This window comes from Bathymodiolus japonicus methanotrophic gill symbiont, from assembly GCF_019721995.1.
Taxonomy (GTDB): Bacteria; Pseudomonadota; Gammaproteobacteria; order Methylococcales; family Methylomonadaceae; genus Methyloprofundus.
This window is the reverse complement of sequence record NZ_BLYC01000002.1, coordinates 1-111,734: the sequence shown is the minus strand read 5'-3', so window position 1 is coordinate 111,734 and position 111,734 is coordinate 1. Positions and strand designations below refer to the sequence as shown.

140 protein-coding genes and 11 pseudogenes (1 of these 151 running past the window's edge) are annotated in these 111,734 nt (G+C 43.2%); 88 read left to right on the top strand and 63 right to left on the bottom strand.

Annotation, left to right across the window (positions count from 1 at the left end):
• Window positions 1–542 carry the start of a chromosome segregation protein SMC gene (gene smc, locus K6984_RS03605; RefSeq protein ID WP_221894261.1) on the bottom strand. Its footprint begins 2,968 nt before the window's first position, so 542 of the gene's 3,510 nt are visible here — the first part of the coding sequence; its start codon is at window positions 540–542; its stop codon lies off the left edge, out of view.
• 96 nt (window positions 543–638) lie between these two features.
• Here smc and queF point away from each other — a divergent pair, with 96 nt between their 5' ends.
• The 12 genes from queF to trxB all read left to right on the top strand — a co-directional run bounded on the left by queF (window position 639) and on the right by trxB (window position 11,915).
• Window positions 639–1,028, top strand: coding sequence for a preQ(1) synthase (gene queF, locus K6984_RS03600; protein WP_221894260.1), 390 nt, complete (start codon window positions 639–641; stop codon window positions 1,026–1,028).
• A 174-nt stretch (window positions 1,029–1,202) separates the two neighbouring features.
• Window positions 1,203–2,063, top strand: a complete 861-nt coding sequence (gene asd, locus K6984_RS03595; RefSeq protein WP_221894259.1) for an archaetidylserine decarboxylase — start codon at window positions 1,203–1,205, stop codon at window positions 2,061–2,063.
• Between the two features lie 285 nt (window positions 2,064–2,348).
• Entirely contained in the window at window positions 2,349–2,483 is a 135-nt protein-coding gene (locus K6984_RS32430; RefSeq protein ID WP_263458644.1) for a hypothetical protein, read from the top strand.
• 52 nt (window positions 2,484–2,535) lie between these two features.
• On the top strand, window positions 2,536–2,748 hold the full coding sequence (locus tag K6984_RS03590; RefSeq protein ID WP_221894258.1) for a hypothetical protein: 213 nt from the start codon (window positions 2,536–2,538) through the stop codon (window positions 2,746–2,748).
• Complete coding sequence (locus K6984_RS03585; RefSeq protein WP_221894257.1) at window positions 2,749–3,588, top strand: transposase; 840 nt, start codon at window positions 2,749–2,751, stop codon at window positions 3,586–3,588. It abuts the gene before it with no gap.
• A complete protein-coding gene (locus tag K6984_RS03580) occupies window positions 3,588–3,914 on the top strand; it encodes a hypothetical protein (protein ID WP_221894256.1) in 327 nt (108 codons plus the stop codon). The genes K6984_RS03585 and K6984_RS03580 overlap by 1 nt, the downstream gene beginning before the upstream one ends.
• Entirely contained in the window at window positions 3,863–3,991 is a 129-nt protein-coding gene (locus tag K6984_RS32425) for a hypothetical protein (protein ID WP_263458596.1), read from the top strand. The genes K6984_RS03580 and K6984_RS32425 overlap by 52 nt, the downstream gene beginning before the upstream one ends.
• A 27-nt stretch (window positions 3,992–4,018) precedes the next feature.
• Window positions 4,019–4,156 (top strand): hypothetical protein, encoded by a 138-nt coding sequence (locus K6984_RS03575; protein WP_221894255.1) that lies wholly within the window; start codon window positions 4,019–4,021, stop codon window positions 4,154–4,156.
• Window positions 4,157–5,152: 996 nt separating this feature from the next.
• Window positions 5,153–6,547 carry an efflux transporter outer membrane subunit gene (locus K6984_RS03570; RefSeq protein WP_230987879.1) on the top strand — a complete coding sequence of 465 codons (1,395 nt, stop codon included), beginning with the start codon at window positions 5,153–5,155 and terminating at the stop codon, window positions 6,545–6,547.
• The gene (locus tag K6984_RS03565) at window positions 6,540–7,727 is read left to right on the top strand and encodes an efflux RND transporter periplasmic adaptor subunit (protein WP_221894254.1); all 1,188 of its coding nucleotides are present in this window, start codon (window positions 6,540–6,542) and stop codon (window positions 7,725–7,727) included. The genes K6984_RS03570 and K6984_RS03565 overlap by 8 nt, the downstream gene beginning before the upstream one ends.
• 5 nt (window positions 7,728–7,732) lie before the next feature.
• A complete protein-coding gene (locus K6984_RS03560; RefSeq protein WP_221894253.1) occupies window positions 7,733–10,840 on the top strand; it encodes an efflux RND transporter permease subunit in 3,108 nt (1,035 codons plus the stop codon).
• A gap of 115 nt (window positions 10,841–10,955) precedes the next feature.
• The gene (gene trxB, locus K6984_RS03555) at window positions 10,956–11,915 is read left to right on the top strand and encodes a thioredoxin-disulfide reductase (RefSeq protein ID WP_221894252.1); all 960 of its coding nucleotides are present in this window, start codon (window positions 10,956–10,958) and stop codon (window positions 11,913–11,915) included.
• A gap of 238 nt (window positions 11,916–12,153) precedes the next feature.
• Here trxB and K6984_RS35625 read toward each other — a convergent pair whose 3' ends face one another.
• The 4 genes from K6984_RS35625 to K6984_RS32420 all read right to left on the bottom strand — a co-directional run bounded on the left by K6984_RS35625 (window position 12,154) and on the right by K6984_RS32420 (window position 13,098).
• Window positions 12,154–12,438, bottom strand: a complete 285-nt coding sequence (locus K6984_RS35625; RefSeq protein WP_338024433.1) for a GreA/GreB family elongation factor — start codon at window positions 12,436–12,438, stop codon at window positions 12,154–12,156.
• A 72-nt stretch (window positions 12,439–12,510) separates the two neighbouring features.
• Window positions 12,511–12,666, bottom strand: coding sequence for a hypothetical protein (locus tag K6984_RS35620; RefSeq protein WP_338024432.1), 156 nt, complete (start codon window positions 12,664–12,666; stop codon window positions 12,511–12,513).
• Window positions 12,667–12,798: 132 nt separating this feature from the next.
• On the bottom strand, window positions 12,799–12,942 hold the full coding sequence (locus K6984_RS03545) for a hypothetical protein (protein WP_221894251.1): 144 nt from the start codon (window positions 12,940–12,942) through the stop codon (window positions 12,799–12,801).
• A 27-nt stretch (window positions 12,943–12,969) separates the two neighbouring features.
• The gene (locus K6984_RS32420; protein WP_263458596.1) at window positions 12,970–13,098 is read right to left on the bottom strand and encodes a hypothetical protein; all 129 of its coding nucleotides are present in this window, start codon (window positions 13,096–13,098) and stop codon (window positions 12,970–12,972) included.
• Window positions 13,099–13,332: 234 nt separating this feature from the next.
• Between K6984_RS32420 and cysD the strand changes: the two genes are divergently transcribed.
• From cysD to K6984_RS03520, 5 genes are all read left to right on the top strand, one after another.
• Window positions 13,333–14,241 (top strand): sulfate adenylyltransferase subunit CysD, encoded by a 909-nt coding sequence (gene cysD, locus K6984_RS03540; RefSeq protein WP_221894250.1) that lies wholly within the window; start codon window positions 13,333–13,335, stop codon window positions 14,239–14,241.
• Between the two features lie 326 nt (window positions 14,242–14,567).
• Window positions 14,568–16,196 (top strand): sulfate adenylyltransferase subunit CysN, encoded by a 1,629-nt coding sequence (gene cysN / locus K6984_RS03535; protein WP_221894249.1) that lies wholly within the window; start codon window positions 14,568–14,570, stop codon window positions 16,194–16,196.
• 46 nt (window positions 16,197–16,242) lie between these two features.
• Window positions 16,243–17,127, top strand: a complete 885-nt coding sequence (galU, locus tag K6984_RS03530) for a UTP--glucose-1-phosphate uridylyltransferase GalU (RefSeq protein ID WP_221894248.1) — start codon at window positions 16,243–16,245, stop codon at window positions 17,125–17,127.
• A 6-nt stretch (window positions 17,128–17,133) separates the two neighbouring features.
• A complete protein-coding gene (gene uvrA / locus K6984_RS03525; protein WP_221894247.1) occupies window positions 17,134–19,965 on the top strand; it encodes an excinuclease ABC subunit UvrA in 2,832 nt (943 codons plus the stop codon).
• 401 nt (window positions 19,966–20,366) lie between these two features.
• Window positions 20,367–20,507: a hypothetical protein gene (locus K6984_RS03520; protein ID WP_221894246.1), complete on the top strand. Its 141-nt coding sequence runs from the start codon at window positions 20,367–20,369 to the stop codon at window positions 20,505–20,507.
• Between the two features lie 60 nt (window positions 20,508–20,567).
• Here K6984_RS03520 and K6984_RS03515 read toward each other — a convergent pair whose 3' ends face one another.
• The 5 genes and pseudogenes from K6984_RS03515 to K6984_RS03495 form a co-directional block, all read right to left on the bottom strand.
• Window positions 20,568–21,866, bottom strand: a complete 1,299-nt coding sequence (locus K6984_RS03515) for a transposase (protein WP_221894003.1) — start codon at window positions 21,864–21,866, stop codon at window positions 20,568–20,570.
• A gap of 332 nt (window positions 21,867–22,198) precedes the next feature.
• Window positions 22,199–22,801 carry an IMPACT family protein gene (locus K6984_RS03510; RefSeq protein ID WP_221894245.1) on the bottom strand — a complete coding sequence of 201 codons (603 nt, stop codon included), beginning with the start codon at window positions 22,799–22,801 and terminating at the stop codon, window positions 22,199–22,201.
• Between the two features lie 11 nt (window positions 22,802–22,812).
• Window positions 22,813–23,175 (bottom strand): annotated as a pseudogene (locus tag K6984_RS03505) (class I SAM-dependent methyltransferase); the annotation flags it as partial.
• A gap of 70 nt (window positions 23,176–23,245) precedes the next feature.
• Window positions 23,246–23,488, bottom strand: a complete 243-nt coding sequence (locus K6984_RS35615; RefSeq protein WP_338024440.1) for a methyltransferase — start codon at window positions 23,486–23,488, stop codon at window positions 23,246–23,248.
• 40 nt (window positions 23,489–23,528) lie between these two features.
• Window positions 23,529–24,248 (bottom strand): transposase, encoded by a 720-nt coding sequence (locus K6984_RS03495; protein ID WP_221894244.1) that lies wholly within the window; start codon window positions 24,246–24,248, stop codon window positions 23,529–23,531.
• Window positions 24,249–24,336: 88 nt separating this feature from the next.
• Here K6984_RS03495 and K6984_RS03490 point away from each other — a divergent pair, with 88 nt between their 5' ends.
• The 3 genes from K6984_RS03490 to K6984_RS03485 all read left to right on the top strand — a co-directional run bounded on the left by K6984_RS03490 (window position 24,337) and on the right by K6984_RS03485 (window position 27,049).
• Window positions 24,337–25,551 (top strand): transposase, encoded by a 1,215-nt coding sequence (locus K6984_RS03490; protein ID WP_230987878.1) that lies wholly within the window; start codon window positions 24,337–24,339, stop codon window positions 25,549–25,551.
• Window positions 25,552–25,610: 59 nt separating this feature from the next.
• Window positions 25,611–25,739, top strand: a complete 129-nt coding sequence (locus K6984_RS32415; protein WP_263458643.1) for a hypothetical protein — start codon at window positions 25,611–25,613, stop codon at window positions 25,737–25,739.
• A 911-nt stretch (window positions 25,740–26,650) separates the two neighbouring features.
• Window positions 26,651–27,049 (top strand): helix-turn-helix domain-containing protein, encoded by a 399-nt coding sequence (locus K6984_RS03485; protein WP_221894243.1) that lies wholly within the window; start codon window positions 26,651–26,653, stop codon window positions 27,047–27,049.
• Here K6984_RS03485 and K6984_RS03480 read toward each other — a convergent pair.
• Entirely contained in the window at window positions 26,991–28,289 is a 1,299-nt protein-coding gene (locus K6984_RS03480; RefSeq protein ID WP_221894242.1) for a transposase, read from the bottom strand. The genes K6984_RS03485 and K6984_RS03480 overlap by 59 nt on opposite strands.
• 494 nt (window positions 28,290–28,783) lie before the next feature.
• Here K6984_RS03480 and K6984_RS32410 point away from each other — a divergent pair, with 494 nt between their 5' ends.
• From K6984_RS32410 to K6984_RS03445, 10 genes are all read left to right on the top strand, one after another.
• The gene (locus K6984_RS32410; protein WP_263458642.1) at window positions 28,784–28,912 is read left to right on the top strand and encodes a hypothetical protein; all 129 of its coding nucleotides are present in this window, start codon (window positions 28,784–28,786) and stop codon (window positions 28,910–28,912) included.
• Window positions 28,913–28,939: 27 nt separating this feature from the next.
• Window positions 28,940–29,308: a hypothetical protein gene (locus K6984_RS03475; protein ID WP_221894241.1), complete on the top strand. Its 369-nt coding sequence runs from the start codon at window positions 28,940–28,942 to the stop codon at window positions 29,306–29,308.
• Between the two features lie 20 nt (window positions 29,309–29,328).
• The gene (locus K6984_RS03470; protein WP_221894240.1) at window positions 29,329–29,562 is read left to right on the top strand and encodes a hypothetical protein; all 234 of its coding nucleotides are present in this window, start codon (window positions 29,329–29,331) and stop codon (window positions 29,560–29,562) included.
• On the top strand, window positions 29,472–30,056 hold the full coding sequence (locus tag K6984_RS03465) for a transposase (protein WP_221894239.1): 585 nt from the start codon (window positions 29,472–29,474) through the stop codon (window positions 30,054–30,056). Before K6984_RS03470 ends, K6984_RS03465 begins: the two co-directional genes overlap by 91 nt.
• A gap of 325 nt (window positions 30,057–30,381) precedes the next feature.
• Window positions 30,382–30,510, top strand: coding sequence for a hypothetical protein (locus K6984_RS32405; RefSeq protein WP_263458596.1), 129 nt, complete (start codon window positions 30,382–30,384; stop codon window positions 30,508–30,510).
• 27 nt (window positions 30,511–30,537) lie between these two features.
• Window positions 30,538–30,669 carry a hypothetical protein gene (locus K6984_RS32400; RefSeq protein ID WP_263458641.1) on the top strand — a complete coding sequence of 44 codons (132 nt, stop codon included), beginning with the start codon at window positions 30,538–30,540 and terminating at the stop codon, window positions 30,667–30,669.
• Between the two features lie 254 nt (window positions 30,670–30,923).
• A complete protein-coding gene (locus K6984_RS03460) occupies window positions 30,924–32,222 on the top strand; it encodes a transposase (RefSeq protein ID WP_221894238.1) in 1,299 nt (432 codons plus the stop codon).
• Window positions 32,223–32,258: 36 nt separating this feature from the next.
• Entirely contained in the window at window positions 32,259–32,696 is a 438-nt protein-coding gene (locus tag K6984_RS03455) for an Ig-like domain-containing protein (RefSeq protein ID WP_230987901.1), read from the top strand.
• Window positions 32,697–32,707: 11 nt separating this feature from the next.
• Complete coding sequence (locus K6984_RS03450; RefSeq protein ID WP_221894236.1) at window positions 32,708–33,811, top strand: tandem-95 repeat protein; 1,104 nt, start codon at window positions 32,708–32,710, stop codon at window positions 33,809–33,811.
• On the top strand, window positions 33,762–34,364 hold the full coding sequence (locus K6984_RS03445) for a cadherin-like domain-containing protein (protein WP_221894235.1): 603 nt from the start codon (window positions 33,762–33,764) through the stop codon (window positions 34,362–34,364). Before K6984_RS03450 ends, K6984_RS03445 begins: the two co-directional genes overlap by 50 nt.
• 79 nt (window positions 34,365–34,443) lie before the next feature.
• On the opposite strand, the gene K6984_RS03440 is transcribed toward K6984_RS03445, so the two are convergent.
• Both K6984_RS03440 and K6984_RS03435 read right to left on the bottom strand, forming a co-directional pair.
• A complete protein-coding gene (locus K6984_RS03440; protein WP_221894234.1) occupies window positions 34,444–34,827 on the bottom strand; it encodes a transposase in 384 nt (127 codons plus the stop codon).
• Window positions 34,761–34,931 (bottom strand): hypothetical protein, encoded by a 171-nt coding sequence (locus tag K6984_RS03435; RefSeq protein WP_221894233.1) that lies wholly within the window; start codon window positions 34,929–34,931, stop codon window positions 34,761–34,763. The genes K6984_RS03440 and K6984_RS03435 overlap by 67 nt, the downstream gene beginning before the upstream one ends.
• Before the next feature lie 12 nt (window positions 34,932–34,943).
• Here K6984_RS03435 and K6984_RS03430 point away from each other — a divergent pair, with 12 nt between their 5' ends.
• A complete protein-coding gene (locus K6984_RS03430) occupies window positions 34,944–35,174 on the top strand; it encodes a hypothetical protein (protein ID WP_221894232.1) in 231 nt (76 codons plus the stop codon).
• 286 nt (window positions 35,175–35,460) lie between these two features.
• Here the strand turns inward: K6984_RS03430 and K6984_RS03425 are convergent, their stop codons facing one another.
• The gene (locus K6984_RS03425) at window positions 35,461–36,054 is read right to left on the bottom strand and encodes a hypothetical protein (RefSeq protein ID WP_221894231.1); all 594 of its coding nucleotides are present in this window, start codon (window positions 36,052–36,054) and stop codon (window positions 35,461–35,463) included.
• A 328-nt stretch (window positions 36,055–36,382) separates the two neighbouring features.
• Here K6984_RS03425 and K6984_RS03420 point away from each other — a divergent pair, with 328 nt between their 5' ends.
• Window positions 36,383–37,180, top strand: a complete 798-nt coding sequence (locus K6984_RS03420; RefSeq protein WP_221894230.1) for an IPTL-CTERM sorting domain-containing protein — start codon at window positions 36,383–36,385, stop codon at window positions 37,178–37,180.
• A gap of 29 nt (window positions 37,181–37,209) precedes the next feature.
• Here the strand turns inward: K6984_RS03420 and K6984_RS03415 are convergent, their stop codons facing one another.
• From K6984_RS03415 to K6984_RS03405, 4 genes are all read right to left on the bottom strand, one after another.
• Window positions 37,210–38,802, bottom strand: a complete 1,593-nt coding sequence (locus K6984_RS03415) for a protein adenylyltransferase SelO (RefSeq protein WP_221894229.1) — start codon at window positions 38,800–38,802, stop codon at window positions 37,210–37,212.
• Between the two features lie 232 nt (window positions 38,803–39,034).
• Window positions 39,035–39,196: a hypothetical protein gene (locus K6984_RS03410; protein ID WP_221894228.1), complete on the bottom strand. Its 162-nt coding sequence runs from the start codon at window positions 39,194–39,196 to the stop codon at window positions 39,035–39,037.
• Window positions 39,197–39,212: 16 nt separating this feature from the next.
• Window positions 39,213–39,347, bottom strand: a complete 135-nt coding sequence (locus K6984_RS32395) for a hypothetical protein (RefSeq protein WP_263458640.1) — start codon at window positions 39,345–39,347, stop codon at window positions 39,213–39,215.
• A gap of 37 nt (window positions 39,348–39,384) precedes the next feature.
• A complete protein-coding gene (locus K6984_RS03405; protein ID WP_221894227.1) occupies window positions 39,385–39,528 on the bottom strand; it encodes a hypothetical protein in 144 nt (47 codons plus the stop codon).
• 12 nt (window positions 39,529–39,540) lie between these two features.
• On the opposite strand from K6984_RS03405, the gene K6984_RS03400 reads away from it, so the two are divergent.
• From K6984_RS03400 to K6984_RS32385, 4 genes are all read left to right on the top strand, one after another.
• Window positions 39,541–39,711, top strand: a complete 171-nt coding sequence (locus K6984_RS03400; RefSeq protein ID WP_221894226.1) for a hypothetical protein — start codon at window positions 39,541–39,543, stop codon at window positions 39,709–39,711.
• Window positions 39,712–39,835: 124 nt separating this feature from the next.
• Window positions 39,836–40,861: a hypothetical protein gene (locus K6984_RS03395; protein ID WP_221894225.1), complete on the top strand. Its 1,026-nt coding sequence runs from the start codon at window positions 39,836–39,838 to the stop codon at window positions 40,859–40,861.
• 312 nt (window positions 40,862–41,173) lie between these two features.
• The gene (locus K6984_RS32390) at window positions 41,174–41,302 is read left to right on the top strand and encodes a hypothetical protein (RefSeq protein ID WP_263458596.1); all 129 of its coding nucleotides are present in this window, start codon (window positions 41,174–41,176) and stop codon (window positions 41,300–41,302) included.
• 27 nt (window positions 41,303–41,329) lie between these two features.
• On the top strand, window positions 41,330–41,455 hold the full coding sequence (locus K6984_RS32385) for a hypothetical protein (RefSeq protein ID WP_263458605.1): 126 nt from the start codon (window positions 41,330–41,332) through the stop codon (window positions 41,453–41,455).
• Here the strand turns inward: K6984_RS32385 and K6984_RS03390 are convergent.
• A complete protein-coding gene (locus tag K6984_RS03390; RefSeq protein ID WP_221894224.1) occupies window positions 41,446–41,661 on the bottom strand; it encodes a hypothetical protein in 216 nt (71 codons plus the stop codon). The genes K6984_RS32385 and K6984_RS03390 overlap by 10 nt on opposite strands.
• On the opposite strand from K6984_RS03390, the gene K6984_RS03385 reads away from it, so the two are divergent.
• On the top strand, window positions 41,618–41,818 hold the full coding sequence (locus tag K6984_RS03385) for a hypothetical protein (protein ID WP_221894223.1): 201 nt from the start codon (window positions 41,618–41,620) through the stop codon (window positions 41,816–41,818). The two genes, K6984_RS03390 and K6984_RS03385, sit on opposite strands and share 44 nt — an antisense overlap.
• 124 nt (window positions 41,819–41,942) lie before the next feature.
• On the opposite strand, the gene K6984_RS32380 is transcribed toward K6984_RS03385, so the two are convergent.
• Window positions 41,943–42,065 carry a hypothetical protein gene (locus K6984_RS32380; protein WP_263458639.1) on the bottom strand — a complete coding sequence of 41 codons (123 nt, stop codon included), beginning with the start codon at window positions 42,063–42,065 and terminating at the stop codon, window positions 41,943–41,945.
• Between the two features lie 71 nt (window positions 42,066–42,136).
• Complete coding sequence (locus K6984_RS03380; protein WP_221894222.1) at window positions 42,137–42,409, bottom strand: hypothetical protein; 273 nt, start codon at window positions 42,407–42,409, stop codon at window positions 42,137–42,139.
• Between K6984_RS03380 and K6984_RS03375 the strand changes: the two genes are divergently transcribed.
• Window positions 42,366–42,590: a hypothetical protein gene (locus K6984_RS03375; RefSeq protein WP_221894221.1), complete on the top strand. Its 225-nt coding sequence runs from the start codon at window positions 42,366–42,368 to the stop codon at window positions 42,588–42,590. The two genes, K6984_RS03380 and K6984_RS03375, sit on opposite strands and share 44 nt — an antisense overlap.
• A gap of 292 nt (window positions 42,591–42,882) precedes the next feature.
• On the opposite strand, the gene K6984_RS03370 is transcribed toward K6984_RS03375, so the two are convergent.
• Together K6984_RS03370 and K6984_RS35965 are read right to left on the bottom strand one after the other, a co-directional pair.
• Window positions 42,883–43,119 (bottom strand): FAD-dependent oxidoreductase, encoded by a 237-nt coding sequence (locus K6984_RS03370; RefSeq protein WP_221894220.1) that lies wholly within the window; start codon window positions 43,117–43,119, stop codon window positions 42,883–42,885.
• Between the two features lie 235 nt (window positions 43,120–43,354).
• A pseudogene (locus K6984_RS35965) lies at window positions 43,355–43,525 on the bottom strand (NAD(P)/FAD-dependent oxidoreductase); the annotation flags it as partial.
• A 112-nt stretch (window positions 43,526–43,637) separates the two neighbouring features.
• Between K6984_RS35965 and K6984_RS03360 the strand changes: the two are divergent.
• Window positions 43,638–44,561, top strand: a complete 924-nt coding sequence (locus K6984_RS03360; RefSeq protein ID WP_221894218.1) for a transposase — start codon at window positions 43,638–43,640, stop codon at window positions 44,559–44,561.
• Here K6984_RS03360 and K6984_RS03355 read toward each other — a convergent pair.
• On the bottom strand, window positions 44,517–44,669 hold the full coding sequence (locus K6984_RS03355) for a hypothetical protein (protein WP_221894217.1): 153 nt from the start codon (window positions 44,667–44,669) through the stop codon (window positions 44,517–44,519). The two genes, K6984_RS03360 and K6984_RS03355, sit on opposite strands and share 45 nt — an antisense overlap.
• A 116-nt stretch (window positions 44,670–44,785) precedes the next feature.
• On the opposite strand from K6984_RS03355, the gene K6984_RS30515 reads away from it, so the two are divergent.
• Complete coding sequence (locus K6984_RS30515) at window positions 44,786–45,421, top strand: hypothetical protein (protein ID WP_230987877.1); 636 nt, start codon at window positions 44,786–44,788, stop codon at window positions 45,419–45,421.
• Here the strand turns inward: K6984_RS30515 and K6984_RS03345 are convergent.
• The 4 genes from K6984_RS03345 to K6984_RS03330 all read right to left on the bottom strand — a co-directional run bounded on the left by K6984_RS03345 (window position 45,376) and on the right by K6984_RS03330 (window position 48,703).
• On the bottom strand, window positions 45,376–45,690 hold the full coding sequence (locus K6984_RS03345) for a DUF748 domain-containing protein (RefSeq protein ID WP_476693185.1): 315 nt from the start codon (window positions 45,688–45,690) through the stop codon (window positions 45,376–45,378). The two genes, K6984_RS30515 and K6984_RS03345, sit on opposite strands and share 46 nt — an antisense overlap.
• 100 nt (window positions 45,691–45,790) lie before the next feature.
• The gene (locus K6984_RS03340) at window positions 45,791–47,089 is read right to left on the bottom strand and encodes an ammonium transporter (RefSeq protein WP_230987875.1); all 1,299 of its coding nucleotides are present in this window, start codon (window positions 47,087–47,089) and stop codon (window positions 45,791–45,793) included.
• A 9-nt stretch (window positions 47,090–47,098) separates the two neighbouring features.
• Complete coding sequence (locus K6984_RS03335; RefSeq protein WP_221894215.1) at window positions 47,099–47,437, bottom strand: P-II family nitrogen regulator; 339 nt, start codon at window positions 47,435–47,437, stop codon at window positions 47,099–47,101.
• 162 nt (window positions 47,438–47,599) lie between these two features.
• The gene (locus K6984_RS03330) at window positions 47,600–48,703 is read right to left on the bottom strand and encodes a transposase (RefSeq protein ID WP_221894214.1); all 1,104 of its coding nucleotides are present in this window, start codon (window positions 48,701–48,703) and stop codon (window positions 47,600–47,602) included.
• Window positions 48,704–48,925: 222 nt separating this feature from the next.
• Between K6984_RS03330 and K6984_RS03325 the strand changes: the two genes are divergently transcribed.
• Entirely contained in the window at window positions 48,926–49,267 is a 342-nt protein-coding gene (locus tag K6984_RS03325; protein WP_221894213.1) for a hypothetical protein, read from the top strand.
• Here K6984_RS03325 and K6984_RS03320 read toward each other — a convergent pair.
• Window positions 49,239–49,472, bottom strand: a complete 234-nt coding sequence (locus tag K6984_RS03320) for a hypothetical protein (protein WP_221894212.1) — start codon at window positions 49,470–49,472, stop codon at window positions 49,239–49,241. The two genes, K6984_RS03325 and K6984_RS03320, sit on opposite strands and share 29 nt — an antisense overlap.
• Between K6984_RS03320 and K6984_RS03315 the strand changes: the two genes are divergently transcribed.
• From K6984_RS03315 to K6984_RS35960, 8 genes and pseudogenes are all read left to right on the top strand, one after another.
• Window positions 49,429–49,620 carry a hypothetical protein gene (locus tag K6984_RS03315; RefSeq protein WP_221894211.1) on the top strand — a complete coding sequence of 64 codons (192 nt, stop codon included), beginning with the start codon at window positions 49,429–49,431 and terminating at the stop codon, window positions 49,618–49,620. The two genes, K6984_RS03320 and K6984_RS03315, sit on opposite strands and share 44 nt — an antisense overlap.
• Window positions 49,545–49,700, top strand: a pseudogene (locus K6984_RS36880) (IS701 family transposase); the annotation flags it as partial. The gene K6984_RS03315 and the pseudogene K6984_RS36880, both read left to right, overlap by 76 nt.
• A 99-nt stretch (window positions 49,701–49,799) precedes the next feature.
• Window positions 49,800–50,108 (top strand): hypothetical protein, encoded by a 309-nt coding sequence (locus K6984_RS03310; protein WP_221894210.1) that lies wholly within the window; start codon window positions 49,800–49,802, stop codon window positions 50,106–50,108.
• Window positions 50,095–50,283: a hypothetical protein gene (locus K6984_RS03305; RefSeq protein WP_221894209.1), complete on the top strand. Its 189-nt coding sequence runs from the start codon at window positions 50,095–50,097 to the stop codon at window positions 50,281–50,283. The genes K6984_RS03310 and K6984_RS03305 overlap by 14 nt, the downstream gene beginning before the upstream one ends.
• Before the next feature lie 52 nt (window positions 50,284–50,335).
• The gene (gene tnpA, locus K6984_RS03300; RefSeq protein WP_221893783.1) at window positions 50,336–50,677 is read left to right on the top strand and encodes an IS66 family insertion sequence element accessory protein TnpA; all 342 of its coding nucleotides are present in this window, start codon (window positions 50,336–50,338) and stop codon (window positions 50,675–50,677) included.
• Window positions 50,678–50,706: 29 nt separating this feature from the next.
• Complete coding sequence (tnpB, locus tag K6984_RS03295; RefSeq protein ID WP_221894189.1) at window positions 50,707–51,018, top strand: IS66 family insertion sequence element accessory protein TnpB; 312 nt, start codon at window positions 50,707–50,709, stop codon at window positions 51,016–51,018.
• An 88-nt stretch (window positions 51,019–51,106) separates the two neighbouring features.
• Window positions 51,107–51,565 carry an IS66 family transposase gene (locus K6984_RS03290; RefSeq protein ID WP_221894208.1) on the top strand — a complete coding sequence of 153 codons (459 nt, stop codon included), beginning with the start codon at window positions 51,107–51,109 and terminating at the stop codon, window positions 51,563–51,565.
• On the top strand, window positions 51,550–51,984 hold the full coding sequence (locus K6984_RS35960; RefSeq protein ID WP_221894463.1) for an IS66 family transposase: 435 nt from the start codon (window positions 51,550–51,552) through the stop codon (window positions 51,982–51,984). Before K6984_RS03290 ends, K6984_RS35960 begins: the two co-directional genes overlap by 16 nt.
• Here the strand turns inward: K6984_RS35960 and K6984_RS03280 are convergent.
• Window positions 51,882–52,352 (bottom strand): annotated as a pseudogene (locus K6984_RS03280) (arsenate reductase ArsC). The gene K6984_RS35960 and the pseudogene K6984_RS03280 sit on opposite strands and share 103 nt — an antisense overlap.
• Window positions 52,353–52,512: 160 nt before the next feature.
• Here K6984_RS03280 and K6984_RS32370 point away from each other — a divergent pair.
• Together K6984_RS32370 and K6984_RS03275 are read left to right on the top strand one after the other, a co-directional pair.
• A complete protein-coding gene (locus K6984_RS32370; protein ID WP_263458596.1) occupies window positions 52,513–52,641 on the top strand; it encodes a hypothetical protein in 129 nt (42 codons plus the stop codon).
• A 27-nt stretch (window positions 52,642–52,668) separates the two neighbouring features.
• A complete protein-coding gene (locus K6984_RS03275) occupies window positions 52,669–52,824 on the top strand; it encodes a hypothetical protein (RefSeq protein WP_221894207.1) in 156 nt (51 codons plus the stop codon).
• A 94-nt stretch (window positions 52,825–52,918) separates the two neighbouring features.
• On the opposite strand, the gene K6984_RS03270 is transcribed toward K6984_RS03275, so the two are convergent.
• From K6984_RS03270 to K6984_RS03235, 8 genes are all read right to left on the bottom strand, one after another.
• Window positions 52,919–54,238 carry an MFS transporter gene (locus K6984_RS03270; protein WP_221894206.1) on the bottom strand — a complete coding sequence of 440 codons (1,320 nt, stop codon included), beginning with the start codon at window positions 54,236–54,238 and terminating at the stop codon, window positions 52,919–52,921.
• A gap of 95 nt (window positions 54,239–54,333) precedes the next feature.
• Window positions 54,334–55,464 carry a copper-containing nitrite reductase gene (nirK, locus tag K6984_RS03265; protein ID WP_230987873.1) on the bottom strand — a complete coding sequence of 377 codons (1,131 nt, stop codon included), beginning with the start codon at window positions 55,462–55,464 and terminating at the stop codon, window positions 54,334–54,336.
• Window positions 55,465–55,961: 497 nt separating this feature from the next.
• On the bottom strand, window positions 55,962–56,483 hold the full coding sequence (locus K6984_RS03260) for a hemerythrin domain-containing protein (protein ID WP_221894205.1): 522 nt from the start codon (window positions 56,481–56,483) through the stop codon (window positions 55,962–55,964).
• A gap of 121 nt (window positions 56,484–56,604) precedes the next feature.
• Window positions 56,605–57,300 carry a respiratory nitrate reductase subunit gamma gene (narI, locus tag K6984_RS03255; protein WP_221894204.1) on the bottom strand — a complete coding sequence of 232 codons (696 nt, stop codon included), beginning with the start codon at window positions 57,298–57,300 and terminating at the stop codon, window positions 56,605–56,607.
• Window positions 57,301–57,308: 8 nt separating this feature from the next.
• Entirely contained in the window at window positions 57,309–57,836 is a 528-nt protein-coding gene (narJ, locus tag K6984_RS03250; RefSeq protein ID WP_221894203.1) for a nitrate reductase molybdenum cofactor assembly chaperone, read from the bottom strand.
• The gene (gene narH / locus K6984_RS03245; protein ID WP_221894202.1) at window positions 57,833–59,404 is read right to left on the bottom strand and encodes a nitrate reductase subunit beta; all 1,572 of its coding nucleotides are present in this window, start codon (window positions 59,402–59,404) and stop codon (window positions 57,833–57,835) included. The genes narJ and narH overlap by 4 nt, the downstream gene beginning before the upstream one ends.
• 2 nt (window positions 59,405–59,406) lie before the next feature.
• A complete protein-coding gene (locus tag K6984_RS03240) occupies window positions 59,407–63,177 on the bottom strand; it encodes a nitrate reductase subunit alpha (protein ID WP_221894201.1) in 3,771 nt (1,256 codons plus the stop codon).
• A 151-nt stretch (window positions 63,178–63,328) separates the two neighbouring features.
• On the bottom strand, window positions 63,329–64,942 hold the full coding sequence (locus tag K6984_RS03235) for an MFS transporter (RefSeq protein WP_221894200.1): 1,614 nt from the start codon (window positions 64,940–64,942) through the stop codon (window positions 63,329–63,331).
• A 346-nt stretch (window positions 64,943–65,288) separates the two neighbouring features.
• Here K6984_RS03235 and K6984_RS03230 point away from each other — a divergent pair, with 346 nt between their 5' ends.
• Entirely contained in the window at window positions 65,289–65,486 is a 198-nt protein-coding gene (locus K6984_RS03230) for a hypothetical protein (RefSeq protein ID WP_221894199.1), read from the top strand.
• Between the two features lie 280 nt (window positions 65,487–65,766).
• On the opposite strand, the gene K6984_RS30510 is transcribed toward K6984_RS03230, so the two are convergent.
• The 3 genes from K6984_RS30510 to K6984_RS03220 all read right to left on the bottom strand — a co-directional run bounded on the left by K6984_RS30510 (window position 65,767) and on the right by K6984_RS03220 (window position 67,978).
• Entirely contained in the window at window positions 65,767–66,483 is a 717-nt protein-coding gene (locus K6984_RS30510; protein ID WP_230987869.1) for a hypothetical protein, read from the bottom strand.
• Between the two features lie 25 nt (window positions 66,484–66,508).
• Entirely contained in the window at window positions 66,509–67,174 is a 666-nt protein-coding gene (locus tag K6984_RS30505; protein ID WP_230987868.1) for a hypothetical protein, read from the bottom strand.
• A gap of 258 nt (window positions 67,175–67,432) precedes the next feature.
• Complete coding sequence (locus tag K6984_RS03220) at window positions 67,433–67,978, bottom strand: transposase (protein WP_221894198.1); 546 nt, start codon at window positions 67,976–67,978, stop codon at window positions 67,433–67,435.
• Here K6984_RS03220 and K6984_RS03215 point away from each other — a divergent pair.
• Window positions 67,960–68,601, top strand: coding sequence for a hypothetical protein (locus tag K6984_RS03215; protein WP_221894197.1), 642 nt, complete (start codon window positions 67,960–67,962; stop codon window positions 68,599–68,601). The two genes, K6984_RS03220 and K6984_RS03215, sit on opposite strands and share 19 nt — an antisense overlap.
• Window positions 68,602–68,625: 24 nt before the next feature.
• Here K6984_RS03215 and K6984_RS03210 read toward each other — a convergent pair whose 3' ends face one another.
• Window positions 68,626–69,498 (bottom strand): transposase, encoded by an 873-nt coding sequence (locus K6984_RS03210; RefSeq protein WP_221894196.1) that lies wholly within the window; start codon window positions 69,496–69,498, stop codon window positions 68,626–68,628.
• 41 nt (window positions 69,499–69,539) lie between these two features.
• Window positions 69,540–69,881: a helix-turn-helix domain-containing protein gene (locus K6984_RS03205; protein ID WP_221894195.1), complete on the bottom strand. Its 342-nt coding sequence runs from the start codon at window positions 69,879–69,881 to the stop codon at window positions 69,540–69,542.
• 211 nt (window positions 69,882–70,092) lie between these two features.
• Here K6984_RS03205 and K6984_RS03200 point away from each other — a divergent pair, with 211 nt between their 5' ends.
• Entirely contained in the window at window positions 70,093–70,497 is a 405-nt protein-coding gene (locus K6984_RS03200) for a hypothetical protein (RefSeq protein WP_221894194.1), read from the top strand.
• On the opposite strand, the gene K6984_RS03195 is transcribed toward K6984_RS03200, so the two are convergent.
• Complete coding sequence (locus K6984_RS03195) at window positions 70,407–71,393, bottom strand: transposase (protein ID WP_230987866.1); 987 nt, start codon at window positions 71,391–71,393, stop codon at window positions 70,407–70,409. The two genes, K6984_RS03200 and K6984_RS03195, sit on opposite strands and share 91 nt — an antisense overlap.
• Window positions 71,384–71,812 (bottom strand): hypothetical protein, encoded by a 429-nt coding sequence (locus K6984_RS30500; protein WP_230987865.1) that lies wholly within the window; start codon window positions 71,810–71,812, stop codon window positions 71,384–71,386. Before K6984_RS30500 ends, K6984_RS03195 begins: the two co-directional genes overlap by 10 nt.
• A 541-nt stretch (window positions 71,813–72,353) precedes the next feature.
• Between K6984_RS30500 and K6984_RS03190 the strand changes: the two genes are divergently transcribed.
• A complete protein-coding gene (locus tag K6984_RS03190; protein ID WP_221894193.1) occupies window positions 72,354–72,650 on the top strand; it encodes a hypothetical protein in 297 nt (98 codons plus the stop codon).
• A 207-nt stretch (window positions 72,651–72,857) separates the two neighbouring features.
• Entirely contained in the window at window positions 72,858–74,030 is a 1,173-nt protein-coding gene (locus K6984_RS03185; protein WP_230987864.1) for an HPP family protein, read from the top strand.
• A 221-nt stretch (window positions 74,031–74,251) separates the two neighbouring features.
• Here K6984_RS03185 and K6984_RS35610 read toward each other — a convergent pair whose 3' ends face one another.
• On the bottom strand, window positions 74,252–74,386 hold the full coding sequence (locus K6984_RS35610; protein ID WP_338024431.1) for a hypothetical protein: 135 nt from the start codon (window positions 74,384–74,386) through the stop codon (window positions 74,252–74,254).
• Between K6984_RS35610 and K6984_RS03180 the strand changes: the two genes are divergently transcribed.
• The 10 genes from K6984_RS03180 to K6984_RS35955 all read left to right on the top strand — a co-directional run bounded on the left by K6984_RS03180 (window position 74,343) and on the right by K6984_RS35955 (window position 79,253).
• Window positions 74,343–74,639, top strand: a complete 297-nt coding sequence (locus tag K6984_RS03180; protein ID WP_221894192.1) for a hypothetical protein — start codon at window positions 74,343–74,345, stop codon at window positions 74,637–74,639. The two genes, K6984_RS35610 and K6984_RS03180, sit on opposite strands and share 44 nt — an antisense overlap.
• Window positions 74,626–74,814 carry a (2Fe-2S)-binding protein gene (locus tag K6984_RS03175; protein WP_221894191.1) on the top strand — a complete coding sequence of 63 codons (189 nt, stop codon included), beginning with the start codon at window positions 74,626–74,628 and terminating at the stop codon, window positions 74,812–74,814. Before K6984_RS03180 ends, K6984_RS03175 begins: the two co-directional genes overlap by 14 nt.
• A gap of 652 nt (window positions 74,815–75,466) precedes the next feature.
• A complete protein-coding gene (locus K6984_RS03170) occupies window positions 75,467–75,682 on the top strand; it encodes a hypothetical protein (RefSeq protein ID WP_221894177.1) in 216 nt (71 codons plus the stop codon).
• Window positions 75,683–75,734: 52 nt separating this feature from the next.
• Entirely contained in the window at window positions 75,735–76,061 is a 327-nt protein-coding gene (locus K6984_RS03165) for a hypothetical protein (protein WP_221894190.1), read from the top strand.
• Window positions 76,062–76,680: 619 nt separating this feature from the next.
• Window positions 76,681–76,992, top strand: a complete 312-nt coding sequence (gene tnpB, locus K6984_RS03160; protein ID WP_221894189.1) for an IS66 family insertion sequence element accessory protein TnpB — start codon at window positions 76,681–76,683, stop codon at window positions 76,990–76,992.
• A gap of 88 nt (window positions 76,993–77,080) precedes the next feature.
• The gene (locus tag K6984_RS03155) at window positions 77,081–77,947 is read left to right on the top strand and encodes an IS66 family transposase (protein WP_221894188.1); all 867 of its coding nucleotides are present in this window, start codon (window positions 77,081–77,083) and stop codon (window positions 77,945–77,947) included.
• Window positions 77,896–78,024 (top strand): hypothetical protein, encoded by a 129-nt coding sequence (locus tag K6984_RS32365; protein WP_263458596.1) that lies wholly within the window; start codon window positions 77,896–77,898, stop codon window positions 78,022–78,024. Before K6984_RS03155 ends, K6984_RS32365 begins: the two co-directional genes overlap by 52 nt.
• 27 nt (window positions 78,025–78,051) lie before the next feature.
• Complete coding sequence (locus K6984_RS03150) at window positions 78,052–78,192, top strand: hypothetical protein (protein WP_221894187.1); 141 nt, start codon at window positions 78,052–78,054, stop codon at window positions 78,190–78,192.
• Between the two features lie 199 nt (window positions 78,193–78,391).
• Window positions 78,392–79,093 carry an IS66 family transposase gene (gene tnpC, locus K6984_RS03145; protein ID WP_221894186.1) on the top strand — a complete coding sequence of 234 codons (702 nt, stop codon included), beginning with the start codon at window positions 78,392–78,394 and terminating at the stop codon, window positions 79,091–79,093.
• Window positions 79,074–79,253, top strand: coding sequence for a transposase domain-containing protein (locus K6984_RS35955; protein WP_221894185.1), 180 nt, complete (start codon window positions 79,074–79,076; stop codon window positions 79,251–79,253). The genes tnpC (K6984_RS03145) and K6984_RS35955 overlap by 20 nt, the downstream gene beginning before the upstream one ends.
• Window positions 79,254–79,288: 35 nt before the next feature.
• Here the strand turns inward: K6984_RS35955 and K6984_RS03135 are convergent, their stop codons facing one another.
• The gene (locus tag K6984_RS03135; RefSeq protein WP_221894184.1) at window positions 79,289–79,510 is read right to left on the bottom strand and encodes a hypothetical protein; all 222 of its coding nucleotides are present in this window, start codon (window positions 79,508–79,510) and stop codon (window positions 79,289–79,291) included.
• Window positions 79,511–79,541: 31 nt separating this feature from the next.
• Between K6984_RS03135 and K6984_RS03130 the strand changes: the two are divergent.
• Window positions 79,542–79,964: pseudogene (locus K6984_RS03130) on the top strand (DDE-type integrase/transposase/recombinase); the annotation flags it as partial.
• A 1-nt stretch (window position 79,965) separates the two neighbouring features.
• On the opposite strand, the pseudogene K6984_RS03125 reads toward K6984_RS03130, so the two are convergent.
• Window positions 79,966–80,923, bottom strand: a pseudogene (locus K6984_RS03125) (IS30 family transposase).
• A gap of 106 nt (window positions 80,924–81,029) precedes the next feature.
• Here K6984_RS03125 and K6984_RS03120 point away from each other — a divergent pair.
• Both K6984_RS03120 and K6984_RS03115 read left to right on the top strand, forming a co-directional pair.
• A pseudogene (locus tag K6984_RS03120) lies at window positions 81,030–81,242 on the top strand (integrase core domain-containing protein); the annotation flags it as partial.
• A 525-nt stretch (window positions 81,243–81,767) separates the two neighbouring features.
• On the top strand, window positions 81,768–82,952 hold the full coding sequence (locus tag K6984_RS03115) for a hypothetical protein (protein WP_221894182.1): 1,185 nt from the start codon (window positions 81,768–81,770) through the stop codon (window positions 82,950–82,952).
• On the opposite strand, the gene K6984_RS03110 is transcribed toward K6984_RS03115, so the two are convergent.
• Window positions 82,931–84,229, bottom strand: a complete 1,299-nt coding sequence (locus K6984_RS03110; RefSeq protein WP_221894181.1) for a transposase — start codon at window positions 84,227–84,229, stop codon at window positions 82,931–82,933. The two genes, K6984_RS03115 and K6984_RS03110, sit on opposite strands and share 22 nt — an antisense overlap.
• A 320-nt stretch (window positions 84,230–84,549) precedes the next feature.
• Here K6984_RS03110 and gloB point away from each other — a divergent pair, with 320 nt between their 5' ends.
• On the top strand, window positions 84,550–85,314 hold the full coding sequence (gloB, locus tag K6984_RS03105; protein WP_221894180.1) for a hydroxyacylglutathione hydrolase: 765 nt from the start codon (window positions 84,550–84,552) through the stop codon (window positions 85,312–85,314).
• Between the two features lie 22 nt (window positions 85,315–85,336).
• Here the strand turns inward: gloB and K6984_RS03100 are convergent, their stop codons facing one another.
• Complete coding sequence (locus tag K6984_RS03100; RefSeq protein ID WP_221894179.1) at window positions 85,337–85,930, bottom strand: MlaD/PqiB family protein; 594 nt, start codon at window positions 85,928–85,930, stop codon at window positions 85,337–85,339.
• A 217-nt stretch (window positions 85,931–86,147) separates the two neighbouring features.
• Here K6984_RS03100 and K6984_RS03095 point away from each other — a divergent pair, with 217 nt between their 5' ends.
• Complete coding sequence (locus tag K6984_RS03095) at window positions 86,148–87,104, top strand: transposase (RefSeq protein WP_221894178.1); 957 nt, start codon at window positions 86,148–86,150, stop codon at window positions 87,102–87,104.
• Here the strand turns inward: K6984_RS03095 and K6984_RS32360 are convergent.
• Complete coding sequence (locus K6984_RS32360; protein WP_263458638.1) at window positions 87,093–87,224, bottom strand: hypothetical protein; 132 nt, start codon at window positions 87,222–87,224, stop codon at window positions 87,093–87,095. The genes K6984_RS03095 and K6984_RS32360 overlap by 12 nt on opposite strands.
• Here K6984_RS32360 and K6984_RS03090 point away from each other — a divergent pair.
• The 10 genes and pseudogenes from K6984_RS03090 to K6984_RS03060 all read left to right on the top strand — a co-directional run bounded on the left by K6984_RS03090 (window position 87,181) and on the right by K6984_RS03060 (window position 91,871).
• The gene (locus tag K6984_RS03090; protein WP_221894177.1) at window positions 87,181–87,396 is read left to right on the top strand and encodes a hypothetical protein; all 216 of its coding nucleotides are present in this window, start codon (window positions 87,181–87,183) and stop codon (window positions 87,394–87,396) included. The genes K6984_RS32360 and K6984_RS03090 overlap by 44 nt on opposite strands.
• A 52-nt stretch (window positions 87,397–87,448) precedes the next feature.
• Complete coding sequence (locus K6984_RS30490) at window positions 87,449–87,868, top strand: hypothetical protein (protein ID WP_230987861.1); 420 nt, start codon at window positions 87,449–87,451, stop codon at window positions 87,866–87,868.
• Window positions 87,869–88,855 (top strand): transposase, encoded by a 987-nt coding sequence (locus tag K6984_RS03085; protein ID WP_230987859.1) that lies wholly within the window; start codon window positions 87,869–87,871, stop codon window positions 88,853–88,855.
• A gap of 107 nt (window positions 88,856–88,962) precedes the next feature.
• Window positions 88,963–89,271, top strand: coding sequence for a hypothetical protein (locus tag K6984_RS03080; RefSeq protein ID WP_221894176.1), 309 nt, complete (start codon window positions 88,963–88,965; stop codon window positions 89,269–89,271).
• 8 nt (window positions 89,272–89,279) lie between these two features.
• Window positions 89,280–89,684: pseudogene (locus tag K6984_RS03075) on the top strand (transposase); the annotation flags it as partial.
• Window positions 89,685–89,929: 245 nt separating this feature from the next.
• Complete coding sequence (locus K6984_RS03070) at window positions 89,930–90,502, top strand: tetratricopeptide repeat protein (RefSeq protein WP_338024439.1); 573 nt, start codon at window positions 89,930–89,932, stop codon at window positions 90,500–90,502.
• Window positions 90,503–90,748: 246 nt separating this feature from the next.
• Window positions 90,749–91,030, top strand: coding sequence for a hypothetical protein (locus tag K6984_RS35950; protein ID WP_420831641.1), 282 nt, complete (start codon window positions 90,749–90,751; stop codon window positions 91,028–91,030).
• Window positions 90,961–91,344 (top strand): annotated as a pseudogene (locus tag K6984_RS03065) (IS1634 family transposase); the annotation flags it as partial. The gene K6984_RS35950 and the pseudogene K6984_RS03065, both read left to right, overlap by 70 nt.
• An 11-nt stretch (window positions 91,345–91,355) precedes the next feature.
• Window positions 91,356–91,484: a hypothetical protein gene (locus K6984_RS32355; protein WP_263458596.1), complete on the top strand. Its 129-nt coding sequence runs from the start codon at window positions 91,356–91,358 to the stop codon at window positions 91,482–91,484.
• A gap of 108 nt (window positions 91,485–91,592) precedes the next feature.
• A complete protein-coding gene (locus tag K6984_RS03060) occupies window positions 91,593–91,871 on the top strand; it encodes a hypothetical protein (RefSeq protein WP_221894172.1) in 279 nt (92 codons plus the stop codon).
• On the opposite strand, the gene tnpC (K6984_RS03055) is transcribed toward K6984_RS03060, so the two are convergent.
• The 4 genes from tnpC (K6984_RS03055) to K6984_RS03040 all read right to left on the bottom strand — a co-directional run bounded on the left by tnpC (K6984_RS03055) (window position 91,866) and on the right by K6984_RS03040 (window position 95,332).
• Entirely contained in the window at window positions 91,866–93,275 is a 1,410-nt protein-coding gene (gene tnpC, locus K6984_RS03055) for an IS66 family transposase (RefSeq protein ID WP_221894171.1), read from the bottom strand. The two genes, K6984_RS03060 and tnpC (K6984_RS03055), sit on opposite strands and share 6 nt — an antisense overlap.
• Before the next feature lie 364 nt (window positions 93,276–93,639).
• Window positions 93,640–94,050, bottom strand: coding sequence for a hypothetical protein (locus tag K6984_RS03050; protein ID WP_221894170.1), 411 nt, complete (start codon window positions 94,048–94,050; stop codon window positions 93,640–93,642).
• Window positions 94,051–94,085: 35 nt separating this feature from the next.
• Entirely contained in the window at window positions 94,086–94,376 is a 291-nt protein-coding gene (locus K6984_RS03045; protein WP_221894169.1) for a hypothetical protein, read from the bottom strand.
• Window positions 94,377–94,447: 71 nt separating this feature from the next.
• On the bottom strand, window positions 94,448–95,332 hold the full coding sequence (locus K6984_RS03040; RefSeq protein WP_221894168.1) for a transposase: 885 nt from the start codon (window positions 95,330–95,332) through the stop codon (window positions 94,448–94,450).
• On the opposite strand from K6984_RS03040, the gene K6984_RS32350 reads away from it, so the two are divergent.
• Window positions 95,296–95,424: a hypothetical protein gene (locus tag K6984_RS32350; protein ID WP_263458596.1), complete on the top strand. Its 129-nt coding sequence runs from the start codon at window positions 95,296–95,298 to the stop codon at window positions 95,422–95,424. The genes K6984_RS03040 and K6984_RS32350 overlap by 37 nt on opposite strands.
• A gap of 256 nt (window positions 95,425–95,680) precedes the next feature.
• Here the strand turns inward: K6984_RS32350 and K6984_RS03035 are convergent.
• Window positions 95,681–96,157: pseudogene (locus K6984_RS03035) on the bottom strand (aminotransferase class III-fold pyridoxal phosphate-dependent enzyme); the annotation flags it as partial.
• Between the two features lie 34 nt (window positions 96,158–96,191).
• Window positions 96,192–97,845 (bottom strand): annotated as a pseudogene (locus K6984_RS35945) (aldehyde dehydrogenase family protein).
• A 155-nt stretch (window positions 97,846–98,000) separates the two neighbouring features.
• On the opposite strand from K6984_RS35945, the gene K6984_RS03015 reads away from it, so the two are divergent.
• The 3 genes from K6984_RS03015 to K6984_RS03005 all read left to right on the top strand — a co-directional run bounded on the left by K6984_RS03015 (window position 98,001) and on the right by K6984_RS03005 (window position 102,961).
• Window positions 98,001–99,488 carry a leucyl aminopeptidase gene (locus K6984_RS03015; protein ID WP_221894164.1) on the top strand — a complete coding sequence of 496 codons (1,488 nt, stop codon included), beginning with the start codon at window positions 98,001–98,003 and terminating at the stop codon, window positions 99,486–99,488.
• 29 nt (window positions 99,489–99,517) lie between these two features.
• On the top strand, window positions 99,518–99,994 hold the full coding sequence (locus K6984_RS03010; RefSeq protein ID WP_230987857.1) for a DNA polymerase III subunit chi: 477 nt from the start codon (window positions 99,518–99,520) through the stop codon (window positions 99,992–99,994).
• Between the two features lie 156 nt (window positions 99,995–100,150).
• Complete coding sequence (locus tag K6984_RS03005; protein ID WP_221894163.1) at window positions 100,151–102,961, top strand: valine--tRNA ligase; 2,811 nt, start codon at window positions 100,151–100,153, stop codon at window positions 102,959–102,961.
• Window positions 102,962–103,054: 93 nt separating this feature from the next.
• Here K6984_RS03005 and K6984_RS03000 read toward each other — a convergent pair whose 3' ends face one another.
• Together K6984_RS03000 and K6984_RS02995 are read right to left on the bottom strand one after the other, a co-directional pair.
• Window positions 103,055–103,687 (bottom strand): transposase, encoded by a 633-nt coding sequence (locus tag K6984_RS03000; protein WP_221894162.1) that lies wholly within the window; start codon window positions 103,685–103,687, stop codon window positions 103,055–103,057.
• Window positions 103,688–103,777: 90 nt separating this feature from the next.
• Window positions 103,778–104,353: a hypothetical protein gene (locus tag K6984_RS02995; RefSeq protein ID WP_221894161.1), complete on the bottom strand. Its 576-nt coding sequence runs from the start codon at window positions 104,351–104,353 to the stop codon at window positions 103,778–103,780.
• Between the two features lie 651 nt (window positions 104,354–105,004).
• Here K6984_RS02995 and K6984_RS32345 point away from each other — a divergent pair.
• Together K6984_RS32345 and K6984_RS02990 are read left to right on the top strand one after the other, a co-directional pair.
• Window positions 105,005–105,133 (top strand): hypothetical protein, encoded by a 129-nt coding sequence (locus K6984_RS32345; RefSeq protein WP_263458596.1) that lies wholly within the window; start codon window positions 105,005–105,007, stop codon window positions 105,131–105,133.
• 27 nt (window positions 105,134–105,160) lie between these two features.
• On the top strand, window positions 105,161–105,319 hold the full coding sequence (locus tag K6984_RS02990) for a hypothetical protein (RefSeq protein WP_221894160.1): 159 nt from the start codon (window positions 105,161–105,163) through the stop codon (window positions 105,317–105,319).
• 606 nt (window positions 105,320–105,925) lie between these two features.
• Here K6984_RS02990 and K6984_RS02985 read toward each other — a convergent pair.
• Together K6984_RS02985 and K6984_RS02980 are read right to left on the bottom strand one after the other, a co-directional pair.
• Entirely contained in the window at window positions 105,926–107,269 is a 1,344-nt protein-coding gene (locus K6984_RS02985; RefSeq protein ID WP_420831625.1) for an IS4 family transposase, read from the bottom strand.
• 131 nt (window positions 107,270–107,400) lie between these two features.
• Window positions 107,401–108,699 (bottom strand): IS4 family transposase, encoded by a 1,299-nt coding sequence (locus K6984_RS02980; protein ID WP_476693184.1) that lies wholly within the window; start codon window positions 108,697–108,699, stop codon window positions 107,401–107,403.
• Here K6984_RS02980 and K6984_RS02975 point away from each other — a divergent pair.
• Window positions 108,584–109,930: a hypothetical protein gene (locus tag K6984_RS02975; RefSeq protein WP_221894491.1), complete on the top strand. Its 1,347-nt coding sequence runs from the start codon at window positions 108,584–108,586 to the stop codon at window positions 109,928–109,930. The two genes, K6984_RS02980 and K6984_RS02975, sit on opposite strands and share 116 nt — an antisense overlap.
• On the opposite strand, the gene K6984_RS02970 is transcribed toward K6984_RS02975, so the two are convergent.
• Both K6984_RS02970 and K6984_RS02965 read right to left on the bottom strand, forming a co-directional pair.
• A complete protein-coding gene (locus K6984_RS02970; protein WP_221894158.1) occupies window positions 109,877–110,650 on the bottom strand; it encodes an IS1 family transposase in 774 nt (257 codons plus the stop codon). The genes K6984_RS02975 and K6984_RS02970 overlap by 54 nt on opposite strands.
• A gap of 802 nt (window positions 110,651–111,452) precedes the next feature.
• On the bottom strand, window positions 111,453–111,734 hold a 282-nt coding region (locus K6984_RS02965; protein ID WP_221894157.1), incomplete at its 5' end, for a hypothetical protein.

Genomic DNA, 111,734 nt, shown 5'->3' with positions numbered 1-111,734 from the left:
TCGGTTTCATTGCGTCGCTCTTTATACTTGGTAACCCCTGCTGCTTCTTCGATATGAATCCGTAATTCATCCGGCTTAGCTTCTACCACACGGGAAATGGTACCCTGCTCAATAATCGCATAACTACGTGCGCCCAGACCTGTACCTAAAAACAAATCGGTAATATCTTTGCGCCGGCATTTTGTGCCATTAAACATATAGATCGACTGTCCATCCCGACTAACCTGACGCTTAATGGCAATAGTATTATATTTAGCAAACTCACCACCTGCACGGCCTTCAGAATTATCAAAAATCAGCTCTACCGAAGCGGTACTCACAGGCTTACGACCGGAAGAGCCATTAAAAATCACATCCGCCATACTGCCACCGCGCAAGTGTTTTGCTGAACTTTCGCCCATAACCCAACGCACGGCATCGATGATATTTGATTTTCCGCAACCATTTGGCCCAACGATACTAATTAAATTCCCTGTAATCGGAATCGTGGTCGCATCGACAAATGATTTAAAACCTGAAAGTTTAATTTTTTCCAGCTTCATTACTGGTAAAATACCATGTTTTTAAAAATAATCAGCCATTATACTTTATGCAACGTAATGTATCAGGCTAAATCATACTTAACGGCACAATTCACTATGGCAACAAAACCCAGTAAAGATTTACAGGCATTCGAGAACCCTCAGCCCGGTCGGGACTTCACTATTCGCATAGATACGCCCGAGTTCACCTGCCTTTGCCCCTTAACAGGCCAGCCTGATTTTGCCGAAATCACCATTGAATATGTGCCTGATAAATTATGTATAGAATTAAAAGCCCTAAAGCTGTATCTCTGGACATTTCGTGATCGCGGCGCTTTTCATGAAGCGGTAACAAATGAAATTCTGGACGATATAGTAAAAATATTACAGCCTAATTTTATGCGCGTGCGCGCCGACTTTAATGTACGCGGGGGGGTCTATACTTCTATTATTGTCGAGCATCGTAATCCTGAGTGGCAAGCACCCGAACTAGTGCAACTACCTTAGTCACCTTGATACTTCAAAACCAAACGTAGTAGGGCGTGGCTTCAGCCCGCCTATAATTAAGCTCTGACAGTGGCGGGCTGAAGCCGCGCCCTATAGACAGGTTATTGCATACAATGCATGGCTTGCTCGAATGCATTATACCCAGCTATAAACTAAACATTTTATTCAATCATCATGACCTTTAAAGAAAGTCTGACCACCCTGCCCCAGTATATTTTGCCGCACCACCCCTTATCCAGATTAATGCGCAAACTGACCTTTAGCGAAAACAAAACCTGGAAAAACCTGTTTATCCAGCAGATTGTTCGCCATTATGGCGTCAATATGGATGAGGCCATTAATGCTGATATCCATAGTTATGCCAGCTTTAACCAGTTTTTCACCCGTGAGTTAAAAGCAGGGGCTCGTACTATTGCCAACAATACTGGCGATATTGCCTGTCCCGCCGATGGTACGGTCAGTCAGGCGGGGGACATTACTGACGGTAATATTATTCAGGCTAAAGGCAAGAGCTATACCGCAATTGATTTATTAGGAGGGGATGGGGCGCGCGCTGCACCCTTTAAAAATGGTAAATTTGCTACCATTTACTTATCCCCCAAAGACTATCACCGCCTGCATATGCCATTAGATGGCACTCTAAGGGAGATGATTCATGTGCCTGGCCGCTTATTCAGTGTCAATGCCGCAACTGCCCATTCAGTACCGCGCTTATTTGCCAGAAATGAGCGCGTTGTTGCTATATTTGATACCGAAATTGGTCCGATGGCATTAGTACTAGTCGGTGCCATTTTCGTTGCCAGCATTGAAACCGTGTGGCATGGCGAAGTAACTCCACCCTCGGCCACACAAGTTCAGACCTGGCAATATAGTGACAACGCACCGCAATTAAAACGTGGCGAAGAAATGGGGCGCTTTAATATGGGCTCAACCATTATTGTTCTATACGGCAAAGGTGTAATGAACTGGGCAGATACATTTGTGGCGGGAAAAACCGTGCGGCTGGGCGATAAAATTGGCCAAACCAGGGCTTAATTCAGCTCAAGTAGAGAACAATAACATTACAGGAGAATACAAAGATCTGGGCAAAACTTTGGGCAAAATAATCTTTAATTGCCAAAATTTGAACTAACTCGCAGTTTTCACCTTCAAGTTCTTATAGACTATAACTCGATGTTCAAATTTTTGATATCAGGCGCGCCATGCTACCTCACGAAATTCCGGGACTCCTGTCGCCGTAATTCGTTCACCTACGCAGCGAATAGGAGATGCTCCAGCCGCCCTGCGTCCGCCACAGACTGAGCACAAAGCAGCTCAGTCATGGCTACCACAAATGGCTCTACGGCTATTCGGGATAAAATTTTAGCCTCCCTCGCGCGCTATCGCGCACTTCGGATTGGCAAATTTCCCTGCGCCTTCTGGAGACTATCAGCCCGTCCGTGGCTGACAGCGTGAGAAGGTAAAATCAGGTATTCTGAGGTTGTTGTAATTTTATCGGCGTAATCCCATGTTAATGAATGCCCCAGCCACCTTTATCCAAAGCTATATTGACGATTTAAATGATGCGCTCAATCAGCTAAAACCCGGAGCCGCTTTGACACGGATTCAAGCCGCTTGGTTGGGCACTTGTTTAACGTGCATACTGCTAATGAACTCTGTTTGCTGGGCTAAGTTTGAGCGAGCAAGCCTTGGAGATTGCAAAGTAGCCGCATTATCCTAGGTGTTTCGTAAAGCAAGTATACCCTGGGACTGGTTGCTACGGGTGAGTGTGGTCTTAATTTTAAAACGTTATGGCATTACTGAAGGTGTGTTGGCCTTTGATGAATCAGACCGAGCACGATCTAAGTCTACAAAACGTATTTATAAGGTTTACAAGCAGAAACACAAAGGCTCCGGCGGGTATGTTAATGGACAAACGATAGTATTATTGCTGCTAGTTACCTCATCCATTACAGTGCCTGTCGGTTTTTTCTTTTATATGCCGGATCCAGCCTTAAAGCAGTGGGATAAAGAAGATAAACGGTTGAAAAAGAGCGGTATAGCAAAAAAAGATCGGCCTATTAAGCCTGAACGTGACAGTGCCTACCCGACCAAAACAGAGATTGCATTAGGCTTATTAAAAGAGTTTAAAGTTGCGCATAGCCTGATTAAAATTAAAGGCGTACTGGCTGATGCGCTTTATGGTGAAAAAGCCTTTATGGACGAAGCTGCTAAAGAATCTGGAGGCTCGCAGGTGATTAGCCAATTACGTAAAAACCAAAATATTGAATATAGAGGTAGAATAAGGTCAGTCGAGAGCTACTTTAATTCGATTAACAAAGGCATTGATCAGATAATACGTGTACGTGGCGGCAAAGAGATTAAAGTGACTGTCAGCAGTGCACGATTGAAGGTGAGTTCTCACAGTAAAAAACGCTTTGTCATTGCCTTAAAATATGACGGTGAAAACGACTATCGCTATTTAGTGGCGACAGACCTGACTTGGCGCACACAAGATATTATTCAAGCCTATACGTTGAGATGGCTGATTGAGGTTTTCTTTGAGGACTGGAAGCTTTAATGAAGGATGGGGGGCGTGAGGCCAAACAATTAGATGAAGAGGGATCAAGCCGTGGCCTGATTCTGAGTCTTTTGTTTGACCATTGCCTTCTCCTTCACCCAGAGCAAATAGCCCGCATTGAAAGCAAACTACCTGCGTATACCGTAGGAAGCTTACAGCGCAAGTCTCAAATGGATGTACTGCTTGAGTTCATCACGTCATTGCTAGAGTTTCCAGATCCTGGTGATAAGCTGAAAGAGTTAGGTGAATTAATAAAGTCGGGGAGTCGCTATTTTTGCGAAAGCTTGTTTTGGGCATCCCAGCCCAAGCAAGCAGCAAAAACTTAACGCGACCACTTATGCCTCCGGCGGCCCCGATTCGTCCTCGTCACCTCGTCCCGACCCAACAAGGGGTCGGAACATAGGCTCCAAATGACTTGACGCCGTGTCGGATGGCCTTTTATTTTGTCTCCACCTTCGCTAACGCTCAGACTCCGACAAAACAACGGCCCTACGGCTATCGCGGACTAAAAATCTTCACTTCGCTTAGGCTACGTTTCCCTGATTTTCAGCGGATGTGTTTCAACTGATGCCATCAGGAAAACATATGATTGGCAGAGATTTAGGGCGCTTAGAGCCAACACCATCATTAAAGTATTGTTCTGCTGGGTGAAGGTAAGAGTTTGATGGCAATGGGATGGAAAAACTTGAACATCGAGTATAAGCATCTTTAGGAGGTATGAAAATGAGTAGATTACATAGAAAATTGAAAACTGAGATTGCCTTATTGCTAGTAAATCTCAAAAGTGACCCAGCGCTAACTGATAAAGTAGCTCGGTTGCAAGCAGAGCTAGCGAGACTGGAGATGGGACGCGCAAATACAGCTTCCGATTACCCGAAGATACCCCAACTCTCCAAGTAAGCCAAACTCAAGAAAACCACCTTAATCGGTGGTTTTTTTATAAATACTGAGGTACCTGGAAAACAGAAGTAAAGTCATAAGTGCTACATTTGCTTGACTTCTGATTGGCCATACTTACAATGTGAATATGATAAAGTTCGAACGGGATTATGCTAAAGCCGCTATCAATAAAAAGCAACATGGCATTTTCCAAATGCAGTCGCGTAAAAACCCATATACATCCAAGCTTAAAAGAACCTATTACAATGCGCTTAAGTGAAGATGTTATAGAAATTATGGCAGAAGAATCCTGCGCTCCCTATTAGGCCTTATAAATTTATATTTACGTGGCTGTCTAACCCTATGCCGTAAAGTCGATATTTTATGGCATTAATATCACTAGCTAATTTTTAGCCTCCCTTGCGCCTTAGGGAAATGGAAACACGCATCATCCAAAATCTGCTGGTCTTTTTATCCGTATTCTGCGTTGTAATAACTTTACGTAGCTTGTTACTACACCTTGAATACGAATAAAAGTCCTGCCCAATATCGGACAATTATCTATTTCCAGCTCCCTTAGTCTTTTAGCAAGAAGATCAGTAAGCTATAAAAAAAGCGCCTCAGCCGTTACTATTCATCTTATCTTCAAATTACAATCCTTATAATCAGCAACGCGCTACAATACATGAATATCAAATACTTATTGAGCTGTATTGTATTAATTCTTATTCAAGCCTGCGCCGTACCGATTAAAGAGATACCTACTCCAGTCAATGTCCCTGAAGAGTTTTCTCAGTCAGGGTTATCTCCTCTGCAAGAAAACTGGTGGCTGGCGTTTAACGACCCGCAACTGAATCAACTTATCAAGCAAGCGTTAAATAATAACTTTAGCTTATTATCCACCTTTAACCGTCTGCAGCAGTCAGAAGCCATCGCCATAAAAGCCAGCGCAGATCTTATTCCCAGCATAGGTGCAGCGTTTGGTGGTGCGCAGACCTACTCCAATCTCAGCGATAGTAGCCATTTTGCTTTAGGTCTAAATGCCAGCTATGAAGTAGATTTATGGGGTCGCTTACGTGCGCAAAAACATGCTGGTGAGCTGGATGTACGTGTTGCTGAAGAAAACCTGAATACCGCAGCAATCACTCTTTCATCTGAAGTCGCTCTTGCCTGGTATCGGTTAATCGCGCAGCGTAGCCAATTACACCTGCTTAAGCAGCAGATCAAAACCAATCAGGATAATGTAGAAATCACTCGTTACCGATTTGCCGGTGCACAAGCGACTGCTGCCGACTTATTCCAGCAACAACAAACGCTAGAAGCGACTAAAGGCGATCAGAATAATGTACTGGCAACAATAAAAGTATTGCAACATCAATTAGCCATACTAACCGGCAATACTCCCGGAATGATTGTACTCGCGAATAATCAGCAATTACCCGAGCTCCCACCTCATCCAAAAACCGGACTAGGGAGTGAGCTTATTCAGCGCCGGCCGGATTTACGCCTGGCTTATTTCCGCGTACAAGCGGCTGATCAGCGCACTGCTTCGGCTATAGCCGACCGTTTTCCTAAGTTAAGCCTGTCTGCCAGTATCGACACTACTGCGCCGAATTTACAGTCCTTATTTAATAACTGGATTGCAACACTGGCAGGAAACCTGATCTTGCCCATTGTTGATGGTGTTCGCCGCGTTGCAGAAGTCGAAAGAAACAGAGCAGTTGCCGCTGAATCGCTTAATATATATGCAGCCACCATTCAGCAGGCAACCAAAGAAGTTGAAGATGCGCTGGCTCAGGAGTATCAACAGCACAAGCTGATTAATAGCCTGAATAGACAGTACAGTTTCTCGCAAAAGGCGAACGATCAGATTCGCTTACGCTATATGTATGGTGCAATCGATTTCTTACGCGTATTAACCACGCAGATTAATCAACAAACACTTGAGCGTAGCCGTATCTCTGCCCATCGCCAACTGATAGAATACCGCATCCAGCTATACCGCTCTTTAGCCGGAAGCTGGCCATTACCCGATTATCAGGACACTGCAGCAAGAAACAAGGAACCTTATGATGGCTAAACGCCTGTTAAGCTGGCTACCGGCAATTTTAATTTTAGGCCTGTCATTAAGTTTGTCATATTATTGGCTGAGTAATAAACCCAGAGCAACCCGTGGCACAATCCAAGCCGTCGCACCACTGGTTAATACCATTCAGGTTAATAAAATTGATTACCCCACCACTGTTACCGCAATGGGCACGGTGATTCCTGCACAACAAGTCAATTTAACCTCGCGCATTAATGGCTTGATAATATCGGTAAGCCCGAGCTTTGTACCTGGTGGTTTTTTAGCCAAAGGGGAGCAAATCGTGCAATTAGATCCTACCGACTATCAGCTCGCTATTAAACAAAAAGAAAATGAGCTGGCCAAAGCTAAATTTGACTTAACCCTGGAACTTGGACGACAGGCTATTGCTAAACGTGAATTTAAATTATTAAACGCAAACCTGGATAAGCAGAGTCAGGATCTGGTATTGCGTAAGCCGCACCTGGCGCTGGCTAAAACAGCAATTACTGCAGCAGAAGCAGCCCTGACTCAGGCGCGCCTGGATTTAAAGCGCACCAGAACCAGCAGCCCGTTCAATGCCATCGTACTAGAAACCAATGCCCATATTGGTTCCTGGGTATCGGTTTTTTCTACCGGCACACCACTGATTAAACTGACTGGAACTGATAGCTTCTGGATCTTGGCGACATTGCGCGTAGACAAGCTGAATAAAATTGATATTCCCAATATTAATAGCGACACCGGAGCAGAAGTCAAAATCTACTTCCCTAGCGCCTGGGGGAAACAGATGTATCGAACTGGCATAGTCAAGCGTCTAAAAGTTGAGCTTGAAGCCTCGGGGCGCATGGCTGAATTAATTATCGAAATTCAGGATCCTCTGTCTCGCCGCAAGGAAAACAAAGAACTACCCACGCTAATTTTAGGCGCTTTTGTACATCTGGAAATAATCGGGCACACACTCAAAAATGTCTTGCCCATTCCGGAAACTGTTATACACAGTGCTCAGACTATCTGGGTAGTCACAGAGCAAAATACACTGGATATCAAAACAGTCACCCCAGTCTGGCAAGAAAATGGTCTGATTTTTATAGCTGCCTATCAGCTTGCTGAAAATAGCAGAATAATTTCCAGTAATCTCAGCACACCGGTACAGGGTATGGCTGTGCGTGTAGTTGCAGAAAGCAAGGAGTAGGATAGATGCAAATTAACCGGCAAGGTCCCATTAGCTGGATGGCATCACACCCGGTTGCCGCTAACCTGCTGATGCTGGGATTTATTCTTGGTGGTTTGATGTTTATCAATACCATGAAGCAGGAAGTTTTCCCTGATTTTATTACCGATAGCGTCAGTATTAATGTGGTCTACACAGGTGCTGATCCCGAGGAAATAGAGCGCAGTATTATCTTGGTAATCGAAGATGCTGTGTCTGGCTTAGAAGGCATAGACGAAATTAGCTCCTCTGCCAAAGAGGGTATAGGCTCAGTTATTATTGAGACACTGAGTGATGCAGATGTTTACTTGTTGGCTCAGGATATCCAGAAAGAAGTTGACCGTATCACGACCTTTCCAGAGGAAGCAGAAGAACCTGAAATCAATGTGATGGGCAGTAAGCGCAAAACTGTCTCACTGATTATTTATGGCGCAACAGAAGAGCGGATCTTACATGAACTGGCAGAAAATTTTCGCGAGCAACTCTTACAATCAGAAAATATTACCCAGATTGAGCTGGAAGGTGTGCGACCTTTAGAAATCAGCATCGAAATCTCTCAGGCAAACTTGCGCCGCTACAATCTTTCCCTGTCCGAGATTGCCCAGCGTATTCGTAGTGCAAGTCTTGATCTTCCTGGCGGTAGCGTAAAAACCGATGCTGGCGAGATTTTAATTCGTATGCATGAACGTAAAGACACCGGGCTGGATTTTGGGCAAATACCGATTATTACAACAGAATCTGGCGCAACGATACTGCTGAGGGATATTGCTTCTATCACCGATGGTTATGAAGATACAGATTATTCAGCACGATACAATGGCTACCCTGCTATTATGCTGCAAGTGTACCGTGTCGGTAATCAAACCCCGATAGGTATAGTCGATGCAGTTAAACAGCAAATTGAGCTCAGCAAATCCAGATTACCAACCGGTATTTATGCTGATATACGCTACGATGCTTCTGAAGCTTATCAGCAGCGCCTGGATTTATTATTGCGCAATAGCGCATTAGGACTCACGCTGGTATTTATTACTCTAGCGTTATTTCTGGAAATACGTTTGGCATTCTGGGTGATGTCCGGGATTCCTATAGCCTTTATGGGATCTTTTCTATTCCTGCCTACTCTGGGCGTTTCCCTGAATATGATTTCCCTCTTTGCTTTTATTATTGCGCTGGGAATTGTGGTGGATGATGCCATTATTATTGGTGAAAATATCTACCACTATCGCCAGGAAGGACTCTCTGCCCTGACTGCTGCCATTAAAGGTACACAGGAAATGGCGACCCCGATTACCTTTAGTATCCTGACTAATATCGCGACCTTTATGCCGCTGTTTTTTATGCCTGGGGTGATGGGTAAAATTTTTGTCATGATTCCCACTGTGGTTATTCTGGTCTTCCTGCTTTCATTAGTGGAAAGTCTGTTTATCCTGCCTAGTCACCTGGCACATCTGAGCGATACACAGCGCACAGGTTTACAACACTGGCTGTATGAAAAGCAACAAGCTTTTAGCCATGCCTTTCGCCACTGGGTAAAATTCCGCTATGGCGCGCTGCTAGATTTGACCCTGAAACACCGCTATTTAACGCTGGTCACTGCCGTTGCAATATTGATTGCCACTCTCGCCTATGCATCGAGTGGACGCATGGGGCTGTCGATGTTTCCTAAAATCGAGTCGGACTTTGCCCAGGCTCGGTTAAGTTTAGCGTATGGTACTCCGGTAGAGAAGACTCAGGCGATTGTTGATCACCTGATTAAATCTGCACGCGCCAGTATTAAAGATGTAGAAAATGGCGAGCAACTCATACGTGGAATCTTTGCAGAAGTCGGAAAAGATGACAGTCATAAAGCAATTGTGCGCGTCTATCTGGCAAAGCCCGAGATTCGCGATAAGATTATGGGCACAGATCAATTCACCGAGTCGTGGCGCGCAAGCTCTGGTGAGATAGCCGGCATAGAAAGCCTGATCTTTGAATCAGACTCTGGTGGCCCCGGCTCTGGCTCTGCGCTGACCATAGAATTAACCCACCGCGATATTAATATTTTAGAGCAGGCCAGCCAGCAACTAGCACAAATCCTGCGCGGCTATCCTATGGCAAAAGATATCGCTAACAGCATGAGTCTGGGCAAGCAGCAATTGGACTTTACCCTGTTAGCTGATGGAGAAAGCCTGGGCTTAACGCCTCTTAGCGTTGCCAGACAAGTGCGTAATGCATTTTATGGTGCAGAAGTTTTACGTCAGCAACGTGGCCGCAATGAAATCAAAGTAATGTTACGTCTGCACGAAGATGAACGGGTATCGGTACAGGATATGTATAACTTCCTGGTCTGGACCGATCAGGGTGTTGCCATTCCACTCAACGAAATTGTACAGGTCAAGCAAGGGCATGCGTTTACTGAAATCAAGCGACGTAATGGCCGGCGTAATGTACAGGTCACGGCAAATGTCACGCCTAGAAGCCGATCGGTAGAAATTATCAATGACCTAAAAGACAATGTATTACCCACACTGGTCGAACAATACCCTGGATTACAGTATGGCTTTGAAGGGCGCCAGGTAGATATGGCGGATAGCGTCGGCAGTTTAAAATTAAGTTTTATATTTGCCGTGCTAGCCATCTATGCCATGCTGGCAATTCCATTTAAGAGTTATATCCTGCCCTTAATCGTTATTGTCAGTATCCCATTTGGCATTATCGGCGCAATTTATGGGCATATTATTATGGGCTTTAACCTGAGCATTTTAAGCATGCTTGGGATTGTTGCCCTATCGGGCATCGTGGTAAACGATGCTCTGGTATTGATCAGTCAGGCAGTGCATCTTGAAAACACAACAAAGCTGTCGCCGAAGGAGATTATAAAAGCCGCTGGGATTCAGCGCTTTCGACCAATTATTTTAACCACTTTAACCACCTTTTTTGGTTTAGCACCAATGATACTGGAAACTTCACGTCAGGCACGTATGCTAATCCCCATGGCAGTTTCCATCGGCTTCGGTATTTTATTTGCCACCTTGATTACTCTGGTACTGATCCCCTCATTGTATTTAGTCGTCAATGATTGCAAACGCTATTGGAAATCAATATTCAACTAATTATGTGCATTAATTCACAAACCTACTATGAATCCAATATCAGGCTTCACGCCTACTCTAAATCCAAGCATAATGTTTAGCAAAATTTTTAATATTCTTAACAAGGAAACACCGCATGAGTGACTCAAGACACTGCCGCCTATTAATTTTAGGCTCTGGCCCTGCAGGCTATACCGCTGCTGTTTACGCAGCACGAGCCAATCTTAATCCAGTAATGGTGACAGGCCTGCAACAAGGTGGGCAACTCACCACTACTACTGATGTCGATAACTGGCCCGGAGATAACGAAGGTGTGCAAGGACCCGAACTAATGGAAAGAATGCGTAAGCACGCAGAGCGCTTTGATACCGAAATTATCTTTGACCATATCCACACTGCTGAACTGTCAGAGCGCCCCTTTAAATTAACCGGTGATGCGGGTAGTTATACCTGTGATGCCTTGATTATTGCAACCGGTGCATCAGCTATGTACCTGGGCCTGGACTCCGAGGAAGCCTATGCGGGTAAAGGCGTTTCGGCCTGTGCGACTTGCGATGGATTCTTCTACAGAAACAAGCCAGTTGCCGTAATCGGTGGTGGTAATACTGCTGTTGAAGAAGCCTTGTACCTGGCTAATATCGCCTCTAAAGTCACGGTTATTCATCGCCGCGACAAATTTCGCTCGGAAAAAATACTCTCTGATAAATTGATTGAAAAAGCGGCAAATGGTAATGTCGAAATCGAATGGAACTATACTCTGGAAGAAGTACTGGGTGATGATATGGGCGTTACCGGTATGCGCATCAAAAGCACGCTAGATGGCAGCACCAAAAATGTCGATGTTCACGGATTATTTATCGCTATCGGCCACCGACCAAATACTGAAATATTCAAAGGTCAGCTAGATATGGATGATCATGGCTATATCCGCGTCAACAGCGGCATAGCAGGTAATGCCACCGCAACCAGCATACCCGGTATCTTTGCAGCCGGTGATGTGATGGATTCAGTATATAAACAAGCGGTAACGTCTGCAGGCGCAGGCTGTATGTCAGCACTGGATGTAGAGAAATATCTGGATGATTTGGAAGCATGATTTTTTAAAGCTGCACCCTTTTTTAGGTAAGAGTAGAGCGGGCTATAGTCCGCTCTACTGCTAGATGTTAATAAATAATTCTGGCAATAATGGGATCATCGTCTTGGATCTTCTGATAACAGCTATTCAAGATAATACATCGTAGATTTGTTCAATCTCAAAAAATGCACTTTCAATATGATACATTGAATATGCTTGTGTCAGATTCAAGCAACACATAATAAATAACAGTATGGGCTCAATCAGCAATAAATTCAGTGCCATATTGAATATCAACAACAGTATATTGGATTTCCTGAAACTCATTGCGAATCTGCACCTGATCAGCAAAGGTCTTTTTTAACAATGCTTGCGCCAATGGGGAGTCAAGACTGATATAGCGCTTATCCATTTCAAACTCATCCGCACCCATAATTCGATAGAGCAGCTCTTCCCCTTTATCATTCTCTAGTAATACCCAGGCAGAAAAAAACACCCTCTCCTGATCAGCTGGCGTATCCGCAATAATATTTAGCGTAGGCATACGCTTTTGTAAAAAATGAATGCGCCCATCAATCCCCCTCAGCTCTTTTTTACGATAGATATACTCTGCATTTTATGATCGGTCACCTTCCGCTGCAGCAGCAGAAAGAGCAGCAATCACACCTTTACGCTTTAGCCATAAATCTTTTAATTCATGCTCTAAGCGCGGGCAACCAGCAGGGGTAATATACGGTGAGGATTTAGGTCGAGGTGCTTTCCAGCGGGACATATAAGTAAATTATTTAATAACACAGGCGCGCCATGCTACCTCACGAAATTCCGGGACTCCTATCGCCATAATTCGTGCTGCTAGCACACGTCGAATCAGCAAATTGCCCTGTCGCCTATCAGGGACTAAAAATCACCACTTCGCTAAGCTCCGTCGCTGAAAATCCTGGAAACGGAGCTTTAGCGAAGTGAAGATTTTTAGTCCGCGATAGCCGTAGGGCCGTTGTTTTGTCGGAGTCTGAGCGTTAGCGAAGGTGGAGACAAAATAAAAGGCCATCCGACACGGCGTCAAGTCATTTGGAGCCTATGTTCCGACCCCTTGTTGGGTCGGGACGAGGTGACGAGGACGAATCGGGGCCGCCGGAGGCATAAGTGGTCGCGTTAAGTTTTTGCTGCTTGCTTGGGCTGGGATGCCCAAAACAAGCTTTCGCAAAAATAGCGACTCCCCGATTCCATGATTTTCAGCGATGGTAAATTTAATATCATGTAAATAAATGCTAATGCTTGAATTCTCTTTTAAAATACATGTATAAGCAGTTAATTATTTAGTAATGTTTCTAGCATTAAAAGACTAATCAAATTAAAATGCTTTGGATAAATTACTAAGTAAGCGTGAATTTTCTGATTTCACTCTTGAAAACTCTCATTTTGACTTTGACCACTATAGATGACTAATCATAAACTGACCCACCTGAAAGAACTGGAAGCCGAAAGTATCCATATTATTCGTGAAGTTGCAGCAGAATTTGATCGCCCTGTAATGCTTTACTCAGTGGGTAAAGATTCAGCAGTTATGTTGCATTTAACACGTAAAGCGTTTTATCCGGGAAAGCCGCCTTTTCCGCTAATGCATGTAGATACCACGTGGAAGTTTAAGGAAATGATTGAGTTTCGTGACAGATATATCAAAGAACTCGGCTGGGATCTTATAGTGCATTCGAATCAGGAAGGTATAGACCAGGGGGTTGGGCCATTTACTCACGGTAGCAAAAAACATACGGATGTAATGAAAACCGAAGGGTTAAAACAGGCATTGAATAAATATAAATTTGATGCTGCTTTTGGTGGCGCACGCCGCGATGAAGAAAAATCCCGTGCCAAAGAACGTGTGTATTCATTCCGCGATAAAAATCATGGCTGGGATCCAAAAAATCAGCGCCCTGAGTTATGGAACATCTATAACGGCAGAATTGACCAGGGTGAGAGTATTCGGGTGTTTCCAATCTCAAACTGGACTGAACTAGATGTCTGGCAATACATACATCTGGAAAATATTCCTATTGTGCCACTCTATTTTGCCAAAGAGCGCCCTGTGGTAAATAAAGACGGTATGTTAATCATGGTGGACGATGACCGTATGCCAATTGGCCCTGAGGAAAAAATTGAGATGAAAATGGTCCGCTTTCGTACCCTGGGTTGCTACCCTTTAACAGGGGCTGTGGAATCAACGGCTACGACATTACCCGAAATTATTCAGGAAATGTTGTTAACGACTACATCAGAGCGTCAGGGCCGACTCATCGACCATGATCAATCAGGATCTATGGAACAGAAAAAACGCGAAGGTTATTTTTAACTGAAGTTTCCCAATTATTGAGTAGCTGAAATACACAATGCTGGTGTATCGAGGTTTATTTTAGGTGGTTTTGCCATGTTTATAGCAAACCCCTACTTAATTCCCCTTAGGCAATAGCATTTGAAGCGAATGAAAAGACTATTTTTTTCATATAGTTGTAGCATAGTTTCAATTTTACCATAAATAATTATTGGGAAACTTCAGTTTTTAATACTCTATGGTAGAGCGGACTTTAGTCCACCAATGCAGACAGAGTATAGCGGACTGAAGTCCGCTCTACATCTAACACTCGAACTTTCGCTATAATATTTTTCAGGAATAACACCATGTCTCACCAATCAGACCTAATAAGTACCGATATAGACGCCTACCTGGCGCAACACGAACGCAAGGAATTACTCCGCTTTTTAACCTGTGGTAATGTCGATGATGGCAAAAGCACCTTGATCGGTCGTTTATTATACGATTCAAAAATGATCTATGAAGATCAATTAGCCGCTGCGCAATCGGATAGTATAAAATCCGGCACAACAGGTGCTGGTAAAATTGACCTGGCACTTTTGGTCGATGGTTTACAGGCCGAACGTGAGCAAGGCATTACTATCGATGTGGCTTATCGTTATTTCTCAACAAAAAACCGTAAATTCATTATTGCCGACACCCCGGGGCATGAGCAATATACACGCAATATGGCAACAGGCGCTTCAACCTGTGATCTTGCAGTTATCCTGATCGACGCGCGTTATGGCGTACAAACCCAGACTAAACGACACAGTTTTATTGCTTCATTACTCGGCATTAAGCATATTATAGTCGCTATTAATAAAATGGATTTAATGGATTATAGCGAAGCGACCTATGAAAAAATCAAGGCGGAATATCTGGATTTCATTAAAAACCTGGATGGCCTGAACGATATTCATGTTATACCGCTGTCTGCATTAGACGGTGATAATGTGGTCAACAAAAGTAGCAATATGCCCTGGTATACTGGTAAATCTTTAATGGAAACTCTGGAAACTGTGGAGATTTCCGGAGATTATAATTTTCAGGATACGCGTCTTCCAGTGCAATATGTTAACCGCCCTAATCTCGACTTTAGAGGTTTTTGTGGTACGGTTGCCTCTGGCATTTTCCATAAAGGCGATGCAATAACCGCCTTACCCTCAGGTAAAACCAGCACCATCAAATCTATTGTCACCTTTGACGGTGATCTGGAGGAAGCCTATCCACCGATGGCCGTTACCTTAACCATGAACGATGAAATTGATATCAGCCGCGGTGACACAATCGTCTGTAGTAACAATCTGCCTAGTGTAGCCGATAAATTTGATGCGCATATCGTCTGGATGACTGAAAATACACTGTTACCCGGCAAGCAATATATAATTAAATTAGCCACACGCAGTGTTTCCGGCTCTATTGCTAATATCCAGCACCGTATTGATGTCAATACCCTGGAACATCACGATGCCAAAGAGTTGCAGCTAAATGAAATTGGCCGGTGTTCAGTCTCAGTTAATGCACAGGTTGTTTTTGATGCTTATACCCGTAGCAAGGGTACTGGATCATTTATTATTATCGACCGCCTGACTAATGTGACCGTTGGTGCAGGCATGATTACCGGACATAGTTCAGATGCCGAATTAACTGATGTTAGCAGTGAAGAACGCGCAGCCAGATTTGGACAGCAAGCCATCTCTATCGCTTTAACAGGAACTCATGCCGAACAAATTGCCTATCAACTGGAGCGCAAGCTGTTTGATAAAGGCCACGCTGCAACAGTATTAACGTCCGGCTTAAGTAACATTGAAGAAGCTATTGCTGTGGTTAAACATGCTGGCTTGATTTGCCTTTGTACTGCATGTGACTCTTGTGAGCTTAGCTTCGATACGGATAATACGACACTAAATCAAATCCATTCAACACTCAAAGAACAAAACATTATCCAATAATATCCAAGACATACCAGTAACCGTAAATTAATAAGGAATACAATTTATGACGCAAAAAATCACCAAAGCAGTATTTCCAGTTGCGGGGCTAGGCACACGTTTTCTGCCTGCAACTAAAGCCAGCCCTAAAGAAATGCTGCCTATTGTTGATAAGCCCTTGATTCAATATGCTGTAGAAGAAGCCGTTGCGGCAGGCATTGATACCATGATCTTTATCACCGGGCGTAATAAGCGCTCGATCCCTGATCATTTTGATAAAGCCTACGAATTAGAAGTTGAATTAACGGCAAAAAACAAGCTCAGAGTACTGGAAACCGTACGCAATATTATTCCACCACATGTCACCTGCGTTTTTATACGTCAATCTGAAGCTCTGGGTCTGGGACACGCGGTACTCTGCGCAAAAAAGGTTGTGGGCGATGAACCGTTTGCGGTTATCCTGGCCGATGACCTGGTGGAAGATGCAGACCGAGGTTGCATGAGCCAGATGGTGCAACAATTTGCCCAGCACCACTGCTCTATTTTAGGCGTAGAGCGAATAGACCCAAGTGAGACGGATAAATACGGTATAGTGCAAACAACGCCCGCCGGAGCAGCACTCAATACCGTTGAGTCCATCGTGGAAAAACCCGCCCCCGATGTTGCCCCTAGTAATCTGGCGGTTGTGGGTCGCTATATATTAACGTCGGCAATTTTCGATAAAATTGAAAATACCGAAAAAGGTGCGGGTAATGAAATACAGTTAACCGATGCAATTTCAAGTTTACTTAGTGATGAGCAGGTACTTGCCTATGAATTTGAAGGCACGCGATATGATTGTGGTGCTAAACTTGGCTTCCTGATTGCGACAGTCGAACATGGTTTATTACATAAAGAATTAAAGGATGACTTTAAAAAATACCTAAAAGAACTCGCAAGCAGATTAAGCTAACACATCATGGATACCATTAGCATACGTGGAGCACGAACGCATAACCTGAAAAATATCGACCTCGACTTGCCGCGCGATAGCTTAATTGTTATCACTGGCTTATCAGGCTCAGGTAAATCATCACTTGCCTTCGACACCATTTATGCTGAAGGACAGCGGCGTTATGTAGAATCTTTGTCTGCCTACGCCCGCCAGTTTCTATCGATGATGGAAAAGCCGGATGTAGATCATATCGAAGGCTTATCTCCTGCCATTTCTATCGAGCAAAAATCCACCTCGCATAACCCCCGATCTACCGTTGGCACCATCACTGAAATATATGATTACTTAAGACTGTTATATGCCCGAGCAGGCACCCCTTGCTGTCCCGAGCATGGTCTGTCCCTGGAGGCCCAGACAATCAGCCAGATGGTGGATCACGTACTGGAACAACCGGAGGGGGAGCGCTGGATGCTACTGGCGCCGGTGGTGAATGAGCGCAAAGGGGAACATATGCAATTACTGGAAGACTTGCAGGCGCAAGGATTTATACGTGCGCAAATTGATGGCAAAGTGTACGAGCTTGATCAACTACCCGAGCTGGATGGCAAGAAGAAACACACGATTGAGGTCATTATTGACCGCTTCAAAATTCGTGAAGATATTAAGTTACGGCTGAGTGAGTCTTTTGAAACCGCCCTGAGAATCGCGGAAGGCGTGGCTACAGCAGTTTGTATAGATGATGACAGCAAGCACCCCAGACATCTGGTTTTTTCTGAAAAATATGCCTGCTCAAAATGTGGTTACAGTATTGCAGAACTAGAGCCACGAATCTTTTCCTTTAATAATCCCAAGGGCGCCTGCCCGACTTGTGACGGTCTAGGCGTAAAGCAACACTTTGATCCAGACCTGGTGGTACATAACCAGGAACTTAGTCTGGCTGCAGGAGCAGTCAGAGGCTGGGATCGGCGTAACGCGTATTATTACCAGATTATTTGCTCGCTAGCCAAGCATTACGACTTTGATGCTGAAACTCCATTTAAAGAACTTAGCGAAGACATACAACATGTCATTCTGTATGGAAGTGGTCGTAAAGCGATCGACTTCACATTTATCACTGGCAGTGGAAAAAAGCGCAAGAAGCGCCATAGCTTTGAGGGCATTATTGCGAATATGGAACGTCGCTACCATGAAACCGAGTCGCAAGTGGTACGTGATGAACTGGTTAAATATCAAGCGAATAAAGTTTGCACTAGTTGCTCTGGTTCACGTTTAAATACAGCAGCCCGACATGTATTTATTGACGCTAAACCGATTTATGCAATCACTAGGCTGCCAATTCGGTTGGCGCTTGAGTTTTTTCAATCTTTACATCTACCCGGTCAGCGCGGCCAGATTGCTGAAAAAATTGTTACTGAAATTCAGCAACGTCTGGAGTTCCTGGTTAATGTGGGGCTAGATTACCTGGCCCTGGACCGCAGTGCCGATACATTATCTGGGGGAGAAGCACAGCGAATACGCCTGGCTAGTCAGATCGGCGCAGGACTAGTCGGCGTTATGTATGTACTGGATGAGCCTTCAATCGGCTTACATCAACGCGATAATGAGCGTCTGCTAAGTACACTTTTCAGATTACGCGACCTAGGTAATACCGTCATCGTTGTAGAGCATGATGAAGATGCTATTCGTGCGGCACAACATGTAGTCGATATAGGCCCGGGGGCAGGTGTACATGGTGGACAGATTATTGCACAGGGCACGCCTGATGATGTGATTAATAATGAGAACTCCATTACCGGACAGTACCTGTCAGGAAAACTAAGCATAACAGGCGCTAAACAGTTAACACCAATTGACAACACACAACTGATCACAGTACGTAATGCACAGGGAAATAACTTACAAAATATAGACGTACACTTTCCTATCGGTCTTTTTACCTGTGTAACAGGCGTATCCGGATCCGGAAAATCAACCCTGGTTAATGATACTTTATATCGCTATGCAGCGCGTGCCATCAACCGTTCGAGTAGCTTGCCAGCCCCCTGCGATGCAGTCGAAGGTCTAGATGCCTGTGATAAAGTGGTCGATATAGATCAAAGTCCAATCGGCAGAACCCCACGCTCAAATCCAGCCACCTATACCGGACTATTCACACCAATCCGTGAGCTGTTTGCAGCCACACCCGAGTCCCGTTCCCGGGGATACACGCCAGGAAGATTCAGCTTTAATGTGAAAGGTGGTCGCTGCGAATCGTGTCGCGGCGATGGTCTAGTCAAAGTAGAGATGCACTTCCTGCCCGATGTCTTTGTGCATTGCGACATCTGTTCTGGAAAACGTTATAACCGTGAAACTCTTGAGATTCGCTACAAGGGAAAAACCATTAACGAAGTTCTGGAGATGACCGTAGAAGAGGCCTTTGTCTTTTTTAAACCCGTCCCAACTTTGGCACGCAAACTACAAACCATGCTAGATGTAGGTTTAAGCTATATAACCCTGGGGCAGAATGCTACCACCCTTTCTGGGGGTGAAGCGCAAAGGGTTAAGTTATCCAAAGAATTGTCCAAGCGTGATACTGGAAAGACACTATATATACTTGATGAACCGACAACGGGGCTGCATTTTCAGGATATCCAGCAGCTACTCAATGTGCTGCATACTTTGCGCGACCATGGTAATACCATTATCGTTATTGAGCATAATCTCGATGTGATAAAAACTGCTGACTGGGTTATTGATATAGGTCCAGAGGGCGGTGATGGTGGCGGAACCGTCGTTGCAGAAGGTACACCCGAACATGTAGCAGGCATAAAAAAATCCTATACAGGCCATTATCTAAAGCGTTTCTTTAAAAACTGACAAAAAAATATCAAAGGAAAAACGTGCAAAAATTATCACAATCACACAAAACTTATTTGCTAAGCTCCGCTTGGGAATACATGGACGAACAGCTCTGCTGTGAGTAGGTTCGGTAAGCAGAGCTTACTGTGCATGCATTCCCAAACAGAGTTTGGGAGCGAGGCTCGTTGCACTCGTAGTCAATCGTAACCATTTGAACAGTTTATTAAATGCGAGTTAACTAACAAGAAAATGCACTCGGGCTGGCTATTGGTAAACTGAAGTTTCCCAATTCAGGCGCGCCATGCTACCTCACGAAATTCCGGGACTCCTGTCGCCGTAATTCGTTCACCTACGCAGCGAATAGGAGATGCTCCAGCCGCCCTGCGTCCGCCACAGACTGAGCACAAAGCAGCTCAGTCATGGCTACCACAAATGGCTCTACGGCTATTCGGGATAAAATTTTAGCCTCCCTCGCGCGCTATCGCGCACTTCGGATTGGCAAATTTCCCTGCGCCTTCTGGAGACTATCAGCCCGTCCGGGGCTGACAGCGATTGAGTAGCTGAAATACACAATGCTGGTGTATCGAGGTTTATTTTAGGTGGTTTTGCCATGTTTATCATCAGTGTTCCCCTATCAATTGAGGCCGTGAAACTAACCTCGCCACAAGAGAGCTCATAAAGCACTGTAAAGACATTCCTGTTATTATTGCGTTTTGAACTGCCCGAATGGTATACGAGCTGATACGAGATATTCTTGCCTGGAAAAATAATGGATTCACAAAACGATCTCGTTTTTGGGCCTGTTGCTGCCTAATCTCCAGAGCCTCGCTATATTTTTTATCCGATGGATGAATCAATTCTGGCTGTTGTGTTTTTGAAATCTCTTCAAATACGCGCATTAAATTATAGCTCATTGCAGTCAGGCGCATTTGATTTTCAAGTGAGCGGGTATTGGAAGACCAAGCTTTAGTTTCCTTGAAATTACTTTTAGTGTTATTGAATGTCTTTTCAATCGTCCATCGCTTGAAATACAGCATGGCAATGGTTCCAGGGTTAATAGTCATTGGCAAGGTTGTCACAAACCGGTGAAGTTTTCCGGTTTCTGGATCACGGTAATCCACCACGTTAAATTTGATGCCCTTGTTTTCGTACACACTGTATGCTTCAACCCCTGTATTGATCTCATGGCGGGAGTCAAAAGGGATAGACTCAACCAGAGTCGCAATTGAATTTTCTTTTAGCATTGAAATCATGTAATTAGCATGTCGTTTCTGCCGATCCCACCAGACAAAGTCGGTGACGGCTTTATCGTAGACATAGAGATGTTTCTGAGAGCTGTTATTTCCCTTGTTTTGCTTTTCAATATGATCTCGTAACACAGGTATTTCTTGATGCCTCTGAGTTCCGTTTGTCACCAGACAAAGAAATCTGAGCAACCCACTTCTGAGATTCAACGCGTAAATCCCCCCGGCCGCATAAACTTTCCCCTTGCTGTTTTTTTCAGTATGGCAGGCATGATCAATAAAATGTCCATCCGCTGCTTCTATGGTGTATTCGTCAAGTTCTGGGAATGCTTTAAGATAATCAATGCCTTGCGATAGCAGTGTTTCAGAGTGAAGATGGTAGCTCTGCTGTTCAAATGCCTCAAGCATACTTGTTCGTCTATGCGACTTCAGTGATTTAAAATACGTTGAGTGGGGAAGCAGCTGGCCATAAATCTGTTCATTGGTTTGGAGGAAATGGCGACCACTATCGACTACACTGATACAGCGTAATAACCCAAGGCGAATAAAGTCGATATCCTTCAACTCTGGGCATGAACGAGCCCACAAAGGATGACGCTCTGCTAACAGGGCACGTTCCATACTTTCATTGCAGTGTTGGTGAATATGTTCAGAGAGTGGTAGGTCTTTAAGCATGGGTGATATCCGTTTATGAGGTGATTAAAACGGAAATTTTTAGAAAAATTTTTTCGGCAATTGCAAGCTTTATTTGAAATTATTTGTTGTTTTTTTACGGTGCCTACAGAGTGTCTATTTGCTGTTATAAGTGATTAAAATCAAAAAGATGGAAATATTCGAGTGGTGCTACCTTCAGGTAGGTTATAGGCTGCTTTGTTTAGGTACTTCTTCTTTCAATGGGAACACTGATGATGTTTATAGCAAACCCCTACTTAATTCCCCTTAGACAATAGCATTTGAAACGAATGAAAAGACTGTTTTTTTCATATAGTTGTAGCATAGTTTCAATTTTACCATAAATAATTATTGGGAAACTTCAGTTGGTAAACTCCACCTGGATAAAGCTTTAAAAAATCATCGCACTGACTTTCGGGCAGTTGCACTAGAAATTTAACTTGCCCGGTAAAATCCTTGTTAATAATTTTTCCCGAAAACTTGTTCAAGGTATATTCAAATCCTTGTAATTGATGATAATCCAGGACAAACAGCAATGTTGTCAGCTCAATAAACTCGTTAATATCAGCGGCTTCAATTGCTTGTTTTGCAGTATTACCATAGGCACGAGTTAAGCCCCCTGCGCCTAATTTTATTCCACCAAAATAACGAACCACGACACATAGTACATTGATCAGCTCATGTCCTTCGATATATTTAAAGATTGGTTTTCCAGCTGTTCCAGAGGGTTCCCCCGCATCATTAAAGCGACATACCGTGCCTTTATCTGTCTTTATACGATAGGCAAATGCGATATGGTTCGCAGATGCATGATGCGTACGCAAAACATTTAAATATGTGGTCGCCTCCGCTTCACTGCTACAGGGATAAATTAAGCCTATAAAGCTTGATTTCTTAATTGTCTCTTCTATTTGGATTGGTGATTTAACACACTGCACTCTAGGCACCCTCAACTGGAAGCTTTAAGAATAGTGAATTTAGCATTCGATGCAACTAACTCAACTTTAGAAAAATATTTTTTCAGACTAGATTGATAACCCAGATGACGATTGCCGATAACCCAGAGCTCATCATCCACACGTAATATCTGTTTTACCTGCTGAAACATACGCATGGCTATATGGCTGCCTATTGTAGTTTGCTGATGAAAAGGTGGATTACATAAAATCAGATATACAGTATCAGGCGCAAAACCTGTTAATGCATCAGCCGTAGTATAAGTTGCTCTTCGACCTTTAAATGCACGCTGGTAGTTGTGCTTAGCAGATGCCAGTGCCATATAGGATTCATCTATAAAATGTAATACTCGATGTTCAAGTTTTTTAACTGATTGATTTTATTGATGATTTTACTGACAAAGAAAGCATCAACATCATTGTAAATCAATCACTTATAAAACAAAGCCGGAAAAATTTACTTTTCTTAGCCCAGTTATAGCTGAAAACTTGAACATCGAGTAATAGAGCATCAAGATTGCTTGCCGCAAAGACAAGTCCTACTACACCATTTCCACAACCAAGATCAATGACCTGCTGATACTGATTACCTTTAGGTAAATGCTCAAGAAAAAAACGCGTGCCTATATCCAGGTTTTTATGCGAAAAGACATTGGCATGATTAGTAATCTGGTAATCGGTATTTTCCAGCTGATATGTAACAGGATCATCAGTGTTCCCCTGTCAATTGAGGCCGTGAAACTAACCTCGCCACAAGAGAGCTCATAAAGCACTGTAAAGACATTCCTGTTATTATTGCGTCTTGAACTGCCCGAATGGTATACGAGCTGATACGAGATATTCTTGCCTGGAAAAATGATGGATTCACAAAACGATCTCGTTTTTGAGCCTGTTGCTGCCTAATCTCCAGAGCCTCGCTATATTTTTTATCCGATGGATGAATCAATTCTGGCTGTTGTGTTTTTGAAATCTCTTCAAACACGCGCATTAAATTATAGCTCATTGCAGTCAGGCGCATTTGATTTTCAAGTGAGCGGGTATTGGAAGACCAAGCTTTAGTTTCCTTGAAATTACTTTTAGTGTTATTGAATGTCTTTTCAATCGTCCATCGCTTGAAATACAGCATGGCAATGGTTCCAGGGTTAATAGTCATTGGCAAGGTTGTCACAAACCGGTGAAGTTTTCCGGTTTCTGGATCACGGTAATCCACCACGTTAAATTTGATGCCCTTGTTTTCGTACACACTGTATGCTTCAACTCCTGTATTGATCTCATGCTGGGAGTCAAAAGGGATAGACTCAACCAGAATCGCAATTGAATTTTCTTTTACTCGATGTTCAAGTTTTTGATATTGAGAAGGTAAAATCAGGTATTCTGAGGTTGTTGTAATTTTATCGGTGTAAGCCCATGTTAATGAATGCCCCACCACCTTTATCCAAAGCTATATTGACGATTTAAATGATGCGCTCAATCAGCTAAAACCCGGAGCCGCTTTAACACGGATTCAAGCCGCTTGGTTGGGCACTTGTTTAACGGGCATACTGCTAATGAACTCTGTTTGCTGGGCTAAGTTTGAGCGAGCAAGCCTTGGAGATTGCAAAGTAGCCGCATTATCCTGGGTGTTTCGTAAAGCAAGTATACCCTGGGACTGGTTGCTACGGGTGAGTGTGGTCTTAATTTTAAAACGTTATGGCATTACTGAAGGTGTGTTGGCCTTTGATGAATCAGACCGAGCACGATCTAAGTCTACAAAACGTATTTATAAGGTTTACAAGCAGAAACACAAAGGCTCCGGCGGGTATGTTAATGGACAAACGATAGTATTATTGCTGCTAGTTACCTCATCCATTACAGTGCCTGTCGGTTTTTTCTTTTATATGCCGGATCCAGCCTTAAAGCAGTGGGATAAAGAAGATAAACGGTTGAAAAAGAGCGGTATAGCAAAAAAAGATCGGCCTATTAAGCCTGAACGTGACAGTGCCTACCCAACCAAAACAGAGATTGCATTAGGCTTATTAAAAGAGTTTAAAGTTGCGCATAGCCTGATTAAAATTAAAGGCGTACTGGCTGATGCGCTGTATGGTGAAAAAGCCTTTATGGACGAAGCCGCTAAAGAATCTGGAGGCTCGCAGGTGATTAGCCAATTACGTAAAAACCAAAATATTGAATATAGAGGTAGAATAAGGTCAGTCGAGAGCTACTTTAATTCGATTAACAAAGGCATTGATCAGATAATACGTGTACGTGGCGGCAAAGAGATTAAAGTGACTGTCAGCAGTGCACGATTAAAGGTGAGTTCTCACAGTAAAAAACGCTTTGTCATTGCCTTAAAATATGACGGTGAAAACTACTATCGCTATTTAGTGGCGACAGACCTGACTTGGCGCACACAAGATATTATTCAAGCCTATACGTTGAGATGGCTGATTGAGGTTTTCTTTGAGGACTGGAAGCTTTATGAAGGATGGGGGCGTGAGGCCAAACAATTAGATGAAGAGGGATCAAGCCGTGGCCTGATTCTGAGTCTTTTGTTTGACCATTGTCTTCTCCTTCACCCAGAGCAAATAGCCCGCATTGAAAGCAAACTACCTGCGTATACCGTAGGAAGCTTACAGCGCAAGTCTCAAATGGATGTACTGCTTGAGTTCATCACGTCATTGCTAGAGTTTCCAGATCCTGGTGATAAGCTGAAAGAGTTAGGTGAATTAATAAAGTCGATGTGTTTCAACTGATGCCATCAGGAAAACATATGATTGGCAGAGATTTAGGGCGCTTCGGGGAGTCGCTATTTTTGCGAAAGCCTGTTTTGGGCATCCCAGCCCAAGCAAGCAGCAAAAACTTAACGCGACCACTTATGCCTCCGGCGGCCCCGATTCGTCCTCGTCACCTCGTCCCGACCCAACAAGGGGTCGGAACATAGGCTCCAAATGACTTGACGCCGTGTCGGATGGCCTTTTATTTTGTCTCCACCTTCGCTAACGCTCAGACTCCGACAAAATAACGGCCCTACGGCTATCGCGGACTAAAAATCATCACTTCGCTTAGGCTCCGTTTCCCTGATTTTCAGCGTAGGGCCAACAGCATCATTAAAGTATTGTTCTGCTGGGTGAAGGTAAGAGTTTGATGGCAATGGGATGGAAAAACTTGAACATCGAGTATAACCTACCTGAAGGTAGCACCACTCGAATATTTCCATCTTTTTGATTTTAATCACTTATAACAGCAAATAGACACTCTGTATGCACCGTAAAAAAACAACAACTAATTTCAAATAAAGCTTGCAATTGCCGAAAAAATTTTTCTAAAAATTTCCGTTTTAATCACCTCATAAACGGATATCACCCATGCTTAAAGACCTACCACTCTCTGAACATATTCACCAACATCGATTAAAACAGGCGTAGGGCGGGAATAGCATAGCGTTTTCCGGCACAAACGTGACATGTAAAACACCCTCAACCTATAAATACGTACGCGATATATGATGACAGATTTGATATGTTTTCGTGTGTCTTGTGCTGGAAAATACACTATTCCACCCAGCGCATGATTAAATTTTTTCTGAAATTGTGCGCTATCACACAATCTCGGCAATTGTATTTTCTAACCATAAATAGTAAGCTCCATTACTTATGGATTTTTATGAATATTTGCAATTGTTAAGCGAATGACTTGCACAATACCAGATTATTTCCCGGGTTATTTAAGCTATCCAAAAGAGCTACCAATGCTTATATAGACTTTCAGAAAATTAATTTCCGAACAAACAAAAACGACAGAGGGGAAACTGGCTTATAATTTTCGTCCCAACACTAACGGAAACAGTCAAAAATGGTATCCCTCACTTTTTCAAAGTCAATTGTAGACCGACTAAAAAAAAATATGGCGACAGCTCTCAAGCTAAGTAATATTCGTTTATATCGATTAACTCAAGCTCTACTCTGGTTCAGTGAATGCATGGGAATCAAAGAAATAGCACGCCTAATGGGAGTCTGTGAAAAAACCATTATAAATTGGCTGAAAACATTCATGCATAAAGGTGTCGGTTGGTTAATAGGGCAACACTATCAAGGACGTGGTCGGAAGTCAAAGTTAACTAAAGACCAGAAAAATAAATTAGTTGAGTTGATAAAGAAAGGCCCAGAAGACAATGGATTTCATTGTGGAATCATCAGTGTTCCCCTATCAATTGAGGCCGTGAAACTAACCTCGCCACAAGAGAGCTCATAAAGCACTGTAAAGACATTCCTGTTATTATTGCGTTTTGAACTGCCTGAATGGTATACGAGCTGATACGAGATATTCTTGCCTGGAAAAATAATGGATTCACAAAACGATCTCGTTTTTGAGCCTGTTGCTGCCTTATCTCCAGAGCCTCGCTATATTTTTTATCCGATGGATGAATCAATTCTGGCTGTTGTGTTTTTGAAATCTCTTCAAATACGCGCATTAAATTATAGCTCATTGCAGTCAGGCGCATTTGATTTTCAAGTGAGCGGGTATTGGAAGACCAAGCTTTAGTTTCCTTGAAATTACTTTTAGTGTTATTGAATGTCTTTTCAATCGTCCATCGCTTGAAATACAGCATGGCAATGGTTCCAGGGTTAATAGTCATTGGCAAGGTTGTCACAAACCGGTGAAGTTTTCCGGTTTCTGGATCACGGTAATCCACCACGTTAAATTTGATGCCCTTGTTTTCGTACACACTGTATGCTTCAACCCCTGTATTGATCTCATGGCGGGAGTCAAAAGGGATAGACTCAACCAGAGTCGCAATTGAATTTTCTTTTAGCATTGAAATCATGTAATTAGCATGTCGTTTCTGCCGATCCCACCAGACAAAGTCGGTGACGGCTTTATCGTAGACATAGAGATGTTTCTGAGAGCTGTTATTTCCCTTGTTTTGCTTTTCAATATGATCTCGTAACACAGGTATTTCTTGATGCCTCTGAGTTCCGTTTGTCACCAGACAAAGAAATCTGAGCAACCCACTTCTGAGATTCAACGCGTAAATCCCCCCGGCCGCATAAACTTTCCCCTTGCTGTTTTTTTCAGTATGGCAGGCATGATCAATAAAATGTCCATCCGCTGCTTCTATGGTGTATTCGTCAAGTTCTGGGAATGCTTTAAGATAATCAATGCCTTGCGATAGCAGTGTTTCAGAGTGAAGATGGTAGCTCTGCTGTTCAAATGCCTCAAGCATACTTGTTCGTCTATGCGACTTCAGTGATTTAAAATACGTTGAGTGGGGAAGCAGCTGGCCATAAATCTGTTCATTGGTTTGGAGGAAATGGCGACCACTATCGACTACACTGATACAGCGTAATAACCCAAGGCGAATAAAGTCGATATCCTTCAACTCTGGGCATGAACGAGCCCACAAAGGATGACGCTCTGCTAACAGGGCACGTTCCATACTTTCATTGCAGTGTTGGTGAATATGTTCAGAGAGTGGTAGGTCTTTAAGCATGGGTGATATCCGTTTATGAGGTGATTAAAACGGAAATTTTTAGAAAATTTTTTTCGGTAATTGCAAGCTTTATTTGAAATTATTTGTTGTTTTTTTACGGTGCCTACAGAGTGTCTATTTGCTGTTATAAGTGATTAAAATCAAAAATATGGAAATATTCGAGTGGTGCTACCTTCAGGTAGGTTATAGGCTGCTTTGTTTAGGTACTTCTTCTTTCAATGGGAACACTGATGTGTGGAATATGGAATACTGCGATGATTGCCGAGCTTATTTGGTTAAAATTTGAAGTCGTTATAACTTGAACTATTTATCAAGCCTAATGAAAAAACTGGGCTTCAGTTATCAAAAAGCTCGTTTTGTGACTGATCGCCAAGAAGAAGAAAAGTACGAGCCTGAAAGAAAAACGTGGCTGGAAGAAACATTGCCTGCCATTATGGAAAAGGCGGTAGAAGAAAAGAGTGTCGTTTTATTCGGTGATTGGGGAGTCGCTATTTTTGCGAAAGCTTGTTTTGGGCATCCCAGCCCAAGCAAGCAGCAAAAACTTAACGCGACCACTTATGCCTCCGGCGGCCCCGATTCGTCCTCGTCACCTCGTACCGACCCAACAAGGGTTCGGAACATAGGCTCCAAATGACTTGACGCCGTGTCGGATGGCCTTTTATTTTGTCTCCACCTTCGCTAACGCTCAGACTCCGACAAAACAACGGCCCTACGGCTATCGCGGACTAAAAATCTTCACTTCGCTAAAGCTCCGTTTCCAGGATTTTCAGCGTGAGGTGTCATTTGCTATGTGGGGTTCATTGGCACGAACCTGGGCTCCAATAGGAGAGCAACCCACAGTGAAAACATCAGGGATTCGAAAAGGGTTGAAAATGTTTGGTACGATCGAACTCGAAGGAGGGAGTTTTCAATACCGAGAATCATTGGCTTATGAGATAAAACCAAAGTCACTTAGACTTTTAAAAGAAGCCAGGCGCGCCATGCTACCTCACGAAATTCCGGGACTCCTGTCGCCATAATTCGTTCACCTACGCAGCGGATGGGAGATGCCCTGAACGCCCTGCGTCCGCAACGACTACGCACAAAAGCCGCTTCGTCATTACTACCTCACTGGCTGGACGGCTATTCGGAATGCAATTCTTGCTCCTCTCGCGTGCTGCTAGCACACGTCGAATCAGCAAATTGCCCTGTCGCCTATCAGGGACTAAAAATCACCACTTCGCTAAGCTCCGTTTCCATGATTTTCAGCGTGGGCTGCCTCAAGAATTTTTAGCTATTCTTAAAAGCTTAAAAAATGAGAAATATCCAACACAGAAGCTTTTTATGGAAGCGATATATTCTATTGCCGACAACGTCTTAATCGAGAGTTATAAGCCAATGATATTACAACACGCTGAAACATCTGGGCGTTTTAATGGTGAAAGCTATGTTGAGTTTTTAACACAATTGCTGGCTTATTATAAAGGCAAGATTATTCTAATTGAAGATGGTGCCCCGTATCATGGAAGCGGTGTTATTAAGGAATTTAAGTTAGCTAATGTAGATCGTTTGACAGTAGAACGTCTCCCTGCGTTCTCGCCGGATTTTAATCCGATTGAGAAATTATGGAAAAATACGAAACGCGATTCGACTCATATGAAGTATTTTAAAACTTTTGAAGATCTTCATGATTCAGTTGTGCAAACTTTTAACACTTATATGCATGATGCCAGTAAAGTGATTTGTGTTATGCAAAAATTGCGGGAAGATTTCGTTGTTACCGCCTAAGTTTAAGCGCTCCAAATTTGGAAATTATTTATCTGAGAAACTATAGTTCGACTTTCCTCTACTAGTACAATAACTTTTTTAGACAGAGTAATAGATAATTATATTCAATAGCAGTAATCTATAAAATACCCTGCTTATCAACCCCGAATAATTACTACACTAGAAAAATGAAATCAAATCATTCTAAAATACTGGGTAGAATTTTACTATCTGAAGTTTCCCAATAATTATTTATGGTAAAATTGAAAATATGCTACAGCTATATGAAAAAAATAGTCTTTTCATTCGTTTCAAATGCTATTGCCTAATCGGGGAGTCGCTATTTTTGCGAAAGCTTGTTTTGGGCATCCCAGCCCAAGCAAGCAGCAAAAACTTAACGCGACCACTTATGCCTCCGGCGGCCCCGATTCGTCCTCGTCACCTCGTCCCGACCCAACAAGGGGTCGGAACATAGGCTCCAAATGACTTGACGCCGTGTCGGATGGCCTTTTATTTTGTCTCCACCTTCGCTAACGCTCAGACTCCGACAAAACAACGGCCCTACGGCTATCGCGGACTAAAAATCATCACTTCGCTTAGGCTCCGTTTCCCTGATTTTCAGCGGGGGAATTAAGTAGGGGTTTGCTATAAACATCATCAGTGTTCCCATTGAAAGAAGAAGTACCTAAACAAAGCAGCCTATAACCTACCTGAAGGTAGCACCACTCGAATATTTCCATCTTTTTGATTTTAATCACTTATAACAGCAAATAGACACTCTGTAGGCACCGTAAAAAAACAACAAATAATTTCAAATAAAGCTTGCAATTGCCGAAAAAATTTTTCTAAAAATTTCCGTTTTAATCACCTCATAAACGGATATCACCCATGCTTAAAGACCTACCACTCTCTGAACATATTCACCAACACTGCAATGAAAGTATGGAACGTGCCCTGTTAGCAGAGCGTCATCCTTTGTGGGCTCGTTCATGCCCAGAGTTGAAGGATATCGACTTTATTCGCCTTGGGTTATTACGCTGTATCAGTGTAGTCGATAGTGGTCGCCATTTCCTCCAAACCAATGAACAGATTTATGGCCAGCTGCTTCCCCACTCAACGTATTTTAAATCACTGAAGTCGCATAGACGAACAAGTATGCTTGAGGCATTTGAACAGCAGAGCTACCATCTTCACTCTGAAACACTGCTATCGCAAGACATTGATTATCTTAAAGCATTACCGGAACTTGACGAATACACCATAGAAGCAGCGGATGGACATTTTATTGATCATGCCTGCCGTACTGAAAAAAACAGCAAGGGGAAAGTTTATGCGGCCGGGGGGATTTACGCGTTGAATCTCAGAAGTGGGTTGCTCAGATTTCTTTGTCTGGTGACAAATGGAACTCAGAGGCATCAAGAAATACCTGTGTTACGAGATCATATTGAAAAGCAAAACAAGGGAAATAACAGCTCTCAGAAACATCTCTATGTCTACGATAAAGCCGTCACCGACTTTGTCTGGTGGGATCGGCAGAAACGACATGCTAATTACATGATTTCAATGCTAAAAGAAAATTCAATTGCGACTCTGGTTGAGTCTATCCCTTTTGACTCCCGCCATGAGATCAATACAGGGGTTGAAGCATACAGTGTGTACGAAAACAAGGGCATCAAATTTAACGTGGTGGATTACCGTGATCCAGAAACCGGAAAACTTCACCGGTTTATGACAACCTTGCCAATGACTATTAACCCTGGAACCATTGCCATGCTGTATTTCAAGCGATGGACGATTGAAAAGACATTCAATAACACTAAAAGTAATTTCAAGGAAACTAAAGCTTGGTCTTCCAATACCCGCTCACTTGAAAATCAAATGCGCCTGACTGCAATGAGCTATAATTTAATGCGCGTGTTTGAAGAGATTTCAAAAACACAACAGCCAGAATTGATTCATCCATCGGATAAAAAATATAGCGAGGCTCTGGAGATAAGGCAACAACAGGCTCAAAAACGAGATCGTTTTGTGAATCCATTATTTTTCCAGGCAAGAATATCTCGTATCAGCTCGTATACCATTCGGGCAGTTCAAAACGCAATAATAACAGGAATGTCTTTACAGTGCTTTATGAGCTCTCTTGTGGCGAGGTTAGTTTCACGGCCTCAATTGATAGGGGAACACTGATGATAAACATGGCAAAACCACCTAAAATAAACCTCGATACACCAGCATTGTGTATTTCAGCTACTCAATAATTGGGAAACTTCAGTTGTTTATACTCCGGCTACTAATTTTACGGGTGATGACAATTTTATCTATAAAGTGTCTGACGGAAAACTGGGTTCGGGTGATGTGACTGTCACGATTACGGTCACCCTGGTAAATGACCCACCTGTCGCTTTGGCGGATGCCTATAGTGTCCATGAAGATACTGGCATAAGTATTGATGCAGCCCATGGATTACTTCATAACGACTCCGATCCAGAACATAATCAACTGACAGTTAGCTTAGTCAGTAATGTTAGCAACGGCACGCTACAGATCAATAAGGATGGCAGCTTTGACTATACCCCCGCAACTAATTACAACGGTCTGGATAGTTTTAGCTATAAAGCAAACGATGCTCAACTTGATAGTAACACGGTAACAGTACGTTAAACATTGATGCGGTGAATGATGCACCTGTTGGAGTCAATGATCACTATGTGATCCCTGAAGATACAGTATTGCAGATTATTGCGCAGCAAGGTGTATTGGCTAATGATAGTGATATAGACGGAGATAAGCTACGGGCTTTTAAATTTACTAATCCGGCAAACGGAATCGTGAATTTTAATCTCGATGGTAGTTTTAGCTATACGCCTAATCCTAATTTTAATGGCCTGGATAGTTTCATCTATAAGATTTCAGATGGCACGTTAGGGAGTAATGAAACGACAGTCAGCATTGACGTTCATGCAGTTAATGATGCCCCTGTAGCTCAGGCTGATGTCTATAACACGCCTGAAGATACGCCCATTAAGGTGACTTCAGCTCAGGGTGTGTTAAACAATGACATCGACCCTGATGGAGACACCTTTGCTGGATTACAAACCAGCGCTCCTGCGCACGGAAAAGTGAAATGGGTTCCTTGGGATGGTAGCTCTATTTACACCCCAAACACCAACTTTAATGGTACGGATAGTTTTACTTATAAAGCCTGGGACGGACATTTACTGAGTAATGAGGTAACAATTACCATCAACGTACATCCAGTGGATGATGCGCCTGTGGCAACTGATGATTTATATTCTGTGGGTGAAGATGGTTTCTTGAAAGTAACTGTAGCCAAAGGACTGCTGGCCAATGACCATGATGTTGATGGTAATATCTTGCGCGTGAATAGTATAGTTTCATCAGTGGCTAATGGTGCTTTACAGATGAGTCTTGATGGCAGCTTTACTTATAAACCCAACTTCGGTTTTTTTGGTACAGACAGTTTTACCTACAAAGCGAATGATGGAAAAGTTAATAGTGTCGTGGCAACAGTCACCATTACAGTAACCCATGTTAACCATCCTGTACTACCGAATGCTGATGCCTATACCATAACTCAGGGTGACCTTTTAACAGTAACAACCGCCAATGGACTGTTAGCCAATGACCTGGATATTGATGGCGATACACTACTGGTAAGCAATATCCCAACTAGCGTCAGCCATGGTACCCTGCAAATGATGCTGGATGGTTCATTTACCTATAAACCTGATCCCGGTTATAGCGGCCCCGGGTGATGCCTACAGTGTGGTCCAAGATGGCATTTTAACTATTCCAGCTCCGGGCTTATTGGCAAATGACCTGGATATAGATGGCGATAAGCTGTTTGTTTTGATTCAGACTTTTCCAGCTAATGGCGCATTGCATCAGGACTTAGACGGCGGCTTCACCTATCAACCGGCTCCCGGTTTTCAGGGCGTTGATAGCTATTCCTATATGGCTAGTGACAGTCACTTAAACAGCAAGATTGTCACTGTGACCTTACATGTTAATCATACCAATCATCCACCTCTGGCAGGAGCTGATAGCTACAGCACAGCGCGGAATACCGTGTTGCAGATCAGCGCCACTCAGGGTGTATTGGCTAATGATATAGATCTTGATGCAGATCAGTTGACGGCATTGATTGTCAGTCAACCAACAAATGGTAGTGTGCAACTGAATAAGGACGGTAGTTTTAAATATACGCCTGTAACAGATTATGCCGGACTTGATAGCTTTAGCTATAACATCAGTGTTCCCCTATCAATTGAGGCGGCAAAACTAACCTCGCCACAAGAGAGCTCATAAAGCACTGTAAAGACATTCCTGTTATTATTGCGTTTTGAACTGATCGAATGGTATACGAGCTGATACGAGATATTCTTGCCTAGAAAAATAATGGATTCACAAAACGATCTCGTTTTTGGGCCTGTTGTTGCCTAATCTCCAGAGCCTCGCTATATTTTTTATCCGATGGATGAATCAATTCTGGCTGTTGTGTTTTTGAAATCTCTTCAAACACGCGCATTAAATTATAGCTCATTGCAGTCAGACGCATTTGATTTTTAAGTGAGCGGGTATTGGAAGACCAAGCTTTAGTTTCCTTGAAATTACTTTTAGTGTTATTGAATGTCTTTTCAATCGTCCATCGCTTGAAATACAGCATGGCAATGGTTCCAGGGTTAATAGTCATTGGCAAGGTTGTCACAAACCGGTGAAGTTTTCCGGTTTCTGGATCACGGTAATCCACCACGTTAAACAGGCGCGCCATGCTACCTCACGAAATTCCGGGACTCCTGTCGCCGTAATTCGTTCACCTACGCAGCGAATAGGAGATGCTCCAGCCACCCTGCGTCCGCCACAGACTGAGCACAAAGCAGCTCAGTCATGGCTACCACAAATGGCTCTACGGCTATTCGGGATAAAATTTTAGCCTCCCTCGCGCGCTATCGCGCACTTCGGATTGGCAAATTTCCCTGCGCCTTCTGGAGACTATCAGCCCGTCCGGGGCTGACAGCGTTTGATGCCCTTGTTTTCGTACACACTGTATGCTTCAACTCCTGTATTGATCTCATGCTGGGAGTCAAAAGGGATAGACTCAACCAGAGTCGCAATTGAATTTTCTTTTAGCATTGAAATCATGTAATTAGCATGTCGTTTCTGCCGATCCCACCAGACAAAGACGGGGAGTCGCTATTTTTGCGAAAGCTTGTTTTGGGCATCCCAGCCCAAGCAAGCAGCAAAAACTTAACGCGACCACTAATGCCTTCGGCGCCCCAGACGTCCTGCGTACGTGCCACTTCGCCATTACCATCGTAAACTCGGTGCTGGCTTCGTAACACTCCCTCAAATGACTGGACGGCGTTCCGGAATGCCTTTTATTTTGTCTACACCTACGCTAGCGCTACGATTCCGACAAAACAACGGCCCTACGCCTTCTGGGGACTACCAGCCCTCGCGTTCGCTCTCCATGGCTGGCAGCGTCGGTGACGGCTTTATCGTAGACATAGAGATGTTTCTGAGAGCTGTTATTTCCCTTGTTTTGCTTTTCAATATGATCTCGTAACACAGGTATTTCTTGATGTCTCTGAGTTCCGTTTGTCACCAGACAAAGAAATCTGAGCAACCCACTTCTGAGATTCAACGCGTAAATCCCCCCGGCCGCATAAACTTTCCCCTTGCTGTTTTTTTCAGTATGGCAGGCATGATCAATAAAATGTCCATCCGCTGCTTCTATGGTGTATTCGTCAAGTTCTGGGAATGCTTTAAGATAATCAATGCCTTGCGATAGCAGTATTTCAGCGTGAAGATGATAGCTCTGCTGTTCAAATGCCTCAAGCATACTTGTTCGTCTATGCGACTTCAGTGATTTAAAATACGTTGAGTGGGGAAGCAGCTGGCCATAAATCTGTTCATTGGTTTGGAGGAAATGGCGACCACTATCGACTACACTGATACAGCGTAATAACCCAAGGCGAATAAAGTCGATATCCTTCAACTCTGGGCATGAACGAGCTCACAAAGGATGACGCTCTGCTAACAGGGCACGTTCCATACTTTCATTGCAGTGTTGGTGAATATGTTCAGAGAGTGGTAGGTCTTTAAGCATGGGTGATATCCGTTTATGAGGTGATTAAAACGGAAATTTTTAGAAAAATTTTTCGGCAAATGCAAGCTTTATTTGAAATTATTTGTTGTTTTTTTACGGTGCCTACAGAGTGTCTATTTGCTGTTATAAGTGATTAAAATCAAAAAGATGGAAATATTCGAGTGGTGCTACCTTCAGGTAGGTTATAGGCTGCTTTGTTTAGGTACTTCTTCTTTCAATGGGAACACTGATGAGCTATAAAGCAAAAGATAGTCTGCTAGATAGTAATATTATTACCGTTGTGATCGATGTGCATTTTACTAACAGGCCACCAGTGGCAGTTGATGATAGTTATTCTATTGCACAGGATACTTTATTACAGGTTAATGTCGCTAATGGCCTGTTAGCTAACGATTCTGATCCAGATGCCAATATACTGCAGCCCATTATCGTCACTCAGCCAGCAAATGGCATAGTGCATGTATTAGCCGGTGGCAGCTTTAGCTATCAGCCGAACAGCGGATTTTCAGGTGTGAATAGTTTTACCTACAAGGCCAATGACGGCATTGCTGACAGTAATACGGCAATTGTGAAAATTACGGTCAATGCAGTAAATCATGCTCCAATAGCAAAAGCAGGCAACTACTCCACGCCACGGAATGTGCCACTACAGGTTAGAGCACCGGGTATATTTACAGGCGCATCCGATCCGGATGGTGCCCAACTGACAGCACGTTTAATTACCCCGCCAGCAGAAGGTTCACTACACATGAACCATGATGGTAGCTTTACCTACACGCCAAAGCCAGCGCCAATTAGAAGAGCAGCGCTCGCTAATCAGGTAAGTTTTACCTTTGTGGTATCGGACAGTCATCTTTCTAGCGCTGTTACGACGGTACAGATTGATATTACATCAGCCCCTGTTATACCAACTCCAACTCCAGCAAAGCCAATTCCAACGCTGAACCAGTGGGCAGTGATATTATTGAGTCTGTTAATGCTTGTGGTGGCTGGCAGGTTTTTGCGTAGGGTGTAGGGAATTATTTTCTGTAATTCCCTTTTAGCTCAAGAACTACAAGATAGCATCGAACAGCCCGCCTTAGTGCGTGCCCAATCTGGTCGTTTTTCTGCCCAGGTCTGGTGTTCTGGTTGTTCATCATAAGGGTGACGCAACACTTCTAATAGTTCATTCACCATACTATTATCGCCCTGCTCTGCTTTATCGATTGCTAGTTGAGCCAGGTAATTTCTGAGTACATATTTTGGGTTAACTGAATTCATCATTTGCTTTCTGCGCATATCGTCAGTTTTATCCTGTTGTACTCTGGCGATATACTGGCGTAACCAGCTTATTATCTGCATTTCAATTGCCTCGGTAAGTTGTTCAGGGTGGTAGTAGGCTGCTTGCAATTCAGCCATTAATTGTGCATCTGTTAAATCTATTTCAGTAGAAATATTGGCGAGTTTACGATAAAAAATCGTCATATCCGTTTCTGTTAACACCAGTATTTTTAATAGATCATCCTGAAGTTGCTTATCAGTCGCAGGTTTAAATACTTGTAAACCCAGCTTTTCGTTGATCATGTTCTGATAAGAATCGATAAAGGTTTGACTATAAAGCCTGAGTGCATCCTGCAATGGTTCGACTTGTTCGATCAATGGATAAATCGCATTTGCCAGCTGATTTAAATTCCATCCGGCAATTTGTGGCTGATTACCGAAACGGTAACGACGATATTCTCTATCCGTGGTATTCGGCGTCCAGTCCGGGTCATAATTATCCAGCCAGCCATACGGTCCATAGTCGATGGTTAGACCTAAAATAGACATATTATCTGTATTCATCACCCCGTGCACAAAGCCTACCCGCTGCCATTGCACGATCATCTCGGCGGTTTTAGCACAAACTTCATTAAACCAGGCGAGATAGGTTGTGACTCCGGGCCTGCCTAAATGTGGAAAATGAGTGCGAATGGTATAACCGACCAGTTCACGCAGCAAATCTACATTGTTGCGTGCAGCATGAATTTCAAAACTGCCGAAACGAATAAAGGAAGGTGCGACACGGCAAACCACTGCGCCTTTTTCTAACTGCGGGTTACCACTATAAAACATATCACGTACAACCTGTTCGCCTGTAGTTACCAGGCTTAACGCACGGGTGGTGGGCACACCTAGATGGTGCATTGCTTCACTACATAGGAATTCACGTACTGATGAGCGTAACACCGCCAGACCATCTGCCGTACGCGAATAAGGTGTTAGCCCTGCACCTTTTAACTGCATAGTCCAGCGCTCGCCTTGCTGGTTTAGCACTTCACCTAGATTAATCGCCCTGCCATCACCCAGTTGCCCAGCCCAATTGCCAAACTGGTGCCCTCCATAACACATCGCGTAAGGCTGCATTCCCTTAGCTAACTTGTTACCAGCAAACACCTGGGTAAAGTAATCTGATTTACAATCATCCTCGGATAAATCAAATAATTCCGCGACTTCTTTCGCATAAGCAACAAGCTGAGGAGCAGTGACAGGGGTTGGTGTGACTGCTGAATAACATGCGCCTTCAACCTGTCTAGGATGTAGTCCTGATGTTTGATCAGCCGGTAATTCATGGATAAAGCGGTTATCAAACTGTAATTGATCGAGTTTATTTTGCATATTTTGGGTGTCTGCTATTTGCCCTGGTTTCTACCATCAAAGAATTAAGAGTCAACAACCTGGATATTGAGTATCGAATATTTTAATCTACACTGTATCTATTACCCTAACGATAAGACCAAAGACATGGCAAATATTACTAGCAATCAGATTTATTCCCACTCTGCCAAACAGTTTTGGCAAACATGGCTGTTCGCATTAATCTGGAATGCTGGCGTATGGTTTGCCATTATCAAAGCGGGAAATAATATCCTGGGGGCTTTTGACGCGAACGCTGAAAATCAGGGAAACGTAGCCTAAGCGAAGTGATGATTTTTAGTCCGCGATAGCCGTAGGGCCGTTGTTTTGTCGGAGTCTGAGCGTTAGCGAAGGTGGAGACAAAATAAAAGGCCATCCGACACGGCGTCAAGTCATTTGGAGCCTATGTTCCGACTCCTTGTCGGGACGAGGTGACGAGGACGAATCGGGGCCGCCGGAGGCATAAGTGGTCGCGTTAAGTTTTTGCTGCTTGCTTGGGCTGGGATGCCCAAAACAAGCTTTCGCAAAAATAGCGACTCCCCGCTCCGGTTTTTTATTTTTTTATCAGCTTTCCGTCGCTGTCAGCCCCGGACGGGCTGATAGTCTCCAGAAGGCGCAGGGAAATTTGCCAATCCGAAGTGCGCGATAGCGCGCGAGGGAGGCTAAAATTTTATCCCGAATAGCCGTAGAGCCATTTGTGGTAGCCATGACTGAGCTGCTTTGTGCTCAGTCTGTGGCGGACGCAGGGCGGCTGGAGCATCTCCTATTCGCTGCGTAGGTGAACGAATTACGGCGACAGGAGTCCCGGAATTTCGTGAGGTAGCATGGCGCGCCTGTTATCGGCCTCTGGATAATCGTACAGGCAATCATACAAACTCTGGCCTGGTATAAATTTGGTAAAACTCCCGTAAGCTTAAAAACCTTTCCGGGGCAAATAGGTAGCCGCTGTGCTGGTCAACTGACTCTACCTATTGCAGCAAAATCAGCCAAACGCGCAACATTACATCTCAGCTGTATGCGTCGGTATCATCAGCGCAGTAATAACGGTAAAAGTAGCTGGCGCACAGAAACACTGTGGCAAGATAGAATAACCCTGAAGCCAGATAAATATGGCCGAAAAATACGCATCGATTTTGTATTTACCCCCCCCGCAGGTTTACCCTCGACAGAAGCACCTAGTGATGATTACCATATCTGGGTACTGCAGGTTCGCCTGCCACTGCCTGGCATAGATTATGAGCGTAATTTTGAGTTACCTTTGCAGGTTGCAGAACAGCTGGAAATTGCCACAACAAATCGCTTTAAAGCACAATCCTCGGCTGTTATAGAGCATAGAGACACTAACAGCACAACTACTCCACAGATAACACCCTCTGCTGCAGGCACACAGTTTTATTTTGGCTATGGTCGCTCAAAGGGTATGGGAATAAGTCTGATGGCATTTGGGCTATTTATTGCCGTGTTTGCTTATTATTTCTTTGCCGGCTTTTTAGATTTTCTGCCTGTAACAACTGGTTTAATGGCTGCGTATGTTGAGTTAGTTGCTCTAACACTTTTTTTGCTGGGGCTTTTTTTAATCGCCAATAGCCTGACAGTGGAAGTCGGATTGATGGGGATACGCAAACAGCAGCACACCTTTGGTTTTCTGCTTGAAGAAATAACCGAGCTTGATGATATTGCAGATATTGTCATCGAACAAAATGCCTCATCAACTTCTGGAAATACTACCCGCGTCTGGTATCGACTCAACTTACTCACGCACGACGGCCAAGCTATGGAAATCGGTGATAGCCTGGAAGGGCAAAGTTATGCGGAACATATCAGGCAGAAAATGCTGGGTGCATTAGGTACCTCATGGCGGCCTACGGTACAACGCAAGCTCCAAGAAAAAAAGAAACTACCAGTACCTATCTGGCTAAAGTGGGTAGGCAAGCTATTATCCTATTCTTTTGTTATTGCCCTGGCGTATGACTTAAGTCATATGTTTCCTGAATTAACAGAATTTGTATTACCATTTTTGCCCTACAAATCTAATCCGTAACTTGCTATTAATTAGCCGTTATTCCTGCATTCATGTAGAGCGGACTTTAGTCTGCCAATCACTCAAATAAAGGTCAGAACTCCTGATCTCGGAGATTAAAGTCTGACACCGTAAATTTCAATGCCCATATTGTAGACTAATGAATACGTTAGTTGATACGTTTAAAAGAAATTTGTGGTATCAGCAAAGAATCCTGGCTAAAACAGTAAACAATTGATTGTATATGAAATATTAGTTACGAGGTCAGGTGTTCTGAAGGTGGGCTAAAGCCACATGCCCTATCCTTTGAGCAACCTCGGGGAGTCGCTATTTTTGCGAAAGCTTGTTTTGGGCATCCCAGCCCAAGCAAGCAGCAAAAACTTAACGCGACCACTTATGCCTCCGGCGGCCCCGATTCGTCCTCGTCACCTCGTCCCGACCCAACAAGGGGTCGGAACATAGGCTCCAAATGACTTGACGCCGTGTCGGATGGCCTTTTATTTTGTCTCCACCTTCGCTAACGCTCAGACTCCGACAAAACAACGACCCTACGGCTATCGCGGACTAAAAATCATCACTTCGCTTAGGCTACGTTTCCCTGATTTTCAGCGGTAGCGGACTGAAGTCTGCTCTACAGGGAGTGGAGGGATATTTAGTCCCTGATAGGCGACAGGGCAATTCGCTGATTCGACGTGTGCTAGCAGCACGCGAGAGGAGCAAGAATTGCATTCCGAATAGCCGTCCAGCCAGTGAGGTAGTAATGACGAAGCGGCTTTTGTGCGTAGTCGTTGCGGACGCAGGGCGTTCAGGGCATCTCCCATCCGCTGCGTAGGTGAACGAATTATGGCGACAGGAGTCCCAGAATTTCGTGAGGTAGCATGGCGCGCCTGCTTTACCAAAGGCCTGCACGCCCAGAATTCCGCCATCGTTTTGAGCAAAAATCAGTTTGATATGAATAGGATATGCACCGGGAAATAGCCCACATGATGCCCAGGATGTAATATATAGCTTGATAATCCTGTATTCCAGCTCGTTGCAAGGCTTTCTCGCTGGCACCCGTCATCGCCAATGGTATAGCCGAAAACCTGGCAGACAGCAGTACCTAAACACCTTTAAAGCTGAGCTTTTCACGAAATTCCGGACGTCCTGTCACCGTAATTCGTTCACCTACGCAGCGAATAGGAGATGCTCCAGCCGCCCTGCGTCCGCCACAGACTGAGCACAAAGCAGCTCAGTCATGGCTACCACAAATGGCTCTACGGCTATTCGGGATAAAATTTTAGCCTCCCTCGCGCGCTATCGCGCACTTCGGATTGGCAAATTTCCCTGCGCCTTCTGGAGACTATCAGCCCGTCCGGGGCTGACAGCGATGGAAACGTAGCTTAGCGAAGTGGTGATTTTTAGTCCCTGATAGGCGACAGGGCAATTCGCTGATTCGACGTGTGCTAGCAGCACGCGAGAGGAGCAAGAATTGCATTCCGAATAGCCGTCCAGCCAGTGAGGTAGTAATGACGAAGCGGCTTTTGTGCGTAGTCGTTGCGGACGCAGGGCGTTCAGGGCATCTCCCATCCGCTGCGTAGGTGAACGAATTATGGCGACAGGAGTCCCAGAATTTCGTGAGGTAGCATGGCGCGCCTGCTTTACCAAAGGCCTGCACGCCCAGAATTCCGCCATCGTTTTGAGCAAAAATCAGTTTGATATGAATAGGATATGCACCCGGGAAATAGCCCACATGATGCCCAGGATGTAAATATATAGCTTGATAATCCTGTATTCCAGCTCGTTGCAAGGCTTTCTCGCTGGCACCCGTCATCGCCAATGGTATAGCCGAAAACCTGGCAGACAGCAGTACCTAAAACACCTTTAAAGCTGAGCTTTCTATCTAATGCCGGATTAAATCATTCTAAAACAGAGCTGGCAGCAATGCGCCCCTGTCGATTTGCCTGGCCTGCCAGAGGTAATGAAAACCGCTGCTGAGTGATCAGATCCTGCACTTCTACTACATCCCCTACCGCCCAGATTGATGCATCATTAGTCTGCATCTATGCATTAACCTGTATAGCCCCGCGCTCGCTTAGCTGCAATCCAGCCTGTTTTGCTAGTGATGATTCGGGAACAACGCCTATGGCGAGTAACACCATATCCGTTTCTATATACCCATTTGAGTAACGAACTTCCAGCCCATTAGCTGTTGGCTTAAATGATTCGACTGCCTGACCTAATTGCAAGTTGATATTATGGTTCTGTCGCAAAAAACGAATGTTTGTGTAAAAAATCAACTGTATCCTGTTTTTATGGGGCAAATGGATAAAACGCCATGCAGGATAAAAAACTTCTCAGCCCATCATTAAAATTACGATAATATAGTGGGAAGGCCAATTATCATATGTCATTCAGGAAAATAATAACTTAAAAAATAGCACCATTTTTAGTTGAACATGTGAAATTTCTTTGGCTGAAATTAAATCTTATGATCGTAGGTAATAAGGTGATTTTGTTTTTTGCGACAGAACCGATATTATTATCTTGCAGACAGCTTTTAACGTAGCTCGCCATATCTTCATCCAGTGGCGGCATGACTTGTGTGGCCATTTCTATAATCGTGACTTCCAGCCCCAGACCTGACAAATTTTCAGCCATTTCCAGACCGATAAAGCCACCACCAATAATCACCGCGCGCTTTGCCTTCGCGGCTGCCGCTTTTAATTTATGGCTATCACTCGATGTTCAAGTTTTTGATATTGAGAAGGTAAAATCAGGTATTCTGAGGTTGTTGTAATTTTATCGGTGTAATCCCATGTTAATGAATGCCCCAGCCACCTTTATCCAAAGCTATATTGACGATTTAAATGATGCGCTCAATCAGCTAAAACCCGGAGCCGCTTTGACACGGATTCAAGCCGCTTGGTTGGGCACTTGTTTAACGTGCATACTGCTAATGAACTCTGTTTGCTGGGCTAAGTTTGAGCGAGCAAGCCTTGGAGATTGCAAAGTAGCCGCATTATCCTGGGTGTTTCGTAAAGCAAGTATACCCTGGGACTGTTTGCTACGGGTGAGTGTGGTCTTAATTTTAAAACGTTATGGCATTACTGAAGGTGTGTTGGCCTTTGATGAATCAGACCGAGCACGATCTAAGTCTACAAAACGTATTTATAAGGTTTACAAGCAGAAACACAAAGGCTCCGGCGGGTATGTTAATGGACAAACGATAGTATTATTGCTGCTAGTTACCTCATCCATTACAGTGCCTGTCGGTTTTTTCTTTTATATGCCGGATCCAGCCTTAAAGCAGTGGGATAAAGAAGATAAACGGTTGAAAAAGAGCGGTATAGCAAAAAAAGATCGGCCTATTAAGCCTGAACGTGACAGTGCCTACCCGACCAAAACAGAGATTGCATTAGGCTTATTAAAAGAGTTTAAAGTTGCGCATAGCCTGATTAAAATTAAAGGCGTACTGGCTGATGCGCTGTATGGTGAAAAAGCCTTTATGGACGAAGCCGCTAAAGAATCTGGAGGCTCGCAGGTGATTAGCCAATTACGTAAAAACCAAAATATTGAATATAGAGGTAGAATAAGGTCAGTCGAGAGCTACTTTAATTCGATTAACAAAGGCATTGATCAGATAATACGTGTACGTGGCGGCAAAGAGATTAAAGTGACTGTCAGCAGTGCACGATTAAAGGTGAGATCTCACAGTCGCTGTCAGCCCCGGACGGGCTGATAGTCTCCAGAAGGCGCAGGGAAATTTGCCAATCCGAAGTGCGCGATAGCGCGCGAGGGAGGCTAAAATTTTATCCCGAATAGCCGTAGAGCCATTTGTGGTAGCCATGACTGAGCTGCTTTGTGCTCAGTCTGTGGCGGACGCAGGGCGGCTGGAGCATCTCCTATTCGCTGCGTAGGTGAACGAATTACGGCGACAGGAGTCCCGGAATTTCGTGAGGTAGCATGGCGCGCCTGAAAAAGCGCTTTGTCATTGCCTTAAAATATGACGGTGAAAACGACTATCGCTATTTAGTGGCGACAGACCTGACTTGGCGCACACAAGATATTATTCAAGCCTATACGTTGAGATGGCTGATTGAGGTTTTCTTTGAGGACTGGAAGCTTTATGAAGGATGGGGGCGTGAGGCCAAACAATTAGATGAAGAGGGATCAAGCCGTGGCCTGATTCTGAGTCTTTTGTTTGACCATTGCCTTCTCCTTCACCCAGAGCAAATAGCCCGCATTGAAAGCAAACTACCTGCGTATACCCTAGGAAGCTTACAGCGCAAGTCTCAACAGGCGCGCCATGCTACCTCACGAAATTCCGGGACTCCTGTCGCCATAATTCGTTCACCTACGCAGCGGATGGGAGATGCCCTGAACGCCCTGCGTCCGCAACGACTACGCACAAAAGCCGCTTCGTCATTACTACCTCACTGGCTGGACGGCTATTCGGAATGCAATTCTTGCTCCTCTCGCGTGCTGCTAGCACACGTCGAATCAGCGAATTGCCCTGTCGCCTATCAGGGACTAAAAATCACCACTTCGCTAAGCTACGTTTCCATGATTTTCAGCGGGCGAATACTGGACCAGACCTGAACATTCGTGAATAGCTCTTTAAAAGACACAAAAGTCTGCATATCCTTTTCATGCATAACAAAGCCTTGCAAACTTAGTTCTAGCGAAAACGGATTGAATTCAACAAGCTCAAGAGAAGCTTTGCGCCCAGTTTCTGCCTCAATCATTTCCGGCAGTTTGCTTTGCATCACTTTTGGCAGCAGAACAAAACCAGCTAATGTATATAACAACAGCGCTAATGTAATCAGCGCTGGTTTACGATATTTTTCGATTATCAGTGTCGTGTCCATAAATTTCAAAAAATCCGATTAAACATTTGGGTAAACAATTGCTTCTGCCGAATAGAGTACACCCATCCAGGCCACTCTATTTTAGACTATGCCGAGTAAATTATATATTATGATAGCCAGTTTCTTCATGCAAGACAGTATCCAACCCTTCTACTTCCTGGTCATCAGAAACACGCAAGCCCATCAAGCTATCCAGAACCTTCAATATAATATAACTGAAAGAAACACTCCAGATAACAGTTGCCACAACTGCCACCGCCTGTACACCAACCTGATGCAGGATGGTCACATCACCTAGGCCCAGACCACCCAGGCTTTCAGCGGCAAACACACCGGTTAATAGCGAGCCAACTATGCCGCCTATACCATGCACAGGAAAGACATCCAGAGAGTCATCTATACGGTAATGGCGCTTGATAATCTGTACTGCATAGAAACACACAATACCCGCAGTAATACCAATCGCTAATGCTCCCGCCGGGCCTACAAAACCTGATGCTGGAGTAATGGTACCTAAACCTGCCACCATACCGGTTACAATACCCAATACACTGGGTTTACCAAAGCGTATCCATTCGATAATCATCCAGGTCAATGAGCCTGCTGCTGCGCTAATATGGGTCACTAACATTGCCATACCAGCAGAACCATCAGCGGTTAACGCACTACCTGCATTAAATCCAAACCAGCCTACCCATAACATCCCGGCTCCGGTGACAACCATCGGCATATTATGCGGAGGCATTGCAACCGTTGGAAAACCTTTCCGTTTACCCAGCACCAGCGCTGCAACTAAAGCAGAAACACCTGCAGTAATATGAATCACAATCCCGCCGGCAAAATCCATCACGCCCATATCCGCTAACCAGCCGCCACCCCAGACCCAGTGACAGACTGGAACATACACCAGTAGTGCCCAAAGTGCACTAAACACCATCATAGTGGAAAACTTCATTCGTTCGGCAAAAGCACCCACGATTAAAGCCGGAGTAATAATGGCAAACGTCATCTGAAACATAAAAAATACGGCTTCAGGTATATCACCTATCAAACTATCAGTGCCCATATTCGGCACAAAGGCTTTAGACAAGCCACCGATAAAAGACTGAACAGCCCCGCCATCGGTAAAAATCAGACTGTACATCCCTGCCAGCCACAAAATCGAAATCATGCAGGTAATCGCAAAGCACTGCATTAAGACTGACAAGACATTTTTGCTGCGCACCAACCCCGCATAAAACAGCGATAGGCCAGGTAAGGTCATAAACAGTACTAGAGCAGTAGAAGTTAAGACCCACGCCGTGTTTGCCTGATTAAGCTCATCAGCCGTTACCAGACCTGGTGCCAGACTTAACAACAAAAATAAAATATTTTTCTTAGTATATAAACGTTTCATCATAAACTCTCTTTAAATCGCCTCTTCGCCCACTTCCCCCGTACGTATACGGATAACCTGCTCAATATTAGACACAAATATCTTGCCATCACCAATTTTCCCCGTATTAGCCGCATTAATAATCGTCTCTATTGCCTGGTCTGCAATATCATCAGCCACTACAATTTCCATTTTTACTTTCGGTAAAAAATCCACCACATATTCAGCGCCTCGATATAATTCGGTGTGCCCTTTTTGTCGCCCAAAGCCTTTGACTTCAGTAACGGTAACACCCGCAATACCAATTTCTGATAGTGCTTCGCGTACATCTTCCTGTTTAAACGGTTTAATAATTGCAGTGATTAATTTCATAGTTCCTACCCAGACATTAAAAAGCTAAAATGGAATTCCATTCTACACAATAATAAAGCGGGATTGCAGACAAAATATTTTATATCATTAATTCAACCAGTGATTTTTGAGTTATACTCGATGTTCAAGTTTTTCCATCCCATTGCCATCAAACTCTTACCTTCACCCAGCAGAACAATACTTTAATGATGCTGTTGGCCCTAAGCGCCCTAAATCTCTGCCAATCATATGTTTTCCTGATGGCATCAGTTGAAACACATCCTTTATTAATTCACCTAACTCTTTCAGCTTATCACCAGGATCTGGAAACTCTAGCAATGACGTGATGAACTCAAGCAGTACATCCATTTGAGACTTGCGCTGTAAGCTTCCTACGGTATACGCAGGTAGTTTGCTTTCAATGCGGGCTATTTGCTCTGGGTGAAGGAGAAGGCAATGGTCAAACAAAAGACTCAGAATCAGGCCACGGCTTGATCCCTCTTCATCTAATTGTTTGGCCTCACGCCCCCATCCTTCATAAAGCTTCCAGTCCTCAAAGAAAACCTCAATCAGCCATCTCAACGTATAGGCTTGAATAATATCTTGTGTGCGCCAAGTCAGGTCTGTCGCCACTAAATAGCGATAGTCGTTTTCACCGTCATATTTTAAGGCAATGACAAAGCGTTTTTTACTGTGTGAACTCACCTTTAATCGTGCACTGCTGACAGTCACTTTAATCTCTTTGCCGCCACGTACACGTATTATCTGATCAATGCCTTTGTTAATCGAATTAAAGTAGCTCTCGACTGACCTTATTCTACCTCTATATTCAATATTTTGGTTTTTACTTAATTGGCTAATCACCTGCGAGCCTCCAGATTCTTTAGCGGCTTCGTCCATAAAGGCTTTTTCACCATAAAGCGCATCAGCCAGTACGCCTTTAATTTTAATCAGGCTATGCGCAACTTTAAACTCTTTTAATAAGCCTAATGCAATCTCTGTTTTGGTCGGGTAGGCACTGTCACGTTCAGGCTTAATAGGCCGATCTTTTTTTGCTATACCGCTCTTTTTCAACCGTTTATCTTCTTTATCCCACTGCTTTAAGGCTGGATCCGGCATATAAAAGAAAAAACCGACAGGCACTGTAATGGATGAGGTAACTAGCAGCAATAATACTATCGTTTGTCCATTAACATACCCGCCGGAGCCTTTGTGTTTCTGCTTGTAAACCTTATAAATACGTTTTGTAGACTTAGATCGTGCTCGGTCTGATTCATCAAAGGCCAACACACCTTCAGTAACTGAAGTTTCCTAGTTTTTAAAGCATAAGAATATCAGCTAATGCTTATTTTTCTGAAATATTAGATATTACTAATATTAATGGCATTCCGTTGACTAAAAGCCTTGAATTCCTTTTAAAAACAACAGGTTAATCGTAAATGAGGCCTAGTTTTACTGTATAATGAAAGTTTATAACACATTGATTATACAAATAAAACGACCTCATTCATGTTCATTTTACGCGATATTTTACTCCCGCTTCAAGATCATTTTTCCGAAACCACTTTAGGCCGCGAACGAGCCTCTCTGTTCGTTTACACGATCCTGTCCATTATCGTTCCTTTTACGTCATCAATGACCTCTAATCTTTGGCGTTGCCTTGATACGTTGTTTGGGTTTGAGATCAAGAATAAGCGCTTTTACACTTTCATGGCTTCTTCAACTTTTCCGTGGGCTGGGCTGTGGAAAACTATCTGGGAGCTGATTCCGTCTCCTGAAACAGATGGGCGCATATTGGTTGCACTGGATGACTCCATTATCACTAAAGTAGGCAAAAATATCTTCCGCTGAAAATCATGGAAACGTAGCTTAGCGAAGTGGTGATTTTTAGTCCCTGATAGGCGACAGGGCAATTCGCTGATTCGACGTGTGCTAGCAGCACGCGAGAGGAGCAAGAATTGCATTCCGAATAGCCGTCCAGCCAGTGAGGTAGTAATGACGAAGCGGCTTTTGTGCGTAGTCGTTGCGGACGCAGCGCGTTCAGGGCATCTCCCATCCGCTACGTAGGTGAACGAATTATGGCGACAGGAGTCCCGGAATTTCGTGAGGTAGCATGGCGCGCCTGGGCTGTGAAGCCATTTTTGACCACGCTGCCAAATCGGATCAAAGCAAATATCCATGGGCACAAAATATTGTATCGGTAGGGTTGCTGAAACAGGTCAAAGGTCGCTGGGCGTGCTTATTTTTAGATTTCCGATTTTATCTCCCCTTAAAAACAATTCAGGCAAAAAAAGAAACCGCCACGATAAGAGGTCAGGCGCGCCATGCTACCTCACGAAATTCCGGGACTCCTGTCGCCATAATTCGTTCACCTACGCAGCGGATGGGAGATGCCCTGAACGCCCTGCGTCCGCAACGACTACGCACAAAAGCCGCTTCGTCATTACTACCTCACTGGCTGGACGGCTATTCGGAATGCAATTCTTGCTCCTCTCGCGTGCTGCTAGCACACGTCGAATCAGCGAATTGCCCTGTCGCCTATCAGGGACTAAAAATCACCACTTCGCTAAGCTACGTTTCCATGATTTTCAGCGGATGTCGTTCCTTTCCAGACCAAGATGGCTCAGGCGGCTCAAATGCTGATTGCAATTGCAGAACATTTTTCCACCGCTCCGATATTGACAGTCACTGATAGCTGGTTTGGCAACAATGGCCTATGGAAGCCTGTTTACAAAGCTATCGGAAGCCGGTTTAATATTCTCTCTAGGTTAAGGTGCAATAATGTACTGTACGATCGTCCAGAAAAAAGAAAACCCAAGCAGAGGGGGCGGAATAGAAGTAAGCGTCAATTAAAGTACACATTCTAAACCAATATAAAAAATGGCAGACTAATACCTCCAATTAACTCAGGAGGAATTTATGAGTCCATCTCAAAATAAAGCGGCTATGCAAAATCATATACCGCAATGGCAAGCCAGTCGTTTAACTCAGGTCGGGTATTGCAAAGCCCATGATATCAAGCCGCATATCTTCAGTTATTACAAAAAGCAATTCAGTTCGCTCGCTCCACCAGTGTTACAAGCCAAGCAATTGGTTCCGGTAACACTGGTTGCAGAGGACATGTTGAACGGATCAGGCGTACCTGCTGATTCATCAGTTATCAAAGTGACTCATTCTAATGGCTTCAGTCTGGAAATTTGTGCCAGTACAGAACTTGCATCATTAAAGCCGCTTCTGAAACTGGTTAGGTCTATCTCATGATAAACGGACTTGTTGTTAATCAAGTGTTTTTGGCGACCGGCGTTACTGATATGCGTAAATCTATCAATGGTCTGTCACTGATTGTTTCGGAACAGTTTGGCCATGATCCCTTTGCCGGAAGTATTTTTGTCTTTTGTAACCGCTCTCGCGATAAACTGAAAATACTCTATTGGGAGTGTAATGGGTTCTGGCTTTATTATCGGCGCCTGGATAAGGGGAAGTTTCAGTGGCCAACCGAGTTAAACGAACATCCGTTATCATTAACCTTACGTGAATTACACTGGTTATCCTATCGGCAAGCGCAAGCTCATACCGCTATTTCTGGCTTAATAAATAATTGATTTGTTGCCGTTATTTTACGTGGAAAATATCTAATAAAACAGCCAGTTAAATGATTATTTAACCCTGTTCTGCGGTATAATAAACACCATGAAATCACTTCCTGAAACACTGCCAGACGAGACGAATGTACTGCACAAAATGGTGCTGGACTATCAGTCGACAGTGGATCAATTACAGAAAAAACTGACATGGTATGAGGAGCAGTTTCGTCTGTTGCAACATAAGCGTTTTGGCACCTCCAGTGAGAAATGTCCGGGTCAAATGGAGTTGGTTAATGAAGCGGAGTCCATTCTTGATAGCTTAAAGCAGGATGATTCCGACCCTGAAGAAACCCTAAGCTATCAGCGTAAAAAGCCAGGCCGCAAGCCATTATCCAGAGATATCCCGCGCGAAGTTATCCGTTATGAATTACCTGAAGCAGAGCGTGTTTGTGCATGCGGTCATGCATTGCATGAGGCTGGCGAAGACAAGTCAGAGCAGTTAGAAATCATTCCTGCCCAGATCAAAGTCATTTTTACCGGCAGGAAACCATTTTCAAGCGCTTAAGTGTTGACCTTTCTCGTGCCACGCTATCTAACTGGGTATTAAAGTCCGCTGAATTGCTCCAGCCCTTTTATGATCGACTGCATGCTCTGCTGATTCTACAGAAGATCCTCCAGGCCGATGAAACAACCTTAAATGTGATTCGGGATGGTCGAGAGACGAAATCGAAATCCTATATGTGGCTCCATCAGAGTGGTGGGCATGAATCCGAGCACCCGATCGTTTTGTATGATTATCAGTCAACGCGGGCAGGAGCGCATGCTGAAAGCTTCTTGCGGGCCTTTTCAGGTCACTTGCAGGTAGATGGCTATGCAGGCTATCATGCACTGCCATCAGATGATTGCATCCTCGTGGGGTGTATGGCACATGCGCGGCGTAAATTCAAAGCCAGCATTCTAGTAATGCGTTGTTCAAAAGCCTGATAGGTACCTTCAAAAGCTGTGAATACGGCGCCCCGTCCACCTTTAACATGACTGGGTTCTATTGTGTTCCAGTGTACTCTCAGAGCAGAGGACAAATAGCTGGAGCAGGTTTCTCCTGCCGCCCTGCCACAGACGGTAATAATATCGAACTGCTGTTTACTGAGGCTATGCCATGATTTGCTGGATAAGCCTTGCGTGTTTATTCCATGTCTTTCTAACAGGGCGATTGCCTTGTTGTTTACTTTTCCTTTAGCCTTACTGCCAGCAGAAAATGCCTAGATTTGCCCTTGCCCCAGGTGATTAAATAAAGCCTCACCTATAATACTACGGCATGAATTTCCCGTGCAAATAATAAGAATTTTTAGCATGCGGATTAGATTCCTAGGCAGTTTGACGGAATAAAGTTACCAAGATTGCGAAGATTTTTTGATTCTGGCCAATCTATCTCAAGAAGAGCATGGTCATTCTACGTGACGATCGAGATCGTTTGGTCAGGAGCAAAAAGGCAAGTTTGGGGAGTCGCTATTTTTGCGAAAGCTTGTTTTGGGCATCCCAGCCCAAGCAAGCAGCAAAAACTTAACGCGACCACTTATGCCTCCGGCGGCCCCGATTCGTCCTCGTCACCTCGTCCCGACCCAACAAGGGGTCGGAACATAGGCTCCAAATGACTTGACGCCGTGTCGGATGGCCTTTTATTTTGTCTCCACCTTCGCTAACGCTCAGACTCCGACAAAACAACGGCCCTACGGCTATCGCGGACTAAAAATCTTCACTTCGCTAAAGCTCCGTTTCCAGGATTTTCAGCGAAGGTTGGTAACTTTTTTCGTTAGACAGCCCTAAAGTCTGGTGTTGACAATAACGATACAATCATTCACTTGCGAACCACAAGCAAAGCAGAAACCTGACAAAAAATATATCATTACAAAGTTTTTTGCTAAGGATAATTCTCATCAAGCCCACGCATCATTTCAGGCAAAGACTTCGGACCTTTCAGCTCAGGATGGAGTCGCCTATCTGTCAAGACTATTGAAACATGCATCCAGACGACAGAAATTCCAACAATAACAAAAAGCAGCATAAAACAGCTTGTCCAGACGCCGATCACATCATTCATAAAGCCAAAGCAGACCGGTAGAACAAAACCACCTAAACCCCCAATCATACCTACCAGGCCACCCACTGAGCCGACATGATCAGGGTAATAAACCGGAATATGTTTATAGACAGCCGCTTTACCCAGAGACATAAAGAAACCCAGAAAAATGGTCAAAATAACAAAGGGCACTATGCCGATTTCAAGGCTAAAGTTAATTGAGCCTTGTATGCCATGTACTGTGTATTCTGTAGAAGGATAGGATAGAAAAAACAGGATTATCAAGCAGCCCAGAAAAGTAAGATACATCACTCTACGCGCACCGATTTTATCTGACATCCAGCCACCCAAGGCCCGGAATATACTTCCTGGAAGAGCATAACAGGCAGCTAGCATACCAGCAGTGGCAATCTCTAAATCATATACACCCATATAGTAACGTGGCAACCACAGCGCTAAAGCAACATAACCACCAAATACAAAGAAGTAATACGTTGCAAAGCGCCAGACTCTTAAATGCTTTAAGGGCTCTAGTTGCATTAATGCAGGCCTTACTTTTTCTCCTCTTTCTTTCCGCGCTTTAGTGTATGGATCTTCTTGCGTCATAAGCCAGAAAACAATTGCCATCACAAACAGCACAACAGCATAAATCCTGGCAACATTTTCCCAGCCATAAGCAATCAGAAGAAAAGGTGCGCCAAAATTTGTCACCGCTGCCCCAACATTACCCATCCCAAAGATGCCTAGAGCAGTACCTTGATGATCAGCATCATACCAGCGCGAGACATAGGCGATTCCTACGGCAAATGATCCCCCTGACAATCCAACACCTAATGCGGCTAACAGATACATAGGATAAGTCGATACCATGGATAATAAAAACACCGATACCGAGGTTGCCAGCATTAACACAAAATAGACGATCCGGCCGCCGAACTGATCAGTCCAGATTCCCAAAAAGATACGGCTTAATGAGCCGGTTAAAATAGGGGTCGCCACCAATAAGCCAAATTCAGTATCGTTAAGCCCAAGATTTTGTTTGATTTTAATTCCGATAATGGAAAAAATAGTCCAGACTGCAAAACAGATGGTAAAAGCCAAAGTACTAATCGCCAGACTTTTGGTTTGCTGGTTGCTACTGACGCCATCAAGTTCATGCATAAAAAGCCTCCTAAGTTTAAATAATTCTTTCCCATATACCATAAATTGATTTAGGTATTAGGGCAGTATTCATACACTGTAAACACCTATTTGCATTAATGATCTTCACTGTGCTCTGCATGGGAGCTACTATCACCAGAATATAGCGTGTTATCCTTTTTACCCGTAACCTTTAAAACACCCCAGGCGCCTCTATCTATTCGTGTTAATGCATGATCAACCAGCACATAATTACCCGGATAATCTACCTGGAATTCAACCATTGTTGCGCCCCCTGCTGGTATCAGTGTGGTTTGCACATTGTGTATCGGGTTGCTTAAAGACGCTTCGGGATAGACCGTGTCAAAAATCTCGCCAATAACATGAAACGATGATATTTTGGCAACGCCAGAATTACCCACAAATAACCGTATCTTGTCGCCAACTCTTGCTGTTAACTGCCCATCTCCGACTAACGCACCCGTGCGGCCATTAAAGACTATATATTCAGGGCGCTCATCAATCATTTTTCGGCTATCAAAAGCCTGAAAACCTTTTTTGCCAATTTTTCCATGCGTATAAAGCTCTCCCTGCATCACATAAAATTCATGATCTACTTTCGCCAGACCCTGAGTAGGTTCGACTAAAATCATCCCATACATACCATTCGCAATATGCGTGGCTGGATTTCCACTCGCACAATGGTAGGTATATAAGCCAGGGGTCGTTGCTTTAAACACCAGGGTTTTGCTTTCTCCTGGCTCAACCTGAGTCACCGCCATACCGCCACCAGGGCCGGTAACTGCATGTAAATCTATTGCGTGACTATGGCTACTATTTTCTGCATTATGCAAATTAAGTTCAACCGTATCTCCTACGCGAACTCTCAGGAACGGGCCTGGAACTGTGTTATTAAAGGTCCAGTAATGATAAGAAATACCTGGCGCTATCTCTGCTATCACTTCTGATGCCGTTAGTTCAATGCTAATTTTTTCTACACGTTTTCTAAGCAAAGGCTTAGGCAAATCAGATGCTTTGCGACTTATCTCTTTAAGCTTTTGATAGTCAGACGGCTTAACAGACATACGGTGCAGGTACTGGTCTCCTGGGCCAAAATTGACTTGCTTTGACGAATGTTTAGATGAGTGATGCTTATTACTCTCAGCTGCATAGCTAGGTAAAGCAAAGAAAAGTGTCGCAAAGACAGCTGATAACATGTGTTTCTTATTCAATGATTTTTTTTTCATTCTGATTCTCTACTAACTGAAGTTTCCCCATTATTGAGTAGCTGAAATACACAATGCTGGTGTATCGAGGTTTATTTTAGGTGGTTTTGCCATGTTTATAGCAAACCCCTACTTAATTCCCCTTAGGCAATAGCATTTGAAGCGAATGAAAAGACTATTTTTTTCATATAGTTGTAGCATAGTTTCAATTTTACCATAAATAATTATTGGGAAACTTCAGTCTACTAATAAGGGCTAGGAAAACATCAACTGCCTGCCTGTCTGTTTTTTACATCTCTGTAGTAGAGCGGACTTAAGCCCGCATTATCCTTGAAACCGCAGTTGACCGCTGTATAACATTGTAAACCGCTGATATTAAAAATAATAATCGTAAAACTTGTCATCTGTTGGGTGAGTGCCCGCCGCTTCACAGTTTTGTGAATAAATCTGTGTTCGACTGAGGTTTCTAGGATTATGTAGACGACTAGCGGACTAAAGTCCGCTCTACATCATTAATTCTATACACGCAAATGGCGCATATCTGCCATTTTTCCGCCAGATTCAGCTCTTTGCTGATCATTCAAAATGGCCCGGGCATGAGGTGAAAAATCCTCGTCTTCACGCGTTAAGTGCTCGCGCAACAACTTCTCAAACTCTTGCGTGGAGTTTTGTAATGCATCAAAATTAGTAATTTTATCCGGCTGCCTGAATTGCTCAGCTAATATATTCCAGGCATCTTCGATCTCTTCATGATCCATCATTAAGCGCTCGATCATACCGTCAACCAGGGCAGAATTTCCTAGCAGCAAAGGAAATAGGCTCTGCTCTTCATCCTGATGATGCAAATGCGTGGCATGCTGATAATGACAATAAACCTCCATGCACTGGTTGGCATACTCTTCATTCATACCCTGTTCCTTAAGGTTCGCAACTAATTGCAGTAATTGCTGACCACGCTGCAGAAAGTCCTCATGGTATGCTGTTAAAACCGCCAGGCCATCACTAAAGCCTGCAACAGGTTCTTTATATTTAAATTCCACTTATAATCCTTCCACTAGTTCCCACGCTCTGCGTGGGAATTCATAAGGGAACGCTCTGCGTTCCGTGACGCAGAGCGTCGCTCCATGCATTCCCACGCAGAGCGTGGGAACGAGAACTTAATTAACGTTGCTTAACAAATTTCGTTCTCACAATCTGATATGGTCTAAACATATAACCCAAAGGCATACTCCAGACGTGTACCAGACGGCTAAACGGAAACAAGAAAAACACCGACATACCAAGAAATAAGTGCAACTTGTAAATAAACCCGACCCCGGCTAAATATTCAGGTTGCGAGTTTAACGCCAGCATACTTTGTACCCACTCAGCCAGCGCAACCATAACCGATGCATCACCACTAAAAGCATGGTAAATAGACACAGGAATGGTTAATAGCCCTACCCCTAGAGTTACCAAAATCCAGTCCAGAATAAAAATATCCATAAATCGACTGTTGGCTCGCACCCGTGGATGATACATGCGGCGCTTCCATAAAATCACTCCGCCCATCATACATATCGAACCAAAAGCGGCTCCCGCTGAAATAGCAACCACCTGGTGCATCATATCGGATACTCCCATGGCTAAAAACCAGTTATGCGGTATCACTAAACCGGCGAAATGTCCCATAAACAAGGCTAATACGCCGATATGAAACAGGATGCTGCCTTTTTGCAGCTGTTCTTTTTCAAATATCTGACTGGAATCTGCCTTCCAGGTGTATTGCTCACGATCAAAGCGAATTAAACTACCCACTATAAAGGTAGTTAGTGCGATATAAGGGTAAACCCCAAATAATAAATTACTTAAATTCATATCAATACCTATGCTGCAATATCTGCTAAAAGGCCATGATGCTCCACAATTCTAACCAGTGGCGCATACGGGCTTGCATTCTTTTCAAGGTTACTGGCAATAATGTCAGCGGCTTGTGCCGTTTGCTGTAAAAACTCACGGGCACTGCTTGCATCATCCATCGTGAACACATACTCCAGAATCAACGGTAAATAATCGGGCAGTTCGCCATCACCAATTTCAAAGCCTGTTGATTTATACAACTCGGATAATTGAATCAGTGCCGGCCCTCTTTCTCTATCTTGCTCATCAAATAAATGATAAGTCAGATATAGTGAGTTTTCTGCCGTCATATCAAAGCTATCTACATATTTCGCCTGAAACTGCGTTAATGATAAAGCGGATGCCCATTCAATAAAGCCATTCAGTCTGCTTTTATCTTCTTCGTTCAGGTCGGGCAGTTCTGAGATGAGTTTTCGCATTTCGTCCCAGTTTTCTACCAGCTCCTTACCAGGGTATTCCAATAAGACAGACAAAACTTTATAGATCTGGGTCATGCAACCTCCCCATCAGAGCGCTTTGCTGCAGGGTGATAACGTACAAACTCAAGATTATCCGCGGTCTTTTTACGCTTATCAGGAAATAGCGAAGCATTATCACTAATGCTACAACCGTCATTACCAAAACTGAAGCCATTCTGCCCCTGAAAACTGTGAAAATCTTCCTGACGCAACTCTTCATGGCTTGTAGGAATAACAAAACGATCTTCATAATTGGCAATCGCCATATAGCGATACATTTCATTAACCTGATCTTCGCTTAGCCCTACCTCTTCCAGTACTGCTAAATCTATCTTGCCTTCGACAAGCTTAGAGCGATAAAAGCTACGCATAGCAATCATGCGTTTTAAGGCGGCAACGATAGGCTTTTCATCACCTGCAGTAAACATATTCGCCAGATATTTCATTGGCAAACGCAAGGTTTCTATACTAGGAGTCGCACCATCAGCCATGGTTGATAGATTACCCTGGTCAATTTGCGATTGCACTGGCGATAGAGGAGGCACATACCAGACCATCGGCATGGTACGGAACTCTGGGTGCAATGGAAAAGCCACTTTCCAGTCTACGATTAATTTACGAATCGGTGATAGCCGTGCCGCTTCCATCCAAGATTCAGGAATTCCATCTTCTTTCGCCTGTTTAATCACTTCAGGGTCATTGGGGTCAAGGAATATATCCAGTTGTGCCTGATATAAATCCTGGTCATTTTCTACTGCCGCAAGCTCTGAGATTCGATCTGCATCATAAAGCATGACTCCGTTATAGCGAATACGTCCTACACAGGACTCAGAACATACTGTTGGCAAACCCGATTCAACGCGAGGATAACAACCAGTACATTTTTCAGCTTTACCGGACTCCCAGTTATAAAACATTTTCTTGTACGGACAAGCACTGATACACATACGCCAGCTACGACATTTATCCTGGTCTACCAAAACAATACCGTCTTCTTCGCGCTTATATAATGAACCCGACGGACACGATGCAACACAGGAAGGGTTAATACAGTGATTACACATGCGCGGTAGGTACATCAGGAAGGTCTGCTCAAACTCCCCATAAACCTGCTTTTCCATGTCGCTAAAGTTAACGTCAGCACCACGATGTTTGAATTTACCTCCTAAATCATCTTCCCAGTTTGGCCCCCATTCAATCTTTTCCATACGCTGACCATCAATCAAAGATCGTGGTCTAGCAGTAGGTATTGCTTCGACTAACTCACTATTTTGTAACGTGGCATAGTCATAAGTAAACGGCTCATAATAATCATCAATGGTCGGCATATTCGGATTCATAAAGATATTCTTTAGAATATTGAGTCGATTACCTGATTTTAATTGCAGTTTACCACCATGTAATTCCCAACCACCGTTCCACTTCTCCTGGTCTTCCCAGTTTTTTGGATAACCAATACCCGGTTTGGTTTCAACATTATTAAACCAGGCGTATTCAACCCCTTTACGGTTTGTCCAGACATTTTTACAAGTCACAGAACAGGTATGACACCCAATACATTTATCGAGATTCATCACCAGTGAAAAATTTGCTCTTACTTTCATTTTTATTTCTCCGACTCGTCTGTGCAAGCATATTCTGCTTGATGTACGCCTTCAGGATTCAGCTGTTTTTCTTTAGCTGCTGTTAGTGGCTCTTCCAGCCACTGAATATCCTGGTTTTCAATTTTATGCAAGATAACATATTCATCACGCTGCGAACCGACAGTTCCGTAATAGTTAAAGCCATAGCTAAGCTGGGCATAGCCACCAATCATATGCGTTGGTTTTACGGTGACACGCGTCACACTGTTTAAAATACCACCGCGTTTACCTGTAGTATTCGAACCAGGCACATTAACATTCTTTTCCTGAGCATGATACATCATCGCCATACCATCAGGAATACGTTGACTAACGACCGCTCTGGCAATGGTTGCACCATTGATATTCAGCGCTTCTACCCAGTCATTATCATCTATCCCTGCTTTTTCAGCATCGGTTTCAGAAATCCACAGGTGCGGCCCACCACGCGACAGCGTTAACATACGATGGTTATCATGATAGGTACTATGAATCCCCCATTTACCATGCGGCGTAATCCAGTTCAGCTTTAAATGTGGTTTATCACCTACTTTTTCCAGCATTTCTTTCAGCGTTAGCATGTCCACTGCAGGTTTGTAGGTGCAAAATGCCTCACCAAAATCACGCATCCACTGATGATCCTGATAAAACTGTGCACGCCCCGTTAAGGTACGGAATGGGATATGCTCATGGATATTCGTGTAGCAAGCGTTATAGCTGACTTTTTCCGATTCAATACCACTCCAGGTTGGCGCAGTAATAATCTTGCGTGGCTGTGCTTTAATATCACGGAAAGTGATTTTGTCATCTTCACGCGGCAATGCCAGATGAGTATGGTCAACACCGGTTTTAGTACTGAGTGCTTTCCAGGATCTAACTGCCACTTCACCATTGGTTTCTGGTGCCAGAGATAGTATCGTCTCACACACACTAATATCATCTTCTAAAGAAGGCATGCCTTTAGAAATTCCTTCCTCTTTAATGGTGTAATTAATTTCTTTTAGATGCTCATATTCTTTTTCAGTATCCCAATCGATCCCTTTAATATTGTTACCTTGCTTAGGCAATAAAGGTCCTAATGCAGTGTACTTTTTATAGGTATTGGCAAAATCACGTTCAACCACTTTTAACACTGGCATTGTCTTACCCGGAATAGGCTCACACTCACCTCGTTTCCAGTCTTTAACATCCATAGCCTGAGCAAGCTCAGCTGACGTGTCGTGTAGAAGAGGTAAAGCTACCACATCTTTCTGCACGCCTAAATGCTTCTCAGCAAGTACTGAAAATGACTTTGCAATCGTTTTAAAGATCTGCCAATCCGAACGTGACTCCCAACCTGGGTCAACAGCCTGTGTTAACGGGTGGATAAAAGGGTGCATATCGGTGGTATTCAGATCATTTTTCTCGTACCAGGTTGCTGTCGGTAAAACAATATCCGAATACGCGCCGGTTGAATTCAAGCGGAAGTTAATATCCACCATTAAATCCAGCTTGGCAATTGGCGCATCTTTATGCCACTTTATTTCCGCACCCTTCGCTTCTGGAAGCACATCCTGCATCACACCATTTTGGGCGCCTAGCAAATGCTTAAGAAAATATTCATGCCCTTTAGCACTACAACCTATCAAATTCGCACGCCAGACAAATAAATTACGTGGATGATTTTCAGGTGCATCTATATCTTCTGCCGCAAACTTGAGATCGCCTGATTTAAGCTGCTTAACTATATAGTCAGCAACATCCTTTTCATCTGTCGCACCGGATGCTTCCGCATCTTTAACAATCTCCATCGGATTTTTGTTAAAGTGAGGTGCAGATGGCAACCAGCCTAAGCGCTGTGAAACAACATTGTAATCCGCCAGGTTATGACCTTTGTAATTAGCCTGTGCAGTGGATGCCAACAAGGAATCTGCTTCAATTTTTTCATAACGCCACTGATCGGTATGGAAATAGAAATATGTTGTACCGTTCATGTGGCGCGGTGGTTTTTGCCAGTCCAGTGCAAAAGCAACTGGTGCCCAACCTGCTTGTGGACGGAGTTTTTCCTGCCCCACATAATGACACCAGCCACCACCACTTTGACCGATACAACCACATATATGCAATAAATTCATAATCGCACGATAATGCATATCGTTGTGATACCAATGGTTAAGCCCAGCGCCCAGAATAACCATGGATTTACCCATGGTCTTAGACGCATTATCAGCAAACTCACGACCACTGCGAATAATATCGGCTTGCTTTACACCGGTGATTTTTTCTGCCCAGGCAGGCGTATTTGGAATACTGGCATCATCATAGCCCGAAGCTATATCACCGCCTAAACCTCGATCCAGGCCATATTGCGCCAATTGCAGGTCAAATACAGTAGTCACCAGAACCTCTTTACCTTCTAGCGTGACCTTTCTAACTGGAACATTGCGACGCATAGGCACATCAACACCTGTTTGAAAATCAGGCATTAACACTTCCACTACATCGTCTTTATCAAAAATCAGACTCAGGCGTGCTTTAGTATTTCTGCGGCCTTTTTTAGGCACTAAATTCCATTTTCCTTCTTCACCCCAGCGGAAACCAATAGATCCATTAGGTGCGATAATATCGCCCGTTTTTTCATCAATAACTACGGTTTTCCAGTCCGGGTTATTTTTCTCGCCTAGCGAATCATCAAAGTCAGCCGCACGCAAAAAACGACCATTAACATAAGAGCCTTGATATTCATCCAATATAACCAGCATAGGCATATCAGTATAGGTACGAGCATACTCCTCAAAATAAGCGTCTTGATTATCAATGAAGAATTCTTTTAAAGCTACATGCCCCATTGCCAGGAATACAGCTGCATCAGTGCCTTGTTTAGCCGGCATCCATAAATCAGCAAATTTAACGTATTCTGCATAATCAGGTGAAATAGCAACAACCTTTGCACCTTTATAGCGTACTTCTGAGTAAAAATGCGCATCAGGTGTTCGTGTCATCGGCAAGTTAGAGCCTGCAACAACTATATAGGTTGAGTTATACCAGTCAGCTGATTCAGGTACATCCGTTTGTTCACCCCAGGTTTGTGGGGATGCAGGCGGTAAATCGCAGTACCAGTCATAGAAAGATAAACAAGCGCCACCAATTAATGATAAATAGCGACTCCCTGCAGCATAACTAATCATCGACATGGCAGGAATCGGTGAGAACCCCGCTATTCTGTCAGGACCATGGGTTTTAGCCGTATAGACATTTGAGGCTGCAATAATTTCTGCTACTTCTTCCCAGTCAACACGGACAAAGCCACCTAAGCCACGGACTGCAGTATACTTTTTACGTTTTTCAGAACCCTCTTGAATCGCACCCCAAGCCTCTACAGGATCTTTACCTGACACACGCTCTTCTCTATATAAAGAGACTAAACGCTCACGAATTAACGGATGCTTCACCCGTAAAGGGCTGTATAAATACCAGGAAAAACTTGCTCCACGTGGACAACCACGTGGTTCGTGGTTTGGCATATCCGGGCGCGTGCGTGGATAATCCGTTGCCTGCATTTCAAATGCAACCAGACCATTTTTAACATGAATATTCCATGAGCAGCTACCGGTACAGTTAACCCCATGCGTGGAGCGTACGACTTTATCATAGCGCCAGCGGTTGCGATAACCATCTTCCCATTGGCGATCTTCGTTGGTCACAATGCCATGACCCCCGGAAAACTTACTTTGTACTTTCTTGAAAAAGTTGAGACGGTCTAAAAAATGACTCATCGATATTTCTCCTAGTGTTTAAAACAGCAATAATGACTGCTATAGTTTAGTGCAACAAAAGCTTAAAAGCACCAACTTGGACAATATTTAGTAATAAATACGGCACTCTTGAGCATTGCAATAAACAAGCATCTTATGTGCCAATAAACCGTTAGGGGTTGTAGAACTCACCATCCTTGCGCAAATAAAACCACCAATTGATCATAATGCAGACTACATAAAATGCTGCAAATCCCATTAGCGCGACTTCTGGCGTAGTCGCTTTTATCTGCTCACCGAACACCTTGGGGATATAAAAAGCGCCATACGCCGCCACTGCAGAAGTCCAGCCTAAAACAGGACCGACCTGTTCTTTTGGAAAAACCATGGCAATCGTTCTAAACGTTGAGCCATTGCCGATGCCAGTCGCGGCGAATAGAACCAGGAAGATAAGCAAGAAAGGCACAAAATATTCTTCTGGTGTCGCAGAGTTGTATGCAGCTTTCATATAATAAGCCACCCCACCCGCACTAATCACCATCACAAACGAACAAATATGCGTCACCCAGGCACCGCCAAACTTGTCGGCAATCATTCCACCTACTGGTCGAATTAATGCACCAATAAAAGCACCTGTCCAGGCATACATTAATGCGCTCGGTCCATTGGGGTTAGCCAGGTCATGCGTCATTACACCATCCACCATCACATGCTGATAGCCAAAAATAACTTTAATGGCTAGTGGAAAACAGGCTGCAAAACCAATAAAAGAGCCAAAAGTCATGGTATAGATAATACTCATCACCCAGGTGTGTTTATTATCAAAAATCTGATATTGTCTACCAAGGCTCTCGCCTATTTGTCCGGGAATGATTTTTAATAAAGAAACGGTTAAAGCAATAACAATAAATAACGCAATTTCTTTAGGCACGTGAAAACCAGAGCCATGCACAGATTCAGGCAAGATTAGCCATAAACCAAACACGGCACTGATAAAACTGATGCCCAGCATACCAGTGATGATACTAAAGCTAAGAAACGGCCCTCTTTCTATAGGCGAAACTTCTTCTGTACGGATATTATTCATACCAAACCAGCCTAGAAAAGCGAGCGGGATCAAAAATAGCAACCAGATAAAACCCGCATTTTGTATATAGGTTTCAGTTCCTGCAGGAATCTTACCTATCAGTGTACCCGAGGCAGTTTGGAGAATCATGGGATCCCCACCCCATGAACCAAATATTCCAAAAGTCATAGACAGTGGGATCAAGATTTGCATGCTGGTCACACCAAAATTACCCAGCCCTGCATTTAACCCTAATGCCAGTCCCTGCACTTTCTTGGGAAAGAAAAAGCTGATGTTAGACATGGAAGAGGCAAAATTCCCACCACCAAAGCCTGATAATAAAGCCAGCACCTGAAATACCCAGAACGGTGTACTTTGATCGCGTAAAGCAAGCCCTGTACCTAGTGCCGGAATCATTAATAGCGCGGTAGTAAAAAAGATGGTATTTCGCCCACCACATAAACGAATAAAAAAACTACTCGGAATTCTTAGCGTTGCCCCTGTTAAACCCGCAATCGCCATTAGCGTAAATAGCTCAGACTTTTCAAAAGGAAAACCGAGATTAAGCATCTGTACTGTGATGATGCCCCAGTACAACCAGATAGCAAAACCACACAATAAACTAGGGATCGAAATCCATAAATTTCGGTTAGCAATATACCTGCCTTCAGCCTCCCAAAACTCAGGGTCTTCTACATCCCATTTTTTTAAATCCGCCATATAGACTCCACAACAAGGGTTAAATAATAGTTTTCTAATTCTACTCCTTTTCAAAATTAAAACCCCTATTTATTAGTAATTAAGATAACATAACATACTGATAAATATAATCATAACCTAGTGAACTACTAGGTTTTTAAGGTCGTATTGACACGATACTTTTGCATCAGCATAATTTGTAAGGTTTTTTCTCTGACTAATAAAGCATTACTTTTAATCAGGCGCGCCATGCTACCTCACGAAATTCCGGGACTCCTGTCGCCGTAATTCGTTCACCTACGCAGCGAATAGGAGATGCTCCAGCCGCCCTGCGTCCGCCACAGACTGAGCACAAAGCAGCTCAGTCATGGCTACCACAAATGGCTCTACGGCTATTCGGGATAAAATTTTAGCCTCCCTCGCGCGCTATCGCGCACTTCGGATTGGCAAATTTCCCTGCGCCTTCTGGAGACTATCAGCCCGTCCGGGGCTGACAGCGATAGAATTATTCTATTGTCATTATTTCATAATAGTAAACAATTGCCGGACCACTGCTTGCTCTTAGATGTCAGTTTTGAGGTATTTTCCAACTATTTTTACCTTATCTTTATCATTTCACATTGCCACTCTCGAACATCTTCATAAAGCTTTTACTCTACATAACAAATCGTAACGCACAAGATCACCCCAGTTAACCTGTTATATGCTTGCTGTATTCAGTATTATTCCTGATCACATTGATCAGCCCAGCCATTCATGCAGAAAGCCCTGAAGCTCTTTCTAAAAAAGACTTCTATCACTCGATGTTCAAGTTTTTCCAGCCCATTGCCATCAAACTCTTACCTTCACCCAGCAGAACAATACTTTAATGATGGTGTTGGCTCTAAGCGCCCTAAATCTCTGCCAATCATATGTTTTCCTGATGGCATCAGTTGAAACACATCCTTTATTAATTCACCTAACTCTTTCAGCTTATCACCAGGATCTGGAAACTCTAGCAATGACGTGATGAACTCAAGCAGTACATCCATTTGAGACTTGCGCTGTAAGCTTCCTACGGTATACGCAGGTAGTTTGCTTTCAATGCGGGCTATTTGCTCTGGGTGAAGGAGAAGGCAATGGTCAAACAAAAGACTCAGAATCAGGCCACGGCTTGATCCCTCTTCATCTAATTGTTTGGCCTCACGCCCCCATCCTTCATAAAGCTTCCAGTCCTCAAAGAAAACATCAATCAGCCATCTCAACGTATAGGCTTGAATAATATCTTGTGTGCGCCAAGTCAGGTCTGTCGCCACTAAATAGCGATAGTCGTTTTCACCGTCATATTTTAAGGCAATGACAAAGCGTTTTTTACTGTGAGAACTCACCTTTAATCGTGCACTGCTGACAGTCACTTTAATCTCTTTGCCGCCACGTACGCGTATTATCTGATCAATGCCTTTGTTAATCGAATTAAAGTAGCTCTCGACTGACCTTATTCTACCTCTATATTCAATATTTTGGTTTTTACGTAATTGGCTAATCACCTGCGAGCCTCCAGATTCTTTAGCGGCTTCGTCCATAAAGGCTTTTTCACCATACAGCGCATCAAGCCAGTACGCCTTTAATTTTAATCAGGCTATGCGCAACTTTAAACTCTTTTAATAAGCCTAATGCAATCTCTGTTTTGGTCGGGTAGGCACTGTCACGTTCAGGCTTAATAGGCCGATCTTTTTTTGCTATACCGCTCTTTTTCAACCGTTTATCTTCTTTATCCCACTGCTTTAAGGCTGGATCCGGCATATAAAAGAAAAAACCGACAGGCACTGTAATGGATGAGGTAACTAGCAGCAATAATACTATCGTTTGTCCATTAACATACCCGCCGGAGCCTTTGTGTTTCTGCTTGTAAACCTTATAAATACGTTTTGTAGACTTAGATCGTGCTCGGTCTGATTCATCAAAGGCCAACACACCTTCAGTAATGCCATAACGTTTTAAAATTAAGACCACACTCACCCGTAGCAACCAGCCCCAGGGTATACTTGCTTTACGAAACACCCAGGATAATGCGGCTACTTTGCAATCTCCAAGGCTTGCTCGCTCAAACTTAGCCCAGCAAACAGAGTTCATTAGCAGTATGCCCGTTAAACAAGTGCCCAACCAAGCCGCTTGAATCCGTGTCAAAGCGGCTCCGGGTTTTAGCTGATTGAGCGCATCATTTAAATCGTCAATATAGCTTTGGATAAAGGTGGCTGGGGCATTCATTAACATGGGCTTACACCGATAAAATTACAACAACCTCAGAATACCTGATTTTACCTTCTCAATATCAAAAACTTGAACATCGAGTATTAGGAGATGGGCGTATGGCATCCGACCTTCTATCGGCCTCTACTCCTCCGTTAACTTGCCAGTTTTGTAAGGTACGAATGCTGATACCAACAATATCACAGGCTTTGCCCTTTCTGGCACCTTGTCCAATGGCTTCATTGATCCATGTGACATAATTTACGCGCTCTGAGTGAGGAATTAAGCGTCCTCGTTTTCCTCCCAGAGCGCATCCAGCTTTTTTCTAAGCACCAATAAGGCCGCTGTTTCTGCAAGTGCTTTCTCTTTGCGATTAAGCTCTTTCTTTAATTTTTTGTTTTCACTACGTAATTGTTTTAATACGTTTTTATCTGTTTTTTCTTGCGTCACGTTTTGCTCTGATCCTTTAATAAAATGGGTCTTCCAGGACTCAAGTTCAGCTTTATAAAGCCCATGTGTACGACAATATTCATTACACTCTTGCTCGCTCAGGGTACTTGTTTCTATAATGGCTGATAATTTTCTCTCGGCTGTCCACTGCATAGGAGAATGGCTTGTGTTTTTAGTGTTTTTGCACTTCTTATCAACATAAGTTTGCTTCCACGTATACAGCGTTCCGTAAGGAATATTTTCGGCCTTAGCTAATTCAGGTACGCTCATATTTAAGGGGGGAAGCATTTTGTTAATGATGGCATCTTTTCTTTCTTTTGGGTATTGAGTTGTCATGGTTTTATTTTTCCGCCCCTTGTTTGAGTTATTATTTTTCAAATAAGGCGAAAACTATCCTGACACGGGGGGGTATTCACCAACACTGCAATGAAAGTATGGAACGTGCCCTGTTAGCAGAGCGTCATCCTTTGTGGGCTCGTTCATGCCCAGAGTTGAAGGATATCGACTTTATTCGCCTTGGGTTATTACGCTGTATCAGTGTAGTCGATAGTGGTAGCCATTTCCTCCAAACCAATGAACAGATTTATGGCCAGCTGCTTCCCCACTCAACGTATTTTAAATCACTGAAGTCGCATAGACGAACAAGTATGCTTGAGGCATTTGAACAGCAGAGCTATCATCTTCACTCTGAAACACTGCTATCGCAAGGCATTGATTATCTTAAAGCATTCCCGGAACTTGACGAATACACCATAGAAGCAGCGGATGGACATTTTATTGATCATGACTGCCATACTGAAAAAAACAGCAAGGGGAAAGTTTATGCGGCCGGGGGGATTTACGCGTTGAATCTCAGGAGTGGGTTGCTCAGATTTCTTTGTCTGGTGACAAACGGAACTCAGAGGCATCAAGAAATACCTGTGTTACGAGATCATATTGAGAAGCAAAACAAGGGAAATAACAGCTCTCAGAAACATCTCTATAGTTTCTCAGATAAATAATTTCCAAATTTGGAGCGCTTAAACTTAGGCGGTAACAACGAAATCTTCCCGCAATTTTTGCATAACACAAATCACTTTACTGGCATCATGCATATAAGTGTTAAAAGTTTGCACAACTGAATCATGAAGATCTTCAAAAGTTTTAAAATACTTCATATGAGTCGAATCGCGTTTCGTATTTTTCCATAATTTCTCAATCGGATTAAAATCCGGCGAGAACGCAGGGAGACATTCTACTGTCAAACGATCTACATTAGCTAACTTAAATTCCTTAATAACACCGCTTCCATGATACGGGGCACCATCTTCAATTAGAATAATCTTGCCTTTATAATAAGCCAGCAATTGTGTTAAAAACTCAACATAGCTTTCACCATTAAAACGCCCAGATGTTTCAGCGTGTTGTAATATCATTGGCTTATAACTCTCGATTAAGACGTTGTCGGCAATAGAATATATCGCTTCCATAAAAAGCTTCTGTGTTGGATATTTCTCATTTTTTAAGCTTTTAAGAATAGCTAAAAATTCTTGAGGCAGCCCAGCTTCTTTTAAAAGTCTAAGTGACTTTGGTTTTATCTCATAAGCCAATGATTCTCGGTATTGAAAACTCCCTCCTTCGAGTTCGATCGTACCAAACATTTTCAACCCTTTTCGAATCCCTGATGTTTTCACTGTGGGTTGCTCTCCTATTGGAGCCCAGGTTCGTGCCAATGAACCCCACATAGCAAATGACACCTCATCACCGAATAAAACGACACTCTTTTCTTCTACCGCCTTTTCCATAATGGCAGGCAATGTTTCTTCCAGCCACGTTTTTCTTTCAAGCTCGTACTTTTCTTCTTCTTGGCGATCAGTCACACAACGAGCTTTTTGATAACTGAAGCCCAGTTTTTTCATTAGGCTTGATAAATAGTTCAAGTTATAACGAACTTCAAGTTTTAACGAACTTCAAGTTTTAACCAAATAAGCTCGGCAATCATCGCAGTATTCCATATTCCACAATGAAATCCATTGTCTTCTGGGCCTTTCTTTATCAACTCAACCAATTTATTTTTCTGGTCTTTAGTTAACTTTGACTTCCGACCACGTCCTTGATAGTGTTGCCCTATTAACCAACCGACACCTTTATCCATGAATGTTTTCAGCCAATTTATAATGGTTTTTTCACAGACTCCCATTAGGCGTGCTGTTTCTTTGATTCCCATGCATTCACTGAACCAGAGTAGAGCTTGAGTTAATCGATATAAACAAATATTACTTAGCTTGAGAGCTGTCGCCATATTTTTCTTAGTCGGTCTACAATTGACTTTGAAAAAGTGAGGGATACCATTTTTGACTGTTTCCGTTAGTGTTGGGACGAAAATTATAAGCCAGTTTCCCCTCTGTCGTTTTTGTTTGTTCGGAAATTAATTTTCTGAAAGTCTATATGTCTACGATAAAGCCGTCACCGACTTTGTCTGGTGGGATCGGCAGAAACGACATGCTAATTACATGATTTCAATGCTAAAAGAAAATTCAATTGCGACTCTGGTTGAGTCTATCCCTTTTGACTCCCAGCATGAGATCAATACAGGAGTTGAAGCATACAGTGTGTACGAAAACAAGGGCATCAAATTTAACGTGGTGGATTACCGTGATCCAGAAACCGGAAAACTTCACCGGTTTGTGACAACCTTGCCAATGACTATTAACCCTGGAGCCATTGCCATGCTATATTTCAAACGATGGACGATTGAAAAGACATTCAATAACACTAAAACTCGATGTTCAAGTTTTTCCATCCCATTGCCATCAAACTCTTACCTTCACCCAGCAGAACAATACTTTAATGATGGTGTTGGCTCTAAGCGCCCTAAATCTCTGCCAATCATATGTTTTCCTGATGGCATCAGTTGAAACACATCCTTTATTAATTCACCTAACTCTTTCAGCTTATCACCAGGATCTGGAAACTCTAGCAATGACGTGATGAACTCAAGCAGTACATCCATTTGAGACTTGCGCTGTAAGCTTCCTACGGTATACGCAGGTAGTTTGCTTTCAATGCGGGCTATTTGCTCTGGGTGAAGGAGAAGGCAATGGTCAAACAAAAGACTCAGAATCAGGCCACGGCTTGATCCCTCTTCATCTAATTGTTTGGCCTCACGCCCCCATCCTTCATAAAGCTTCCAGTCCTCAAAGAAAACCTCAATCAGCCATCTCAACGTATAGGCTTGAATAATATCTTGTGTGCGCCAAGTCAGGTCTGTCGCCACTAAATAGCGATAGTCGTTTTCACCGTCATATTTTAAGGCAATGACAAAGCGTTTTTTACTGTGTGAACTCACCTTTAATCGTGCACTGCTGACAGTCACTTTAATCTCTTTGCCGCCACGTACACGTATTATCTGATCAATGCCTTTGTTAATCGAATTAAAGTAGCTCTCGACTGACCTTATTCTACCTCTATATTCAATATTTTGGTTTTTACGTAATTGGCTAATCACCTGCGAGCCTCCAGATTCTTTAGCGGCTTCGTCCATAAAGGCTTTTTCACCATAAAGCGCATCAGCCAGTACGCCTTTAATTTTAATCAGGCTATGCGCAACTTTAAACTCTTTTAATAAGCCTAATGCAATCTCTGTTTTGGTCGGGTAGGCACTGTCACGTTCAGGCTTAATAGGCCGATCTTTTTTTGCTATACCGCTCTTTTTCAACCGTTTATCTTCTTTATCCCACTGCTTTAAGGCTGGATCCGGCATATAAAAGAAAAAACCGACAGGCACTGTAATGGATGAGGTAACTAGCAGCAATAATATATCGTTTGTCCATTAACATACCCGCCGGAGCCTTTGTGTTTCTGCTTGTAAACCTTATAAATACGTTTTGTAGACTTAGATCGTGCTCGGTCTGATTCATCAAAGGCCAACACACCTTCAGTAATGCCATAACGTTTTAAAATTAAGACCACACTCACCCGTAGCAACCAGTCCCAGGGTATACTTGCTTTACGAAACACCCAGGATAATGCGGCTACCTTGCAATCTCCAAGGCTTGCTCGCTCAAACTTAGCCCAGCAAACAGAGTTCATTAGCAGTATGCACGTTAAACAAGTGCCCAACCAAGCGGCTTGAATCCGTGTCAAAGCGGCTCCGGGTTTTAGCTGATTGAGCTCATCATTTAAATCGTCAATATAGCTTTGGATAAAGGTGGCTGGGGCATTCATTAACATGGGCTTACACCGATAAAATTACAACAACCTCAGAATACCTGATTTTACCTTCTCAATATCAAAAACTTGAACATCGAGTTATAGGCTGCTTTGTTTAGGTACTTCTTCTTTCAATGGGAACACTGATGCTCAAAAAACGAGAAGTTTCCCAATTATTGAGTAGCTGAAATACACAATGCTGGTGTATCGAGGTTTATTTTAGGTGGTTTTGCCATGTTTATAGCAAACCCCTACTTAATTCCCCTTAGGCAATAGCATTTGAAACGAATGAAAAGACTGTTTTTTTCATATAGTTGTAGCATAGTTTCAATTTTACCATAAATAATTATTGGGAAACTTCAGCTTATAAACAAACCATGATTTTCATGCTTTGGGTATTCCACAAATCGGCCCGGGAAAAGGAGATGGGTTTGAGAATCGTGATGACTTTGGACGAGAACAAGTAACAGGTGATAGTGCATATCGTTACAGATTCCGTACACCTACTTAGAGAAATGTTGCGCTAACAGGACCATGGGGGCATGATGGAGCTTATGACACTTTGGAGGCAATGGTACAACATCACCTGAATCCAGCAACCAACCTTAATAATTATGACACTACTCAGGCTCGCCTACCCTATAGTGAAAGCCTAAGTCCCTTAGACTTTAATGTTCATAATGATAATGGTAGCCGTGCTGAACTCGAAGCTGCCATAGATATTACTCCTGTCAACTTAAGCCCCAAAAAAATCAGTTATTTACTTGATTTTCTGAATGCCTTAACTGACCCATCCAGTGTAGATATGCGCTCTAGAGCACCTAATAAAGTTCCTAGCGGCTTACCCATAGCCGACTAGTCCTCCTCACCCAAAGCCCGGTAACATGGTTGTTACCGGGCTTTTATACTGCATCTATTCTTGAACTATTTAAGAATATGCTCAGAAATTAATTCCAGGCGTTCCCTGAATTAATTAAATCCCGTAAATAATTTTATTGACAACACTTGCTTTATCGCGCAAAACTAGCTTTATTTATAGCATCACCCTAATTTAAGTAAGCTAATAATGAAATTAATACTTTTAATCCAGGCACTTACTGTTGACCCAGTACAGCTTAACCTGAAAGCAAAAATTCTCTCTATGCTTGCCTGTTTCTGTGCTATTTTTTTTGTTGCCCTCACTACCCAATCTCTCGCTGCCCTGCCTAACTCACCAATACTTGTTGCTTCAATGGGGGCAACCGCCGTCATTTTATTTTTCATTCCTGACAGCCCCCTGGCGCAACCCTGGCCTGTTTTCAGCGGGCAAGTATGTTCAGCATTTGTTGGTATGAGCATTGCTCTTTATATAAGCGAAACAGCTTCATCTGCTGCTGCAGCTGTGGGTGGTTCAGTTCTGCTTATGTTGTTATTACGCTGCTTGCATCCCCCTGCTACAGCAACAGCGCTGGCTCCTGTTATGAGTGAGAACATTAGCGAACTGGGCTATTCGTTTCTACTAATACCGGTAGGTATTAATGTTGGATTGATGGTACTGCTCGCGATTATTATCAATCGCTGGGTATTAAATCGAGACTACCCCAGCGCATTTGCAACAGAGGCAAACACAACAAAGCAGAACCACACTGCACAAACCGCGCGCCATAAAATAGGTATTTCTACTAAGGATATTGAACAGGCATTACAGAATTCTGACAGTTTTGTCGATATCACTGCTACCAAACTAAGCCATCTACTGAGCAATACTGAAATGAATACCTTTAAACGTGTGCGAGGGAATATAATCTGTGCTGATATCATGGAGCGTGATATCTGTACAGTTGAATATGGCACAGAAGTAGAAGATGCCTGGCAAATAATGCAAACAGAAAAAACCAAAGTCATCCCGGTTGTGGATAGCGTGAACCGTGTTATAGGTATTATTACCCAACATGATTTTTTTAAATATATCAATTTAAACGCATATGATAACCTGCAAGAACAATTACGCAGTTTTATTCGTCGCACCGCCCATATTAAAACCAGTAAACCTGAGGCTGTAGGACATATCATGAGCCGGACGGTGGTTACCTTGGCTGAAACAGCTCATATCGTAGAACTGATTCCATTAATGACCTTACAGGGACACCGCCAAATTCCTATTATTAATGATCAGCACCGGCTGGTCGGCATGGTTTATCAGGCAAATCTGGTCGCCGCCCTCTATCACCAGGGACTAGCTCAGTCTATCAGTAGCTGATAGTATATTCGGTAACTATAACTTACAAATAAAGCTAAAGATGAACTTAGATTACCTGGCAGTATTAGACACGGCAAAGCAGGGGAACTGGGATGCCGCACACCGGAAAATCCAGCCTTATTCAGATACGATGGCTTGTTTGATTCATGGCTATTTACACCGGGTAGAGGGCGACCTGGATAATGCCGAGTATTGGTATAAACGAGCTGATACCAGTACTCCTAATAATAGCCTGGAGCAAGACAGGCGCGCCATGCTACCTCACGAAATTCCGGGACTCCTGTCGCCATAATTCGTTCATCTACGCAGCGGATGGGAGATGCCCTGAACGCCCTGCGTCCGCAACGACTACGCACAAAAGCCGCTTCGTCATTACTACCTCACTGGCTGGACGGCTATTCGGAATGCAATTCTTGCTCCTCTCGCGTGCTGCTAGCACACGTCGAATCAGCGAATTGCCCTGTCGCCTATCAGGGACTAAAAATCACCACTTCGCTAAGCTCCGTTTCCATGATTTTCAGCGATGGCGGCGTCTATATACCCTGCTTCAGAAAGATTAATACCCACTACGTGAAAACAGCAATGAGACTTTCTAATGAATACAGATAACAGTTCCAGGCCAAAAGAAACCGTTATTTGCACCTGCACTGGAACCAGCAAGGAAAAAATTGAGCAATTGATTGCCAAAGGCGTAGATACATTAGATAAAATCGAATCCGCCACCGGAGCAAATACTGGCTGCGGCTCCTGTGATATCTTAATACAGGAATTATTAGACAAATAGAAAGTAGTCATATGTGCAAGTTCAGGCCCGGTCATACTTGTAATGGTCAACAAAACCGGACACTTTTTTAAGACGCTTCCCTATAACTACTCGCTCAAATTGTAATGTTGATTGATAAGCTAGTTTTGAGTGCGTACGTTTGCCGTTATAAAAAGCCACACGTCAATAATGCCATTGGTTGCTACTTCTTTGGTTCTAAAGTAGTTGTAATCTATCCTCATCCTCAAGACTGCGGAAAAAGCGCTCTGTTAGCGCCCATTGTCCCTACAGTTGCCTTTTCGACTCATTCTCTGCTGCATCTGCATGATATCCAAGTATTGACGATACTCATAGCTTGCATATTGGCCCCCTTTATCTGAGTGACGCAATACAACATCTGATACATAATGATGTTCGCATATAATCATCAACTGCCCATCCCACAACTTGCCGAGAAAATAAAAAAAGAACCCCCTATAATTTATAGTGGATACTACTCTTGCATAAATATACATCAGTGTTCCCCTATCAATTGAGGCCGTGAAACTAACCTCGCCACAAGAGAGCTCATAAAGCACTGTAACTCGATGTTCAAGTTTTTGATCAGGCGCGCCATGCTACCTCACGAAATTCCGGGACTCCTGTCGCCATAATTCGTTCACCTACGCAGCGGATGGGAGATGCCCTGAACGCCCTGCGTCCGCAACGACTACGCACAAAAGCCGCTTCGTCATTACTACCTCACTGGCTGGACGGCTATTCGGAATACAATTCTTGCTCCTCTCGCGTGCTGCTAGCACACGTCGAATCAGCGAATTGCCCTGTCGCCTATCAGGGACTAAAAATCACCACTTCGCTAAGCTCCGTTTCCATGATTTTCAGCGATTGAGAAGGTAAAATCAGGTATTCTGAGGTTGTTGTAATTTTATCGGTGTAAGCCCATGTTAATGAATGCCCCAGCCACCTTTATCCAAAGCTATATTGACGATTTAAATGATGCGCTCAATCAGCTAAAACCCGGAGCGGCTTTGACACGGATTCAAGCCGCTTGGTTGGGCGCTTGTTTAACGTGCATACTGCTAATGAACTCTGTTTGCTGGGCTAAGTTTGAGCGAGCAAGCCTTGGAGATTTCAAAGTAGCCGCATTATCCTGGGTGTTTCGTAAAGCAAGTATACCCTGGGACTGGTTGCTACGGGTGAGTGTGGTCTTAATTTTAAAACGTTATGGCATTACTGAAGCTGAAGTTTCCCAATTATTGAGTAGCTGAAATACACAATGCTGGTGTATCGAGGTTTATTTTAGGTGGTTTTGCCATGTTTATAGCAAACCCCTACTTAATTCCCCTTAGACAATAGCATTTGAAACGAATGAAAAGACTGTTTTTTTCATATAGTTGTAGCATAGTTTCAATTTTACCATAAATAATTATTGGGAAACTTCAGTTTGTATTAATAGACTTAGCGCTACAGTTCCAGCCTTGTTGGAGGCAGTAAAAAGATAAAAAACACGCACCTTGAAAAAATGTGATGCGCTTCACATTTTCAGCATAAACTTAGCTGGGTTCTCATTTTTACTCGCACAGAACATTAGTAAATAATAATATGTAAAATAACCTGACGCTTTAATAACAGCTAGGTTAAGAAGCAATTCAGTTCGCTCGCTCCACCAGTGTTACAAGCCAAGCAATTGGTTCCGGTAACACTGGTTGCAGAGGACATGTTGAACGGATCAGGCGTACCTGCTGATTCATCAGTTATCAAAGTGACTCATTCTAATGGCTTCAGTCTGGAAATTTGTGCCAGTACAGAACTTGCATCATTAAAGCCGCTTCTGAAACTGGTTAGGTCTATCTCATGATAAACGGACTTGTTGTTAATCAAGTGTTTTTGGCGACCGGCGTTACTGATATGCGTAAATCTATCAATGGTCTGTCACTGATTGTTTCGGAACAGTTTGGCCATGATCCCTTTGCCGGAAGTATTTTTGTCTTTTGTAACCGCTCTCGCGATAAACTGAAAATACTCTATTGGGAGTGTAATGGGTTCTGGCTTTATTATCGGCGCCTGGATAAGGGGAAGTTTCAGTGGCCAACCGAGTTAAACGAACATCCGTTATCATTAACCTTACGTGAATTACACTGGTTATCCTATCGGCAAGCGCAAGCTCATACCGCTATTTCTGGCTTAATAAATAATTGATTTGTTGCCGTTATTTTACGTGGAAAATATCTAATAAAAGAGCCAGTTAAATGATTATTTAACCCTGTTTTGCGGTATAATAAACACCATGAAATCACTTCCTGAAACACTGCCAGACGAGACGAATGTACTGCACAAAATGGTGCTGGACTATCAGTCGACAGTGGATCAATTACAGGAAAAACTGACATGGCATGAGGAGCAGTCTCGTCTGTTGCAACATAAGCGTTTTGGCGCCTCCAGTGAGAAATGTCCGGGTCAAATGGAGTTGGTTAATGAAGCGGAGTCCATTCTTGATAGCTTAAAGCAGGATGATTCCGACCCTGAAGAAACCCTAAGCTATCAGCGTAAAAAGCCAGGCCTCAAGCCATTATCCAGAGATATCCCGCGCGAAGTTATCCGTTATGAATTACCCGAAGCAGAGCGTGCTTGTGCCTGCGGTCATGCATTGCATGAGGCTGGCGAAGACAAGTCAGAGCAGTTAGAAATCATTCCTGACCAGATCAAAGTCATTGAACATATACAGATCAAGTATGGCTCCCGCGCCTGTGAAAATGGCATTATCAGTGCACCAAAACCCGCACAGCCCATTCCTCGTAGTTTTGCCTCGGCAAGTTTATTAGCTTACATTATTGTCGCCAAGTTCATGGATAGCCTGCCACTTTACCGGCAGGAAACCATTTTCAAGCGCTTAAGTGTTGACCTTTCTCGTGCCACGCTATCTAACTGGGTATTAAAGTCCGCTGAATTGCTCCAGCCCTTTTATGATCGACTGCATGCTCTGCTGATTCTACAGAAGATCCTCCAGGCCGATGAAACAACCTTAACCCATCTTCGTCACTTTCATCTTTCTAAGCCATTGATTCATCGGTTTAAGCGATTTTTTTCGGGGAGTCGCTATTTTTGCGAAAGCTTGTTTTGGGCATCCCAGCCCAAGCAAGCAGCAAAAACTTAACGCGACCACTTATGCCTCCGGCGGCCCCGATTCGTCCTCGTCACCTCGTCCCGACCCAACAAGGGGTCGGAACATAGGCTCCAAATGACTTGACGCCGTGTCGGATGGCCTTTTATTTTGTCTCCACCTTCGCTAACGCTCAGACTCCGACAAAACAACGGCCCTACGGCTATCGCGGACTAAAAATCATCACTTCGCTTAGGCTCCGTTTCCCTGATTTTCAGCGGTCGAAAAATTCTCTTTAAAATCAATGGTGTTTTTTTTGAAAGTTTTGTAGTGCCATTTATATTATTTTTGTCGATAAATTCATTGACTTTTGTCAAAAAAATCATCATTATTTGAGTGTAATTTACATGCGACAAAAATACTCTAAAAAATCCAACGTTTTATACAAAAACACAAAATCTGTAGTGCCAACTGGCTACTTTTTAAAATTTCAACCAATTGATTTATAACAACTACATCATCAATAGTGACGAAGATGGGTTAAATGTGATTCGGGATGGTCGAGAGACGAAATCGAAATCCTATATGTGGCTCTATCAGAGTGGTGGGCATGAATCCGAGCACCCGATCGTTTTGCATGATTATCAGTCAACGCGGGCAGGAGCGCATGCTGAAAGCTTCTTGCGGGCCTTTTCAGGTCACTTGCAAGTAGATGGCTATGCAGGCTATCATGCACTGGCATCAGATGATTGTATCCTCGCGGGGTGTATGGCACATGCGCGGCGTAAATTCGATGAAGCGCTAAAAGCCCTCCCTAAAGAGAGTCGCAAGAATAAAATGGGGCTGGCTCAAACCGCATTACGTAAGTTTGCCCGACTGTATGCACTTGAAAAACAGAGCAAAGACCTGACGATAGAGCAACGTTATTTACAGCGCCAGGAAAAAAGCAAACCTTTACTGGAAGAGTTAAAGCAGTGGTGCGATAACAACCTTACCAAGACAGCAAAGGACAGCGCAATAGGTAAAGCCATTCGTTACACTATTAACCAGTGGGGTAGCTTGATCCGCTATATTGATGACGGTAATATACAAATTGATAATAATGCAGCTGAACGGCATATCAAACCGTTTGTGATTGGACGTAAAAACTGGCTGTTTAACCAGACACCACGCGGTGCAAATGCCAGCGCACTACTTTAGTAGTCTTGTGCAAACAGCCATTGCTAATAACCTGCAACCTTTTGATTACCTGAAATACCTATTAACTGAACTACCCAAGCTGGGTAGGCATTATGAACCAGAAGCACTGGATCAGTTTTTGCCCTGGAACTTGATTGAAAAAATTAAGCCTCTAAAGTAATTGGGGTAGCTTGTCTAGGTGGAGAGAATTGACGCTTACGTATTAGAGGTTATTCCTGAAGCATTCTCGACTAAAAGGAAACAACAGGATAATGACCAGCAGGCTTTAGTTGACGATCTGTACAAGCAGATAGGGCAACTGAAACAGGCGCGCCATGCTACCTCACGAAATTCCGGGACTCCTGTCGCCATAATTCGTTCACCTACGCAGCGTATGGGAGATGCCCTGAACGCCCTGCGTCCGCAACGACTACGCACAAAAGCCGCTTCGTCATTACTACCTCACTGGCTGGAAGCGGTATATCCAAAGCCAAGACTAAGTCAGGGCAACTCAGAGCATAAGATCTATCCTTATTTACTGAGAAACCTGCAGATCGAGCGATGCAATCAGGCCTGGAGTACGGATATTACCTACATCCGCATGAAGCATGGTTTTGTCTATCTGATGGCCATTATTGACTGGCATAGCCGATATGTACTTAATTGGGCGTTAAGTACGACAATGGACGCAGACTTTTGCATAGCAGCCCTTAATGAAACACTAAGTTCATCACAGTGTGAAATCTTTAATACGGACCAGGGAAGTCAATTCACAACGAATCGATTTACAGGGCCCTTATTGGAGAAAGGAATCCGTGTTAGCATGGATGGCAGAGGCCGCGCATTGGATAATATTTTTGTTGAACGATTGTGGCGATCAGTCAAACCTGAATTCAAGTCATAAGTACATAACCCAATAAATTCTTCATATCTATCCCAGTCAGCTCTTCAAATACCTCATAAGGTGTTTTGTAATTGAGACACTTTTTAGGGCGACTATTTAGCTTATCAACGGCTATAAAAACCTCTTTTATCGTAACATCAATCAACTCCATTACTTTAGGGAAATACTGTCTTAATAAGCCATTAGCATTCTCATTTTGCCCTCTTTCCCAAGAGCTGTAGGGAGTCGAAAAATACGTATCACAACCTAGTGCTTCTGCTATTTTTTCATGCAGGGTAAACTCTTTCCCGTTATAAAAAGTAATTGTTTTAACAAAGCTTTTTATAGGATCAAGCATTAAAATAGTTGCGTCTAATACATATTGAGCCTTTTTCCCCGCTAAAGGGAAGGCCAACCGTAATTTAGAGACTCGCTCATCCAACGTTACAATCGCCCCTTTGTGATTTTTCCCAATGATTGTATCTGCCTCCCAATCACCTATACGCTCACGGTTGTTGACCTCTTCAGGACGCTCATCTATATCGACTCTATTAGGGATTCCTGTCCTATTATGGGCTGACCCATACCGCTTGCGATAGGTTTTGTTCTGATGCCGAAGATGCTTGTATAGTTCACCCCCTGCCTTTTTGTCCGCCAGAATATGCTGGTAGATTGTTTCATGATGAAGACTAATTATACCCTCTTGTTTTAACCGCCCTGCAATCTGCTCAGGACTCCAGTCATCCTCAATGCGAACATTAACAATGCCTTTTATTTCATCCGTTAATTTAACCTCTTTAGGCTTGTTTATGCCTGTAGCCTCTTTGACCTGTATTGCGTTTAATCTCGCGTGAAATATTGCTTTGGCTTCGTTCTAAGGCTTCTGCTATTTTATTCTGTGAAGTTCCCTTTTTTAATTCAATTTCTATATAATATCTTTCTTCAGGACATAGGTGTGTATAGCTCATTTGTAGCCTCTGTAAATTGTTTGGTAGCTGTTTACTTTACACCTATGTCTTGTCTTAATTCAACAGGTGTTAGTCTAGCCAATACTTGCAGAGGGTTATGCACTTATTATACGAATTCAGGAAATATGAAAAGGTCTATCTGAATGACTTTCAGACAGTGAATGAAGCATATTTAGGGCTGAAAGACTATTTTGAATTTTACAATCACAGGCGAATTCATCAGTCCTTGGACTATCGAACGCCAGCGGAGGTTTATTATAAAAAAAACGGTCTATACGTGAGAGTCCCTGCAGGCGGACTCCATGTGGACAAAGCGTGAACTTCCTACGGAACGTGTGGATAAGCTGATGGAAAACGATAAAGCCGTTTCCCACGAACTTACCCACACTAATTCACCCTTTGACCACATTTCACCGCAGTCGGCAAAGAGTAGTATCAAAACGCCTGCGGCGCAATAATAACAAATTATTAATATAAAAAGGGAAGAGCTATCTTAACTATTTAATAAATTGGTCTGGACAATGGGGGAGTATTATATTATTCTTTTTCCTCGAATTGTTGGTTTGCCATTACAGAGATCAGTATCTATTGTAATTATGCCATCTAAATAACTGATTTTTTTGGGCTTCATAATTGATTCTCGTTATATATCTGCTTATGCTTATGCTTACATTCATCATAGCTGAGTTGCCCTATTTTTGCTCATTTGATTTCATCTATACCGCATTGACAACAAAAAAAGTCACTTCAAACCCAGTAAGATTATTATTTTACACTGGTATACTACCCTTTATAAGCATCCCTATAGCGGCTTTAACCAACTCCCAGTTAACTCACTCAAAACATGAGCAACACACTAACTAAAGACTCTTTACTGAACAATAAATCCACCCCCTTTGGGTGGTTTATATTAGTTATTATTGCTGGCACCCTTATCCGCCTGGCCATTGCACAAAGAGGCTATAACTTCGATATCGTGTCCTACAGAATTGTTGCTGATATCATGGCTGATGGAGGTAATGTCTATGCAGAAACCCAGCGTTATAATTATGGGCCAATCTGGTTTTATATCTTGTCATTCCTGGACACATTGCCCTTTCCGATAAGCGACCCATTGCTGAGCCTGCGCTGGAAAGTCAGCTCATTTTTAAGTCTAACCGACATAGCCATTGCCGTCTGTCTCTATCGCTGGTATGGGCTAAAAGTAGCCACGCTGTTTTTCTTAAACCCGATTTCAATAATGATCACCGGCTATCACAGCCAGTTTGATAACCTGGCTATACTGATGGCTTTAATTAGCATTAAGACTCTGGATAATGAAAGTAACGCTATTTCCTATAGATCACTGTTCGGGTTAATCTTGCTTGGGGTATGCCTGACGATAAAACATCTACTGTTTCTATTTCCCTTCTGGTTAGCAATTAAAAACACCCGCTGGCGGGATAAATTATTAACCATAAGCATTCCTTACACAGTATTTTTAGCCAGTTTTTTAGCTTTTATACCGAAAGGAACAGCTGGCATCATCAACCATGTTTTTCTTTATCGCGGCTTTGCCAATGCGCCTTTCTGGCATGGTATCGCCCCAGAAGTCATTATCGACAAAATACCCATATTTATATTATTTATAAGCACTTTATTATTGCTAGGCTTATTTTTTCGCAGCAAAAAACCGCTGGAGAGTTTATATTTATATACCATTGTATTAGTCATTTTCTCATCGGCTGTAGCCAACCAATACCTGGCAATCTGTATCGTCGCAATATCCATGCACTGGAATTTAATGTATGCACTGTATAGTATCGCCGGAACGCTTTATCTTTTAGCGTCAGGTGACGGCTTACACATTAAATTCTTTCAGGACTACCTAGGCAGTAATGGCAATACCAGTGTCATAGGCTATCAAGAGCTTATTTTCCTGTTATTTCTCGGGATGCTTGTACAATTAATAAGCAAAGAAAACCAGAACCGCTTGTTAGTCCTGTTTAAAAAACAGTTCAAAAGTCATCAGTGTTCCCCTATCAATTGAGGCCGTGAAACTAACCTCGCCACAAGAGAGCTCATAAAGCACTGTAAAGACATTCCTGTTATTATTGCGTTTTGAACTGCCCGAATGGTATACGAGCTGATACGAGATATTCTTGCCTGGAAAAATGATGGATTCACAAAACGATCTCGTTTTTGAGCCTGTTGTTGCCTTATCTCCAGAGCCTCGCTATATTTTTTATCCGATGGATGAATCAATTCTGGCTGTTGTGTTTTTGAAATCTCTTCAAACACGCGCATTAAATTATAGCTCATTGCAGTCAGGCGCATTTGATTTTCAAGTGAGCGGGTATTGGAAGACCAAGCTTTAGTTTCCTTGAAATTACTTTTAGTGTTATTGAATGTCTTTTCAATCGTCCATCGCTTGAAATACAGCATGGCAATGGTTCCAGGGTTAATAGTCATTGGCAAGGTTGTCACAAACCGGTGAAGTTTTCCGGTTTCTGGATCACGGTAATCCACCACGTTAAATTTGATGCCCTTGTTTTCGTACACACTGTATGCTTCAACCCCTGTATTGATCTCATGGCGGGAGTCAAAAGGGATAGACTCAACCAGAGTCGCAATTGAATTTTCTTTTAGCATTGAAATCATGTAATTAGCATGTCGTTTCTGCCGATCCCACCAGACAAAGTCGGTGACGGCTTTATCGTAGACATAGAGATGTTTCTGAGAGCTGTTATTTCCCTTGTTTTGCTTTTCAATATGATCTCGTAACACAGGTATTTCTTGATGTCTCTGAGTTCCGTTTGTCACCAGACAAAGAAATCTGAGCAACCCACTTCTGAGATTCAACGCGTAAATCCCCTCGGCCGCATAAACTTTCCCCTTGCTGTTTTTTTCAGTATGGCAGGCATGATCAATAAAATGTCCATCCGCTGCTTCTATGGTGTATTCGTCAAGTTCCGGGAATGCTTTAAGATAATCAATGCCTTGCGATAGCAGTGTTTCAGCGTGAAGATGATAGCTCTGCTGTTCAAATGCCTCAAGCATACTTGTTCGTCTATGCGACTTCAGTGATTTAAAATACGTTGAGTGGGGAAGCAGCTGGCCATAAATCTGTTCATTGGTTTGGAGGAAATGGCGACCACTATCGACTACACTGATACAGCGTAATAACCCAAGGCGAATAAAGTCGATATCCTTCAACTCTGGGCATGAACGAGCCCACAAAGGATGACGCTCTGCTAACAGGGCACGTTCCATACTTTCATTGCAGTGTTGGTGAATATGTTCAGAGAGTGGTAGGTCTTTAAGCATGGGTGATATCCGTTTATGAGCTGATTAAAACGGAAATTTTTAGAAGAATTTTTTCGGCAATTGCAAGCTTTATTTGAAATTATTTGTTGTTTTTTTACGGTGCCTACAGAGTGTCTATTTGCTGTTATAAGTGATTAAAATCAAAAATATGGAAATATTCGAGTGGTGCTACCTTCAGGTAGGTTATAGGCTGCTTTGTTTAGGTACTTCTTCTTTCAATGGGAACACTGATGAATTAAGTAGAGGTAAATATCTCCATCACGCCAAGACATAATAGTTACGCCTTATTATCTTGGCACAGCATTTAAGGAGTAACTATTATGTTAGAAATACAACAACTCCCTGTTCTTAACGATAATTATATTTATCTTATACATGCCCCGTATTCCAGGGAAACTGCGGTGGTAGACCCAGCTGTTGCAGAACCTGTACTGGATTATTTGCACCAAAAGAACTGGCCGCTTAAGTATATCTTTAATACCCATCATCATGCAGATCATATCGGTGGCAACCTGGTATTAAAACAGCAGACTGGCTGTCATATCATTGGCTCGGAAACTGACCGGCAGCGCATTCCTGGAATTGATCAAGGAGTGATTGAAGGCGAACAGCTGCAACTTGGTAAGCACTCGATTCACGTGATTGAGTGTTCTGGGCATACTCAGGGGCATATTGCTTTTTACATCCCTGATGCGCATGCCCTTTTCTGTGGCGATACCCTATTTGCAATTGGCTGTGGCCGTTTGTTTGAGGGAAGTGCCGCTCAGATGCTGCAATCGCTCAAGAAATTCACTGCCCTGCCCGCAGAGACCAAGATCTACTGCACTCATGAGTACACGGCAGCTAATGCCCAATTTGCTCTATCAGTCGAACCGAACAACACAGCTTTGCAGCAAGCGATTGTAGATGTTAAGCAACTAAGAGCAAAAAACCTCCCGACCGTGCCAACCACCCTGAAACAGGAAATTGCGACGAACCCGTTTTTACGCGCGGATAGCCTGGAAATTCGACAAACTCTGGCAATGCAGGGAGCTACCGATCTCGCCGTTTTTACCGAAATCCGAGAAAGAAAGAACCGCTTCTGATATCCAAATATCTAGATAATTTTTAGCGTTTTTTCCCCTGCAGAATGGCCTCTGGGTGCATTTCTAAATAGTCCGCTAGTGAGCGCAACGATTTAGCGGAGCGCCTTAACTCTATCAAGGTACTATTTAAGTTTCTCTGTAATTGCGCATCTTTATTGAATACATCACCGACATCTTTGGCACTCACTTGAAACTGTAGCAACGTCAGATTGGTGTTTGCTATAGTTTGCTGAATATCATCTAATAACGGATCAGTTGCATTATCCAATTTTTGCATGGCGCTGCTGCTATGCTGCAAGGTTTTTTCCGCATTCACCGCAATCGCCACTGAGTGCTTATTAAACGCAGTAAGAATACCTTGTAATTCTGTTAATGAAACGGATAAAGCATGCATAGATTGCCTGGTTTCATCAGAGCCTGTCAGTTGCTTAATATTTTTAATGGTGATTAATAATTCTGAAAATATCTCCTGAAAGTCAATACTTTGAAACTCTCGAAGCGCATCGGTAATATTTTGTTGCACTTCCTGCGCACTAGACGTAATCGTCGGCAATTCGGCAAATTCTTTATTCATACCGGTTAACTTAACTGCTGATGAAGGCATCAGTGTTCCCATTGAAAGAAGAAGTACCTAAACAAAGCAGCCTATAACCTACCTGAAGGTAGCACCACTCGAATATTTCCATCTTTTTGATTTTAATCACTTATAACAGCAAATAGACACTCTGTAGGCACCGTAAAAAACAACAAATAATTTCAAATAAAGCTTGCATTTGCCGAAAAAAATTTTCTAAAAATTTCCGTTTTAATCACCTCATAAACGGATATCACCCATGCTTAAAGACCTACCACTCTCTGAACATATTCACCAACACTGCAATGAAAGTATGGAACGTGCCCTGTTAGCAGAGCGTCATCCTTTGTGGGCTCGTTCATGCCCAGAGTTGAAGGATATCGACTTTATTCGCCTTGGGTTATTACGCTGTATCAGTGTAGTCGATAGTGGTCGCCATTTCCTCCAAACCAATGAACAGATTTATGGCCAGCTGCTTCCCCATTCAACGTATTTTAAATCACTGAAGTCGCATAGACGAACAAGTATGCTTGAGGCATTTGAACAGCAGAGCTATCATCTTCACGCTGAAACACTGCTATCGCAAGGCATTGATTATCTTAAAGCATTCCCAGAACTTGACGAATACACCATAGAAGCAGCGGATGGACATTTTATTGATCATGCCTGCCATACTGAAAAAAACAGCAAGGGGAAAGTTTATGCGGCCGGGGGGGGGATTTACGCGTTGAATCTCAGAAGTGGGTTGCTCAGATTTCTTTGTCTGGTGACAAACGGAACTCAGAGACATCAAGAAATACCTGTGTTACGAGATCATATTGAAAAGCAAAACAAGGGAAATAACAGCTCTCAGAAACATCTCTATGTCTACGATAAAGCCGTCACCGACTTTGTCTGGTGGGATCGGCAGAAACGACATGCTAATTACATGATTTCAATGCTAAAAGAAAATTCAATTGCGACTCTGGTTGAGTCTATCCCTTTTGACTCCCGCCATGAGATCAATACAGGGGTTGAAGCATACAGTGTGTACGAAAACAAGGGCATCAAATTTAACGTGGTGGATTACCGTGATCCAGAAACCGGAAAACTTCACCGGTTTGTGACAACCTTGCCAATGACTATTAACCCTGGAACCATTGCCATGCTGTATTTCAAGCGATGGACGATTGAAAAGACATTCAATAACACTAAAACTCGATGTTCAAGTTTTTGATATTGAGCAGGCGCGCCATGCTACCTCACGAAATTCCGGGACTCCTGTCGCCATAATTCGTTCACCTACGCAGCGGATGGGAGATGCCCTGAACGCCCTGCGTCCGCAACGACTACGCACAAAAGCCGCTTCGTCATTACTACCTCACTGGCTGGACGGCTATTCGGAATACAATTCTTGCTCCTCTCGCGTGCTGCTAGCACACGTCGAATCAGCGAATTGCCCTGTCGCCTATCAGGGACTAAAAATCACCACTTCGCTAAGCTCCGTTTCCATGATTTTCAGCGATTGAGAAGGTAAAATCAGGTATTCTGAGGTTGTTGTAATTTTATCGGTGTAAGCCCATGTTAATGAATGCCCCAGCCACCTTTATCCAAAGCTATATTGACGATTTAAATGATGAGCTCAATCAGCTAAAACCCGGAGCCGCTTTGACACGGATTCAAGCCGCTTGGTTGGGCACTTGTTTAACGTGCATACTGCTAATGAACTCTGTTTGCTGGGCTAAGTTTGAGCGAGCAAGCCTTGGAGATTGCAAGGTAGCCGCATTATCCTGGGTGTTTCGTAAAGCAAGTATACCCTGGGACTGGTTGCTACGGGTGAGTGTGGTCTTAATTTTAAAACGTTATGGCATTACTGAAGGTGTGTTGGCCTTTGATGAATCAGACCGAGCACGATCTAAGTCTACAAAACGTATTTATAAGGTTTACAAGCAGAAACACAAAGGCTCCGGCGGGTATGTTAATGGACAAACGATAGTATGATTGCTGCTAGTTACCTCATCCATTACAGTGCCTGTCGGTTTTTTCTTTTATATGCCGGATCCAGCCTTAAAGCAGCGGGATAAAGAAGATAAACGGTTGAAAAAGAGCGGTATAGCAAAAAAAGATCGGCCTATTAAGCCTGAACGTGACAGTGCCTACCCGACCAAAACAGAGATTGCATTAGGCTTATTAAAAGAGTTTAAAGTTGCGCATAGCCTGATTAAAATTAAAGGCGTACTGGCTGATGCGCTGTATGGTGAAAAAGCCTTTATGGACGAAGCCGCTAAAGAATCTGGAGGCTCGCAGGTGATTAGCCAATTACGTAAAAACCAAAAAATTGAATATAGAGGTAGAATAAGGTCAGTCGAGAGCTACTTTAATTCGATTAACAAAGGCATTGATCAGATAATACGTGTACGTGGCGGCAAAGAGATTAAAGTGACTGCCAGCAGTGCACGATTAAAGGTGAGTTCTCACAGTAAAAAGCGCTTTGTCATTGCCTTAAAATATGACGGTGAAAACGACTATCGCTATTTAGTGGCGACAGACCTGACTTGGCGCACACAAGATATTATTCAAGCCTATACGTTGAGATGGCTGATTGAGGTTTTCTTTGAGGACTGGAAGCTTTATGAAGGATGGGGGCGTGAGGCCAAACAATTAGATGAAGAGGGATCAAGCCGTGGCCTGATTCTGAGTCTTTTGTTTGACCATTGCCTCCTCCTTCACCCAGAGCAAATAGCCCGCATTGAAAGCAAACTACCTGCGTATACCGTAGGAAGCTTACAGCGCAAGTCTCAAATGGATGTACTGCTTGAGTTCATCACGTCATTGCTAGAGTTTCCAGATCCTGGTGATAAGCTGAAAGAGTTAGGTGAATTAATAAAGGATGTGTTTCAACTGCTGCCATCAGGAAAACATATGATTGGCAGAGATTTAGGGCGCTTAGGGCCAACAGCATCATTAAAGTATTGTTCTACTGGGTGAAGGTAAGAGTTTGATGGCAATGGGATGGAAAAACTTGAACATCGAGTAAAAGTAATTTCAAGGAAACTAAAGCTTGGTCTTCCAATACCCGCTCACTTGAAAATCAAATGCGCCTGACTGCAATGAGCTATAATTTAATGCGCGTGTTTGAAGAGATTTCAAAAACACAACAGCCAGAATTGATTCATCCATCGGATAAAAAATATAGCGAGGCTCTGGAGATTAGGCAGCAACAGGCTCAAAAACGAGATCGTTTTGTGAATCCATTATTTTTCCAGGCAAGAATATCTCGTATCAGCTCGTATACCATTCGGGCAGTTCAAAACGCAATAATAACAGGAATGTCTTTACAGTGCTTTATGAGCTCTCTTGTGGCGAGGTTAGTTTTACCGCCTCAATTGATAGGGGAACACTGATGGTTTACAAAGCTATCGGAAGCCGGTTTAATATTCTCTCTAGGTTAAGGTGCAATAATGTACTGTACGATCGTCCAGAAAAAATAAAACCCAAGCAGAGGGGGCGGAATAAAAAGTACGGGCAGCGTCTGGGGGCAGCCACAGACATGGCAAAAACAGTACAACAAAAGGCCCGATCGTATACCGTGAATCTCTATGGAAAACAGCGTGAAGTCAGGGCTTATAGTCGCGTTGTCATGCTGAAAACATTGAAACGACCCGTTCAGGTTGTCTGGGTGTTTCGTCGCACACAGTGGATTGCTTTGTTTACGACCGATCTAAATTTATCCGTCACACAGATTATTGAGTATTATGGTGCGCGATGGAAAATCGAATCCGAGTTCAAAGAACTCAAGCAAGACATCGGGGAGTCGCTATTTTTGCGAAAGCTTGTTTTGGGCATCCCAGCCCAAGCAAGCGGCAAAAACTTAACGCGACCACTAATGCCTTCGGCGCCCCAGACGTCCTGCGTACGTGCCACTTCGCCATTACCATCGTAAACTCGGTGCTGGCTTCGTAACACTCCCTCAAATGACTGGACGGCGTTTCGGAATGCCTTTTATTTTGTCTACACCTACGCTAGCGCTACGATTCCGACAAAACAACGGCCCTACGCCTTCTGGGGACTACCAGCCCTCGCTTTCGCTCTCCATGGCTGGCAGCGTACGCACAGGGTAATAAAGAAAAAACACTGGCAAGCTACCTTCAGCTTACTAAAAAACCCCCGGGAATCCTTAGCCTACGCTTCAAATTGGCAACATTGTACAATGAATTAAACCAACCTGAAAAAGCCATTCAGGAATTACAAGCCATCCTGGCTCTACAAAGATCTGATTATGTACTGAATGAACTCGCATCCACCTACCTGGAAAAGCTTAATTCTCCTAAAGAAGCGCTTAAATTTGCTTTACAGGCCAGCAAAATAAATGCTAATAATGAAAATGTACAATTCACTTTAGCTGATACCTACTATCAACTGGGGGACTACAGAAAATCTAACTCTCTGTATCAGGAAGTAGCCAAAAAAGTTGCCGGGAATTCCAGTTTTTATAATAAAGTGGCCGAAGCCGCTCTAAAAATAGGAAACAACGACAGAGCAGCCATCTACTTTGAAAAAGCACTAAGTACTGGTCAAAATTTTCCTGAACGAGTCAGCGCAGAAAAACAATTACAGACCCTACTGTATCAATAGTTTCTTAACCTATCTTCGTCACTTTTATCTCTTCAAGTCATTGATTTATAATTCGCATTAAAAATTCATCGTAAAAATCCCTTTAGAATCAATGGTGTTTTTTTTGAGGGTCTCTGTAGTGCCATCTTAACTTGCTCTGCCCCTTGATTTTCCCTGGTTTTTCACCGATGCTAGTGGCAGGCGCGCCATGCTACCTCACGAAATTCCGGGACTCCTGTCGCCATAATTCGTTCACCTACGCAGCGGATGGGAGATGCCCTGAACGCCCTGCGTCCGCAACGACTACGCACAAAAGCCGCTTCGTCATTACTACCTCACTGGCTGGACGGCTATTCGGAATGCAATTCTTGCTCCTCTCGCGTGCTGCTAGCACACGTCGAATCAGCGAATTGCCCTGTCGCCTATCAGGGACTAAAAATCACCACTTCGCTAAGCTCCGTTTCCATGATTTTCAGCGTATGTATATTCGAAGAACCAAAACAAAAAGCCTTGAAGACGGCTCAGCTTATTTCACTTACCGCATTGTAGAATCTGTGCGTATAGGAAAACAAGTCAAGCAACGTACATTGCTCAATATAGGTGCGGACTTTACGATTGATAAAAAGTACTGGCCCTTGCTGACGGCCAGAATCGAACAATTACAGCAAGGTTTGGAACCACATCAGGAAGAGCTATTCAATTTAGCCGATGATTTAAATCAACTTCTGGAAGCAACAGCCCAGCGCTATAGCTCACTGATGACTGCAAAACTGTCACAACCGCTAGATTCAAAAACAACAACGCGAGATTTTCATCATGTCGATATTAATCATGTCGAAGCCATTAATGCCCGTAGTACGGGGAGTCGCTATTTTTGCGAAAGCTTGTTTTGGGCATCCCAGCCCAAGCAAGCAGCAAAAACTTAACGCGACCACTTATGCCTCCGGCGGCCCCGATTCGTCCTCGTCACCTCGTCCCGACCCAACAAGGGGTCGGAACATAGGCTCCAAATGACTTGACGCCGTGTCGGATGGCCTTTTATCAGGCGCGCCATGCTACCTCACGAAATTCCGGGACTCCTGTCGCCATAATTCGTTCACCTACGCAGCGGATGGGAGATGCCCTGAACGCCCTGCGTCCGCAACGACTACGCACAAAAGCCGCTTCGTCATTACTACCTCACTGGCTGGACGGCTATTCGGAATGCAATTCTTGCTCCTCTCGCGTGCTGCTAGCACACGTCGAATCGGCAAATTGCCCTGTCGCCTATCAGGGACTAAAAATCACCACTTCGCTAAGCTACGTTTCCATGATTTTCAGCGAAAGCAGAAACCAGACAAAAACAAATAGTAACTACTCAGCGAAGCTGAGTAGTTCAATGAAATTATAAAGCAAATTCAGGTAACTTTCCCTCAAAGACCAAGGTCATTGCCTGAGTTGCACTTAGACCTTGTTTACGGCACGTTGATAAATACCCTCTGACACGACAAAATATCTCTGCACCCTTGGTACTACGAAAGCAGCCGGATATTTTCTGTTGAACCTTGGTCATCCGAATCGAATTTTCTGCGGCATTATTGGTAAATGGCACCCAGGTATTTGTCATGAAGCGCAAGACATCCTCTTCATAATTAATCAGCCTTTCCAGTAAGTTTCTAGCTTTACTGCGTTTTATTCGCTCCCGTTTTACTTCTTTAGGCTTATCGGGTGGTGGGCATTCGATCTCCGCTTTGCCAAGTAATTCTCTGTATTGTACCTTCCATTTTTCTGCTTCTTTATGTAGTAGCATGCCACCTGCTTCATTGACGGCATCATTCATTTTTTCAAGTAGTCGTTTCATTTCAAGCGCCCACTCCTGTTTATCCTGCTCCCAGGCGCGCGTTAATTCCCTCAAATGATGTGCATTACAAAGCGAATGAGTACAATCATATTTATAGTAGGGCTTCCAATGATCATGACATAAAATCCCATGAAAATGGGGTAAAATACCAATGTCATTCATTGCCTCTGTGCCACGTTTGGCATGGGGAAAGAAGTGTGTCCACTGAACATTGGAGGCCCCATGTAGCCAATGGCGCTTACCATTAATATTAATGCCTGTTTCATCCGCATGAATGCACGCTGATTCGACTAAGTGTTCTTTACTGATAGTTTCAAACCCAGCCAACTTCTCATAGGCCAGTTCATTGAAATTATAGATAGAGCCTTCACTAATCGGCATACCTAATTGATCAGCGAAATACTCCTGTATTCGGTTGTAGGGCAATAACTGATATTGCGAAAGATAAACCACATGGGCTTTTATCCCATTACCATATTGCGCAGCCTTAGTAACCTCATCTGGAAAAGGAGCGATAAAACACTGACCTTTTCCATTTATCAACCGTTGCGCCTGGTATTCTGTCACTACCCTTGAGATATCAATATCGAATACCTGGCGTGTTTCAAAGCCATCTGCCGTGTATCGCCCTTTTGGCAAGGTACGGCGATCAATGGTAATGATCTCGATTTCATCCGGGTCATCTATTTTTTGAAGTGTCGTGCCGACATGCGATTTTTGTCCGCCAGAAGGCTTATCTGATTTTTTTCGATTCCCTTTTTTACGGTTGGGATCACTTGCAGGTGGTTTACTGCTATTTTTGCTGTTCAGTGTCACTCGATTGAGTAATACCGTGACTAATAATAGAATCACTTCCAGTGCTGATTTTAGCGCAGGCGATATATCACGCTCAGTTTCAAGTAACTGTTTGGCATGACTGATTGCGGAATCAACATCGATGAAGTCTATTTTCAAAGGGTAACCTGTATTGCTTTAAGGACAGGCTTATTATCTCATGGGTTTTAAATCCCGAATTTTCCTTGTTTTAAGCGATTGTAAGGCGAATAAAAAAGTTCTTCGAGGTCGTAGATGTTTAAGGGGACATTTTGTGATGACTATAGCGATAGAAGCAATAAAGCGTGGATTAATCGACTGTTGGGCAGTTTACTAAAAATCACAAAAACCAGACTAAAACCCTGTCAAGAACTTTTTTAATTATTTACGCTGAGTAGTTACAACAAATATACACTGCGTTGAATATTAACCCCGACCCGATTGGAAAAGTTAAAACGATCGTTGATATGAAACCTGTAGTGCCAACTGGGGCCGATTGAAAAATTTAACTCATTGAAATAATGGGAAATTGACTGTATATGTCACGAAGATAGGCTAAGCGCCCTAAATCTCTGCCAATCATATGTTTTCCTGATGGCATCAGTTGAAACACATCCTTTATTAATTCACCTAACTCTTTCAGCTTATCACCAGGATCTGGAAACTCTAGCAATGACATGATGAACTCAAGCAGTACATCCATTTGAGACTTGCGCTGTAAGCTTCCTACGGTATACGCAGGTAGTTTGCTTTCAATGCGGGCTATTTGCTCTGGGTGAAGGAGAAGGCAATGGTCAAACAAAAGACTCAGAACCAGGCCACGGCTTGATCCCTCTTCATCTAATTGTTTGGCCTCACGCCCCCATCCTTCATAAAGCTTCCAGTCCTCAAAGAAAACCTCAATCAGCCATCTCAACGTATAGGCTTGAATAATATCTTGTGTGCGCCAAGTCAGGTCTGTCGCACTAAATAGCGATAGTCGTTTTCACCGTCATATTTTAAGGCAATGACAAAGCGCTTTTTACTGTGAGAACTCACCTTTAATCGTGCACTGCTGACAGTCACTTTAATCTCTTTGCCGCCACGTACACGTATTATCTGATCAATGCCTTTGTTAATCGAATTACAGGCGCGCCATGCTACCTCACGAAATTCCGGGACTCCTGTCGCCGTAATTCGTTCACCTACGCAGCGAATAGGAGATGCTCCAGCCGCCCTGCGTCCGCCACAGACTGAGCACAAAGCAGCTCAGTCATGGCTACCACAAATGGCTCTACGGCTATTCGGGATAAAATTTTAGCCTCCCTCGCGCGCTATCGCGCACTTCGGATTGGCAAATTTCCCTGCGCCTTCTGGAGACTATCAGCCCGTCCGGGGCTGACAGCGAAGTAGCTCTCGACTGACCTTATTCTACCTCTATATTCAATTTTTTGGTTTTTACGTAATTGGCTAATCACCTGCGAGCCTCCAGATTCTTTAGCGGCTTCGTCCATAAAGGCTTTTTCACCATAAAGCGCATCAGCCAGTACGCCTTTAATTTTAATCAGGCTATGCGCAACTTTAAACTCTTTTAATAAGCCTAATGCAATCTCTGTTTTGGTCGGGTAGGCACTGTCACGTTCAGGCTTAATAGGCCGATCTTTTTTTGCTATACCGCTCTTTTTCAACCGTTTATCTTCTTTATCCCACTGCTTTAAGGCTGGATCCGGCATATAAAAGAAAAAACCGACAGGCACTGTAATGGATGAGGTAACTAGCAGCAATAATACTATCGTTTGTCCATTAACATACCCGCCGGAGCCTTTGTGTTTCTGCTTGTAAACCTTATAAATACGTTTTGTAGACTTAGATCGTGCTCGGTCTGATTCATCAAAGGCCAACACACCTTCAGTAATGCCATAACGTTTTAAAATTAAGACCACACTCACCCGTAGCAACCAGTCCCAGGGTATACTTGCTTTACGAAACACCCAGGATAATGCGGCTACTTTGCAATCTCCAAGGCTTGCTCGCTCAAACTTAGCCCAGCAAACAGAGTTCATTAGCAGTATGCACGTTAAACAAGCGCCCAACCAAGCGGCTTGAATCCGTGTCAAAGCGGCTCCGGGTTTTAGCTGATTGAGCGCATCATTTAAATCGTCAATACGGGGAGTCGCTATTTTTGCGAAAGCTTGTTTTGGGCATCCCAGCCCAAGCAAGCAGCAAAAACTTAACGCGACCACTTATGCCTCCGGCGGCCCCGATTCGTCCTCGTCACCTCGTCCCGACCCAACAAGGGGTCGGAACATAGGCTCCAAATGACTTGACGCCGTGTCGGATGGCCTTTTATTTTGTCTCCACCTTCGCTAACGCTCAGACTCCGACAAAATAACGGCCCTACGGCTATCGCGGACTAAAAATCATCACTTCGCTTAGGCTCCGTTTCCCTGATTTTCAGCGATAGCTTTGGATAAAGGTGGCTGGGGCATTCATTAACATGGGCTTACACCGATAAAATTACAACAACCTCAGAATACCTGATTTTACCTTCTCAATATCAAAAACTTGAACATCGAGTTATAGGGTAGTGTTTTCCCGGTTAGTGCCATACACATATTAGTGCGCCCATGAAACCCACCGGTAAATGCAATGGTGCCACGACGGCCAATATGGGCGCGAGCGATTTTTATCGCATTCTCTACCGCTTCAGCGCCGGTACTCACAAAAATGGTTTTTTTAGGTGACTCTCCCGGCACCAGTTGATTTAACTTTTCTGCCAGCTCAACCGCTTGTTCATAAGGATTAATCATCACGCAGGTATGCGAAAAACTGGCCACTTGTTGTTGCACTGCAGCCACAACTTTGGGGTGGCTATGCCCAGTATTACAAACCGCAATACCCGCACCGAAGTCGATATAGCGATTGCCTTCAACATCCCATACTTCTGCATTTTTAGCTTTGGCGACATACGCCTGATACATATTCCCCATACCGCGTGCGATAGCGGCTTGTTTCCGTGTTTGCAATTGCGCATTGCCGGTCATAATGGAGTTCCTTTGAATTGCTGTTAATTGCGATCTAACGGCTTAATCCGCCCATACATAAATATTTGATTTCCAGATATTCGTCCATGCCATATTTAGATCCTTCGCGACCTATGCCAGACGACTTAATTCCTCCAAAAGGAGCGGCTGCATTGGAGATCATTCCCTCGTTAATACCAATCATGCCGTATTCCAGCGCCTCTGCAACCCGCCAGATCCGGCCTATATCTCGTGAGTAAAAATAGGCGGCCAGGCCGAATTCAGTATCGTTCGCCATCGTGATTAATTCACTTTCACTGTGAAATTTAATCACTGGTGCAACCGGGCCAAAAATTTCATTGCTGGCAATAGGCATATCATTGCTCACATTAGCCAGAATAGTTGGCTGATAAAAAGACCCGCCTAATGCATGTGCCGCACCACCGGTAATAATATTAGCACCCTGGGCGATAGAATCTTGCACTAGCTGGTCTATATCCTGCATCGCCTTAACCCATCTTCGTCACTTTCATCTTTCTAAGCCATTGATTCATCGGTTTAAGCGATTTTTTGTCGAAAAATTCTCTTTAAAATCAATGGTGTTTTTTTTGAAAGTTTTGTAGTGCCATTTATATTATTTTTGTCGATAAATTCATTGACTTTTGTCAAAAAAATCATCATTATTTGAGTGTAATTTACATGCGACAAAAATACTCTAAAAAATCCAACGTTTTATACAAAAACACAAAATCTCAGGCGCGCCATGCTACCTCACGAAATTCCGGGACTCCTGTCGCCATAATTCGCTCACCTACGCAGCGGATGGGAGATGCCCTGAACGCCCTGCGTCCGCAACGACTACGCACAAAAGCCGCTTCGTCATTACTACCTCACTGGCTGGACGGCTATTCGGAATGCAATTCTTGCTCCTCTCGCGTGCTGCTAGCACACGTCGAATCAGCGAATTGCCCTGTCGCCTATCAGGGACTAAAAATCACCACTTCGCTAAGCTCCGTTTCCATGATTTTCAGCGGTAGTGCCAACTGGCTACTTTTTAAAATTTCAACCAGTTGATTTATAACAACTACATCATCAATAGTGACGAAGATGGGTTAACATGGATTAATGGACCAATATCAGTCCCTTCGACCATGCCATCGCCCACTTGTAATTTATTCACCGCAACTTTGAATTTTTCTATAAACAATGCAGGTGCTGCCTTGCGCGTAATCATAGAATTAGGAAAGTTCCACGGCGTAATCGCGGCGACCACACCAACCGGCTGTTTAATAACAATGATGCGCTTATCAGTTGATGGCGCAGGAATGGTATCACCATAAATACGTTTTGCTTCCTCGGCGAACCATTCAACAAAAGATGCGCCATAGGCGATTCCACCTTTAGCTTCAGCCAGCGGCTTACCCTGCTCCAGAGTCATGATAATGCCAAGCTCATGCTGATATTCCAGCATAAGTTCAAACCAGCGGCGTAATAAGCTAGCACGCTCAGCAGCGGGCTTTGCCTGCCAGGCTGGCAAAGCTGCCTTTGCGGCTGCAACCGCTAGCTCGGCGGTTTACAGCCGTGCCATTTGCTATTTGTGCAATGCCTTCACCATTGCAGGGGTTAGTTACAGCAAAGGTATCTGCGCTGTCCTGCCATTGTCCATTAACGTAAGACTGGGTTGCCAGTAGATCTGCATGTATCGCCATATAAAACTCTCCTGCTGCTATGCAGCACTAGCTAAATTATTAAACAACGCTATTTTCTGTTTGCACTTAAATCAGCTGCATTTTACGAAAACCACCCGGCTCATTCTACTGTATAATCAACAGCATTTTTAACTTGTCACCCTAGATACGCTTTTATGGATTATTTATTAGCAAATACCCCTTTAGAATCATTATCAACTGAATGCCTTATTGTAGCCGTTTTTAACGATATAAAGTTAAGCCCCGCCGCCCAGAATCTGGACTCATTAAGCAACGGTGTTATTACTGACATTCTGCAACGGGGTGATATTAAGGGCAAGGTAGCCGATACTCTATTAATCAACTATCTTCCCCATGCAGCTTTTAAGCGCGCCCTGTTGGTAGGTTTTGGTGATGCAGATAAATTAAGCGCAAAAACCTACCGCGAAGCACTCAATGCTGCTGCAAAAGCGCTAAAGTCTAGCCATATTAGCGAAGCCGTGTGTTGTTTGGCAGAAATTAACCTAGCAGGCCTAAACGCTACCTGGAATGCGCGCCAAATTGTTGAATCCTTCGATGCCGCTTTGTATCAGTTTAATCACTGTAAAAGTAAACCTGCTGATAAATTCAGCTTAACGTCATTAAGCCTGCACGACCAGTCAGATAGCGATGCCATTCAAACAGGCATTAACCAAGGTATCGCAATCGCACAAGGGGTTGCGCTGGCAAAGCGTGTGTCGGATTTACCTGGCAATATCTGTACGCCGACCTATCTAGCGGATCAAGCGTTAGAGATTGCGGCACAACATGCAAATCTATCTGCTGAAATTCTGGAAGAAGCGGAGATGCAAAAACTCGGCATGGGCTCTTTTCTATCGGTAAGCCGTGGTAGCCGCCAGCCCGCCAAGTTAATTACCCTGGAATACAAAGGCGCAGATGCGGATATCCAACCGATCGTATTTGTCGGCAAAGGCCTGACCTTTGATGCGGGGGGGATTTCCTTAAAGCCCAGCGCGGGTATGGATGAAATGAAATACGATATGTGCGGTAGTGCGGCTGTGCTAGGCGCATTACAAGCAGCGGCGCAATTACAATTGCCATTAAATATAGTCGGCATTATTCCGTCCTCTGAAAATATGCCGGATGGCGATGCCAACAAACCAGGCGATATCGTCACCAGCATGGCTGGCTTAACGATCGAAATTTTAAATACCGATGCAGAAGGTCGCTTAATTCTGTGTGATGCACTCACCTATGCGAAGAAATTCAACCCTGACGTGGTAATTGATATGGCCACTTTGACAGGTGCCTGCCTGGTTGCGTTAGGCCGTGTACCAAGTGGCTTGTTAGGCAATGACGAAACCTTATGCAATGACTTGTTTAACGCCAGTGAAACAGCACTAGATAGCATTTGGCGCTTGCCTTTATGGGATGAATACCAGGATCAGCTAAAATCTAATTTTGCCGATATTGCAAATATTGGTGGTCGTGATGCAGGGACTATTACAGCCGCCTGTTTTCTGTCGCGTTTTACCAAAGACTACCAGTGGGCACATCTGGATATTGCCGGTACCGCGTGGAAGAGTGGTGATGCAAAAGGAGCAACAGGCCGGCCTGTCCCTTTATTAGTACAATATTTATTAAACCGCGCTGCGACCGCGTAAAGTGACTTACTCCCGCGCTCAGCGTGGGAATGCATGGCCAGACGCTTTACGTCACGAAATACAATACCTGTATGCAACTGCCAAAAGTTAATTTTTATATCTTACCGACTCAATCTGAACAAGGACGGCAGTTATTTGCCTGTAAGTTAGCAGAAAAAGCTTTTCGTCTGGGATTTAAAAGCTATATATTAACTAACTCTATGCAACAGGCGCAGCAGATGGATAACATTCTCTGGACGTTTCGTGCCAGTAGCTTTGTACCGCATGAAATATTTCAGGATGGCTTACCGAGTATTGCTAATGCCGTTATAATTGGCACACAGCAAGCACCTGCTCCTTGGCAGCATACGCTGATAAACTTATCCACTGTCTGCCCTGAACAGTTAGATCAGGCAGAGCAGATTTTTGAGTTATTAGATAATGACGAGACACAAAAACAGGCAGGTCGGTTACGCTATAGGCATTATCAGACATTAGGTATAACCCCCAATACACATAAAATGTAACAGTAGGCTGGGTTAGATTATCTAAGCGTAGCGCAGATAACGTAACCCGGCAATATCTATCAGATAAGCTTTTTCCGGGTTACGTTTTTCTTGCTCCGCAATAAAAATCCAACCCAGCCTACAGTAATACTTCAACTTAATTTAACAAACCATAACATGGAAAAAACATACAACCCCGCTGCTATCGAACAACATTGGTACTCCACCTGGGAAGAAAAAGACTACTTTGCTCCCAGCCAGGAAGGTGAGTCATTCTGTATTATGATTCCACCACCGAATGTTACCGGCAGCCTGCATATGGGCCATGCTTTCCAGGACACTATCATGGATGCGCTGACGCGTTATCATCGCATGAAAGGCTATAACACTTTATGGCAGCCTGGCACTGACCATGCGGGAATAGCCACACAAATGGTGGTTGAGCGCTTAATCAATCAGGAAGGCAAAACCCGCCATGATTACGGGCGGGAGAAATTTATTGAGCGCATCTGGGACTGGAAAGAAGAATCCGGTGGCACAATTACCCAGCAATTACGCCGCATGGGGGCATCCTTAGACTGGTCGCGCGAGCGTTTTACAATGGATGATGGCCTGTCTGAAGCGGTTAAAGAAGTCTTTGTCAGTCTCTATGAAGAAGGCCTGATTTATCGCGGTAAACGCCTGGTTAACTGGGATCCCGTGTTGCATACTGCGGTATCGGATTTAGAAGTGTTATCCGAAGAAGAAAATGGCTCTATGTGGCACATGCGCTACCCACTGTCTAATGGCCCGGGAGATTTAATTGTGGCCACAACACGCCCGGAAACCATGCTTGGCGATGCTGCAGTCGCTATTCATCCGAGTGATGAGCGCTATAAGCACTTGCTTGGCGAGTTTGTTAAATTACCCTTATCAGGCAGGTTAATCCCTATTATTGCCGATGAATATGTCGACCCTGAGTTTGGGACCGGCTGCGTTAAGATCACACCAGCACATGATTTTAATGATTACGAAGTCTGGACACGGCATAAAGAAGTTCCGTCAATCCAGGATCAGGTGCATGGCGGCCTGATTAATATTTTCACCCCTGATGCGGCTATACGCGAAAATGAACAAGATGAACAGGATTTAATACCTGCTGCTTATATCGGCTTAGGCCGTATTGCCGCACGCAAGCAGATCGTTGCCGACCTGGATACACTGGGTTTATTAGAAAAGATTGAAGACCATAAATTAATGGTTCCTCGTGGCGATCGCTCTGGCAGTATTATTGAGCCCTTATTAACTGATCAATGGTATGTTAAGGTTGCGCCGCTTGCAGAACCCGCTTTAGAAGCGGTCAAATCTGGTGAGATTCAGTTTGTACCTGATAACTGGAAAAATACTTATTATGACTGGATGAATAATATTCAGGACTGGTGCATTTCCAGGCAAATCTGGTGGGGACATCGTATTCCTGCCTGGTATGATGAGCTGGGTAATATTTATGTGGGACGTAACGAACAGGAGGTGCGCGAGCAGCATAAGCTTGCCGATGACTACCCGCTTACTCAGGATGAAGATGTATTAGATACCTGGTTCTCCTCTGCACTATGGCCATTTTCCACTCTGGGCTGGCCGGAAAAAACGCCTGAACTAGAACAATTTTATCCGGGCAGTGTGTTGGTCACCGGCTTTGATATTATCTTCTTCTGGGTTGCCCGCATGATTATGATGGGCAAGAAATTCATCGGCGATGTACCGTTTAAGAAGGTCTATATTCATGGCCTGGTGCGTGATGCCGAAGGCCAGAAGATGTCTAAGTCCAAAGGTAATGTGCTGGATCCAATTGATTTAATTGATGGCATTAGCTTAGAGGCCTTAGTCGATAAACGTATCTCAGGAATGATGCAACCACATCTGGCTGAGAAAATTGAAAAAGCTACACGCAAAGCCTACCCGGATGGTATTCCTGCTTATGGAACCGATGCACTGCGCTTTACCTTTGCCTCACTGGCATCAACTGGTCGAGATATCCGCCTGGATGGTGGGCGTATCGATGGCTATCGTAATTTCTGTAATAAATTATGGAATGCTGCCCGCTTTGTATTGATGAATACCGAAGATCAGGATTGCGGGGTAAATGGAGGAGACTTAGAGTACAGCCAGGCGGATAAATGGATCGTATCACGCTTGAATCAGGTGGTTGCCACAACCAGCGATGCAATTGAAGGCTATCGACTTGACCATGCCGCACAGGAAATCTATGAATTTATCTGGAATGAGTACTGTGACTGGTATTTAGAGCTCTCTAAAATTTCCCTGCAATCCGATAATGTTGCGCTACAGCGTGGTACACGTAAAACACTGTTAACGGTTTTAGAAACTGTATTACGTCTTGCACACCCGATTATGCCATTTATCACCGAAGAAATATGGCAACGGGTTGCACCGCTGGCAGGCGTGCAGGCTGACACCATTATGCTACAGCCCTACCCTGAGCCTGATACAAACCAGATTGATGCTGAAGCAGTCGCGGCTATTGAATGGACCCAGCAATTTATCCTTGGTGTTCGGCGCATCAGAGGGGAAATGAACATTACCCCGGGTAAGCCTTTACCTGTGTTACTGGAGAATGTATCCGCAACTGATCAACAATACTTACTTCAAGCACAAGTTTATTTACAAAAATTAGGCCGCATTGAATCTATTACCTGCCTGGCAAAAGGCGATACAGCACCAGAATCAGCCATCGCCTTAGTGAATGAATTACGTATTTTGATTCCCATGGCAGGCTTAATTGATAAAGAGGCAGAAATTGCGCGCCTGGAAAAAGAAATCGCTAAGCTGGAAAAGGATTTACCGCGTATCGAGGGTAAATTGAATAACCCTAAATTTGTCGATAAAGCGCCTGTCGCCGTAATTGAAAAAGAAAAAGATAAACTGGCAAAAGCGCATAGCTCGTTAGCTAATTTTAATGAGCAATTACTTAAAATTCAGGCGCTTTAATATTTTAGCTGAAGTTTCCCAATTATTGAGTAGCTGAAATGCACAATGCTGGTGTATCGAGGTTTATTTTAGGTGGTTTTGCCATGTTTATCATCAGTGTTCCCCTATCAATTGAGGCCGTGAAACTAACCTCGCCACAAGAGAGCTCATAAAGCACTGTAAAGACATTCCTGTTATTATTGCGTTTTGAACTGCCCGAATGGTATACGAGCTGATACGAGATATTCTTGCCTGGAAAAATAATGGATTCACAAAACGATCTCGTTTTTGAGCCTGTTGCTGCCTTATCTCCAGAGCCTCGCTATATTTTTTATCCGATGGATGAATCAATTCTGGCTGTTGTGTTTTTGAAATCTCTTCAAACACGCGCATTAAATTATAGCTCATTGCAGTCAGGCGCATTTGATTTTCAAGTGAGCGGGTATTGGAAGACCAAGCTTTAGTTTCCTTGAAATTACTTTTAGTGTTATTGAATGTCTTTTCAATCGTCCATCGCTTGAAATACAGCATGGCAATGGTTCCAGGGTTAATAGTCATTGGCAAGGTTGTCACAAACCGGTGAAGTTTTCCGGTTTCTGGATCACGGTAATCCACCACGTTAAATTTGATGCCCTTGTTTTCGTACACACTGTATGCTTCAACCCCTGTATTGATCTCATGGCGGGAGTCAAAAGGGATAGACTCAACCAGAGTCGCAATTGAATTTTCTTTTAGCATTGAAATCATGTAATTAGCATGTCGTTTCTGCCGATCCCACCAGACAAAGTCGGTGACGGCTTTATCGTAGACATAGAGATGTTTCTGAGAGCTGTTATTTCACTTGTTTTGCTTTTCAATATGATCTCGTAACACAGGTATTTCTTGATGTCTCTGAGTTCCGTTTGTCACCAGACAAAGAAATCTGAGCAACCCACTTCTGAGATTCAACGCGTAAATCCCCCCGGCCGCATAAACTTTCCCCTTGCTGTTTTTTTCAGTATGGCAGGCATGATCAATAAAATGTCCATCCGCTGCTTCTATGGTGTATTCGTCAAGTTCCGGGAATGCTTTAAGATAATCAATGCCTTGCGATAGCAGTGTTTCAGCGTGAAGATGATAGCTCTGCTGTTCAAATGCCTCAAGCATACTTGTTCGTCTATGCGACTTCAGTGATTTAAAATACGTTGAGTGGGGAAGCAGCTGGCCATAAATCTGTTCATTGGTTTGGAGGAAATGGCGACCACTATCGACTACACTGATACAGCGTAATAACCCAAGGCGAATAAAGTCGATATCCTTCAACTCTGGGCATGAACGAGCCCACAAAGGATGACGCTCTGCTAACAGGGCACGTTCCATACTTTCATTGCAGTGTTGGTGAATATGTTCAGAGAGTGGTAGGTCTTTAAGCATGGGTGATATCCGTTTATGAGGTGATTAAAACGGAAATTTTTAGAAAATTTTTTTCGGCAAATGCAAGCTTTATTTGAAATTATTTGTTGTTTTTTTACGGTGCCTACAGAGTGTTTATTTGCTGTTATAAGTGATTAAAATCAAAAATATGGAAATATTCGAGTGGTGCTACCTTCAGGTAGGTTATAGGCTGCTTTGTTTAGGTACTTCTTCTTTCAATGGGAACACTGATGATGTTTATAGCAAACCCCTACTTAATTCCCCTTAGGCAATAGCATTTGAAACGAATGAAAAGACTGTTTTTTTCATATAGTTGTAGCATAGTTTCAATTTTACCATAAATAATTATTGGGAAACTTCAGTTAATCAACTTTGGGGGGCACGCACTCGCAAGACACCACTATCAGCCTCTCGGGTCATATCATTACGTCACATTGGTCCCTACATAATAGAAGCCAAAGCGATGAAAATTGAAGACTTCACGCATGACTTATACATTTCAATCTACAATATAATTCTCGAAAACTACGACCGCCCTCAAGTGCCTCTTCAGGATTTAAACCTCTATCTACGTTACCTTCAGCAGGAAAACTTATTAACAACTCAAATTGATATAAGTAGTCCAGCAAAACATTCGGGGAGTCGCTATTTTTGCGAAAGCTTGTTTTGGGCATCCCAGCCCAAGCAAGCAGCAAAAACTTAACGCGACCACTTATGCCTCCGGCGGCCCCGATTCGTCCTCGTCACCTCGTCCCGACCCAACAAGGGGTCGGAACATAGGCTCCAAATGACTTGACGCCGTGTCGGATGGCCTTTTATTTTGTCTCCACCTTCGCTAACGCTCAGACTCCGACAAAACAACGGCCCTACGGCTATCGCGGACTAAAAATCATCACTTCGCTTAGGCTCCGTTTCCCTGATTTTCAGCGAAGGCCACCCAAAAAAAGCAAGGATCACCAGCTCTGAAAGAGAAAATGCCTATTCCCGAGTTGGTTCGCGCAATAGTGCAACTAAAATGGGCCGTCGAGGATCAATTCGATGAAAGTGATAGAGCTACATCGGATTTACTGAGTGCTTACACACAAGCTTTCCAATACAGTATGGGACTGCGAATAGGAGAGGTTCTTCGGCTCCCTATGGACTGCCTACAGGAAGTAAACGGTGAACTTATGTGTAAAGTATGGGCTGAAAAAGGAATGGCTCCACACAGACGGTATGTTCCCGCTGCATGGAGGCCGCTACTGTTAGAGGTGGTTCAAAAAATACAAGACCTCACTCGTCCTTATCGTGATAATGCGAAAGAGCTTGAGGAAACTAAGTCCCTTACTACTGTTCGTGACCGCCTCGATAAATTTATAGAAGGCCGTCGCTCAAGTGCGAATGAATTACTTACTGAACTTGATGCCTTTTTAGTTGAAAAAAAATTAGAAACTAAAAATGCTTGGACATTAAAAAAAGAAATTAACCCTGCGAGTGAATACACACTTTTAGAGCTTGCTGACATACTTCCTATTAGCAGTGCATCAAAAACAACTGCATCGATGGTAAAAGGCACCTCCTTACACACAAGTCCTAAAATACGCCTTTTAGCTTTCTGGCCATTTGAATACCATATACGCAGTCCTGAATCCTCTGAAAACCGATCCAAATACTTTTCGCACCAGGGTCACCATCTGATTTACGCCCTAAAAAACCACCCAATGTCGCTAAATTTCTTAACACGGCATTCAGTGTAGGCACTTTTTTGGGTATCTTTTTGTCCAATAAACCATAAGATGATTTCCATTCTAAAGGATCAAAGATTAATTCAGCAGGCAAGTCAGGACAGATGCGACCTAAGCGCATAAGATACATCACCCGCCAAGCAATAACCATGGCCATGACTAAGGCTTTTTCAATGCGCTCTTTACTGGATAATTGAAGCTTTTCAACCTTGCAGCCCACTTTCAAAATATCAAAAAACATTTCTATTTCCCAGCGACAGCGATACCAGTCAATCAACTCACAGGCTTGATCTTCACTTTCTACCCTTCGATTGCTTAATAAGCGCCATATGAGCGGTGACTTCCCTTTAGGCGGGTTGATTTCTTTTGCCTGAACCAAAGTTACTTCAATACCTTCTTTCCCTTTTACGGGGAAAGTGCAGCGTAACACTTTAATTTCTTGCTGAACTTGTCGCGATTTTTCGCCTTTTTTTCGTGGCTTAATAAAACTAACGCGACTCATAACCTCTTGCTTATCGACGCTATCCCACAGTGTTTCATCCGCTGATAATTTACGGTTATGCCTGGCTCTTACTAGCCAGTCAGCAGGCGTATTTAACGCCTTACTTCTCTGCATAAGACTTAAAATATCACCTTCTCTATCGGCCACATAAACGAGCCGACTTTTAGGGCAACGTTCGGCCATTTCAGCGACACGTTCATAACCTTCTATCCAGCGATCACTTTCTTTTATCGTGGGATTATTTTGATCTTCTGCTTTGCTTTTTCCTCTTGCCCACATCCACGCATCACTAACCCCTAAAGGGAGCCGGTCTGGTGTAATGCAGAGTGTCGGATGCAAGTACATGCCTCTTTGGGCATCGTAAGATAAGCGACCTAAATCCTCAGTTTCTTGTCCATTAAAATCTAATTCTGTCGTATCTTGTAAGCATAAAATAACGGGCTCTTCACTGACTATAATGCGCTGTTCAACTTGATCTGTATGGGCGACTAACAACTTTTCCCATGTCACATTTTCATTTGCATAAAATCGATAAGTCGCTTGTGTTTCAGCCCAGCCTTGGCAAGCCTGAGGAATGCTTAGTTTAGGCGCTTTTACAAAAGTTTCTATCAATTTAACTGCTCTTTTATTAAGCCGTGAATCACCTAAATCTAAATTACAAAATTCCATTTCTGCCCAAGTCTCAGTCATCGTTACTAAAATAATGAGATTTTACACTCTTATATCAGACTTGTGTGTAAGGAGATGGGTAAAAGGCACCTCCTTACACACAAGTCCTAAAATACGCCTTTTAGCTTTCTGGCCATTTGAATACCATATACTCAGTCCTGAATCCTCTGAAAACCGATCCAAATACTTTTCGCACCAGGGTCACCATCTGATTTACGCCCTAAAAAACCACCCAATGTCGCTAAATTTCTTAACACGGCATTCAGTGTAGGCACTTTTTTGGGTATCTTTTTGTCCAATAAACCATAAGATGATTTCCATTCTAAAGGATCAAAGATTAATTCAGCAGGCAAGTCAGGACAGATGCGACCTAAGCGCATAAGATACATCACCCGCCAAGCAATAACCATGGCCATGACTAAGGCTTTTTCAATGCGCTCTTTACTGGATAATTGAAGCTTTTCAACCTTGCAGCCCACTTTCAAAATATCAAAAAACATTTCTATTTCCCAGCGACAGCGATACCAGTCAATCAACTCACAGGCTTGATCTTCACTTTCTACCCTTCGATTGCTTAATAAGCGCCATATGAGCGGTGACTTCCCTTTAGGCGGGTTGATTTCTTTTGCCTGAACCAAAGTTACTTCAATACCTTCTTTCCCTTTTACGGGGAAAGTGCAGCGTAACACTTTAATTTCTTGCTGAACTTGTCGCGATTTTTCGCCTTTTTTTCGTGGCTTAATAAAACTAACGCGACTCATAACCTCTTGCTTATCGACGCTATCCCACAGTGTTTCATCCGCTGATAATTTACGGTTATGCCTGGCTCTTACTAGCCAGTCAGCAGGCGTATTTAACGCCTTACTTCTCTGCATAAGACTTAAAATATCACCTTCTCTATCGGCCACATAAACGAGCCGACTTTTAGGGCAACGTTCGGCCATTTCAGCGACACGTTCATAACCTTCTATCCAGCGATCACTTTCTTTTATCGTGGGATTATTTTGATCTTCTGCTTTGCTTTTTCCTCTTGCCCACATCCACGCATCACTAACCCCTAAAGGGAGCCGGTCTGGTGTAATGCAGAGTGTCGGATGCAAGTACATGCCTCTTTGGGCATCGTAAGATAAGCGACCTAAATCCTCAGTTTCTTGTCCATTAAAATCTAATTCTGTCGTATCTTGTAAGCATAAAATAACGGGCTCTTCACTGACTATAATGCGCTGTTCAACTTGATCTGTATGGGCGACTAACAACTTTTCCCATGTCACATTTTCATTTGCATAAAATCGATAAGTCGCTTGTGTTTCAGCCCAGCCTTGGCAAGCCTGAGGAATGCTTAGTTTAGGCGCTTTTACAAAAGTTTCTATCAATTTAACTGCTCTTTTATTAAGCCGTGAATCACCTAAATCTAAATTACAAAATTCCATTTCTGCCCAAGTCTCAGTCATCGTTACTAAAATAATGAGATTTTACACTCTTATATCAGACTTGTGTGTAAGGAGATGGGTAAAAGGCTATTCATCATGGGGATTGGACTTAACAATACGTCCACTTGATGCAAAACGGAATAAATACTCTGTTCGTGGCCAAGCTATTTTGGATTTCATCAATTTCCATATAGACCAACGGGGCAATAATTTAACAGAGCAAGAATTATTATCTGTCATTCATGGAAAACACATTCATCGAACAAATTCAGGTGATAAAACAATCTCTAAACTCAGTAAAAGAGGAGAAGGAGGCACAGCTGCTTGCTATACATTTTCTCCTAGTACCTTTGAAGGCAAAGGTCGGGCTCCCGCTTTAATTACTCGATCTGATGCTGCTAAAAAGCTTACTGAATATGCTCATGGCGGCTTTGATATTGAAGAAAATATCGATGTCATTACCTTTCGTGAGATTCTCCCCGAACTTGTATTATTAACAACCAACTCAAAAAATAACGATTTCAAGAAATTGAACCCAGATTTTGAAATATCAAATAAACAAAAAATAACAGTCAGAGTTAAAACTGCTAATTCACACATTCGCTACTCGGTAAACGAAGGGTTTACCATTTCTCAGCAATCAATCGAAAATTACATATACAACAAATTCATTGATAATAATTTCGCACTGGAAAAAGAGCCCCATGAATTTGATACTGAAGATGTGAAAGCTGACTTTGACGCTAAAGCTATCACAATAGCATCTAAATCATTCTCTCGTGAGCAAAAAATCTCTGAATTCCTTTTTTTACGAGCCGACATAGGATCAGGGAGCGCAAACCCTTTATCTCCTGAAATGTTAGGCTACAAAGCAGTTATGTATTTTTTTATGGGTAATGACCGTTATCCAAATGCATTTAAAAAATATGGATTAGACATAGCTGACCATATCGCTGATTCATGGCAATCTCATAAGGGTCGTCATTGGCAGACAACCTCTCTATTTCGTGCTGGTGTACAACCTGCTATCGTAAACAAATGGATGGGAGGTACTGACCTACAAGGCGCTCATTACGATCATAATACAGGAACCGAAAGAGCTAAATTAGTCGGTGCCGCAATGCTTGAAGATCAAAACCGATTTGTAGGTGAGATACCTCAAAAAGTTCGTCAATGGGTAGCTGATGAGGGTAGTGGGTTAAATCTGTGTTTTTGCATGAATATCCCTGCCAAATTCCACCTTATTTATTAACAGACCAATCACAATATCATGCATTTTCTCTAACTTAGAGAAGCAGATTGTTCGACGAGTTAATCGTTTTATCCATGCTCTAAAATTCAAGTTTTTACGTTCAATTTTTTGGGTGTTTTTCTTACCTATTTCATGTTTCTCAGCATCGAGATGACATTCATAAGCGCCCCAGTCATCGGTGTAATAACGACTGATATTTAAAGGCAAAAGTAACGCTTTTAATTCTTTGAAAACAATGTCCTTACGCTTGCCAAAAACATAAGCGAGTACCGTGTTGGTTTTATGATCAACAGCATGCCATAGCCAGCGTTGATTGCTTTTATTTCCTACAAAAGACCACTGTTCATCCATTTCGGCTTCATCACAGCAGACCTGTTCTAGTCTGACTTCCAATGGTTTCCCTTGATCAAAGGTCTGAAAAAGAGGGTTCACTTGAACAAGACTGTTTTCTTTGTTTTTTAAAGTACGAGTCACCGTATTTTTATTGATTTTAAGAACCCTAGCCGTGTCTCGAGTGCCACTACTATTGATAGCCATTTCGACAACGTGTTCTTTGGTTCCAAATTCACATGCTTTATAACAATATTCCAACATGAAGGTGTTGGTTGAGCAAGCTGTGGTCTGGCAACGATATCGCTGCACACCACGATCGCTACTACCTGATTTCATCAGGTTGGAATTAGTACAGTTAGGGCAGGTGATTTCTTGATAATATTTCATGAGGGAATTATGCAATAAATCACTTTCTTATTCTATTGCTCTCATGCTAAACACAGGTTTAACCCACTACCGGAAATGGATGTAAACACTTTGTTTTCGACCTTAAAGATGAATCTCAGCGTACTCGGTTAATTGCGGAAAAAGATAAATCTGAAGCAGAGCTGACACGATTACTCGATGTTTATGATCGTGGAGTTTTAGCTGCTAAAATGCACATAAAGCATCACCTTGGAATCGTAAAAAATGCTAGCACAACAATAGAAAAAGCTGAAAAGCTATTAGGCACCACATTTACCAATAATCAGAACGAATTCTTACCATTTCTTGAAGAGGGCTCTTTTCCTGATGACTGCCCTTTCCAATGTGGAGATAATCAATAATGGCTACCACCAAAGAACAATGGAAAACTGCATTTGATTTACTCAGTAAATTTGAGAGATGCCTTATAAAACCAGAGGAATTTAAAATGTATTCTTCATATTTAATTTTATTTGAATCAATATAACGCTCTGCTTTAGATTTAATGTGCGGTATTGTTGCAAATTTTGTTCGTTTTAATCCTTGGGAATCAAAAGCATTATTATCTGCGGCTTCTAGAACACCAATTATTATTTCAAATGCGTTCTCATCTGATGTTAGTTTTTATAAATATTATTCAATATCTTCAACCTCTTTCGCAAAGCTATTTGCTTCATCATAATCCGTAGATTCAGCTTTACACTTTAAGTATTCAATATATATTTTTCCAACTTTTGGTAAGCCAATAATAGAGTTAATTAAATAATTATAATAAGGTTTTTCTTCAAAAAGTTTTTTTTAATTCTGAAGAGAATATCTCAACTAGTTCATCATCTGTTAAATCATTTTTTAAAGAAACAAAAACAGATATTGGATGGCCAAGATGAGTTTCGTTTACCGAAATTTTCACTTTTTCAATTCTTTCGAAAAATATTTTTTTAAACCGCCTTATGTTTACTTTATTAACCCCTTTAAATAACTCACCATTTGAAGATATAACTCTAAGGATCAATAAATGATAATTTGAATCATCAGACTTATCTTGAATTATTTTTTTTGTAGAAGT

Excerpts from the sequence above, each read along its gene's own strand:
- queF (WP_221894260.1), top strand. The coding sequence starts at position 639 with ATGGCAACAAAACCCAGTAAAGATTTACAGGCATTCGAGAACCCTCAG.
- asd (WP_221894259.1), top strand. The coding sequence starts at position 1,203 with ATGACCTTTAAAGAAAGTCTGACCACCCTGCCCCAGTATATTTTGCCG.
- K6984_RS32430 (WP_263458644.1), top strand. The coding sequence starts at position 2,349 with ATGGCTACCACAAATGGCTCTACGGCTATTCGGGATAAAATTTTAGCC.
- K6984_RS03590 (WP_221894258.1), top strand. The coding sequence starts at position 2,536 with ATGTTAATGAATGCCCCAGCCACCTTTATCCAAAGCTATATTGACGAT.
- K6984_RS03580 (WP_221894256.1), top strand. The coding sequence starts at position 3,588 with ATGAAGGATGGGGGGCGTGAGGCCAAACAATTAGATGAAGAGGGATCA.
- K6984_RS03575 (WP_221894255.1), top strand. The coding sequence starts at position 4,019 with ATGGCCTTTTATTTTGTCTCCACCTTCGCTAACGCTCAGACTCCGACA.
- K6984_RS03570 (WP_230987879.1), top strand. The coding sequence starts at position 5,153 with ATGAATATCAAATACTTATTGAGCTGTATTGTATTAATTCTTATTCAA.
- K6984_RS03565 (WP_221894254.1), top strand. The coding sequence starts at position 6,540 with ATGGCTAAACGCCTGTTAAGCTGGCTACCGGCAATTTTAATTTTAGGC.
- K6984_RS03560 (WP_221894253.1), top strand. The coding sequence starts at position 7,733 with ATGCAAATTAACCGGCAAGGTCCCATTAGCTGGATGGCATCACACCCG.
- trxB (WP_221894252.1), top strand. The coding sequence starts at position 10,956 with ATGAGTGACTCAAGACACTGCCGCCTATTAATTTTAGGCTCTGGCCCT.
- K6984_RS35625 (WP_338024433.1), bottom strand. The coding sequence starts at position 12,438 with ATGCCTACGCTAAATATTATTGCGGATACGCCAGCTGATCAGGAGAGG.
- K6984_RS35620 (WP_338024432.1), bottom strand. The coding sequence starts at position 12,666 with ATGTCCCGCTGGAAAGCACCTCGACCTAAATCCTCACCGTATATTACC.
- K6984_RS03545 (WP_221894251.1), bottom strand. The coding sequence starts at position 12,942 with ATGGCCTTTTATTTTGTCTCCACCTTCGCTAACGCTCAGACTCCGACA.
- cysD (WP_221894250.1), top strand. The coding sequence starts at position 13,333 with ATGACTAATCATAAACTGACCCACCTGAAAGAACTGGAAGCCGAAAGT.
- cysN (WP_221894249.1), top strand. The coding sequence starts at position 14,568 with ATGTCTCACCAATCAGACCTAATAAGTACCGATATAGACGCCTACCTG.
- galU (WP_221894248.1), top strand. The coding sequence starts at position 16,243 with ATGACGCAAAAAATCACCAAAGCAGTATTTCCAGTTGCGGGGCTAGGC.
- uvrA (WP_221894247.1), top strand. The coding sequence starts at position 17,134 with ATGGATACCATTAGCATACGTGGAGCACGAACGCATAACCTGAAAAAT.
- K6984_RS03520 (WP_221894246.1), top strand. The coding sequence starts at position 20,367 with ATGGCTACCACAAATGGCTCTACGGCTATTCGGGATAAAATTTTAGCC.
- K6984_RS03515 (WP_221894003.1), bottom strand. The coding sequence starts at position 21,866 with ATGCTTAAAGACCTACCACTCTCTGAACATATTCACCAACACTGCAAT.
- K6984_RS03485 (WP_221894243.1), top strand. The coding sequence starts at position 26,651 with ATGGTATCCCTCACTTTTTCAAAGTCAATTGTAGACCGACTAAAAAAA.
- K6984_RS03480 (WP_221894242.1), bottom strand. The coding sequence starts at position 28,289 with ATGCTTAAAGACCTACCACTCTCTGAACATATTCACCAACACTGCAAT.
- K6984_RS03475 (WP_221894241.1), top strand. The coding sequence starts at position 28,940 with ATGGCCTTTTATTTTGTCTCCACCTTCGCTAACGCTCAGACTCCGACA.
- K6984_RS03470 (WP_221894240.1), top strand. The coding sequence starts at position 29,329 with ATGGGAGATGCCCTGAACGCCCTGCGTCCGCAACGACTACGCACAAAA.
- K6984_RS32400 (WP_263458641.1), top strand. The coding sequence starts at position 30,538 with ATGGCCTTTTATTTTGTCTCCACCTTCGCTAACGCTCAGACTCCGACA.
- K6984_RS03460 (WP_221894238.1), top strand. The coding sequence starts at position 30,924 with ATGCTTAAAGACCTACCACTCTCTGAACATATTCACCAACACTGCAAT.
- K6984_RS03445 (WP_221894235.1), top strand. The coding sequence starts at position 33,762 with ATGGTTCATTTACCTATAAACCTGATCCCGGTTATAGCGGCCCCGGGT.
- K6984_RS03440 (WP_221894234.1), bottom strand. The coding sequence starts at position 34,827 with ATGGCGCGCCTGTTTAACGTGGTGGATTACCGTGATCCAGAAACCGGA.
- K6984_RS03430 (WP_221894232.1), top strand. The coding sequence starts at position 34,944 with ATGGCTACCACAAATGGCTCTACGGCTATTCGGGATAAAATTTTAGCC.
- K6984_RS03420 (WP_221894230.1), top strand. The coding sequence starts at position 36,383 with ATGGGAACACTGATGAGCTATAAAGCAAAAGATAGTCTGCTAGATAGT.
- K6984_RS03415 (WP_221894229.1), bottom strand. The coding sequence starts at position 38,802 with ATGCAAAATAAACTCGATCAATTACAGTTTGATAACCGCTTTATCCAT.
- K6984_RS03410 (WP_221894228.1), bottom strand. The coding sequence starts at position 39,196 with ATGGCCTTTTATTTTGTCTCCACCTTCGCTAACGCTCAGACTCCGACA.
- K6984_RS03405 (WP_221894227.1), bottom strand. The coding sequence starts at position 39,528 with ATGGCTACCACAAATGGCTCTACGGCTATTCGGGATAAAATTTTAGCC.
- K6984_RS03395 (WP_221894225.1), top strand. The coding sequence starts at position 39,836 with ATGCGTCGGTATCATCAGCGCAGTAATAACGGTAAAAGTAGCTGGCGC.
- K6984_RS32385 (WP_263458605.1), top strand. The coding sequence starts at position 41,330 with ATGGCCTTTTATTTTGTCTCCACCTTCGCTAACGCTCAGACTCCGACA.
- K6984_RS03390 (WP_221894224.1), bottom strand. The coding sequence starts at position 41,661 with ATGGGAGATGCCCTGAACGCCCTGCGTCCGCAACGACTACGCACAAAA.
- K6984_RS03380 (WP_221894222.1), bottom strand. The coding sequence starts at position 42,409 with ATGGGAGATGCCCTGAACGCCCTGCGTCCGCAACGACTACGCACAAAA.
- K6984_RS03360 (WP_221894218.1), top strand. The coding sequence starts at position 43,638 with ATGTTAATGAATGCCCCAGCCACCTTTATCCAAAGCTATATTGACGAT.
- K6984_RS03355 (WP_221894217.1), bottom strand. The coding sequence starts at position 44,669 with ATGGCTACCACAAATGGCTCTACGGCTATTCGGGATAAAATTTTAGCC.
- K6984_RS30515 (WP_230987877.1), top strand. The coding sequence starts at position 44,786 with ATGGCGCGCCTGAAAAAGCGCTTTGTCATTGCCTTAAAATATGACGGT.
- K6984_RS03345 (WP_476693185.1), bottom strand. The coding sequence starts at position 45,690 with ATGGACACGACACTGATAATCGAAAAATATCGTAAACCAGCGCTGATT.
- K6984_RS03340 (WP_230987875.1), bottom strand. The coding sequence starts at position 47,089 with ATGATGAAACGTTTATATACTAAGAAAAATATTTTATTTTTGTTGTTA.
- K6984_RS03335 (WP_221894215.1), bottom strand. The coding sequence starts at position 47,437 with ATGAAATTAATCACTGCAATTATTAAACCGTTTAAACAGGAAGATGTA.
- K6984_RS03325 (WP_221894213.1), top strand. The coding sequence starts at position 48,926 with ATGTTCATTTTACGCGATATTTTACTCCCGCTTCAAGATCATTTTTCC.
- K6984_RS03320 (WP_221894212.1), bottom strand. The coding sequence starts at position 49,472 with ATGGGAGATGCCCTGAACGCGCTGCGTCCGCAACGACTACGCACAAAA.
- K6984_RS03310 (WP_221894210.1), top strand. The coding sequence starts at position 49,800 with ATGGGAGATGCCCTGAACGCCCTGCGTCCGCAACGACTACGCACAAAA.
- tnpA (WP_221893783.1), top strand. The coding sequence starts at position 50,336 with ATGAGTCCATCTCAAAATAAAGCGGCTATGCAAAATCATATACCGCAA.
- K6984_RS03290 (WP_221894208.1), top strand. The coding sequence starts at position 51,107 with ATGAAATCACTTCCTGAAACACTGCCAGACGAGACGAATGTACTGCAC.
- K6984_RS03275 (WP_221894207.1), top strand. The coding sequence starts at position 52,669 with ATGGCCTTTTATTTTGTCTCCACCTTCGCTAACGCTCAGACTCCGACA.
- K6984_RS03270 (WP_221894206.1), bottom strand. The coding sequence starts at position 54,238 with ATGCATGAACTTGATGGCGTCAGTAGCAACCAGCAAACCAAAAGTCTG.
- nirK (WP_230987873.1), bottom strand. The coding sequence starts at position 55,464 with ATGAAAAAAAAATCATTGAATAAGAAACACATGTTATCAGCTGTCTTT.
- narI (WP_221894204.1), bottom strand. The coding sequence starts at position 57,300 with ATGAATTTAAGTAATTTATTATTTGGGGTTTACCCTTATATCGCACTA.
- narJ (WP_221894203.1), bottom strand. The coding sequence starts at position 57,836 with ATGACCCAGATCTATAAAGTTTTGTCTGTCTTATTGGAATACCCTGGT.
- narH (WP_221894202.1), bottom strand. The coding sequence starts at position 59,404 with ATGAAAGTAAGAGCAAATTTTTCACTGGTGATGAATCTCGATAAATGT.
- K6984_RS03240 (WP_221894201.1), bottom strand. The coding sequence starts at position 63,177 with ATGAGTCATTTTTTAGACCGTCTCAACTTTTTCAAGAAAGTACAAAGT.
- K6984_RS03235 (WP_221894200.1), bottom strand. The coding sequence starts at position 64,942 with ATGGCGGATTTAAAAAAATGGGATGTAGAAGACCCTGAGTTTTGGGAG.
- K6984_RS03230 (WP_221894199.1), top strand. The coding sequence starts at position 65,289 with ATGGCTACCACAAATGGCTCTACGGCTATTCGGGATAAAATTTTAGCC.
- K6984_RS30510 (WP_230987869.1), bottom strand. The coding sequence starts at position 66,483 with ATGGACGAAGCCGCTAAAGAATCTGGAGGCTCGCAGGTGATTAGCCAA.
- K6984_RS30505 (WP_230987868.1), bottom strand. The coding sequence starts at position 67,174 with ATGTTAATGAATGCCCCAGCCACCTTTATCCAAAGCTATATTGACGAT.
- K6984_RS03210 (WP_221894196.1), bottom strand. The coding sequence starts at position 69,498 with ATGAAAAAACTGGGCTTCAGTTATCAAAAAGCTCGTTGTGTGACTGAT.
- K6984_RS03205 (WP_221894195.1), bottom strand. The coding sequence starts at position 69,881 with ATGGCGACAGCTCTCAAGCTAAGTAATATTTGTTTATATCGATTAACT.
- K6984_RS03200 (WP_221894194.1), top strand. The coding sequence starts at position 70,093 with ATGATTTCAATGCTAAAAGAAAATTCAATTGCGACTCTGGTTGAGTCT.
- K6984_RS30500 (WP_230987865.1), bottom strand. The coding sequence starts at position 71,812 with ATGTTAATGAATGCCCCAGCCACCTTTATCCAAAGCTATATTGACGAT.
- K6984_RS03185 (WP_230987864.1), top strand. The coding sequence starts at position 72,858 with ATGAAATTAATACTTTTAATCCAGGCACTTACTGTTGACCCAGTACAG.
- K6984_RS03180 (WP_221894192.1), top strand. The coding sequence starts at position 74,343 with ATGGGAGATGCCCTGAACGCCCTGCGTCCGCAACGACTACGCACAAAA.
- K6984_RS03175 (WP_221894191.1), top strand. The coding sequence starts at position 74,626 with ATGAATACAGATAACAGTTCCAGGCCAAAAGAAACCGTTATTTGCACC.
- K6984_RS03170 (WP_221894177.1), top strand. The coding sequence starts at position 75,467 with ATGGGAGATGCCCTGAACGCCCTGCGTCCGCAACGACTACGCACAAAA.
- K6984_RS03165 (WP_221894190.1), top strand. The coding sequence starts at position 75,735 with ATGTTAATGAATGCCCCAGCCACCTTTATCCAAAGCTATATTGACGAT.
- K6984_RS03155 (WP_221894188.1), top strand. The coding sequence starts at position 77,081 with ATGAAATCACTTCCTGAAACACTGCCAGACGAGACGAATGTACTGCAC.
- K6984_RS03150 (WP_221894187.1), top strand. The coding sequence starts at position 78,052 with ATGGCCTTTTATTTTGTCTCCACCTTCGCTAACGCTCAGACTCCGACA.
- K6984_RS35955 (WP_221894185.1), top strand. The coding sequence starts at position 79,074 with ATGCCAGCGCACTACTTTAGTAGTCTTGTGCAAACAGCCATTGCTAAT.
- K6984_RS03115 (WP_221894182.1), top strand. The coding sequence starts at position 81,768 with ATGAGCAACACACTAACTAAAGACTCTTTACTGAACAATAAATCCACC.
- K6984_RS03110 (WP_221894181.1), bottom strand. The coding sequence starts at position 84,229 with ATGCTTAAAGACCTACCACTCTCTGAACATATTCACCAACACTGCAAT.
- gloB (WP_221894180.1), top strand. The coding sequence starts at position 84,550 with ATGTTAGAAATACAACAACTCCCTGTTCTTAACGATAATTATATTTAT.
- K6984_RS03100 (WP_221894179.1), bottom strand. The coding sequence starts at position 85,930 with ATGGGAACACTGATGCCTTCATCAGCAGTTAAGTTAACCGGTATGAAT.
- K6984_RS03095 (WP_221894178.1), top strand. The coding sequence starts at position 86,148 with ATGCTTAAAGACCTACCACTCTCTGAACATATTCACCAACACTGCAAT.
- K6984_RS03090 (WP_221894177.1), top strand. The coding sequence starts at position 87,181 with ATGGGAGATGCCCTGAACGCCCTGCGTCCGCAACGACTACGCACAAAA.
- K6984_RS30490 (WP_230987861.1), top strand. The coding sequence starts at position 87,449 with ATGTTAATGAATGCCCCAGCCACCTTTATCCAAAGCTATATTGACGAT.
- K6984_RS03080 (WP_221894176.1), top strand. The coding sequence starts at position 88,963 with ATGCGCCTGACTGCAATGAGCTATAATTTAATGCGCGTGTTTGAAGAG.
- K6984_RS35950 (WP_420831641.1), top strand. The coding sequence starts at position 90,749 with ATGGGAGATGCCCTGAACGCCCTGCGTCCGCAACGACTACGCACAAAA.
- K6984_RS03060 (WP_221894172.1), top strand. The coding sequence starts at position 91,593 with ATGGGAGATGCCCTGAACGCCCTGCGTCCGCAACGACTACGCACAAAA.
- K6984_RS03015 (WP_221894164.1), top strand. The coding sequence starts at position 98,001 with ATGGATTATTTATTAGCAAATACCCCTTTAGAATCATTATCAACTGAA.
- K6984_RS03010 (WP_230987857.1), top strand. The coding sequence starts at position 99,518 with ATGCATGGCCAGACGCTTTACGTCACGAAATACAATACCTGTATGCAA.
- K6984_RS03005 (WP_221894163.1), top strand. The coding sequence starts at position 100,151 with ATGGAAAAAACATACAACCCCGCTGCTATCGAACAACATTGGTACTCC.
- K6984_RS03000 (WP_221894162.1), bottom strand. The coding sequence starts at position 103,687 with ATGATTTCAATGCTAAAAGAAAATTCAATTGCGACTCTGGTTGAGTCT.
- K6984_RS02995 (WP_221894161.1), bottom strand. The coding sequence starts at position 104,353 with ATGCTTAAAGACCTACCACTCTCTGAACATATTCACCAACACTGCAAT.
- K6984_RS02990 (WP_221894160.1), top strand. The coding sequence starts at position 105,161 with ATGGCCTTTTATTTTGTCTCCACCTTCGCTAACGCTCAGACTCCGACA.
- K6984_RS02985 (WP_420831625.1), bottom strand. The coding sequence starts at position 107,269 with ATGACTGAGACTTGGGCAGAAATGGAATTTTGTAATTTAGATTTAGGT.
- K6984_RS02975 (WP_221894491.1), top strand. The coding sequence starts at position 108,584 with ATGCTTAGTTTAGGCGCTTTTACAAAAGTTTCTATCAATTTAACTGCT.
- K6984_RS02980 (WP_476693184.1), bottom strand. The coding sequence starts at position 108,699 with ATGACTGAGACTTGGGCAGAAATGGAATTTTGTAATTTAGATTTAGGT.
- K6984_RS02970 (WP_221894158.1), bottom strand. The coding sequence starts at position 110,650 with ATGAAATATTATCAAGAAATCACCTGCCCTAACTGTACTAATTCCAAC.